Source organism: Vibrio sp. GLN_1 (assembly GCF_043106015.1).
In the GTDB taxonomy this organism is placed as follows: Bacteria; Pseudomonadota; Gammaproteobacteria; order Enterobacterales; family Vibrionaceae; genus Vibrio; species Vibrio parahaemolyticus.
Map to the genome: position 1 here is coordinate 1 of NZ_JBICMD010000030.1, position 107,774 is coordinate 107,774.

99 protein-coding genes are annotated in these 107,774 nt (G+C 46.6%); 44 read left to right on the plus strand and 55 right to left on the minus strand.

The annotated features are described in order from the left end of the window. Positions 1-83: 83 nt before the first annotated feature. Positions 84-632, plus strand: coding sequence for a gamma carbonic anhydrase family protein (locus ACF8OV_RS12860; protein ID WP_020904439.1), 549 nt, complete (start codon positions 84-86; stop codon positions 630-632). A gap of 7 nt (positions 633-639) precedes the next feature. Here the strand turns inward: ACF8OV_RS12860 and ACF8OV_RS12865 are convergent, their stop codons facing one another. The 4 genes from ACF8OV_RS12865 to ACF8OV_RS12880 form a co-directional block, all read right to left on the minus strand. Continuing rightward, the gene (locus tag ACF8OV_RS12865) at positions 640-903 is read right to left on the minus strand and encodes a DUF1488 domain-containing protein (RefSeq protein WP_005497408.1); all 264 of its coding nucleotides are present in this window, start codon (positions 901-903) and stop codon (positions 640-642) included. Positions 904-906: 3 nt separating this feature from the next. Beyond that, entirely contained in the window at positions 907-1,740 is an 834-nt protein-coding gene (gene aroE / locus ACF8OV_RS12870) for a shikimate dehydrogenase (RefSeq protein WP_020904438.1), read from the minus strand. 101 nt (positions 1,741-1,841) lie between these two features. Then, on the minus strand, positions 1,842-2,759 hold the full coding sequence (gene hemF / locus ACF8OV_RS12875) for an oxygen-dependent coproporphyrinogen oxidase (protein WP_203505196.1): 918 nt from the start codon (positions 2,757-2,759) through the stop codon (positions 1,842-1,844). A gap of 47 nt (positions 2,760-2,806) precedes the next feature. Beyond that, entirely contained in the window at positions 2,807-3,364 is a 558-nt protein-coding gene (locus ACF8OV_RS12880; protein WP_015297509.1) for an L-threonylcarbamoyladenylate synthase, read from the minus strand. A gap of 199 nt (positions 3,365-3,563) precedes the next feature. Between ACF8OV_RS12880 and purE the strand changes: the two genes are divergently transcribed. Continuing rightward, a complete protein-coding gene (gene purE / locus ACF8OV_RS12885) occupies positions 3,564-4,049 on the plus strand; it encodes a 5-(carboxyamino)imidazole ribonucleotide mutase (RefSeq protein WP_005394016.1) in 486 nt (161 codons plus the stop codon). A 4-nt stretch (positions 4,050-4,053) separates the two neighbouring features. Further along, positions 4,054-5,181 (plus strand): 5-(carboxyamino)imidazole ribonucleotide synthase, encoded by a 1,128-nt coding sequence (locus tag ACF8OV_RS12890; RefSeq protein ID WP_203505194.1) that lies wholly within the window; start codon positions 4,054-4,056, stop codon positions 5,179-5,181. Between the two features lie 69 nt (positions 5,182-5,250). Here the strand turns inward: ACF8OV_RS12890 and ACF8OV_RS12895 are convergent, their stop codons facing one another. The 4 genes from ACF8OV_RS12895 to ACF8OV_RS12910 form a co-directional block, all read right to left on the minus strand. Continuing rightward, a complete protein-coding gene (locus tag ACF8OV_RS12895; RefSeq protein ID WP_063517813.1) occupies positions 5,251-5,820 on the minus strand; it encodes a type I DNA topoisomerase in 570 nt (189 codons plus the stop codon). A gap of 78 nt (positions 5,821-5,898) precedes the next feature. Continuing rightward, complete coding sequence (locus ACF8OV_RS12900) at positions 5,899-6,378, minus strand: DUF494 family protein (RefSeq protein ID WP_005461440.1); 480 nt, start codon at positions 6,376-6,378, stop codon at positions 5,899-5,901. A gap of 2 nt (positions 6,379-6,380) precedes the next feature. Beyond that, complete coding sequence (gene dprA, locus ACF8OV_RS12905) at positions 6,381-7,493, minus strand: DNA-processing protein DprA (RefSeq protein WP_203505192.1); 1,113 nt, start codon at positions 7,491-7,493, stop codon at positions 6,381-6,383. After that, positions 7,477-8,571 carry a LysM peptidoglycan-binding domain-containing protein gene (locus ACF8OV_RS12910; protein ID WP_005497418.1) on the minus strand — a complete coding sequence of 365 codons (1,095 nt, stop codon included), beginning with the start codon at positions 8,569-8,571 and terminating at the stop codon, positions 7,477-7,479. Before ACF8OV_RS12910 ends, dprA begins: the two co-directional genes overlap by 17 nt. 138 nt (positions 8,572-8,709) lie before the next feature. On the opposite strand from ACF8OV_RS12910, the gene def reads away from it, so the two are divergent. The 6 genes from def (at position 8,710) to ACF8OV_RS12940 (ending at position 15,080) form a co-directional block, all read left to right on the plus strand. Then, positions 8,710-9,228, plus strand: coding sequence for a peptide deformylase (def, locus tag ACF8OV_RS12915; protein ID WP_005461416.1), 519 nt, complete (start codon positions 8,710-8,712; stop codon positions 9,226-9,228). A 33-nt stretch (positions 9,229-9,261) separates the two neighbouring features. After that, positions 9,262-10,209, plus strand: coding sequence for a methionyl-tRNA formyltransferase (gene fmt / locus ACF8OV_RS12920; RefSeq protein WP_005461453.1), 948 nt, complete (start codon positions 9,262-9,264; stop codon positions 10,207-10,209). Between the two features lie 80 nt (positions 10,210-10,289). Next, entirely contained in the window at positions 10,290-11,573 is a 1,284-nt protein-coding gene (rsmB, locus tag ACF8OV_RS12925) for a 16S rRNA (cytosine(967)-C(5))-methyltransferase RsmB (protein ID WP_140385261.1), read from the plus strand. A gap of 64 nt (positions 11,574-11,637) precedes the next feature. Next, positions 11,638-13,014: a Trk system potassium transporter TrkA gene (trkA, locus tag ACF8OV_RS12930; protein ID WP_005461427.1), complete on the plus strand. Its 1,377-nt coding sequence runs from the start codon at positions 11,638-11,640 to the stop codon at positions 13,012-13,014. A 9-nt stretch (positions 13,015-13,023) separates the two neighbouring features. Next, positions 13,024-14,469: a TrkH family potassium uptake protein gene (locus tag ACF8OV_RS12935; RefSeq protein WP_005481183.1), complete on the plus strand. Its 1,446-nt coding sequence runs from the start codon at positions 13,024-13,026 to the stop codon at positions 14,467-14,469. Positions 14,470-14,495: 26 nt separating this feature from the next. Next, complete coding sequence (locus tag ACF8OV_RS12940; RefSeq protein WP_015297516.1) at positions 14,496-15,080, plus strand: DUF3157 family protein; 585 nt, start codon at positions 14,496-14,498, stop codon at positions 15,078-15,080. Positions 15,081-15,147: 67 nt separating this feature from the next. Here ACF8OV_RS12940 and ACF8OV_RS12945 read toward each other — a convergent pair whose 3' ends face one another. Beyond that, positions 15,148-15,801 carry a hemolysin III family protein gene (locus ACF8OV_RS12945; protein WP_005461458.1) on the minus strand — a complete coding sequence of 218 codons (654 nt, stop codon included), beginning with the start codon at positions 15,799-15,801 and terminating at the stop codon, positions 15,148-15,150. 72 nt (positions 15,802-15,873) lie between these two features. Then, positions 15,874-16,680 (minus strand): sporulation protein, encoded by an 807-nt coding sequence (locus ACF8OV_RS12950; RefSeq protein WP_005461450.1) that lies wholly within the window; start codon positions 16,678-16,680, stop codon positions 15,874-15,876. A 575-nt stretch (positions 16,681-17,255) separates the two neighbouring features. Between ACF8OV_RS12950 and ACF8OV_RS12955 the strand changes: the two genes are divergently transcribed. From ACF8OV_RS12955 to ACF8OV_RS12970, 4 genes are all read left to right on the plus strand, one after another. Continuing rightward, the gene (locus ACF8OV_RS12955; RefSeq protein WP_005461387.1) at positions 17,256-17,522 is read left to right on the plus strand and encodes a YihD family protein; all 267 of its coding nucleotides are present in this window, start codon (positions 17,256-17,258) and stop codon (positions 17,520-17,522) included. Positions 17,523-17,799: 277 nt separating this feature from the next. Then, entirely contained in the window at positions 17,800-19,221 is a 1,422-nt protein-coding gene (ccoG, locus tag ACF8OV_RS12960; protein ID WP_021449054.1) for a cytochrome c oxidase accessory protein CcoG, read from the plus strand. A gap of 54 nt (positions 19,222-19,275) precedes the next feature. Continuing rightward, positions 19,276-20,262, plus strand: a complete 987-nt coding sequence (locus ACF8OV_RS12965; protein ID WP_258496337.1) for a serine/threonine protein kinase — start codon at positions 19,276-19,278, stop codon at positions 20,260-20,262. Positions 20,263-20,296: 34 nt separating this feature from the next. Further along, positions 20,297-20,899, plus strand: coding sequence for a thiol:disulfide interchange protein DsbA/DsbL (locus ACF8OV_RS12970; RefSeq protein ID WP_005454748.1), 603 nt, complete (start codon positions 20,297-20,299; stop codon positions 20,897-20,899). A 41-nt stretch (positions 20,900-20,940) separates the two neighbouring features. On the opposite strand, the gene ACF8OV_RS12975 is transcribed toward ACF8OV_RS12970, so the two are convergent. Then, complete coding sequence (locus ACF8OV_RS12975; RefSeq protein WP_020904428.1) at positions 20,941-21,819, minus strand: acyltransferase; 879 nt, start codon at positions 21,817-21,819, stop codon at positions 20,941-20,943. A gap of 161 nt (positions 21,820-21,980) precedes the next feature. Between ACF8OV_RS12975 and ACF8OV_RS12980 the strand changes: the two genes are divergently transcribed. Next, complete coding sequence (locus ACF8OV_RS12980; RefSeq protein ID WP_069493497.1) at positions 21,981-22,937, plus strand: DUF2860 domain-containing protein; 957 nt, start codon at positions 21,981-21,983, stop codon at positions 22,935-22,937. A 56-nt stretch (positions 22,938-22,993) separates the two neighbouring features. On the opposite strand, the gene ACF8OV_RS12985 is transcribed toward ACF8OV_RS12980, so the two are convergent. Next, positions 22,994-24,517 carry a YifB family Mg chelatase-like AAA ATPase gene (locus ACF8OV_RS12985; RefSeq protein ID WP_203505188.1) on the minus strand — a complete coding sequence of 508 codons (1,524 nt, stop codon included), beginning with the start codon at positions 24,515-24,517 and terminating at the stop codon, positions 22,994-22,996. A gap of 464 nt (positions 24,518-24,981) precedes the next feature. Here ACF8OV_RS12985 and ilvG point away from each other — a divergent pair, with 464 nt between their 5' ends. The 5 genes from ilvG to ilvA are packed head-to-tail and all read left to right on the plus strand — an operon-like array spanning position 24,982 to position 31,280. Next, positions 24,982-26,628: an acetolactate synthase 2 catalytic subunit gene (gene ilvG / locus ACF8OV_RS12990; protein WP_203505186.1), complete on the plus strand. Its 1,647-nt coding sequence runs from the start codon at positions 24,982-24,984 to the stop codon at positions 26,626-26,628. Between the two features lie 10 nt (positions 26,629-26,638). Next, positions 26,639-26,923 carry an acetolactate synthase 2 small subunit gene (ilvM, locus tag ACF8OV_RS12995; RefSeq protein WP_005378958.1) on the plus strand — a complete coding sequence of 95 codons (285 nt, stop codon included), beginning with the start codon at positions 26,639-26,641 and terminating at the stop codon, positions 26,921-26,923. A 12-nt stretch (positions 26,924-26,935) separates the two neighbouring features. Further along, the gene (gene ilvE, locus ACF8OV_RS13000) at positions 26,936-27,874 is read left to right on the plus strand and encodes a branched-chain-amino-acid transaminase (RefSeq protein ID WP_203505184.1); all 939 of its coding nucleotides are present in this window, start codon (positions 26,936-26,938) and stop codon (positions 27,872-27,874) included. A gap of 14 nt (positions 27,875-27,888) precedes the next feature. Next, positions 27,889-29,730 carry a dihydroxy-acid dehydratase gene (ilvD, locus tag ACF8OV_RS13005; protein ID WP_005481171.1) on the plus strand — a complete coding sequence of 614 codons (1,842 nt, stop codon included), beginning with the start codon at positions 27,889-27,891 and terminating at the stop codon, positions 29,728-29,730. Between the two features lie 2 nt (positions 29,731-29,732). Continuing rightward, positions 29,733-31,280, plus strand: a complete 1,548-nt coding sequence (gene ilvA, locus ACF8OV_RS13010; protein ID WP_015297539.1) for a threonine ammonia-lyase, biosynthetic — start codon at positions 29,733-29,735, stop codon at positions 31,278-31,280. Between the two features lie 102 nt (positions 31,281-31,382). Here ilvA and punR read toward each other — a convergent pair whose 3' ends face one another. Continuing rightward, complete coding sequence (gene punR, locus ACF8OV_RS13015) at positions 31,383-32,285, minus strand: DNA-binding transcriptional activator PunR (RefSeq protein WP_005465352.1); 903 nt, start codon at positions 32,283-32,285, stop codon at positions 31,383-31,385. 154 nt (positions 32,286-32,439) lie between these two features. Here punR and punC point away from each other — a divergent pair, with 154 nt between their 5' ends. Further along, positions 32,440-33,645 carry a purine nucleoside transporter PunC gene (punC, locus tag ACF8OV_RS13020; RefSeq protein ID WP_020904422.1) on the plus strand — a complete coding sequence of 402 codons (1,206 nt, stop codon included), beginning with the start codon at positions 32,440-32,442 and terminating at the stop codon, positions 33,643-33,645. Positions 33,646-33,702: 57 nt separating this feature from the next. On the opposite strand, the gene ACF8OV_RS13025 is transcribed toward punC, so the two are convergent. Continuing rightward, positions 33,703-34,479, minus strand: a complete 777-nt coding sequence (locus tag ACF8OV_RS13025) for a transporter substrate-binding domain-containing protein (RefSeq protein ID WP_203505182.1) — start codon at positions 34,477-34,479, stop codon at positions 33,703-33,705. Positions 34,480-34,594: 115 nt separating this feature from the next. Between ACF8OV_RS13025 and ACF8OV_RS13030 the strand changes: the two genes are divergently transcribed. Next, positions 34,595-35,335 carry an amino acid ABC transporter permease gene (locus tag ACF8OV_RS13030; RefSeq protein WP_017449315.1) on the plus strand — a complete coding sequence of 247 codons (741 nt, stop codon included), beginning with the start codon at positions 34,595-34,597 and terminating at the stop codon, positions 35,333-35,335. A 75-nt stretch (positions 35,336-35,410) separates the two neighbouring features. Here ACF8OV_RS13030 and glmU read toward each other — a convergent pair whose 3' ends face one another. From glmU to ACF8OV_RS13115, 17 genes are all read right to left on the minus strand, one after another. Next, positions 35,411-36,772, minus strand: a complete 1,362-nt coding sequence (gene glmU / locus ACF8OV_RS13035) for a bifunctional UDP-N-acetylglucosamine diphosphorylase/glucosamine-1-phosphate N-acetyltransferase GlmU (protein ID WP_005497454.1) — start codon at positions 36,770-36,772, stop codon at positions 35,411-35,413. Positions 36,773-36,922: 150 nt separating this feature from the next. After that, positions 36,923-37,345, minus strand: a complete 423-nt coding sequence (locus ACF8OV_RS13040) for a F0F1 ATP synthase subunit epsilon (RefSeq protein WP_005456027.1) — start codon at positions 37,343-37,345, stop codon at positions 36,923-36,925. 18 nt (positions 37,346-37,363) lie between these two features. Next, the gene (gene atpD / locus ACF8OV_RS13045) at positions 37,364-38,767 is read right to left on the minus strand and encodes a F0F1 ATP synthase subunit beta (RefSeq protein ID WP_005481178.1); all 1,404 of its coding nucleotides are present in this window, start codon (positions 38,765-38,767) and stop codon (positions 37,364-37,366) included. A gap of 35 nt (positions 38,768-38,802) precedes the next feature. Then, positions 38,803-39,669 (minus strand): F0F1 ATP synthase subunit gamma, encoded by an 867-nt coding sequence (gene atpG / locus ACF8OV_RS13050; protein WP_005457304.1) that lies wholly within the window; start codon positions 39,667-39,669, stop codon positions 38,803-38,805. Between the two features lie 44 nt (positions 39,670-39,713). Further along, complete coding sequence (gene atpA, locus ACF8OV_RS13055) at positions 39,714-41,255, minus strand: F0F1 ATP synthase subunit alpha (RefSeq protein WP_005457301.1); 1,542 nt, start codon at positions 41,253-41,255, stop codon at positions 39,714-39,716. A 13-nt stretch (positions 41,256-41,268) separates the two neighbouring features. Continuing rightward, positions 41,269-41,802: a F0F1 ATP synthase subunit delta gene (gene atpH, locus ACF8OV_RS13060; protein ID WP_005481164.1), complete on the minus strand. Its 534-nt coding sequence runs from the start codon at positions 41,800-41,802 to the stop codon at positions 41,269-41,271. A 14-nt stretch (positions 41,803-41,816) separates the two neighbouring features. Next, positions 41,817-42,287, minus strand: a complete 471-nt coding sequence (gene atpF, locus ACF8OV_RS13065; RefSeq protein WP_005458451.1) for a F0F1 ATP synthase subunit B — start codon at positions 42,285-42,287, stop codon at positions 41,817-41,819. 71 nt (positions 42,288-42,358) lie between these two features. Continuing rightward, on the minus strand, positions 42,359-42,613 hold the full coding sequence (atpE, locus tag ACF8OV_RS13070; protein WP_002540812.1) for a F0F1 ATP synthase subunit C: 255 nt from the start codon (positions 42,611-42,613) through the stop codon (positions 42,359-42,361). Positions 42,614-42,668: 55 nt separating this feature from the next. Further along, positions 42,669-43,481: a F0F1 ATP synthase subunit A gene (gene atpB / locus ACF8OV_RS13075; protein WP_005458499.1), complete on the minus strand. Its 813-nt coding sequence runs from the start codon at positions 43,479-43,481 to the stop codon at positions 42,669-42,671. Positions 43,482-43,489: 8 nt separating this feature from the next. Continuing rightward, entirely contained in the window at positions 43,490-43,879 is a 390-nt protein-coding gene (locus ACF8OV_RS13080) for a F0F1 ATP synthase subunit I (protein ID WP_005458481.1), read from the minus strand. 190 nt (positions 43,880-44,069) lie between these two features. Further along, on the minus strand, positions 44,070-44,951 hold the full coding sequence (locus ACF8OV_RS13085; protein ID WP_020904419.1) for a ParB/RepB/Spo0J family partition protein: 882 nt from the start codon (positions 44,949-44,951) through the stop codon (positions 44,070-44,072). A gap of 23 nt (positions 44,952-44,974) precedes the next feature. Then, the gene (locus tag ACF8OV_RS13090) at positions 44,975-45,748 is read right to left on the minus strand and encodes a ParA family protein (protein ID WP_005458453.1); all 774 of its coding nucleotides are present in this window, start codon (positions 45,746-45,748) and stop codon (positions 44,975-44,977) included. Between the two features lie 10 nt (positions 45,749-45,758). After that, on the minus strand, positions 45,759-46,394 hold the full coding sequence (gene rsmG / locus ACF8OV_RS13095; protein ID WP_005458456.1) for a 16S rRNA (guanine(527)-N(7))-methyltransferase RsmG: 636 nt from the start codon (positions 46,392-46,394) through the stop codon (positions 45,759-45,761). Beyond that, positions 46,391-48,289, minus strand: coding sequence for a tRNA uridine-5-carboxymethylaminomethyl(34) synthesis enzyme MnmG (gene mnmG, locus ACF8OV_RS13100; protein ID WP_025789529.1), 1,899 nt, complete (start codon positions 48,287-48,289; stop codon positions 46,391-46,393). Before mnmG ends, rsmG begins: the two co-directional genes overlap by 4 nt. A gap of 474 nt (positions 48,290-48,763) precedes the next feature. After that, positions 48,764-49,198, minus strand: a complete 435-nt coding sequence (gene mioC, locus ACF8OV_RS13105) for an FMN-binding protein MioC (RefSeq protein WP_020839871.1) — start codon at positions 49,196-49,198, stop codon at positions 48,764-48,766. 281 nt (positions 49,199-49,479) lie between these two features. Then, complete coding sequence (locus ACF8OV_RS13110) at positions 49,480-50,325, minus strand: hypothetical protein (RefSeq protein WP_276446826.1); 846 nt, start codon at positions 50,323-50,325, stop codon at positions 49,480-49,482. A gap of 202 nt (positions 50,326-50,527) precedes the next feature. Next, positions 50,528-50,911, minus strand: coding sequence for a hypothetical protein (locus tag ACF8OV_RS13115; protein WP_392404373.1), 384 nt, complete (start codon positions 50,909-50,911; stop codon positions 50,528-50,530). Between the two features lie 103 nt (positions 50,912-51,014). Here ACF8OV_RS13115 and ACF8OV_RS13120 point away from each other — a divergent pair, with 103 nt between their 5' ends. Next, entirely contained in the window at positions 51,015-51,341 is a 327-nt protein-coding gene (locus ACF8OV_RS13120) for a helix-turn-helix domain-containing protein (RefSeq protein ID WP_129830482.1), read from the plus strand. A 225-nt stretch (positions 51,342-51,566) separates the two neighbouring features. Here ACF8OV_RS13120 and ACF8OV_RS13125 read toward each other — a convergent pair whose 3' ends face one another. Then, a complete protein-coding gene (locus tag ACF8OV_RS13125; RefSeq protein ID WP_276446824.1) occupies positions 51,567-52,070 on the minus strand; it encodes a hypothetical protein in 504 nt (167 codons plus the stop codon). Beyond that, complete coding sequence (gene mobI / locus ACF8OV_RS13130) at positions 52,063-52,635, minus strand: conjugative transfer protein MobI(A/C) (RefSeq protein WP_057619102.1); 573 nt, start codon at positions 52,633-52,635, stop codon at positions 52,063-52,065. The genes ACF8OV_RS13125 and mobI overlap by 8 nt, the downstream gene beginning before the upstream one ends. A 610-nt stretch (positions 52,636-53,245) precedes the next feature. On the opposite strand from mobI, the gene dptF reads away from it, so the two are divergent. From dptF to ACF8OV_RS13160, 6 genes are read left to right on the plus strand one after another with little or no spacing between them, the layout of a single operon-like run. Then, the gene (dptF, locus tag ACF8OV_RS13135; RefSeq protein ID WP_258482956.1) at positions 53,246-54,844 is read left to right on the plus strand and encodes a DNA phosphorothioation-dependent restriction protein DptF; all 1,599 of its coding nucleotides are present in this window, start codon (positions 53,246-53,248) and stop codon (positions 54,842-54,844) included. After that, positions 54,844-56,193: a DNA phosphorothioation-dependent restriction protein DptG gene (gene dptG, locus ACF8OV_RS13140; RefSeq protein WP_258482960.1), complete on the plus strand. Its 1,350-nt coding sequence runs from the start codon at positions 54,844-54,846 to the stop codon at positions 56,191-56,193. The genes dptF and dptG overlap by 1 nt, the downstream gene beginning before the upstream one ends. Continuing rightward, the gene (gene dptH / locus ACF8OV_RS13145) at positions 56,174-61,222 is read left to right on the plus strand and encodes a DNA phosphorothioation-dependent restriction protein DptH (RefSeq protein WP_258482968.1); all 5,049 of its coding nucleotides are present in this window, start codon (positions 56,174-56,176) and stop codon (positions 61,220-61,222) included. The genes dptG and dptH overlap by 20 nt, the downstream gene beginning before the upstream one ends. A 14-nt stretch (positions 61,223-61,236) precedes the next feature. Further along, positions 61,237-62,106: a phosphorothioated DNA-binding restriction endonuclease gene (locus tag ACF8OV_RS13150; RefSeq protein ID WP_130240363.1), complete on the plus strand. Its 870-nt coding sequence runs from the start codon at positions 61,237-61,239 to the stop codon at positions 62,104-62,106. A 43-nt stretch (positions 62,107-62,149) separates the two neighbouring features. Next, positions 62,150-62,812: a hypothetical protein gene (locus ACF8OV_RS13155; RefSeq protein WP_053320917.1), complete on the plus strand. Its 663-nt coding sequence runs from the start codon at positions 62,150-62,152 to the stop codon at positions 62,810-62,812. Beyond that, on the plus strand, positions 62,805-64,022 hold the full coding sequence (locus ACF8OV_RS13160; RefSeq protein WP_130240364.1) for a DGQHR domain-containing protein: 1,218 nt from the start codon (positions 62,805-62,807) through the stop codon (positions 64,020-64,022). The genes ACF8OV_RS13155 and ACF8OV_RS13160 overlap by 8 nt, the downstream gene beginning before the upstream one ends. Before the next feature lie 73 nt (positions 64,023-64,095). On the opposite strand, the gene dndE is transcribed toward ACF8OV_RS13160, so the two are convergent. From dndE to ACF8OV_RS13185, 5 genes are all read right to left on the minus strand, one after another. Then, positions 64,096-64,449 carry a DNA sulfur modification protein DndE gene (gene dndE, locus ACF8OV_RS13165; RefSeq protein ID WP_130240365.1) on the minus strand — a complete coding sequence of 118 codons (354 nt, stop codon included), beginning with the start codon at positions 64,447-64,449 and terminating at the stop codon, positions 64,096-64,098. After that, positions 64,449-66,458: a DNA sulfur modification protein DndD gene (gene dndD, locus ACF8OV_RS13170; protein ID WP_258482980.1), complete on the minus strand. Its 2,010-nt coding sequence runs from the start codon at positions 66,456-66,458 to the stop codon at positions 64,449-64,451. The genes dndE and dndD overlap by 1 nt, the downstream gene beginning before the upstream one ends. Positions 66,459-66,466: 8 nt before the next feature. Continuing rightward, positions 66,467-68,098, minus strand: a complete 1,632-nt coding sequence (locus ACF8OV_RS13175; protein WP_258482981.1) for a DNA phosphorothioation system sulfurtransferase DndC — start codon at positions 68,096-68,098, stop codon at positions 66,467-66,469. After that, positions 68,095-69,174, minus strand: a complete 1,080-nt coding sequence (dndB, locus tag ACF8OV_RS13180; RefSeq protein WP_022591085.1) for a DNA sulfur modification protein DndB — start codon at positions 69,172-69,174, stop codon at positions 68,095-68,097. The genes ACF8OV_RS13175 and dndB overlap by 4 nt, the downstream gene beginning before the upstream one ends. Before the next feature lie 197 nt (positions 69,175-69,371). Further along, on the minus strand, positions 69,372-71,408 hold the full coding sequence (locus tag ACF8OV_RS13185; RefSeq protein WP_276446823.1) for a DNA phosphorothioation-associated putative methyltransferase: 2,037 nt from the start codon (positions 71,406-71,408) through the stop codon (positions 69,372-69,374). A 396-nt stretch (positions 71,409-71,804) separates the two neighbouring features. On the opposite strand from ACF8OV_RS13185, the gene ACF8OV_RS13190 reads away from it, so the two are divergent. From ACF8OV_RS13190 to ACF8OV_RS13200, 3 genes are read left to right on the plus strand one after another with little or no spacing between them, the layout of a single operon-like run. Then, positions 71,805-71,996, plus strand: a complete 192-nt coding sequence (locus tag ACF8OV_RS13190; protein WP_025630236.1) for an AlpA family transcriptional regulator — start codon at positions 71,805-71,807, stop codon at positions 71,994-71,996. Positions 71,997-72,008: 12 nt separating this feature from the next. Then, positions 72,009-73,682: a DUF927 domain-containing protein gene (locus tag ACF8OV_RS13195; protein WP_276446822.1), complete on the plus strand. Its 1,674-nt coding sequence runs from the start codon at positions 72,009-72,011 to the stop codon at positions 73,680-73,682. Positions 73,683-73,742: 60 nt separating this feature from the next. Then, positions 73,743-74,078, plus strand: a complete 336-nt coding sequence (locus ACF8OV_RS13200; protein WP_129830540.1) for a helix-turn-helix domain-containing protein — start codon at positions 73,743-73,745, stop codon at positions 74,076-74,078. 19 nt (positions 74,079-74,097) lie between these two features. On the opposite strand, the gene ACF8OV_RS13205 is transcribed toward ACF8OV_RS13200, so the two are convergent. From ACF8OV_RS13205 to ACF8OV_RS13245, 9 genes are all read right to left on the minus strand, one after another. Then, on the minus strand, positions 74,098-75,276 hold the full coding sequence (locus ACF8OV_RS13205) for a site-specific integrase (RefSeq protein WP_239838811.1): 1,179 nt from the start codon (positions 75,274-75,276) through the stop codon (positions 74,098-74,100). A gap of 171 nt (positions 75,277-75,447) precedes the next feature. After that, positions 75,448-76,809 (minus strand): tRNA uridine-5-carboxymethylaminomethyl(34) synthesis GTPase MnmE, encoded by a 1,362-nt coding sequence (gene mnmE / locus ACF8OV_RS13210; protein ID WP_005458483.1) that lies wholly within the window; start codon positions 76,807-76,809, stop codon positions 75,448-75,450. Between the two features lie 117 nt (positions 76,810-76,926). Beyond that, positions 76,927-78,549, minus strand: a complete 1,623-nt coding sequence (gene yidC, locus ACF8OV_RS13215; RefSeq protein WP_020904418.1) for a membrane protein insertase YidC — start codon at positions 78,547-78,549, stop codon at positions 76,927-76,929. A gap of 2 nt (positions 78,550-78,551) precedes the next feature. Then, the gene (gene yidD / locus ACF8OV_RS13220; RefSeq protein WP_005378822.1) at positions 78,552-78,809 is read right to left on the minus strand and encodes a membrane protein insertion efficiency factor YidD; all 258 of its coding nucleotides are present in this window, start codon (positions 78,807-78,809) and stop codon (positions 78,552-78,554) included. After that, positions 78,776-79,099 carry a ribonuclease P protein component gene (gene rnpA / locus ACF8OV_RS13225; protein WP_015296021.1) on the minus strand — a complete coding sequence of 108 codons (324 nt, stop codon included), beginning with the start codon at positions 79,097-79,099 and terminating at the stop codon, positions 78,776-78,778. The genes yidD and rnpA overlap by 34 nt, the downstream gene beginning before the upstream one ends. 46 nt (positions 79,100-79,145) lie before the next feature. Continuing rightward, a complete protein-coding gene (rpmH, locus tag ACF8OV_RS13230; RefSeq protein ID WP_005378825.1) occupies positions 79,146-79,280 on the minus strand; it encodes a 50S ribosomal protein L34 in 135 nt (44 codons plus the stop codon). A gap of 241 nt (positions 79,281-79,521) precedes the next feature. After that, positions 79,522-80,259 carry an amino acid ABC transporter ATP-binding protein gene (locus tag ACF8OV_RS13235; RefSeq protein ID WP_005481188.1) on the minus strand — a complete coding sequence of 246 codons (738 nt, stop codon included), beginning with the start codon at positions 80,257-80,259 and terminating at the stop codon, positions 79,522-79,524. Further along, positions 80,256-80,927 (minus strand): amino acid ABC transporter permease, encoded by a 672-nt coding sequence (locus tag ACF8OV_RS13240; protein WP_005497519.1) that lies wholly within the window; start codon positions 80,925-80,927, stop codon positions 80,256-80,258. Before ACF8OV_RS13240 ends, ACF8OV_RS13235 begins: the two co-directional genes overlap by 4 nt. Positions 80,928-81,042: 115 nt before the next feature. After that, positions 81,043-81,804 (minus strand): amino acid ABC transporter substrate-binding protein, encoded by a 762-nt coding sequence (locus ACF8OV_RS13245; RefSeq protein ID WP_020904417.1) that lies wholly within the window; start codon positions 81,802-81,804, stop codon positions 81,043-81,045. 428 nt (positions 81,805-82,232) lie between these two features. Between ACF8OV_RS13245 and dnaA the strand changes: the two genes are divergently transcribed. The 6 genes from dnaA (at position 82,233) to ACF8OV_RS13275 (ending at position 90,065) form a co-directional block, all read left to right on the plus strand. Continuing rightward, positions 82,233-83,639, plus strand: coding sequence for a chromosomal replication initiator protein DnaA (gene dnaA / locus ACF8OV_RS13250; protein WP_005488867.1), 1,407 nt, complete (start codon positions 82,233-82,235; stop codon positions 83,637-83,639). Positions 83,640-83,702: 63 nt separating this feature from the next. Beyond that, positions 83,703-84,803, plus strand: coding sequence for a DNA polymerase III subunit beta (dnaN, locus tag ACF8OV_RS13255; RefSeq protein ID WP_005486165.1), 1,101 nt, complete (start codon positions 83,703-83,705; stop codon positions 84,801-84,803). 9 nt (positions 84,804-84,812) lie between these two features. Further along, a complete protein-coding gene (gene recF / locus ACF8OV_RS13260) occupies positions 84,813-85,892 on the plus strand; it encodes a DNA replication/repair protein RecF (RefSeq protein ID WP_005458661.1) in 1,080 nt (359 codons plus the stop codon). 13 nt (positions 85,893-85,905) lie between these two features. After that, on the plus strand, positions 85,906-88,323 hold the full coding sequence (gene gyrB, locus ACF8OV_RS13265) for a DNA topoisomerase (ATP-hydrolyzing) subunit B (protein WP_005458663.1): 2,418 nt from the start codon (positions 85,906-85,908) through the stop codon (positions 88,321-88,323). 348 nt (positions 88,324-88,671) lie between these two features. Then, positions 88,672-89,088, plus strand: a complete 417-nt coding sequence (locus ACF8OV_RS13270; RefSeq protein WP_005486183.1) for a GreA/GreB family elongation factor — start codon at positions 88,672-88,674, stop codon at positions 89,086-89,088. A 539-nt stretch (positions 89,089-89,627) separates the two neighbouring features. Further along, positions 89,628-90,065, plus strand: a complete 438-nt coding sequence (locus tag ACF8OV_RS13275; RefSeq protein WP_005458680.1) for an Hsp20 family protein — start codon at positions 89,628-89,630, stop codon at positions 90,063-90,065. Between the two features lie 84 nt (positions 90,066-90,149). On the opposite strand, the gene ACF8OV_RS13280 is transcribed toward ACF8OV_RS13275, so the two are convergent. The 4 genes from ACF8OV_RS13280 to glyQ form a co-directional block, all read right to left on the minus strand. Continuing rightward, positions 90,150-91,403, minus strand: a complete 1,254-nt coding sequence (locus ACF8OV_RS13280; protein WP_203505180.1) for a valine--pyruvate transaminase — start codon at positions 91,401-91,403, stop codon at positions 90,150-90,152. A gap of 217 nt (positions 91,404-91,620) precedes the next feature. Further along, entirely contained in the window at positions 91,621-93,705 is a 2,085-nt protein-coding gene (locus ACF8OV_RS13285) for an alpha-amylase (protein ID WP_203505178.1), read from the minus strand. 217 nt (positions 93,706-93,922) lie between these two features. Beyond that, positions 93,923-95,989, minus strand: a complete 2,067-nt coding sequence (glyS, locus tag ACF8OV_RS13290; RefSeq protein WP_140307228.1) for a glycine--tRNA ligase subunit beta — start codon at positions 95,987-95,989, stop codon at positions 93,923-93,925. Positions 95,990-96,002: 13 nt separating this feature from the next. Next, entirely contained in the window at positions 96,003-96,920 is a 918-nt protein-coding gene (glyQ, locus tag ACF8OV_RS13295) for a glycine--tRNA ligase subunit alpha (RefSeq protein WP_005458688.1), read from the minus strand. A 481-nt stretch (positions 96,921-97,401) separates the two neighbouring features. On the opposite strand from glyQ, the gene ACF8OV_RS13300 reads away from it, so the two are divergent. Next, a complete protein-coding gene (locus tag ACF8OV_RS13300) occupies positions 97,402-97,956 on the plus strand; it encodes a TMEM165/GDT1 family protein (protein WP_005458690.1) in 555 nt (184 codons plus the stop codon). Positions 97,957-98,162: 206 nt separating this feature from the next. Further along, a complete protein-coding gene (locus ACF8OV_RS13305) occupies positions 98,163-98,423 on the plus strand; it encodes a hypothetical protein (RefSeq protein WP_005497541.1) in 261 nt (86 codons plus the stop codon). Positions 98,424-98,467: 44 nt separating this feature from the next. Here the strand turns inward: ACF8OV_RS13305 and tusA are convergent, their stop codons facing one another. Next, the gene (tusA, locus tag ACF8OV_RS13310; protein ID WP_005426051.1) at positions 98,468-98,716 is read right to left on the minus strand and encodes a sulfurtransferase TusA; all 249 of its coding nucleotides are present in this window, start codon (positions 98,714-98,716) and stop codon (positions 98,468-98,470) included. Positions 98,717-98,848: 132 nt separating this feature from the next. Between tusA and ACF8OV_RS13315 the strand changes: the two genes are divergently transcribed. Together ACF8OV_RS13315 and ACF8OV_RS13320 are read left to right on the plus strand one after the other, a co-directional pair. Continuing rightward, entirely contained in the window at positions 98,849-99,031 is a 183-nt protein-coding gene (locus ACF8OV_RS13315; protein ID WP_005458692.1) for a hypothetical protein, read from the plus strand. A 165-nt stretch (positions 99,032-99,196) separates the two neighbouring features. Next, positions 99,197-100,138: a LysR family transcriptional regulator gene (locus tag ACF8OV_RS13320; RefSeq protein WP_005458693.1), complete on the plus strand. Its 942-nt coding sequence runs from the start codon at positions 99,197-99,199 to the stop codon at positions 100,136-100,138. A gap of 89 nt (positions 100,139-100,227) precedes the next feature. Here ACF8OV_RS13320 and ACF8OV_RS13325 read toward each other — a convergent pair whose 3' ends face one another. From ACF8OV_RS13325 to fadB, 3 genes are all read right to left on the minus strand, one after another. Then, positions 100,228-101,208, minus strand: a complete 981-nt coding sequence (locus ACF8OV_RS13325; protein ID WP_005458694.1) for an MDR family oxidoreductase — start codon at positions 101,206-101,208, stop codon at positions 100,228-100,230. 239 nt (positions 101,209-101,447) lie between these two features. Next, complete coding sequence (fadA, locus tag ACF8OV_RS13330) at positions 101,448-102,623, minus strand: acetyl-CoA C-acyltransferase FadA (RefSeq protein WP_203505176.1); 1,176 nt, start codon at positions 102,621-102,623, stop codon at positions 101,448-101,450. A gap of 15 nt (positions 102,624-102,638) precedes the next feature. After that, the gene (fadB, locus tag ACF8OV_RS13335) at positions 102,639-104,810 is read right to left on the minus strand and encodes a fatty acid oxidation complex subunit alpha FadB (RefSeq protein ID WP_005481023.1); all 2,172 of its coding nucleotides are present in this window, start codon (positions 104,808-104,810) and stop codon (positions 102,639-102,641) included. A gap of 257 nt (positions 104,811-105,067) precedes the next feature. Here fadB and ACF8OV_RS13340 point away from each other — a divergent pair, with 257 nt between their 5' ends. From ACF8OV_RS13340 to hemG, 3 genes are read left to right on the plus strand one after another with little or no spacing between them, the layout of a single operon-like run. Next, positions 105,068-105,691 (plus strand): YigZ family protein, encoded by a 624-nt coding sequence (locus ACF8OV_RS13340; protein WP_017449305.1) that lies wholly within the window; start codon positions 105,068-105,070, stop codon positions 105,689-105,691. Between the two features lie 46 nt (positions 105,692-105,737). Further along, a complete protein-coding gene (locus tag ACF8OV_RS13345) occupies positions 105,738-107,195 on the plus strand; it encodes a TrkH family potassium uptake protein (RefSeq protein WP_005465049.1) in 1,458 nt (485 codons plus the stop codon). 9 nt (positions 107,196-107,204) lie between these two features. Continuing rightward, positions 107,205-107,732: a menaquinone-dependent protoporphyrinogen IX dehydrogenase gene (gene hemG / locus ACF8OV_RS13350; RefSeq protein ID WP_005465051.1), complete on the plus strand. Its 528-nt coding sequence runs from the start codon at positions 107,205-107,207 to the stop codon at positions 107,730-107,732. Positions 107,733-107,774 lie beyond the last annotated feature (42 nt).

A 107,774-nucleotide genomic window follows, 5' to 3' on the forward strand; every position in this document is an offset into this window, starting at 1 on the left:
GGGTGTTTTTTATTCTAAAAGGCGAGTTTTCACTACTATTCTACCTCCATGTCCCCTGTAATCGCCCCTAATAAGGAGAAAAGATGAGCTCAATTAGAAGCTACAAAGGTATAAAGCCTCAACTTGGTGAGCGTGTTTACGTTGACTCAACCTCAGTGTTAGTCGGAGATATCCGTATTGGGGACGATTCTAGCATTTGGCCATTAGTAGCGGCACGAGGCGATGTGAACCACATTCACATTGGTGATCGAACGAATATTCAAGATGGCAGTGTTTTGCATGTCACCCATAAAAACTCTGAAAACCCAAACGGCTATCCACTTATTATCGGCAATGACGTTACGATTGGCCACAAAGTGATGCTGCACGGTTGTGAGATACACGATCGTGTATTGGTTGGTATGGGGGCGATTGTTTTAGATTCTGTCGTTATTGAATCAGAGGTGATGATTGGAGCGGGCAGTTTAGTACCGCCAGGAAAGAGATTAGAAAGCGGTTATCTTTATGTCGGTAGTCCAGTGAAACAAGCTCGCCCTCTATCAGAGACAGAACGAGCTTTTTTACAAAAGTCAGCCAATAACTATGTTCAAAACAAAAACGACTACTTACATGAAGTAGAAGACTTGAACTAAAGGTCTGTTAGCCGATGATAATATGGCCTTCTTCGTTGAAGGCTTCATCTTCTATTAACTCTTCTGCTATTTCTTCCAGATCAAATCGGTAGTCAATAAAAGCGGCGATCACGGCCTGCTCCGTATCTAACTCTGAGCCAGATAACTTTTCTAACTTTTGTTTCGTCACAAAGCATTCTATTAGCGCACCAGATTGTTGCGCCGCAAAGTTTACTGATTGTGATACTTCATCCCATGATTGCATGTCTGGGAATAAGATGGATTGATTCATCGCTTATTGACCTTCAAGGTTCTTTCTTAATTCACGCAAAATCTGTTTGGCCCCAGGACGAAGACCGCGCCATAACATAAAACTCTCAGCAGCTTGGCCAACTAACATACCTAAACCATCATAAGCATGTGCCGCACCGTGTTGCTTAGCCCATTGGTTAAATGTGGTATCACCTTTGCCATACATCATGTCGTAGCTTGTACTATTGGCGGCGAACACCGAGGAAGAGATCGCAGGTAACTCACCACTCAATGATGCAGACGTAGAGTTGATTATGACATCGAACTCTTCAGCAATGGTATTCATCTCTTTTGCTTTAACAGGGCCATACGCAGAAAACAATTCTGCCAATTCTTCGGCTTTGGAAAATGTACGATTAGTTATCGTTAGAGATGTTGGTTTTTGATCGAGCAATGGTTTAATCACTCCTCGAGCGGCACCACCAGCTCCTATGATCAGGATACGTGCGCCTTCTAAAACGACTTGATGTTGCAACAAGTCCTGCACTAAGCCTGCACCATCAGTGTTATCACCAATGATTTCACCATCATCAAGCTTCTTAAGTGTATTCACTGCTCCAGCAAGCTGAGCACGCTCGGTCAAACGGCTGGCAAATTGATAGGCATCTTCTTTAAAAGGCAAGGTCACGTTACAGCCTTTGCCGCCGTCAGCAAAAAATGCTTTCGCCGCCTCGATAAATCCACCCACAGGCGCACACTCTGCGGTGTATGTAAGGGACTGATTCGTTTGACGAGCAAAGAGTGTATGGATAAATGGCGACTTGCTGTGCCCGATAGGGTTACCAAACACGGCGTAACGATCGATTTGCGGGGTCATGTCCTTACCTTTATTCCTTACTTAGATATAGAGAAAACAGGGCCATCTGATTACAGATGACCCTATCACTATCTATCTATATAGAAAAGGAGATTCCGTGCTTACCATTCGCGTGGTTTCAGGTATCGATCGTAAAGTTCGGCTTCAGGCGTTCCTGCTTCTGGTTCGTAGCGGTACTCCCAGCGCGCTAACGGCGGCATCGACATCAGAATCGACTCGGTACGCCCACCACTTTGTAAACCGAATAAAGTGCCACGGTCGTACACTAAGTTGAACTCAACATAACGACCACGACGGTAAAGTTGGAACTCACGTTCGCGCTCGCCATATTCGATGTCTTTACGACGAGACACAATCGGCAAGTAAGCTTGGCAATAGCCTTCACCCACCGCTTTGATGTAATCAAAACACTTATAAAACTCCCAGTGATTCAAATCATCAAAGAACAAACCACCAACACCACGAGTTTCGTTTCGATGTGGCAAGAAGAAGTACTTATCACACCACGCTTTGTGTTCTGCATATACTTCTTCACCAAATGGGGTACAGATTGCCTTAGCTGTATCGTGCCATGACTGACAATCTTCTTCGAAAGGATAGAAAGGAGTCAGGTCGAAACCACCACCAAACCACCAAATTGGCTCTTCGCCCTCTTTCTCTGCGATAAAGAAACGTACATTCGCATGAGAAGTTGGGACGTAAGGGTTTTTGGGATGGATAACCAAAGAGACCCCCATCGCTTCAAAGCGGCGACCAGCTAGCTCCGGACGATGAGCCGTCGCAGATGCTGGCATTTCTTTCCCTTCCACATGCGAGAAGTTCACCCCACCTTGCTCGAAAACAAGACCATCACGCAGAACACGTGAGCGCCCACCGCCACCAAGACGTTCGCCCGGTTCACGATGCCATGCATCTTCGACAAAGACGGCCTTTCCATCTTCTTGTTCTAACTGCTGACAAATGGAGTCCTGAAGTGACATCAGGAACTGCTTTACGGCGTACTTATCGATTGCTGACATACGTTATTACCTATTACGTGATACCTATTGATGGCTGGCAAGCAGGGTTAGCCCTGTCTTAATATTTGTGAAGTTTTGGCGTCACGAATCTCGCTGGGTTTATCACGACCGCTGGTTTCACCACGAAGAATGGCCACCAGCTTGTCACCCAATTGCTGCTCTACCTCTTCCGTGGTCATACACGGTGGCAAGCCGGAAAGATTCGCGCTGGTAGAGGTTAACGGCTTTCCGAATGCATTACACATCTTTTGAACCAAAGGATGATCAGTCACACGAACTGCAATTGAATCAAACTGTCCTGAAACCCAGTTGGAGACTTTATCGCTCGCTGGCATGATCCAAGTGTATGGACCAGGCCAAGTTGCATGAACGGTCGCTAATTGTTCTGGAGTCAGTTGAGATTCATCAATATATGGCAAGAGCTGCTCATAACTTGCGGCGATCAGAATCAGCCCTTTTTCCACCGGACGCTGCTTGAGATCCAGCAGTTTTTGAATTGCTTCTGGGTTATCTGGATCGCATCCGACACCAAAAACCCCTTCTGTTGGGTAGGCAATCACTTCGCCTTGTTGTAGTGCGTTGAGCACTTGTTCAAAGTTATCCACCGAATACTTCCTGATTGTCTGACTGTATTATTTTCACTAAGTGTACAAATATTCATTCTCAGACACTAAAGCAATTTTTTTATAAAATGTATCAATAGCGTCAACAACAAGACGCAAACGTTTGCTTGAGATAAAAATCCCCGTATAATGCGCACAAATTTATCAGCTCACCTAATTTTGCAGCTTGAAGGAGTTTGAGATGAAAGTCGGTATCATCATGGGTTCTAAATCCGATTGGCCAACCATGAAACTAGCAGCAGACATGCTGGATCAATTTGGCGTGTCTTACGAAACAAAGGTGGTGTCAGCTCACCGTACTCCTCAACTATTAGCCGATTACGCTAGCAGCGCGAAAGAACGCGGCATCAAAGTGATCATCGCAGGTGCCGGTGGTGCAGCTCACCTACCGGGAATGGCGGCAGCCTTCACCAGTTTGCCTGTACTTGGCGTTCCGGTTCAATCTCGCGCTCTAAAAGGCATGGACTCTTTGCTATCTATTGTACAAATGCCAAAAGGCATTGCAGTCGGCACGTTAGCGATTGGCGAAGCGGGCGCTGCAAACGCGGGCATCTTAGCGGCACAAATCCTAGGCACTCATGACGAAAGCATCATGGCGAAGGTAGAAGCGTTCCGCAATGAACAGACGGAAACCGTACTGGCTAACCCAAATCCAGCTGAGGATTAATCAGATGCATGTACTGGTTCTCGGATCAGGTCAGTTGGCTCGAATGATGTCTCTGGCTGGTGCACCACTGAACATCCAAATCTCGGCTTACGATGTCGGCAGCGGTAACGTTGTCCATCCTCTTACCCAACAGGTGCTTGGTCATGGTTTGGAAAATGCCATTGAACAAGTAGATGCGATCACCGCAGAATTCGAACATATTTCTCACGATGTACTCGACATCTGTGAATTAAGTGGCAAGTTCCTCCCTAGTACCGAAGCCATCAAAGCAGGCGGTGACCGCCGTGTTGAAAAAGCGCTACTCGATAATGCTGGTGTGCGTAATGCAAAGTACTACGTGATTGAGACACGTGAAGATTTTGAACGCGCAATTGAACATGTTGGCATGCCTATGGTGCTGAAAAGTGCATTGGGTGGTTACGATGGTAAAGGCCAGTGGCGCTTGAAAGAAGCGGCTCAGATAGAGACGATCTGGACAGAAATGGCGGAGTGCATTGCAGCAACACCTACACAAGCGATTGTGGCTGAAGAGTTTGTACCATTTAACCGTGAAGTATCGTTAGTCGGTGCCCGCGGCAAAGACGGCAGTGTTGAAGTTTACCCTCTAGCAGAAAACGTTCATACCAATGGCGTATTGAGCTTATCCACCGCAATTGATGCGCCAGAGCTGCAAGCCCAAGCCAAGCAGATGTTCACGGCCGTCGCAGATAGCCTAGATTACGTTGGCGTATTAGCGCTCGAATTCTTTGATGTCGAGGGCACACTGTTAGTCAATGAGATTGCCCCACGCGTGCACAACTCCGGTCACTGGACACAGCAAGGTGCGGAAACTTGTCAGTTTGAAAACCATCTGCGCGCCGTGTGCGGCTTGCCGTTAGGCAGCACCAAACTGATTCGCGAAACCTCAATGGTGAATATTCTTGGTGAAGATACGTTACCAGAAGCATTGCTCGCCATGGATGGTTGTCACATCCATTGGTACGGCAAAGAGAAACGTGAAGGACGCAAAATGGGTCACATCAACGTATGCGGTGACTACCCAGGAGAATTGCACCGTAGATTGTGCGCTCTCGCGGATGTCTTAGATCCAATGGCATTCCCAGCCGTGCACGAGTTTGCGAAACAAGCATAACGCTAAAATCTAGCCCTAAAAACCACAAAGGGTCGCACGATGCGACCCTTTTTAATTCCTTTGATGTATTTACCCTTGTTGGGTGTGCTGGCACTTACGGTTGGCACATTGCAATTTCACACCACTGGCGAGCTTCTTCTCCACCAACAAAGTAAAACCACATTCTTCGCATCTCCCCTTAACCGGAGGGAGATTCACTGCAAATTTGCATTTAGGGTAGTTATCACATGCGTAGAAAGTTTTACCAAAACGCGTCTTACGTTCAACTAAATAACCTTTACCGCATTCAGGACACGCGTGGTGCTCTTGCGACTGCTTTTCTGGCTCTGGTTGATTAATCGACTCAATATGATGGCACTCCGGATAGTTACTGCAACCAACAAACATGCCATAACGCCCTTGGCGTAATACCAACTCGTTACCACAATCTGGACAAGGAACGCCAAGCTCTTTGACGATGTGTCCATCATTGTTGTGCAGGGCTTTGATGTAATCACAGCTTGGGTAGTGGCTACAGCCAAGAAAGGGGCCGTGTTTGCCATGTTTGAGGGTCAACTCGCTGCCACATTTAGGACACGGCTCGTGTTCCAATGCGTGTTCATGGGCAGAGAAAAGGGTGTTGTCGATTTTACTACTCATACTTACCGTTTCGTGAAAAACACACCAAAAGACAAGCTCGCGTTCTTGCTAGCTAAACTCGAACTTGCCTAGATTGGGTTAGTGAAGAATCCCTTGTTCCTTGGTGTACAACAGCTCTTCCATTAGCGTATAAGCGTTTTCATTGCCAGGCACATTAAACAGCACCATCAAAATGATCCATTTGAGGTCTTCAAGCTCAAACTCGCTCGTTTCTAGCCCCATCACTCGGTCAATCACCATTTCACGAGTTTCTGTCGTCAACACATTGATTTGCTCAAGGAACAATAAAAAGCCTCGGCACTCCAAATCCAAACGCTGCATCTCTTTCGCAGTGTAGATACGAGTCGATGATGACGCGATACAAGCCGAAATCGCAGAAGATGTATCACTTTGCTGCAGCGCTGCGAGCTCTTCTAACCAGACAAGGGCTTTGTAGATATCTTTTTGTTGGAAGCCTGCGCGAAGCAATTCTTCTTCCAACTCGTCTTGTTCGACCTGTAACTCTGCATCGCTATGGATGTAGGTTTCGAATAGATACATCAGTATATCCATCATCATAGCTAGCCCCTCCCCTTTCGAATATAGCCACCTGAAACCGCAACAACATGCCCAGAGAGCTCAAGCTCTAAGAGCTGCATCATGACTTCTTGGACAGGTATATTGGTCCTGTTTGCAAGAATATCAACCGGTGTAGCTTCACTTCCTACGTTAGCTAACAGCTGAGGAAATGGCAATTCTTCTTCATCATTTAGCGTAGAAAATAAATCGATACTCTGATTAACAGACCAATCGAGTAAAGACTGTATTTCATCGAGGATATCTTGGGTTTTCTCTACGAGGCAGGCACCGTTGCGAATCAATTGGTTACCACCACTAGCATTGCGAGCATTAATTGAGGCCGGCAGCGCAAACACTTCTCGCCCTTGCTCAAGGGCATAACGCGCGGTAATAAGCGAGCCACTTTTCTCGGCCGCTTCCACCACTAACACACCTAACGATAAGCCGCTAATGATACGGTTTCGACGCGGAAAGTTTTCTGCGCGAGGCTTGGCATTGGGGCGAAACTCAGAAACCAGTGCTCCATTCTCTGTTACTCGCTGCGCTAAACTACGATGACGAGCAGGATAAATATGTTCTAAACCAGACCCGAGCACAGCTATCGTCTTACCACCCGCTTGTAGCACACCATCATGAGCATGGCCATCAATCCCAAGCGCTAAGCCGCTAGTGACAATCAATTCTTGCTGAGCCAATTCTGCCGCAAATTGACGTGCATGGTGTAAACCATCAAAACTGGCGTTACGGCTGCCCACCATGGCAATTTGTGGTTGCGATAAAAAGGTAGGATTCCCCTCAACAAATAACAACGGAGGCGGAGCGACAACTTGCTTGAGTAAAGGGGGATATAAAGGATCGGCCAGCGTCAGAATGTGATGATTTGTAGCAGTGGCTAGCCACGTTAAACAAGCATCGACCTCTTTATCGGCCGAAGCCCAAGCTTGCAACTGTTTGTTCGTCAAACCCAATTGATAGAGCTGTTCAGAAGAGAAATTGATGATATTGCGAGGCGTATCTTTGGCGAGCAGCTTATTCATTTTGACCCCACCGATGCCTGGCAAGCAACTCAGCTTAAGCCAGGCAGCAAGGTCACTGTCGTTATTGCGTGGTTTCATTGGTGGTCGGCTCTTGCGTCAGAGGCGAAACCACAGAGACCTCTTTATTGATGGGTTTAGTGCTGGTTGTGATCAACGCCAAGCTAAAGTACTCATAAGGACGAATGACCAGCAACTCGCCAACTTTGCTTTGAGGTAAGGTTATTTTCTTATCGAGGACACCAAACTCTTTCTTGAATTCATCGCCATCTTTGTAAACGGGATGCGCGTCTTCTTTTAAATCAAACACACTGCCTTGTTTCAGACTATCAGACGTACCTTTATCAATCACCACGACTTGGTTGGTTGAGCTAAAGCGAATACCTTCGATATTGCCTAGCAACTTTGCAGAACTGCCTTGTGGTGACGGCATAGGGTAGAACGTTGTTGTGAAGTCAGTGTTCTCAACCGATTGATTTGGCAACGCGATATCGTTGCGCAGGATTTCTTGCAATTGAGACGTGATCTTCAAACCAGAATAATCGCTCGAAGCCTCAACGAGCTCGCCTTTGGCAATCAAACGCAGCGCAGTGATCTCTTTAGACACATCGTCACGCGAAAAGGTTTCTACCGGTCGGTAAATAGCCCAGCCTGTAGCGGTCTGCTTGCCATCGATGTACAACACATCTTCTGCCGTCAGATACTTACTGCCTTTGCTGCTGCCCATCACTTTTGCAGCATTGTTCAACGCATCTTGATCCAGCAACCGATCCGATTTGAGATACGGCATCACCAAACCTTCCGCTACCGTTGGTACGGCTTTCTTTTCTGTGATGCGTGCTTTCGGGCTCAGCTTCTTAACCGGTTTTAGGCTCAACACGGGCTGACCGTTAATCCACACCAAAGACAGCTTATCTCCGGGATAAATTAAATGAGGGTTATCGATGTCTGGATTGACTTGCCACAAACGAGGCCACAACCACGGGCTATCTAAGTACATGGCCGAAATATCCCATAGCGTATCGCCCTTCACGACTACATACGTTTGTGGCGCATCATCTTTAACAGTCAGTGGTTTAGCATCCACATTTGCTACAGCGTTGAAAGAGAAAAGTAACGGCAACGTAACACTGGCAACGTTGCGGAAAATTCGATTCATGACCCTCGTCCTTGGTCTGTTAAGCAGGAACCAGAATGGAAATTGGTGCAAGAATGCTGTCATTTAGGCCATAAAATGTCTAGAATTGAGCCAACAAGGTTTGTGCTGTTTCGGCACAGTTCAATATTTCGAGTGAATATGTCTGTATTACAAGTATTAACATTCCCAGATGATCGCCTGCGCACGGTCGCGAAGCCTGTTGACGCGGTGACTCCTGAGATTCAAAAAATCGTCGATGACATGATTGAAACCATGTACGACGAAGAAGGTATTGGCCTTGCTGCAACGCAGGTTGATATCCACAAACGTATCGTAGTGATTGATATTTCAGAAACTCGCGATGAGCCGATGGTGCTAATCAACCCTGAGATTCTGGAAAAGCGTGGCGAAGATGGCATCGAAGAAGGCTGTCTGTCGGTACCAGGTGCACGCGCACTTGTGCCTCGCGCTGCAGAAGTTACCGTTAAAGCACTGGATCGTGATGGCAAAGAGTTCACCTTTGAAGCCGACGACCTGCTAGCGATTTGTGTTCAACACGAGCTTGATCACCTACAAGGTAAGCTATTCGTGGATTACCTATCACCACTGAAACGCAAACGCATTCAGGACAAGCTAGCAAAAATCAAACGCTTTAACGAGAAGCAGCAAAACGCTTAATCTCGAACCATACCAATTAGAAGGAAGTCTACCTTGAGTCAGTCTTTACGTATTGTCTTTGCAGGTACTCCGGATTTCGCCGCCCGTCACTTGGCGGCGTTGTTGTCTTCGGAGCATGAAGTAATCGCGGTTTACACAAACCCAGATCGTCCAGCGGGTCGTGGCAAGAAATTGGCTGCGCCACCGGTAAAACAACTGGCGCTGGAACACAACATCCCGGTTTACCAACCTGAAAGCTTTAAGTCCGACGAAGCGAAACAAGAACTTGCCGACCTGAACGCCGATCTCATGGTTGTCGTGGCATACGGTATGCTACTGCCACAAGCGGTTCTTGATACCCCTAAACTGGGTTGTATCAACGTACATGGTTCTATCCTACCTCGTTGGCGTGGCGCGGCTCCAATCCAACGCTCTATTTGGGCGGGCGATGCAGAAACTGGCGTGACCATCATGCAGATGGACATCGGTCTCGACACTGGTGATATGCTGAAGATTGCAACTCTGCCAATCGAAGCGACAGATACCAGCGCTTCAATGTACGAAAAATTGGCTGAGCTTGGTCCAGAAGCCCTGATTGACTGCCTAGCAGACATTGCTGCGGGTAAAGCAGTGCCAGTGAAGCAAGACGATGAGCTAGCGAACTATGCGAAAAAACTCAGCAAAGAAGAAGCACGCATCAACTGGAACGACGATGCGGCGCACATTGAGCGCTGCGTTCGTGCATTTAACCCATGGCCAATGAGCCACTTTGAGGCGGCAGAAAACAGCATCAAAGTATGGCAAAGCCGTGTGGCAGAGCAAACCAGTGACAAGCCAGCCGGCACCATCGTGCAAGCAGATAAAACCGGTATCTATGTTGCGACAGGCAACGGTGTACTGGTGCTAGAGCAACTGCAAGTTCCTGGCAAAAAAGCCATGTCAGTTCAGGACATTCTGAACTCACGTGCTGCTTGGTTTGAAGTCGGCACTCTGCTGGTTTAAGCCATACTAGGGGTTATTATCCCCAATAATACGAACTTTTAGAGGGCAGAGATGCCCTCCTTTACTTTAAGGTACTCATCATGAATGTTCGCGCTGCGGCTGCTAACGTCCTGTATCTTGTCGTCGACAAGGGCCACTCACTTTCAAGCGCTCTTCCAGCGGCTCAACAAACGGTACGACCTCGTGACCACGCTCTGCTACAAGAGATCTGTTACGGTGCGCTACGTTACCTACCTCGCCTAGAAATGATCGCAAACCAGTTGATGGATAAGCCGCTCAAAGGCAAACAACGTGTATTCCATCACCTAATTCTGGTTGGTATTTACCAACTGAGCTTCATGCGTATTCCTGCGCACGCAGCAGTCGGTGAAACGGTTGAAGGCACTAAAGAGCTGAAAGGTCCTCGTCTGCGTGGTTTGATTAACGCTGTATTGCGTAACTACCAGCGCAACCAAGAAGAACTCGACCAAATGGCCGTCAGCAACAACGCTGGCAAGTACGGTCACCCAAGCTGGTTACTAAAACTGCTGCAAGAGGCCTACCCACAGCAATGGGAAAGCATTGTTGAAGCGAACAACCAAAAAGCACCAATGTGGCTGCGTGTGAACCATCAGCACCACACTCGTGATGAATACCTTGCGCTACTCAAAAATGAAAACATTGATAGCACGCCACACACAGAAGCAATGGACGCCATAAAATTGGCCGCACCATGTGATGTGATGAAGCTACCTGGATTTGAGAAAGGTTGGGTTTCGGTCCAAGATGCGGCGGCGCAGCTCTCGATCAACTACCTAAAACCACAAGACGGCGAACTGATTTTAGATTGTTGTGCTGCGCCAGGTGGCAAGACTGCGCACATTCTAGAGCGCACGTCGGGCAGTGAAGTGGTCGCGATTGACTGCGACGACACACGCTTGAAACGTGTGCATGAAAACCTGAAGCGTCTCAACCTTCAGGCAAAAGTGGTTTGCGGTGATGCGCGTAATCCACAAGAATGGTGGCAAGGCGAGCAATTTGATCGCATTTTGCTGGATGCCCCATGTTCTGCGACTGGCGTGATTCGTCGTCACCCAGACATCAAATGGCTACGTCGTGCAGACGACATCGCCGCATTAGCAGAGCTGCAAAGTGAAATTTTTGATGCCATGTGGACGCAACTGAAACCCGGCGGCACAATGGTTTACGCGACTTGTTCAATCACACTGCAAGAAAACGTGGAGCAAGTAAAAGCGTTTTTAGCACGTACCGCGGATGCGCAACTGCTGGATTCTGATCCCGACCAGCCTGGTCGTCAAATTCTACCAGGCGAAGAAGATATGGATGGTTTCTACTACGCAGTGCTAACTAAAACACACGCGTAACAGCATGCTAAATAGGGCGATTGGAGTGATTTCAATCGCCTTTTTCAGATAACGAGAAAAGAGTATGAAGATCATTATTCTTGGTGCAGGTCAGGTTGGCGGCACACTGGCAGAAAACCTAGTGGGTGAAAACAACGACATCACCATCGTCGACAACAATGCCGACCGACTGCGTGAATTGCAGGACAAATACGACCTGCGTGTGGTCAATGGCCATGCGAGCCACCCAGACGTGCTGCACGAAGCTGGTGCACAAGACGCCGATATGCTCGTCGCAGTAACCAACACTGATGAAACCAACATGGCCGCCTGTCAGGTCGCGTTCACTCTATTCAACACCCCAAACCGCGTTGCACGTATTCGCTCTCCAGAATACTTGGCAGAAAAAGAAGCCCTATTTAAGTCTGGTGCGATCCCCGTCGACCACCTGATTGCACCAGAAGAGCTGGTAACCAGCTACATCGAACGTCTGATCCAATACCCGGGCGCGCTGCAAGTGGTGAGCTTTGCTGAACAGAAAGTCAGCCTAGTGGCGGTAAAAGCCTACTACGGTGGCCCGTTGGTGGGTAACGCGCTGTCTGCTTTGCGTGAGCACATGCCGCACATTGATACCCGTGTGGCAGCGATTTTCCGTCAAGGCCGTCCGATTCGCCCGCAAGGCACCACCATTATTGAAGCCGATGATGAAGTGTTCTTCGTCGCCGCAAGCAACCACATTCGCTCTGTAATGAGTGAGCTACAGCGCCTAGAAAAACCTTACCGCCGCATCATGATTGTTGGCGGGGGTAACATCGGCGCAAGCTTGGCAAAACGCCTAGAGCAAACTTACAGCGTGAAGCTGATTGAGCGCGACTATCAACGTGCAGAAAAGCTGTCTGAGCAATTAGAGAACACCATCGTGTTCTGTGGCGATGCCGCAGACCAAGAGCTACTGACTGAAGAAAACATCGACCAAGTTGACGTATTCATCGCTCTCACCAACGAAGATGAAACCAACATCATGTCCGCTATGCTGGCAAAACGCATGGGCGCGAAGAAGGTGATGGTACTGATCCAACGTGGCGCGTACGTTGACTTAGTCCAAGGCGGCGTGATTGATGTGGCCATCTCACCACAGCAAGCGACCATTTCTGCCTTGCTGACGCACGTTCGCCGTGCAGACATCGTAAACGTATCGTCTCTGCGTCGCGGTGCGGCGGAAGCTATCGAGGCCGTAGCGCACGGTGACGAAACCACATCGAAAGTGGTTGGCCGAGCGATTGGCGACATTAAACTGCCACCGGGAACCACCATTGGTGCTGTCGTTCGTGGCGAAGAAGTTCTTATCGCACACGATCGTACCGTCATCGAGCAAGATGACCACGTCGTGATGTTCTTGGTCGACAAAAAGTACGTACCAGACGTCGAAGCGCTGTTCCAGCCGAGCCCATTCTTCCTCTAGGATTTTCCTATGGTCAACTTACGTCCCGTACTGTTTGTTATCGGGCTGGTTTTATCCAAACTGGCCCTTTTTATGTACGTGCCGACTTTGGTCGCTTTCTTCACAGGTACGGGCGGTTTCCTTGATTTCGCCCAAGCCGTTGTGATCACGCACCTTGCCGCCTTCATTTGTTTGACGATTGGCCGAACCGCCAAGTTCAAACTCAGTGTGCGCGACATGTTCCTCATCACCAGTTTGGTCTGGACCATCGCCAGCGCGTTCGCCGCGTTGCCATTTGTGTTCATTAACCACATCAGCTTCACCGATGCCTACTTCGAAACCATGTCGGGGATCACCACCACGGGCTCCACAGTGCTCAGTGGCTTGGACAACATGGCGCCGAGCATTTTGTTATGGCGCTCCATCTTGCAATGGCTGGGTGGCATTGGCTTTATCGTAATGGCGGTGGCAATCCTACCCATGTTGAACGTCGGTGGTATGAAGCTGTTCCAAACGGAATCGTCCGACTGGTCAGATAAAAGCAGCCCAAGAGCCAAAACCGTAGCGAAGAACATCGTGTTGGTGTATCTGATCTTAACGGGCATGTGCATTGGTGGTTATGTTCTGACGGGCATGAACCTGTTTGAAGCGATCAACCACGCCTTTACCACCCTATCTACCGGCGGTTACTCGACCTCCGATAGCTCGATGAACAACTTCTCCAACGGTGCGCACTGGGTCGCGACCACTTTCATGTTCTTGGGCGGTCTGCCATTTCTATTGTTTGTTGCCGCTCTACGCAAACGCAGCATCGATATTCTGGTCAAAGATGCACAGGTACGAGGCTTTGCTTACTTGTTCTTGTTCTCAAGCTTGGTGGTTGCCGCTTGGCTAGTGATTCGCGATGGTTACACCATTTTGGATGCCCTGCGAGTGTCGATGTTCAACATCGTTTCTGTGGTGACAACCACTGGGTTCGGCTTGGAAGATTTCACCGCTTGGGGCGCTCTGCCAACCACGCTCTTTGCCTTCTTAATGATGGCTGGGGCATGTTCTGGCTCAACCGCAGGCGGGATTAAAATCTTCCGTTTCCAAATTGCTATGACGCTGTTGAACAAACAGATCATGAAACTGATTCATCCATCCGGCGTTTTCGTGCAACGTTACAACCAACGTCCTGTGAACGACGACATCGTGCGCTCTGTGGTGGCGTTTGGGTTGATGTTCTTTATCACCATAATCTTTATCGCTGGCTGTTTAAGTGCCCTTGGTCTTGATCCCGTGACCAGCATTTCTGGCTCAATCACCGCCGTTGCCAACGTGGGTCCTGGCATGGGTAGCGTGATCGGCCCAACCGGTAACTTCGCGCCACTACCAGATGCTGCTAAATGGCTTCTAAGCTTTGGTATGTTGATGGGCCGCTTGGAAATTCTGACTATTCTTGTACTGTTCTTCCCTGCGTTTTGGCGCCGTTAAGCAGACACAAATTAAAAGGTATGACAATGAAAACATGGATCACTCTGGCGACCCTACTCGCCACCTCATCCGCCTACGCCGCTGAAGTCGTCACTTTAGCCGACGGTCGAGAAGTGAAGTTGAACGATGACTTTACTTGGGAATACGTGATGACAAGTTCTGCGCCAAAAGAGGCCGTAGCCCAAACCACAACCAGCGCGGTTGAAACCGTCGCAGCTCCTGCGATTGCGACAATTCCGGTCGTAACAAAAACCGTCGGCACAACCGTGGTTGTGAACGCGAAAAAACCAACCATGCAGTTGTCAGACTCAGGGGTCGACGTACTGATTGGCTCTGCGAGCTACGAAGGTGGTGAACTGGTACTGCCAACGTCTATCACCAACCAAAGCTCTCAATCTGTCATTCAGGTGGAAGTTGAGGTACAAGTGTTTGATATGTCTGGCAAGCAACTGGCGAAAGAAAAGGTCACGGTTTGGCAATCCATCAAACGAATGGCGGATACCTACCTGCGACCACAGCAAGCAGAACAAGGTAAGAGCATTAAACTGGCCGTGCCGCAATCTCAGCAGTACCAGTTTTCTGCCAAAGTGTTAGAAGTGAAAACTCGCTAATACGGGTCTGATATTCTTTGTCGAGCGTATCTTGCCACGCTGACGCGTGAGGCTTAGGTCGCTAAGTTTAGATAGGCTCGACAAAGTAATAAATTGCGAAGAAGTGACACACACAACCCGCTAAAACGAAGCCGTGCCAAATCGCATGGTTAAAGGGGATACGCTTCGCTACGTAGAAAATCACCCCTAGCGAGTACACCAAACCGCCCACCGCAAGCAGCGTAAGTCCACCGATATCCAGATTGATCGCCAGCTGATAAATCACAATCAACGACAGCCATCCCATCACCAAATAAGTCATCAGCGACAACTTCTTAAAGCGATAAACAAACGCGACCTTCATGATGATGCCGAGCAAAGCAATGCTCCAGATAACTATCATCAAGCCAAACGCAAGTGGCGTGCGTAAACTCACTAACAAAAATGGCGTGTAACTGCCAGCAATAAGCAGATAAATAGCGCAATGGTCGAAGGTTTTCAGCCAGCGTTTCGCTTTAGGGTGAGGGATCGCGTGGTACAGCGTTGAGGCTAAAAACAGCACAATAATACTGGAGCCGTAGATCGCCATGCTTGTCACGGTCAATGTGTCAGCTTGGTGGTTTGTCGCTTTGATTAACAACAGGATTAACCCGACAATGCCGAAAATCATCCCAATACCGTGCGTGATGGTGTTGGCAAGCTCTTCACTTTGACTGTATTGAGGTTTCTGCGGTGAGGACATCAATGCGCCTATACTAGAGTTTTGAACATTCGCTCTAGTATGGCACATTAAGCGTACACGTGTAAGCTAAAATTAAGACTCGTGAATCGCAGCCGTTTGGTCGAGGTAATTGAGGACAAGCTCACCCACTTCTTCCAGGTTTGTTGTCACCGGAATACACAGTTCGCGCTTGAGTTTTCCACTGCCGAGCAAGCTGGCAAGCATACCGCGAGAGCCACTGCGAGTGCGGTCAATCTCAAACCAAAGCTTGAGGTTTTGCTCATCGCGATGCGCGACAAACTCTAACTCGCGCCATACGCCATGATACGGGCCATCAGTGGGCACCATTTCAAACTCTTGTACAAATGGCAGTTCGAAACCTTTTACCTCTTCGCATTCGACTTGGCGAATACGCAAGCCTTGGGCTTCAAACGCTGACAATATGGCATCCATAAGTGGGTCGGGTCTAACGGTGAGAATGTCTTTGTCGGTAGGGTCAAGCGCCATCGCCACATCTAAGCCAGTTTCTAGCCAGACTTTTGCATCGCCGATGGTCACTGGCGTGTTCCAAGGCACGTCGAGTTTGACGTCGAAGGTGCGCTCTTCACCAGGATGAATCGTAAAGGCGTACGGGAGATTCCATTTCGCCAAGACATGCGTTTGCGGTACTCGACGCATGCTGTGCCCTTCTCGCGCACCACGGTCGTCCGGAGCCTCTGCGATGTAGCGGCAACAAAGCTTCATATCGATATTATCGATCGCTTGTTCTGTCGCGCCACCATAAACGTGAATAGAAACATCCACACTTTGACCGGGATAAAGCACATCCTGATTTAGAATCGAATCTACCTTAGCGCTGCCGATCCCAAAGCTCGCAAGTGTCTTCTTCAAAAATGACATATGCACCTCCTTTGTCGAGATCTCATACTACTACTGCTGATCATGGGATCAAAACAAATTTTTGCGTCGATCCGAGCGACAAAATAACAAAATCGAGAGAATTCAATTGCTCAACTATCGACCAATTATAACAAGGGTGCTAACCTATACATGATATGCATGCATATCGGTATTCCTGACTCATTTATTGGACTGGCGAAAGCCAAAAGAGCCACCCTTCAAGCAGTTGAAGCTCAACTCATAATGAATCAGGCCATTACATCGGCAATGGATATGCCTGGCAGTTAGGTAATCGAATGCGCCCAACTACAGTCAGGTTCGCACACACCAATACAAGTGCAATGCGCCGCCGCAGTGGCTTCACTACTGCATCTAAGGCAAAACAAGTTGCGCCAGCTATGACACTGGTTGAGAAGACAGCAATAGTGTCGAGTGTTACAACCAAAGTTATCAAAGCAGCTTAACCAAAAGCGCGGCGCCAGCTGCGCTTTTTCTTTTCCTTCCTTTTCTATTTGTCTTCGCGATGCAATTTGATACCTTAAGCGCAAATACTTATAAATATTGTGGAGAAAGAAATGAAGTGTCATCGCATAGAAGAGCTACTTGAGCTATTAGAGCCTGAGTGGCAAAAAGACCAAGAAATGAACCTGCTGCAATTCATCGTCAAACTGGCGCAAGAGGCGGGCTACGACGGCAAGTTGGAAGATCTCTCCGACGACGTACTGATCTACCATCTTAAAATGCGCAACAGCAGCAAAGACGAAATGATCCCGGGCCTGAAGAAAGACCAAGAAGATGACTTCAAAACCGCCATCTTACGTGCTCGCGGCATCATCAAATAAACACGTCTCACGACTTTCGAAGCGACTCCTCAGAGTCGCTTTTTTTATAACTAAATCAAATAGATTTTTAATACAGTTATAACTGTTCAGCCGTTTATTAGGTTAACTGTACTGACTTTTGTTGTTAAACGTAGACTGCGTTAAAGAAAAGGAATTGTTATTGCTTGTATAATCGCCGTTTATCAGTATTAACTAAAATAATTAATAGCAATGTCACAGAGCGACATCACCAGAAATGCCGCCGTACATTATAAAAAAGCCTAAGAAGGATGAGTGCATGAGTCAGGATAAGATCGATATCAAAGATGTGACTCCCAAGACTTTCAACCCGAAAACCCATAAAGGAAACGGGGATCGTTTTAACCCAAGCAATCGCATCTACGTTCGAGAAAGTAAAGGGACTTACCAAAAACTGCGTCGCTACGGCGGTTGGTTCTTACTACTACTGTTTGCTTTGGTACCGTGGATCCCATACGGCGAGCGACAAGCGATCTTGCTTGATATCGGCAACCAGCAATTCAACTTTTTCGGCACCACGCTTTATCCGCAAGATCTGACCCTACTCGCTCTGCTCTTTGTGATCGCCGCGTTTGGCCTGTTCTTCATTACCACCTTTTTAGGCCGAGTCTGGTGTGGCTATCTCTGCCCGCAAACCGTGTGGACCTTCATGTACATCTGGTTTGAAGAAAAACTCGAAGGCAGCGCGAATAAACGTCGCAAACAAGACGCCAATAAACTCACCGCCAACTTAGCCATGCGTAAAACACTCAAGCACATCGCTTGGTTTGCTATCGCGCTCGCCACAGGCTTCACCTTTGTTGGTTACTTTGTACCGATGAAACAGCTGGTGATTGATTTCTTCACCTTCAACGCGAACTTCTGGCCAGTATTCTGGGTGATGTTCTTTGCCATCTGTACTTACGGCAACGCAGGTTGGATGCGCTCAATCATGTGTATTCACATGTGTCCTTACGCGCGTTTTCAATCAGCGATGTTCGACAAAGACACGTTCATCGTCGGTTACGATACCAAACGTGGTGAAAAGCGCGGTCCGCGTTCACGTAAAGCCGATCCAAAACAACTGGGCTTAGGTGACTGTATTGATTGTGACCTGTGTGTGCAGGTGTGTCCAACTGGCATCGATATCCGTGACGGCTTGCAGTATGAATGTATCAACTGTGGCGCTTGTATTGATGCGTGTGACAACACTATGGATCGCATGGGCTACGAAAAAGGCTTAATCAGCTACACCACAGAACACCGTCTATCGGGCAAACACACCAAAGTGATGCGACCTAAACTACTGGGCTACGGCGCGGTACTCTTGGTGATGATTGGTCTGTTCTTCGCTCAAATCGCCGCCGTCGATCCTGCAGGCATGAGCGTGATTCGCGACCGTAACCAACTGTTCCGCGTGAACAGCGCTGGCGAAGTAGAAAACACCTACACCCTAAAAGTGATCAACAAAACTCAACAAGTCCAAGAATACAATCTGGATGTAAAAGGATTGAGCGATGTGAGTTGGTACGGCAAACAAACAATTCAAGTTGAGCCAGGGGAAGTGTTGAACTTGCCAATGAGCCTTGGTGCCGATCCTGACAAGCTAAACTCTGCGATCACCACAATTCAGTTTATACTCACCGATAAGAGCAACGAATTCACTATCGAAGTTGAAAGTCGGTTTATCAAAAAGCTGTAACGACAACGTCGATAATTAATGGAAAAAGGCTCAGTAATGAGCCTTTTTATTTATATGTCCCAAAGTATGTTTAACTTTGACGCCCTCACCCCTGATTTCATGTGGTACGCGTTAGAAAGCATTGGCATTCGTGCTGAATCGGGCTTTCTGCCTCTCAACAGTTACGAAAACCGTGTGTATCAATTTACCGATGAAGAGCGTCGTCGCTACGTGGTGAAGTTCTATCGTCCGGAACGTTGGAGCAACGAGCAGATTCAAGAAGAGCACGATTTCACGCTTGAGCTGATTGATAACGAAATCCCCGTCGCCCCACCCGTACGCATCAATGGTAACACCTTGCACCACTATCAAGGCTACGGGTTCGCTCTCTTCGAAAGTGTGGGCGGTCGTCAGTTTGAAGTCGATAACTTAGAGCAGCTTGAAGGAGTTGGTCGCTTTTTAGGACGCATCCATAAAGTCGGCAGCCGACAAGCTTTTCAACATCGCCCTACCATTGGTTTGCAAGAGTATCTCTACCAACCACGTGAGATTTTGCAAAACACCAATATGATCCCGATGCATTTAGAAAACAGCTTTTTCAATGACTTGGAGATGCTCATCAAAGCCATCGAAAACCACTGGCAAGGCAGCTTCGCAACGATTCGTCTGCATGGCGATTGCCATCCGGGTAACATCTTGTGGCGCGACGGCCCAATGTTTGTCGATTTAGATGACTCGCGCAACGGCCCTGCCGTACAAGATTTGTGGATGCTACTTAACGGCGAACGCCAAGATAAGCTGATGCAACTGGACATCATTTTAGAGGCGTATCAAGAGTTTTGCGACTTTAACGCCGCGGAATTGAAACTAATCGAGCCGCTTCGCGGTCTACGAATGGTGCACTATATGGCATGGCTAGCAAAACGTTGGCATGACCCGGCATTTCCACTCGCTTTTCCATGGTTTAATGAGCCAAAATACTGGGAAGGTCAGGTCCTTGCATTTAAAGAGCAGATTGCCAGCTTAGAAGAAGCACCACTGTCTTTAATGCCTCAATGGTAAGTCAGGCCGAACAATTCAAAATGGAGATATTTAGATGAAAAAACTGTTCGCACTGTTTTCTATGCTGATGCTAAGCCTGTCGGCACATGCAGCGCAATTCAAAGAAGGTGAACATTACAAAGTATTGGATCTTGAGGTATCAAAGAAGCCTTTAGTGACTGAGTTCTTCTCATTCTACTGCCCACACTGTAATACCTTTGAACCAGTTATCCAGCAGCTTAAAAAGCAGCTACCTGAAGGTACCAAACTGCAAAAGAACCACGTGTCTTTCATGGGTGGCAACATGGGCCCTTCAATGAGCAAAGCATTCGCCACGATGGTCGCAATGAAGGTTGAAGATCAAATGGTGCCAGTGATGTTTAACCGCATCCACAACATGCGCAAACCACCACGTGACGACGCTGAACTTCGCCAAATCTTCCTAGATGAAGGCATAGACGCGAAGAAATTTGACGCGGCTTACAACGGCTTCGCAGTTGATTCAATGGTTCGTCGTATGGACAAGCAGTTCGAAAATAGCGGTTTGACAGGCGTTCCTGCGGTTATCGTAAATAACAAATACCTAGTTCAAGCACAAAGCATTAAATCAATGGATGAGTACTTTGCACTGGTGAACTACTTGCTAACGCTAAAATAAGCGCAACGCACAGAAAACAGGGGAGCGCATGGCTCCCCTTTTTATTTGTGAATCTCTTGTAGTAGTTGGTCTTTCTCTTGCCACACATCCCCTAACCATTGCTGGAATTGGCGCTTGTACGGCTTGTCGTTGAAGTAATCCCCTAACACCTGCTCATCAACTGGCAACACTTTCACATGGACCACGATCTTAGTCATGCGCCCCATCAGCATGTCTTTAAAAGGTTTGTCCGTATTCTCTGGATACGCGAGGGTCACATCAATGATGTTCTCAAACTGCTCGCCCATTGCCGCCAATGTGTAAGCAATACCGCCGGACTTGGGTTGCAACAGGTATTGGTAGCCCGCTTTGCTTTTACGCTGCTTCTCTTCAGTAAAGCGTGTACCTTCCACGTAGTTCACAACCGTGGTTGGTGTATGCTTGAACTTGGCACACGAACGACGTGTGGTTGCCAAATCTTGGCCACGTTTGTGAGGGTTACGAATTAAATACTCACGAGAGTAACGACGCATGAAAGGCATGTCTAAAGCCCAACATGCCATACCAATAAACGGCACATACAGCAGTTGTTGTTTGAGGAAAAACTTCGGCATTGGAATGCGATCTTTAAATACGCAGCACAGCACAACAATATCCGTCCAACTGAGGTGGTTGCTGATCAGCAAATACCAACCATCTTTTTTCAGATTCTCGATGCCTTGAACGTCCCACTCCACACGGTTAGACAAGGCAAGAATCCCCGCATTGACGGTCGCCCAAATCCACATCACTTTGTTGGCAGCTTCCGTCCCTTTAGCTTTTAACTGAGCGGTCGGAAGTAGGATCTTAAAAATAGCGATGACACAAATTACGAGTGAACAAATCGCAGAATTAAGGATCACAAAAGAAGCGTTAAAAAAAAATAACAAATATGCCAACATGATAACCAAACAACAGTGATAAGGTGTGAGTAATAAAACAGCGTGTAATTATACTGCTCCGTTGCCACATTGGAACATTTGTGAGAATGGTCAGATTTGTTTTATGTAAACCAGACTCATATCAAAATCACAATATTCATTCGACAACAAGGAGATAACGAATGAAACCAAGGCTAACCCTTTTGCCTTTGGCCTTTGTCGTCAGTGCTGCTCAGGCTCAACTCGCTGAAACTGCAGGGTTCAGCGGCGAAATCTCAATCAATGCTGGTGTGATTTCATTGGAATCGAACTTTAATACCGACAACAGCAAAACCATCGACTCGTTAGACCAAAGCGCTGAAAGCGACACAACCGTCATCGCAGCGCCGCTCGGAAGTATCGCCTACACGTTTGGTCACCAGCTCAACCACCAAGTGTATGCTGGTACAACGCGTTCCGATGTGGCAGTCGGTACGCTGGCTTTTCAATTAGGCTATCAGTACGAACTGCCGTCAGGCACAGTATTGGATGTCTCTTACCTTCCGACCGTCCTCAAAGGCGAAACGTGGCGTAATCCTTATCAAGTAGGTACGGCTCGTAAAACAACGGATGAAGGTGGTAACGCCTATCGATTTCAAATCAAAGGTTTGGTCGATAGAAACTTCACCCTCGATTTAGCTTATGCCGATAAAGATGTCGAACAAGATGAAGTCACCGATCGTTCACTCGCACGTGATGCCAATATTTATTACGTAAAAGGCGAATATCGTATTTCACTAGACCAAACATCGCTACTGCAACCCGCGTTCACCTACATCAACCAAGATGCGGATGGAAAAGCAGAATCGTATGACTCTTATGCCTTTGACGTAAGTTGGTTTAAGTTCATCAACCGTCATCGTTTAGCCTTAACCGCAGGCTATGCACTCAAAGATTATCAATCGGCGAGCCAAACTTTTGCGAAAACGCGCAGTGATGACACCTTGAGCTTGTTTGCCGCTTACGAATACCAAAACGTGTTTGATTGGCAGAACTGGTCGTTCATTTCCTTCGCGGGTTATAGCCAAACCGATTCAAACATCACCTTTTATGACGAAAATGAATACCTTTTGTCGTTAGGCTTTAACTACAGCTTCTAACATGGTTCTCGCGGCGAACATGTGAATACTCGCCGCGAACTCCTCTCAAATGACTACTACACGGCTTGAGCCGCGAGTTGTTTCAGCAATCGGTCCATCGCGCGATACCCGAGCGCTTCCGCCAGATGAGGCCGCTTAATCTGCTCAGCACCTTCTAAATCCGCTATCGTACGGGCCACTTTAATGATGCGATGATAGGCACGAATCGATAACCCCAGCCGATGCAGTGCAGTTTCGAGAAATTCCGCATCGCTTTTTTGCAATGGGCAAAATGCCTCAATCTCACGGCTGCCGAGCAGTGCGTTTACTTTGCCGTTTCGATTAAGCATGCTCTCACGAGCAAGACTGACGCGCTCTTTGACGAGTTCCGTGGGCTCACCTCGATCACCACCTTCCGCCAACGTGCCTTTCGGTAAGGATGGAATTTCTAACGACATATCAAAACGGTCGAGAAGCGGTCCCGATAAACGACCTAAGTAACGCAAAATAGCTTGAGGGTTAGTGCGAGCTTGATTCCCTTCGTAATAGCCAGTTGGGCTTGGATTCAACGCGCCCACCAGCTGAAAACGAGCAGGAAAACGCGTTTTTCCTTGTGCGCGAGAAATGATGATCTCACCCGATTCCAGTGGTTCTCGTAACGAGTCCAACACTTTACGGTCAAACTCCGGCATTTCATCAAGGAACAATAACCCATTGTGAGCCAAAGAAATCTCTCCCGGTCTTGGCACCGAGCCACCACCAACTAATGCAGCCATCGAACTGGAATGGTGCGGCGCACGAAACGGACGCGACTTCCAGTTGTGCTCATTAATCTCACTTTGCGTCAGTGATGCGACTGAAGCCGTTTCCATCGCTTCTTCGTCGCTCATCTCCGGCAGTAAGTCGCATAAACGCGATGCCAGCATGGTTTTTCCTGTACCAGGAGGACCAAGAAAAAGTAGGTTGTGGTTTCCAGCCGCCGCAATTTCTAGAGCACGCTTGCCTTGTTGCTGGCCAATGATGTCTTGTAGATCTCGACCATGCTTTTCAACCGTTTTTCGCTTCGGAGTTTGATAAAGATTGAGACGATGCTGACCACATAACTCCGCACACACCTCAAGTAAGGATTGCGCTGACTTATGTTGCTCTTTGCCCACCAGCGCCGCTTGATCGCCATTGACATGAGGCACCACCAAATGACGTCCTACTTTACTTGCAGCCAACGCGGCTGGAAGCACGCCTTTGACAGGTCTTAATCCTCCAGACAGAGCTAATTCGCCAACAAATTCGTAGTTTTTGAGCCTATCTGTCGCGATTTGCTCTGAAGCCGCTAAAATACCCAATGCGATAGGCAAATCAAAACGACCGCCTTCTTTAGGTAAATCCGCCGGAGCCAAATTGACCGTAATGCGCTTGGCTGGAAACTGGAAATTTGAATTGATGATCGCACTGCGTACACGATCTTTGGATTCCTTTACCGTAGTCTCCGGCAACCCAACGAGAGTAAAGCCGGGCATGCCATTACTGATATGCACTTCCACACTAACTGACGGCGCTTGCACCCCGACACTTGCCCGACTATGAATGATTGCCAGCCCCATAAACTCCCCAATCTATTGAACACTATATAAACAAATGTTTTATCTATGTGGTTATGTTATATACCGCGTACAAATTGAGAGTTAATGTGAAAAAAGAATGACTTTTTGCTTGTCATGCAGCGGATTTGTGTGATACCACTAATGACGCAAACATTTTCGTAGAACATTACACAATACTATTTAACGAAAAAAGAACGACAGACAGATGAACCTATTCGCTCACATCAACACACTGCTAGCCCTGATTATCGTGGTCATTATTGGCACCGCGCGGGGGCTTGTGGGCGAAAGGTAACCACAAATTACAAAAAACCCCCGCGCTGAAAAGTCCGGGGGTTTTTTTACAACTACAAGTTGTCATCTGTCTAACCCTCGGACAGTTTAACGGGAAGAATGGGAGCGCACATGAAGTGCAACACACATGGCAATCGCTACGAGCCACAACGTAGCAAAGGAGGTTTACGATGACTGGTGCACAACTTGTCGTAGCCGCTTTAAGACAGCAAGGCATCAAGACGGTATTTGGTTATCCCGGTGGAGCCATCATGCCAATCTATGATGCCTTGTATGACGGAGGTGTCGAGCACATCTTATGCCGTCATGAACAAGGGGCCGCCATGGCCGCCATCGGAATGGCTCGATCCACTCAAGATGTTGCCGTGTGCATGGCAACTTCCGGCCCGGGGGCCACCAACCTTGTTACCGGCCTAGCCGACGCTTTCCTTGATTCCGTTCCTTTGGTAGCCATCACAGGTCAGGTTGCCAGCTCTCATATCGGTACCGATGCGTTCCAAGAAATGGATGTGATTGGTATGTCTCTCGCCTGTACTAAGCACAGTTATCTTGTTACTGACATTGAAGATCTTGCCCCTACACTAGCCGAAGCGTTTGAAGTGGCCAAAACAGGTCGTCCGGGCCCGGTCATTGTCGATATTGCGAAAGATGTTCAGCTTGCTCAAGCCCCAACAAAATTACTGCCACCTTACGTTGCACCTGAAATCGAAGACGTCAGCGCTGAAGACATCAAACGCGCGCAAGACGTACTGGCGGCATCCACTCGCCCGGTATTGTATGTCGGCGGCGGTGTGCAGCTTGCGAAAGCAACAGATGCAGTGAGAGAGTTCTTACGTCTGAACCCGATGCCAGCGGTAAGCACTCTAAAAGGCTTAGGTACGATTGAACGCCATGACCCTCACTACTTAGGCATGTTGGGTATGCACGGCACCAAAGCGGCCAACCTTGTGGTTCAAGAAGCAGACCTGTTGATTGTCGTAGGTGCGCGTTTTGATGACCGTGTGACGGGCAAACTCGATACCTTTGCGCCGCACGCCAAAGTCATCCATATCGACATCGATGCGGCAGAAATCCATAAGCTTCGCCACGCAAACGCACCACTGCGAGGCGACATCAATACCATTCTTCCTCAATTGGAGCTGACTCAAGATATCTCATCGTGGGTTCACCACAGTGAAAGTCTGCGTAGCGGCTTTAAGTGGCGTTACGACCACCCTGGCGATCTTATCTACGCGCCGCTGCTGCTTAAGCAGTTATCTGACATGATGCCAGACAGCGCCATCGTCTCGACTGACGTAGGCCAGCACCAAATGTGGGCAGCTCAGCATATTCAGCCACGCGATCCGCAAAACTTCATTACTTCCGCAGGCTTAGGCACCATGGGTTTTGGTTTGCCAGCAGCAATGGGCGCATCAGTCGCGCGTCCGGATGATCAGTCTATCCTTATTACAGGTGACGGTTCATTCATGATGAACGTACAGGAGCTAGGCACGCTAAAACGTCGCCAAATTCCAGTGAAGATTGTTCTCCTAAACAACCAACGTCTTGGCATGGTTCGCCAATGGCAATCACTGTTTTTCGACGGTCGCCACAGTGAAACCATTCTTGATGACAACCCAGATTTCGTGATGTTGGCAAAAGCCTTCGACATTCCGGGCAAAACCATCACCAAGAAAGAAGAAGTCGAACCTGCACTTAAAGAGATGCTAGCGAGCGAAACTTCTTACATGCTTCACGTTTTAATTGATGAAGAAGAAAACGTGTGGCCACTTGTACCACCTGGTGCATCAAACAGTGATATGTTGGAAAACACGTAGGAGACATCACATGGACAGATATTTACTCGACATCAAAGCCGACGACAAACCGGTACTGTTAGAGCGCGTTCTACGTGTGATTCGTCACCGAGGCTTTGTGATCAAACAGGTGGCCGCTACTCAAAACCACGAAAGTAAAGTAGCCAGCGTCGAGATCATCGTCGACAGCGATCGACCAATCTCGTTTTTGATCAATCAAATTGAGAAGTTGTGGGACGTTCGTAAAGTTGAGGTGCTGAAAATCCGCAACGATGAACTGCCAAATCACAACTTACAACAACACGTAAGTGCATAAGGAAGGCAACAAATGGCAACGAAAACTGCAGATTTCATTTGGTTTAATGGTGAGATGGTTCCATGGGCAGAGGCGAACGTGCACGTTCTCACTCACGCCATGCATTACGGCACCTCGGTATTTGAAGGGGTACGCTGCTACAACACACCAAAAGGCCCAATTGTCTTCCGTCACCGTGAACATGCACAGCGTTTAAAAGATTCCGCCAAAATTTACCGCTTCCCTATTCCATACTCTGTTGAAGAAATCATGGAAGCAACGCGTGAAACTCTGCGTCAAAACAAACTCGACAGCGCTTACATTCGTCCATTGGGATTTGTGGGCAATGTCGGTTTAGGTGTGTGTCCTCCAGTAGGCACCGAAATGGAGCTGATCATCGCTGCGTTCCCATGGGGCTCGTACCTTGGTGAAGAAGCACTAGAAAAAGGCGTGGATGCGATGATTTCAAGCTGGAATCGCGCGGCACCTAACACCATCCCTACCGCAGCAAAAGCGGGTGGTAACTACCTTTCTTCACTACTCGTTGGTGGTGAAGCACGTCGTCATGGTTACGACGAAGGTATCGCACTGAGTGTTGACGGTTACTTGTCAGAAGGCGCGGGCGAGAACATCTTTGTCATCAAAGATCGCGTGATCACCACACCACCAGCAACCAGCGCTATCCTACCGGGCATCACTCGTGACTCGATCATGACCATTGCTCGCGATAAAGGTTACGAAGTCCGTGAAGCTAACATTGCCCGCGAAGCGCTATACCTTGCGGATGAAGTATTCATGACCGGTACCGCAGCAGAAGTTGTGCCTGTGGCAACCATCGACAAAATTGAAGTGGGCAGCGGTACACGCGGTCCGATTACCAAAGAATTGCAAGAAGCCTACTTTGGCCTATTTAACGGCACCACGGAAGATAAGTGGGGCTGGTTAGACTATGTGTACCCAGAGCAGCAGTAAGAAGGATTTAAGAAATGCCAAAATATAGATCAGCAACCACCACACATGGTCGTAACATGGCGGGAGCTCGTGCGCTCTGGCGTGCAACCGGTGTAAAAGACGAAGATTTCGGTAAGCCAATCATCGCCGTGGTGAACTCATTCACTCAGTTCGTACCAGGCCACGTACACCTTAAAGATTTGGGCCAACTTGTTGCTCAAGAGATTGAAGCGGCAGGCGGCATCGCAAAAGAATTCAATACCATCGCCGTCGATGATGGCATTGCAATGGGTCACGGCGGCATGCTTTACTCGCTGCCATCACGTGAATTGATTGCCGACTCAGTCGAATACATGGTTAATGCGCACTGTGCGGATGCCATGGTGTGTATCTCTAACTGTGACAAAATCACTCCAGGGATGCTGATGGCGTCAATGCGTCTCAACATTCCAGTTATCTTCGTATCTGGCGGCCCAATGGAAGCGGGCAAAACCAAGCTTTCAGATCAGATCATCAAGCTAGACCTTGTCGATGCCATGATCCAAGGTGCCGATCCAAAAGTGTCTGACGAACAAAGCGAACAGATCGAACGCAGTGCATGCCCAACGTGTGGATCGTGTTCAGGCATGTTCACCGCAAACTCAATGAACTGTCTGACAGAAGCTCTGGGTCTGTCTCAGCCAGGCAACGGCTCGCTGTTGGCAACGCATGCCGATCGTAAAGAGCTGTTTATCAATGCAGGTAAACGCATCGTTGAACTCACCAAACGCTACTACGAGCAAGATGACGAAACGGCTCTACCACGCAATATCGCGACCAAAGCCGCATTTGAAAACGCGATGGCACTCGACATCGCAATGGGCGGTTCGACCAATACTGTGTTACACCTTTTAGCTGCGGCGCAAGAAGGTGAAGTCGATTTTGATATGACGGACATCGACCGCATGTCTCGCCAAGTACCACACCTTTGTAAAGTGGCTCCTTCAACGCAGAAATACCACATGGAAGATGTACACCGTGCGGGTGGCGTTGTCGGTATCCTTGGTGAACTGAACCGTGCAGGTCTGCTGCACAATCAGTCTAAGACTGTCCTAGGACTGACTTGGGAAGAACAGCTAGCCAAATACGACATCATGCTGACCGATTCAGAAGAAGTGAAATCATTCTACCGTGCTGGCCCTGCGGGTATCCGCACCACACAAGCATTCTCGCAAGATTGTCGCTGGGATACTCTCGATGACGACCGTGCGGAAGGCTGTATCCGCACCAAAGAAAACGCCTTCAGCCAAGATGGCGGCCTTGCCGTTCTGAAAGGCAACATCGCGCTGGATGGTTGTATTGTGAAGACTGCTGGTGTGGACGAAAGCATCCTGAAATTTACTGGCCCTGCGGTAGTGTTTGAAAGCCAGGAAGATGCGGTAGACGGCATCCTTGGCGGCAAAGTGAAAGCGGGCGATGTGGTTGTGATTCGCTACGAAGGTCCAAAAGGTGGCCCGGGCATGCAAGAAATGCTCTACCCAACCACTTATCTAAAATCGATGGGCTTAGGTAAAGAGTGTGCGTTATTAACTGACGGTCGCTTCTCTGGTGGTACCTCTGGTCTGTCTATCGGCCATGCTTCTCCAGAAGCCGCCAATGGCGGTGCGATCGGCTTGGTTCAAGATGGCGATTTGATTGCGATTGATATTCCAAATCGCAGCATCTCTCTTGAGATCTCCGAACAAGAACTTGCAGAGCGCCGCGTAAAACAAGACGAACTTGGTTGGAAACCAGCAAATCGTCAACGTGAAGTTTCTTTCGCCCTAAAAGCGTACGCCAGCATGGCAACCAGTGCTGACAAAGGTGCAGTACGAGATAAATCGAAGCTAGAGGGCTAGCCATGATGGAATCTCAACCCGAAAAAAAAGCGAATCAATCTGGCGCAGACTATCTGCGCCAAATCCTTCGCGCACCTGTTTATGAAGTCGCAACAGTAACGCCGCTGCAAGAAATGCCTCGTTTATCTGCACGTATCGGGAATAACGTACAGATCAAGCGTGAAGACCGCCAACCCGTACACTCGTTCAAACTGCGCGGTGCCTACAACATGGTGGCAAGCCTAACTGAAGCACAGAAAGCCGCAGGCGTGATTGCAGCATCGGCAGGCAATCACGCTCAAGGCATGGCACTGTCTGGCACCAAGCTAGGTATCAAAACCACGATTGTTATGCCAAAAACCACACCAGACATCAAAGTCGATGCGGTACGCAGTTTCGGTGGCAATGTGGTGCTGCACGGCAGCAACTTTGATGAAGCCAAAGCCGAGGCCGAACGCTTGTCAGAGCAACACGGTTATACGTTCGTGCCTCCTTTCGACCACCCGTTGGTGATCGCAGGCCAAGGCACCATCGGCATGGAAATGCTGCAGCAAAATGGTCATCTCGACTACATCTTCGTGCCGGTTGGAGGCGGTGGCTTGGCCGCAGGTGTAGCGGTTCTGGTCAAGCAACTGATGCCAGAAATCAAAGTCATCGCCGTCGAGCCTGAAGACTCGTCTTGTCTGAAAGCGGCGCTTGATGCTGGTGAGCCAGTGGTACTCGACCAAGTCAGCATGTTTGCTGATGGTGTCGCGGTAAAACGCATCGGTGAAGAAACGTTCCGCTTGTGTCAGAAATACATTGATGGTCATGTGGCGGTTTCAAGCGATGAAATCTGCGCTGCCGTAAAAGACATTTTTGAGGATACTCGCGCGATTGCTGAACCATCCGGGGCGCTTGCGCTTGCTGGCTTGAAGAAGTTTGTTGAGCAAAACCAACTGGAAAACAAAAACCTTGCCACGGTGTTGTCTGGCGCGAATACCAACTTCCATGGTTTACGCTATGTTTCAGAGCGTTGTGAATTAGGTGAGAAGCGTGAAGGTCTATTGGCCGTGACAATTCCAGAACGCCAAGGCGCTTTCTTTGAATTCTGTAATCTGATTGGCGGCCGCGCTGTCACCGAGTTTAACTACCGTTATAACGATGATGAACTGGCGAATATCTTTGTTGGTGTACGCCTGCAAGGCGGTCAGGAAGAGCTGGATAACATCATTCGCGATCTACGCGAAGGTGGCTACCCAGTCGTGGATTTGTCCGACGATGAAATGGCCAAACTGCACATTCGTTACATGATCGGTGGCAAGCCCTCGAAACAACTGAAAGAGCGTCTCTATAGCTTTGAATTTCCTGAGTATCCAGGCGCACTATTGAAGTTCTTAAGCACGCTTGGCACCCATTGGAACATCAGCCTATTCAACTACCGTAACCACGGCGCCGACTACGGACGCGTTCTATGTGGTTTCGAGTTAGATGAAAGCGATTTAGCCCAATTTTCAACGCATTTACGAGAACTTGGCTACCAATGTAAGGATGAAACCGACAATCCATCCTACAAGTTTTTCTTGTCTTAATTCGCCTTATCAACACCTCGCTGCAGCGAGGTGTTTTGTTTCCAATTTACGGTTTCATGGACCAAGTGATGAGCTAATACTGAGATCGGATGATTCTTTTGACTAACACTGCAACCAATCTTGATGCAACTGATTCGGTGATCCTAAATAATCCACCATCCATTGGATCAACTTATGATCGTCATCTTTACGCCATACCAAACAGCATCGGCTCAATGGCTTGTCATCTTGCAGCAGTTTCTCCACCAGCACACCTTCATGAATAAGTGGCATCGCAATATGACGCGGCATATACCCGACTCCAACGCCATTTTTTAAACATTCAATCGCACTGTACCAATTCGGCAATAATAAACGACGCTGCTTAGCATAGTGACCTGTGTGTCGTTTTGGCAGTACGTTCGATGTGTCATCCAAACAAATCGCGGGGAACTGACTAACAAACTCTTCGGTGAGAACCTGCTGGCGTACGCAAGGATGAGCAGGCGACATGACAAACGCCCAATCCAACACACCCATGTCTTTCACTTCGAAGTCCCCACCGACCGGGACCGCTGACGTGGCTCCGACTACGATATCTGCACGACCTTGAGCGATCGCCTCCCAAGAGCCGTTAAAGACTTCCATGTTGATTTGCAGTTCCGCAAATTCAAACTCTCGATAAAAATCTTCCACTAGCGGCTTGAGCTTTTCGAGCTTCACTACGTTATCCAGCGTCAGTTTCAGCGTTGTTTTCCAGCCGTGCGCAGCTCGACGAGTTTGTGCTTTCACCTCTTCCATCTGACGCAGTAACGAGCGAGCTTCAGCCATGAATAGCTCACCCGCTGGTGTTAATTCAACTTTTCTTGGTAAGCGGCGAAATAGCACGACGTCCAAATCCTGCTCTACCTGTCGCACGCCATAGCTGATCGCCGAAGGAACTTTGTGAAGCACTTCAGCAGCGGCCGTGAAACTGCCTAACCGAGCAACCGTATCGAGCATTTCCAATGATGCTTTGGAGAACATGATTTCTGACCTTTCAAAAAATTTGATTGATAACCAACAATTTTAGCGTTTTATTTTCTCAAAATCGAAAAATAGAATAATAAGGTAAATAAATCAGGGTTGGCGCCAACTGATATTGATTAAAAAATGATTAAATAATTTGATTGGTTGAATCATGAAAATATCAAAACTACAGCTCGTTTATCTTGCAGCTTTATCTATGCTTGGCTTTGTTGCCACTGACATGTACTTACCTGCGTTCAAAGCGATGGAAATCGACTTTGCTACAGGTCCCGAACAAATCGCACTTTCTCTGACCGTATTTCTTGTAGGTATGGCTTTTGGTCAGTTGATGTGGGGATTAGCATCGGATAAATTTGGTCACCGCAATACGCTGGCCGCAGGTCTGGTACTCTTTACCATTGCCTCATTCGGCTTAGCATTCTGCGATGAAGTTTGGCAGCTACTGACACTGCGCTTTGTGCAAGCAATCGGCGTGTGTGCTCCTGCGGTTATCTGGCAAGCGATGGTAATCAAGCGTTACTCCAGCAGTAGCCAGCAAATTTTTGCAACCATCATGCCGTTGGTGGCACTATCACCAGCACTTGCACCTCAACTGGGTGTGGTTTTAGCGGATAGCTTTGGTTGGCACAGTATTTTTATCGCATTAACGCTTGTTGGTGTGGTGCTCGTTGCTGCAACCATGGCACAAAAGAACGAACAAGCCGAAATCAAACAAACCAGCATGTCTGCGGATATTAAAGCGTTACTAGGTTCAAAAACTTACCTAGGTAACGTGTTTATGTTCGCAACCGCTTCGGCAGCGTTCTTTGCTTACCTTACTGGTATGCCAGAAATCATGTCTCAACTCGGCTACGAAGCAAAAGACATCGGTTTGAGCTTTATCCCACAAACCATTGCTTTCATGGTGGGTGGTTACCTAGGTAAAGTTGGTGTTCGCAAATTTGGTGATGAAAAAATTCTACGTCAGTTGATCGGTTTATTCAGTGTTGCCGCGTTGCTTATCTTTGTAGCTTCGCAGTGGGAATTGACCTCCATCTGGCCAATCCTAGCGCCTTTCTGTCTGATTGCGGTAGCGAATGGTGCGTTGTACCCAATCGTAGTAAACCGTGCATTGGCAAGTGCGAAGCAAAGCCCTGCAACCGCAGCTGGTTTGCAAAACAGCCTGCAAATTACCGTGAGCAGCCTATCAAGCGCACTAGTAGCAGCGATGGCAAGCCAAGCTCAAATGGTTACGGGCGTGGCAATCGTCATTTGTATGGGTGGCTTGTGGATGGGTTACATTCTGTCGAATCGTGAACTCTCTAAGCATTTCACTACACCTGACAACGCTCGCGTCGTCAGCGAAGATGAACTTTAAGTCTGTACTTCAGTCCATCCGATCATAATAAGAGCCGCGTAAAGCGGCTCTTTTCATTTATAAACTTTTCAGTCCCCACTTCTGAGCAGTCTGCTTAAAGAAGCCTTGTGTTTTTTTTAACTCCACCCAGTGATTGATGTAGTTAATCCAGACTTGGTCGTCTTGTGGTAACAACATGGCGATTGGAGTCGGTCTGCGAGGTGCTTTCACAGGCACAATCGCCAACTGTTTGAACTTGTCCACCAGCGTCGCCGCTTCCACATTGGAAGTCACAGACACGTCCGCTCTGCGAGCCAACAGCTCTTGGAAGTCTCGCGCGGGGGCTTCAATCACGATATGCTGCGCCAATGGGAAGAACTCTTTCACCATTTTTTCTTGTACCGTACCTAACGTCGCAGCCACTTTCACATCGGGTTTATTAAAATCCTCCCAATCAGAGAATTTGGCGAGGTCTTTTTTCTGCACCACTGGCACAAACGCCAAGTAGAAATAGGGTTGGCTATAACCAGCCACCTTCGCACGCGACATGTTTAAAGACGCACTGCCAGTGATGTCGTACTTGTTGGCCGTAATGCCATTAACCAGCGTTTTCCAATCGGTGGCAACGTACTCCACTTTGACATCCAAATCTTTAGCAAGCTCGGTTGTGACATCAATATCAAAACCACGATAACTGTTCGTGGCTGGATCTTTCATTGTCATCGGATTCCAGTCCCCAGTCGTCCCTACTCTCAACACGCCTTTATCCAAAATCTCTTGAAGACGGCTCTGAGCATGAACAACTTGAGTGACCATAAGCAGACATATTCCTAGCGCAAACAAAATCTTTTTCATTTTTATTCCCTTAAAAATAATGACCTTATACGGTTTAATTATTAACCTTTATTACAACCCCATTGATAACATAGCAGTAACAATGGAAGTTTTTTAGTTAATTCAGGGAGTAAATGTGACCTTTCGAACTCTATGGCTGATTTCGCTGCTGTTGCTAACGGGTTGCTCAGATTACCAATGGGGCTGGTATGTACTCGACCCGTCAACGGAACAAGGGATAACCAACCTGAAGTTTTTAGTCGCGGGGTTTAATGACACCATTCAAGTGTCACTCTTGAGTATGTGTTTTGCCATGACACTTGGGCTGCTGATTGCGTTGCCTGCACTTTCTCGCTCCCCAACGCTCAAATGGATGAATCGCATCTACGTTGAGGTGATCCGCTCAATCCCAGTATTGGTGTTGCTCTTGTGGGTTTACTACGGCATGCCAACGCTGCTCGATGTCTCTCTCAATCATTTTTGGGCGGGGGTAATTGCACTGACTATCGCTGAAAGTGCGTTTATGGCAGAAGTATTTCGCGGTGGGATTCAAGCGATCAACCGAGGTCAGCATGAAGCGGCAGAATCACTTGGTTTGAATTATTGGCAGAAGATGCGCTTGGTGATTCTTCCGCAAGCATTTCGACAAATTTTACCGCCGTTAGGGAATCAGTTTGTCTACATCCTCAAAATGAGTTCTCTGGTGAGCGTAATCGGTTTAAGTGACTTAACGAGACGTGCCAACGAGTTGGTGGTGAATGAGTACTTACCGTTAGAAATTTATACCTTCTTGGTTCTGGAGTACTTGTTGCTCATTCTATTCGTTTCTCAAGCAGTACGTTGGTTAGAAAAGCGTATCGCGATTCCCAGTTACTGATACTTGCACTAAAAACGACAAAGCCGCTCTCACTGGAGCGGCTTTGATAATTTAGCTTTTAAGCTCAGGTAACGCTTACTTTTGCTTAACTGGACGTTGCCAACCAGTGATCTTACGCTCTTTAACGCGAGTGATCACTAACTCACCCTCTTCCACGTCTTTAGTCAATGTGGTACCTGCACCGATAGTGGCACCATCAGCAATAGTGACAGGTGCCACCAGCTGGCTATCAGAGCCAACAAACACGTCGTTACCAATGATGGTCTTGAACTTATTTGCGCCATCGTAGTTACACGTAATCGTGCCCGCACCGATATTAGTGCGCTGGCCGATTTCCGCATCACCAAGGTAAGTCAGGTGGTTTGCTTTAGAGCCTTCACCAATGCGCGCATTTTTCACTTCCACGAAGTTACCGACGTGCGCGTCGTTACGTAGCTCAGCACCAGGACGCAAACGAGTGAATGGACCGACGGTACACTCTTCACCAACGGTTGCGCCTTCAATCACACTGTAAGGACGAACGATAGTGTTATCGTCGATTTCACAGTCTTTCAGCACACAACCAGTGCCGATAATGACGTTATCACCCAGCGATACGTTACCTTCGATGATCACATTGGCATCGATTTCACAATCCATACCGCACTGAAGCTCACCGCGTAAGTCAAAACGCGCAGGGTCACGTAGCATCACACCTTGTTCAAGTAGTTTTTGTGCTTGCATCGATTGGAACGCGCGCTCTAGACGAGCAAGTTGAGCGCGATCATTAACACCTTCAACTTCGATGGCATTCACTGGGTGAACCGCTTCAACGGCACGCCCTTCGTCGTGCGCAGCAGCAATAACGTCTGTTAGGTAGTACTCACCTTGAGCATTGTTGTTGTTTAAGCCAGACAACCAACGCTTCAGATCACCACCAGTCGCAACCATTACGCCAGTGTTGATCTCTTTAATTTGCTTTTGTTCTTCGCTTGCGTCTTTTTGCTCAACGATAGCAACCACTGGACCATTTTTACGAATGATACGGCCGTAACCGGTCGGGTTATCGAGCATTACAGTAAGTAATGCGATGCCACCTGTTGGTTGTGCATCAAGTAGGTTTTCAATAGTTTCAGGAGAAATCAGTGGAACATCACCATAAAGAACTAGGATCTTTTCATCGTCTTCGAAACGTGGAGAAGCCTGATCCACCGCGTGGCCAGTACCAAGCTGATCCGCTTGAAGTACCCAGTTGACAGTCTCATCTGCAAGTGTGGTTTGCATTTGATCACCACCGTGACCAAAGACTAGGTGAATGTTTTGTGCGCCAAGGCCAGTACAAGTATCGATAACATGTTTAACCATTGGCTTCCCTGCCAAAGTGTGTAGCACTTTAGGCATATTTGAGTGCATACGAGTACCTTTACCCGCTGCAAGAATCACAGCACTGAATTTCATTGATAACCTATTGACGTTTTCTGTTAATTGGCCGTTATTTTAAACAGCTCTTTTTGAATAGTTAATGGAATTAAGTAAATTTCCAACTAAAAATAATCAAAAAGGCGACCTTTAAGGTCGCCTTTTGTCATGCAACGTTGCTAATTGAGCTTAGCGACGCTTTTTGGTCAGCTCGATAACTCGAAGCTGAGCAATGGCTTTAGCCAGTTCGCTGGCCGCTTGTGCGAAGTCCATGTCACCATGCTGATTCTGGATTTTCTCCTCAGCGCGGCGCTTGGCTTCTTCTGCCTTCGCTGCGTCTAGATCTTCACCACGAATCGCTGTATCAGCCAGTACTGTAGCAGTACCAGGCTGAACTTCGACCATACCACCAGAGACATAAATGAACTCTTCGTGGCCGTGCTGTTTCACAATACGCACCATACCAGGCTTAATAGCGGACAGCAGCGGAGTGTGGCCGTGGAAAATACCCAGCTCACCTTCGCTACCGGTCACCTGAAACGTTTCTACGCGACCAGAGAAAATACGTTTCTCAGCGCTCACTACGTCTAGGTGAAAGGTTATTGGTGCCATATCGCCTCCTAGTTAGCCTTATAGCTTCTTCGCATTCTCGATAGCATCGTCAATCGTACCGCAGTACATGAACGCTTGCTCTGGAATGTCATCGTATTCACCAGCTAGTAGACCTTTGAAGCCACGTAGAGTCTCTTTAAGAGGTACGTAAACACCAGGGTCGCCTGTAAATACTTCTGCTACGTGGTAAGGCTGAGTTAGGAAACGCTCAATCTTACGTGCACGAGATACAACTTGCTTATCTGACTCAGATAGCTCGTCCATACCTAGAATCGCAATGATGTCTTTCAGCTCTTTGTAGCGCTGAAGTGTCTGCTGAACGCCACGAGCGATGTCGTAGTGATCTTGACCAACAACTAGTGGGTCTAGCTGACGAGACGTTGAATCTAGTGGGTCGATCGCTGGGTATAGACCCATTGCTGCGATGTTACGGTTAAGTACAACCGTTGCATCCAAGTGCGCGAACGTTGTTGCTGGAGACGGGTCAGTCAAGTCATCCGCAGGTACGTATACCGCCTGTACAGACGTGATAGAACCTTGCTTAGTTGACGTGATACGCTCCTGTAGTACACCCATCTCTTCTGCAAGAGTTGGCTGGTAACCTACCGCTGAAGGCATACGACCTAGAAGTGCTGATACCTCAGTACCTGCAAGCGTGTAACGGTAGATGTTATCAACGAACAGTAGTACGTCACGACCTTCGTCACGGAAACGCTCTGCCATTGTTAGACCAGTCAGAGCAACACGTAGACGGTTGCCCGGTGGCTCGTTCATCTGACCGTAAACCATCGCTACTTTAGATTCTTCAGGATTCTCAACGTTTACAACGCCCGCTTCCTGCATCTCGAAGTAGAAATCGTTACCTTCACGAGTACGTTCACCAACACCAGCAAATACTGATAGACCTGAGTGTTGAAGTGCGATGTTGTTGATAAGTTCCATCATGTTAACGGTCTTACCTACACCTGCACCACCGAATAGACCGATTTTACCACCCTTAGCGAATGGACAAACCAAGTCGATTACTTTAACACCAGTTTCTAGAAGTGCTGTTTCGTTTGATTGCTCTTCGTAGCTTGGTGCTTCACGGTGGATAGAGTAAACCTCTTCTGCACCGATCTCACCACGCTCATCAATCGCGTCACCTAGGACGTTCATGATACGACCTAGAGTTTTAGTACCTACTGGTACTGAAATTGGAGCGCCAGTGTTAACCACTTCAACTCCACGACGTAAACCATCAGAGCTACCCATTACGATACAACGAACTACGCCACCGCCTAGCTGTTGTTGAACTTCAAGAACTAGACGCTCTTTTGAGTCCGTTACGTTTAGAGCGTCATATACACTAGGTACTTCGCTCTGTGGGAACTCTACGTCGACTACCGCACCGATGATCTGTACGATCTTACCTGTAGCCATCGTTAATCCTCTAAACTATTTCGTTTTACCTAAGCTTAAACCGCAGATGCACCACCAACGATTTCCGACAGTTCTTGTGTGATCGCTGCCTGACGGGCTTTGTTGTACACAAGTTCAAGATCTTCAATCAAGTTGGTTGCGTTATCCGTTGCAGCCTTCATCGCAATCATTCGAGCCGCTTGCTCACAAGCAAGGTTCTCAACCACACCTTGGTATACCTGAGACTCTACGTAACGCACTAATAGCGTATCCAGTAGAGGCTTTGGCTCAGGCTCATAGATGTAGTCCCATGAGTGCTCACGCTGCATCTCTTTGCTGTCCGATTTAGGCAAAGGTAGCAATTGATCGATCGTTGGTTGCTGAACCATAGTGTTCACAAACTTGTTGAACACTACGTATAGACGGTCCAGTTCACCTTCATCGTATTTCTTAAGCATTACGCCAACAGAACCGATTAGGTCTTCTAGGCTAGGGCTGTCGCCAAGGCCAGAAACCTGTGCCGCAACTTTTGCGCCACCATGTTTAAAGAAAGCTGTTGCTTTCGAGCCAATCACTGCCAGCTCAATTTCAGCGCCTTTCTCTTTCCATGTTTGGATGTCTGTAACGGCTTTTTTGAACACGTTGATGTTCAAACCACCACACAGACCACGGTCTGTCGAAACGATGATGTAACCAACACGTTTCGCTTCACGCTCTTCTAGGTACGGATGACGGTACTCTAGATTTGCGTTTGCCACGTGACCGATCACTTTACGCATTGTTTCAGCGTATGGACGAGAAGCTTCCATTGCATCTTGAGAGCGACGCATTTTTGAAGCTGCTACCATTTCCATCGCTTTCGTAATTTTCTGCGTGCTTTTAACACTACCGATTTTATTACGTATCTCTTTTGCGCCGGCCATCGTTACTCTCCGTTAGTTGGTGGCAGAAACTGCCACCGACCTAATTACCAAGTTTGGGTTGCTTTGAAGTCGTCAGTCAGTTTCTTCAACTGAGCTTCGATTTCATCGTTGTAAGCACCAGACTTGTCGATCTCAGCTGCTAATTCAGCGTATTGACCGCGAGCGTACGATAGTAGAGCCGCCTCGAAATCTAGAACTTTGTTCAGTTCTACATCATCAAGGTAACCGCGCTCTGCCGCGAAGATAACTAGTGCTTGGTCAAATACAGACATTGGAGCGTACTGCTTCTGCTTCATTAGTTCTGTAACTTTTTGACCATGGTCTAGCTGTTTCTTCGTTGCTTCATCAAGGTCAGAAGAGAACTGAGCAAATGCTGCTAGTTCGCGGTATGCAGCTAGTGCTGTACGAATACCACCTGATAGTTTCTTGATGATTTTTGTCTGAGCTGAACCACCTACACGAGATACTGAGATACCTGGGTCAACCGCTGGACGTACACCTGCGTTGAATAGCTCAGTTTGTAGGAAGATCTGACCATCGGTAATCGAGATTACGTTAGTCGGTACGAATGCTGAAACGTCACCTGCTTGAGTTTCGATGATAGGAAGAGCAGTCAAAGAACCAGTCTTACCTTTCACTTCACCGTTAGTGAAACGCTCTACGTACTCTTCGTTTACACGAGCTGCACGCTCTAGTAGACGTGAGTGTAAGTAGAATACGTCACCTGGGAATGCCTCACGGCCTGGTGGACGTTTTAGTAGTAGAGAGATCTGACGGTAAGCTACCGCTTGTTTAGATAGATCATCGTAAACAATCAGTGCGTCTTCGCCGCGATCGCGGAAGTATTCGCCCATCGCACAACCTGCATATGGCGCTAGGTATTGTAGCGCTGCAGATTCAGAAGCAGATGCAACAACAACGATAGTGTTTGCTAGCGCGCCGTGCTCTTCTAGTTTGCGAACTACGTTAGCGATAGTCGATGCTTTCTGACCGATTGCTACGTAGATTGAGAAAATACCAGAGTTTTTCTGGTTGATGATCGCATCGATCGCCATTGCTGTTTTACCAGTCTGACGGTCACCGATTACAAGCTCACGCTGACCACGACCGATAGGGATCATTGAGTCAACTGATTTGTAGCCCGTTTGTACAGGTTGGTCTACCGATTTACGGTCGATTACACCTGGTGCGATCACTTCTACAGGTGAAGTCAATTTCGCTTCGATTGGACCTTTACCATCGATAGGCTCACCCAGCGTGTTTACTACGCGGCCTAGTAGTTCTGGACCAACTGGCACTTCAAGAATGCGGCCAGTACCTGTAACTTTCATGCCTTCCTTAAGGTCAGCATATGGGCCCATTACTACCGCACCAACCGAGTCACGCTCAAGGTTAAGTGCCAGTGCATAACGGCCACCCGGTAATTCAATCATTTCACCTTGCATCACGTCCGCTAGGCCGTGGATGCGGATGATACCATCGCTTACCGATACGATAGTACCCTCGTTGCGAGCTTCACTAACAACTTCGAAAGATTCGATACGCTGTTTGATCAGATCGCTAATTTCCGTGGAATTAAGTTGCATGCTCCAATCCCCATTAAGACTGCAATGCATCGCTCAGGCGGTTCAAACGACCACGCGCTGAGTCATCGATGACTAGGTCTCCGGCTCGAATAATAACCCCACCAAGTAGGGTCTCATCTACACTGCAATTCAGCTTCACTTTGCGTTCAAGACGCGCTTCAAGTTTGCTGCCAATATTTGCAAGTTGTTCATCAGAAAGTTCTGATGCTGAAATGACTTCAACATCGATTTCTTTCTCATGCTCTTTCTTCAGAATGAAGAATTGCTCACAAACATCAGGAAGGGCCGCTAAACGACCATTCTCAGCCATCACCTTAAGAAGGTTTTGACCGTGCGCATCAACTTGTTCACCACAAACTGCAACAAAGATTTCTGCCATTTTTTCAGCAGAGAATGAACTGGTTAGAAGCTCATTCATTTGTTCGTTTTTGGCAACTTCAGCAGCAAAAGACAGCATTTGACCCCATTGGTCTAGCTGGCCCTTATCTACCGCAAAGTCGAAGGCTGCTTTAGCATAGGGGCGTGCGATTGTAGTCAAATCAGACATATGCGCCCCCAGACTTAAAGTTTTGCAGTAATGTTGTCGAGAATATCTTTTTGCGCATCTTTATCGATTGTACGCTCAAGGATTTTCTCAGCACCAGCTACAGCCAGAGTAGCAACTTGTTTGCGCAGCTCATCGCGTGCACGATTACGTTCAGCTTCAAGTTCTGCTTCCGCTTGCGCTAGGATTTTCTGGCGTTCTGCCTGAGCTTCCTCGCGAGCTTCATCAATAATTTGAGACTTACGCTTGTTCGCTTGTTCGATGATCTCAGTTGCTGTGCGCTTCGCTTCTTTCAACTGATCAGAAGCGTTGGCTTGTGCTAGATCCAAGTCTTTAGCAGCACGTTCAGCTGCTTGAAGGCCATCAGCGATTTTTTTCTGACGTTCTTCAATCGCTTGCATCAATGGTGGCCATACATACTTCATGCAGAACCACACAAATAGTGCGAACGAGATTGCTTGACCTAGCAGAGTTGCGTTTATGTTCACAACAGCTACCCCTCTATTTGGACTTAGTGTTAATCAGTGACAAGCTAAAGCTTGTCCCGAGTTAAAGGTGATTAACCTAGTTGACCAACGAATGGGTTTGCAAATGTGAATAGTAGCGCGATTACGATACCGATCATTGGAACCGCATCAAGTAGACCTGCGATGATGAACATCTTAACTTGTAGCATAGGAGCCATTTCTGGTTGACGTGCTGCACCTTCTAGGAATTTACCACCTAGTAGTGCGAAACCAATCGCTGTACCAAGAGAAGCAAGACCGACGATAATACCTACGGCGATTGCAGAAAAGCTCAGTAAAGTTTCCATTACTATCTCCAATTTATAGTTGTTGGCTTAGTGCCCAAATAAAAAGCTTAAAAAATTAATGATCAGAGTCTTCGTGTGCCATTGACAGGTAAACAATTGTCAACATCATAAATACGAAGGCTTGAATCGTAATAACCAAGATATGGAAGATTGCCCACGGTAGTGAACCCATCCATTGTAAGTACCATGGTAGCATTGCCGCACAAAGAATGAATACAACCTCACCCGCAAACATGTTACCGAATAGACGCATACCAAGTGAAAGAGGTTTCGCAAGTAGCGATACCACTTCGATCAGTAGGTTAAACGGAATCATCAGTGGGTGATTGAATGGATGTAGAGCAAGTTCTTTTGCGAATCCACCTAGACCTTTCACTTTGATGCTGTAGTAGATCATCAATGCGAAAACGCCTAGAGCCATAGCCATGGTGATATTCACATCAGCAGAAGGTACGACCTTAAGGTAAGGAATACCTAGCCAATGCTCTGCTGGGTATGGTAAGAAGTCGATCGGGACTAAGTCCATCACGTTCATCAAAAATACCCAACAAAAGATAGTCAGTGCTAAAGGCGCGATCAGTGGGTTGCGTCCATGGAACGTGTCTTTGACGTTATCGGCGACAAATTCAACGATCATTTCTACAGCACACTGAAGCTTACCCGGTACACCCGCTGTTGTTCTCTTTGCTACTTTGTAAAAAATTCCGAGGAAGATTAAACCAGTAAACCAAGAAAAAAACAGGCTATCGATATGTACGTTCCAGAAACTTGTCTCCGACCCTACTAAGCCTAACTTATACAGCGATAGGTTAGAAAGGTGGTGGGCAATGTATCCGGACGATGTTAGCGCTTCACCTGGCGCAGCCATAACTCATCCTATTTTTTGTTGTTAATGAATAGCACTGGTGCACAGATATTAATACCTAGTACCAGCAAATAGGTTAGTTTGAGGGGAACGAGTTCCACCTGCATATACATGTAGGCAACGTAGAACAGTGCAACCGTGATGAGAATTTTCAGTACTTCGCCCGTGTAGAAGGACGCAGCGATGCGCTTGGCAGCGCGAGCCCCACTAAACATAAAAGCACATAGCGCGAATACTGCATTGGCGACAACAAAGATGCCACCACCAATCAACGCTGAAATTCCCCATTCAGGATTTACGGCTACCGCCATTCCTGCTGCCACAAAAATAACCGCGCCAGACTGGATCATTAACAATTGCCTTGCGAGCTCTCGTCCTGGTCTAGCTAACGCAGCTACCATGTATTCGTACCTCTAGTAATATCCACTTCGCACTAATTCTCTATGTGCAGGGAAATTGGCGAAAATTATACGTTCAGTCGGAGTTAATGCAATTATATTGCATCAAAAACTTACAGTTTTGTTTACAAAACGACAACTTTCGCACAAAATTCGATTAATTAGATTAATTGACCTAAATCAATTATCTCATCTAGGCCTCTAGCTTGGCAATTAGTTGGTCTAATTTGTGAGGCTCATCAATACTTATCGTCAACTTCGCTTTTCCGTTTGCAGAACGGCTTAAGGAAACCTTCGCATCAAGTAGTTGACTCAATTTATGCGACATTTGCTCGGCTTCGGTATCTTCTTGTTGAGCTTTTTGCTCATTTTGTGGGGCTAAGCACTTTTTTACTAACTGTTCGGTTTGTCGAACCGTCATTTGCTTTTTTGCCACCATTTGAGCCACTTCGACTTGCTGTTCACCTTCCAGTGCCAGCAGCGCACGAGCATGACCCATTTCAAGTTGTTTCTCCGCCACCAAGCGTTTGACGTCGGCATCCAATTGGTTGAGACGCAACAAGTTACTCACGGTAGTTCTTGACTTACCAATCACATCCGCCACTTGCTGATGCGTTAGCATGAACTCATCTTGCAGGCGCTCCAATGCTTGCGCCTCTTCAATCACATTCAAGTCTTCACGCTGAATGTTTTCGATCAAAGCCATAGCAATAGCTGCGCGGTCTTCAACTTTCTTAACCAAGCAAGGCACGCGTTTCAGGCCAGCTTGTTTCGCGGCACGCCAGCGACGTTCGCCAGCGATGATCTCAAACTGTCCGCCAACAACCTGACGAACCACGATCGGCTGGATAATGCCTTGCGATTGAATAGAAGCCGCTAATTCTTCAAGCGCTTCAGGTGCCATATCTTTACGCGGTTGGTAGATCCCCGGCTGTAATTGGCCAATGGCTAATTCAGTGAGTTCACCGTCTGCTGACAAGGCTTGGCTTTGCGATGCAATTTGCTGTTTTTCACGAGCAAACGAACTGGTCGACAACAACGCATCCAGTCCTTTTCCTAGACCACGCTTAGACATGGATTGAATTCCTTAGGTTAGAGTTAAACTGGGATTTCTTCGCGGCGGAGCATTTCGCCCGCTAGAGCAAGATACGCTTTGGCGCCGGCTGAGTACTTGTCGTAGTACATCGCTGGTTTACCGTGACTTGGGGCTTCTGCCAAACGCACATTACGCGGGATGACAGTACGGTAGACTTTATTGCCAAAGTGCTTTTTAAGTTGGTCGGATACTTCATTAGACAGGCGGTTGCGCGGGTCGTACATCGTACGCAGTAAACCTTCAATCTTGAGGTTTTCGTTTACCACAGCCGCTAACTTGCTGATCGTATCCATAAGAGCAGTTAAACCTTCTAACGCAAAGTATTCACATTGCATCGGCACCAGCACAGAGTCGGCTGCAGCCATAGCATTGATTGTAAGAAGGTTTAGAGAAGGAGGACAATCAATAAAGATGAAATCATAGTTATCGCGAACTGTCGACAGTGCGTTTTTCAAACGAACTTCTCGCGCGAACACTTCCATCAATTTGATCTCAGCTGCCGTTACGTCTCCGTTGGCAGCAATTAGATCGTACTTCCCTGTCGTTTGAGTACAGACCACTTGATCAAATGGGGTTTCCTCCACCAAAAGATCGTATGCGGTGGCGTCAACCATGTATTTGTCGACACCACTGGCCATCGTAGCATTGCCTTGAGGGTCGAGATCGATCACCAAAACCTTGCGCTTTGTTGCCGCCATCGAAGCCGCTAAGTTAATGCACGTTGTTGTTTTGCCGACCCCACCTTTCTGGTTGGCGATTGCTACAATTTTACCCACGACTACCTCGCTAATTTTCCTTGCGCGATAAGATTACTAGATGACGATCGCCTTCCAACTCAGGAACAGCTAAAGATATGATCTCGGTCACACTACACCATTCAGGAAGCAGATCCATTTCATCTTTAGGGTGCTGTCCTTTCAACGCAAGAAAGACGCCGTCTTGTTCTTTCGGCAAATGGTGGCACCATTCCACCATGTCCGTCATTGAAGCAAAAGCTCGACTCAAAACGCCATCAAATTTTTCTTCCGGTTGGAATTCTTCGACGCGACTTTGAATTGGTGTCACGTTTTTCAAACCTAACGTGTGGACAACTTGCTTGATAAAACGGATGCGCTTACCGAGGCTATCGAGCAGAAAGAACGTTTTCTCCGGATGCATGATCGCCAAAGGAATACCTGGCAATCCTGGGCCAGTGCCCACATCGATAAAACGTTCACCTTGCAGATGCGTGCCGACCACGATGCTATCAAGGATATGTTTCACTAACATCTCTAAAGGATCGCGAACCGAAGTTAGGTTGTACGCTTTGTTCCACTTATCGAGCAGCTCAACGTAACCGACTAACTGCTCTCGTTGTTTTTCTGAAACGTCTAAATCGGTCTGTGCAATCAGTGAATCAAGCTTGGTTCGTAGTGCACTCATTGCTCTTCCTCGCCTTTTTTCAGCAAGCCGTGCTTCTTCAGATGCACAAGAAGAATTGAAATCGCTGCAGGCGTAATGCCGGAAATACGCGAAGCAATGCCAATACTTTCCGGTTTGGCTTCGCTCAGTTTCGCAACCACTTCGTTCGACAAACCTTTTACGTCTTTGTAATCCAAATCCGCAGGCAGTTTTGTGTGTTCGTGGCGAAGTGATTTTTCGATCTCTTCTTGCTGACGCTTGATGTAACCGTCGTATTTCACCTGAATTTCTACTTGTTCTGCCGCTTGTTGATCTTCAAGAGCAGGAGCAAAGGCATCAAGTTGAGTCAATTGTGAGTATGAGATCTCTGGACGACGCAAAAGATCCTCACCACTTGCTTCACGCGCCATTGGCGTTTTCAGCAGTTTGTTCAGTTCATCAATGCCCGCCGAGTTTGGGTTTACCCAAGTAGACTTCAGACGCTGACGCTCGGTTTCCATGTTCTCGATTTTTTCGTTGAAACGCGCCCAACGAACATCATCAATCAAGCCAAGTTCACGAGCTTTTTCTGTCAAACGAAGGTCGGCGTTGTCTTCTCGAAGCAATAGGCGGTATTCCGCGCGAGAAGTGAACATGCGGTACGGTTCTTTGGTACCCATGGTCGACAAATCATCAATCAGAACGCCCATGTATGCTTGGTCACGGCGCGGGCTCCAGCCTTCCTTGCCTTGGCTGTACAAACTTGCGTTCAAACCCGCCATTAAGCCTTGTGCCGCAGCTTCTTCGTAGCCTGTTGTACCGTTGATTTGGCCAGCAAAGAATAGACCACTGATGAATTTAGTCTCGTAAGTTTGCTTCAAATCACGTGGATCGAAGAAATCGTACTCAATCGCGTAACCAGGACGAACAATGTGTGCATTCTCGAAGCCTTTCATTGAACGAACGATTTGAACTTGAACATCAAACGGCAAGCTGGTGGAGATACCATTTGGGTATAACTCGTGCGTGGTAAGACCTTCAGGTTCAATGAAAATTTGGTGGCTGTTCTTATCCGCAAAGCGCATCACTTTGTCTTCGATAGACGGACAGTAACGTGGGCCAATTCCTTCGATCACACCTGCGTACATTGGGCTACGATCTAGGTTATTGCGGATCACTTCATGAGTTTGTTCATTGGTATGCGTAATGAAACAAGGAATTTGACGCGGATGGTGTTCGCGTTTACCCATGAATGAGAAAACTGGTGTTGGGTTGTCACCGTGTTGCGCTTCTAGCACTGAGAAATCAACCGTGCGAGCATCAATACGTGGTGGTGTTCCCGTTTTTAGACGATCCACTCGGAATGGCAACTCACGTAAGCGATCCGCCAATGCGATCGATGGTGGATCCCCAGCGCGACCGCCTGAAGAACTTTCCATACCAATGTGGATCTTACCACCAAGGAAAGTACCTACGGTCAGCACAACCGCTTTGGCACGGAATTTAAGACCCATTTGAGTCACAACGCCAACAACACGATCTTGTTCAACAATCAGATCATCAACCGATTGCTGGAACAGAGTTAGGTTTGGCGCGTTTTCTAATGCGTTGCGTACGTACGCTTTGTACAGAGCGCGATCGGCTTGAGCTCGAGTAGCTCGTACTGCAGGACCTTTCGAAGCATTTAGTGTACGAAATTGAATACCTGCATGGTCGATAGCTTCTGCCATCAAACCGCCCATAGCATCCACTTCTTTTACTAAGTGGCCTTTACCGATACCACCAATCGCCGGATTACAAGACATCTGGCCTAATGTATCGATGTTATGGGTAAGGAGAAGAGTTTTTTGTCCTGTGCGTGCAGATGCGAGCGCGGCTTCCGTTCCTGCGTGTCCGCCACCGACAACAATGACGTCAAAGTTTTCGTGATAAAGCATGAACTGACCTCAGGTATTCAAAGGATTTAATGGACAGATAAAGGAGCAGTATTTTACCTGCTTTATGCCAGAGAGAAAATCGTTTTCTCGTTTTTCCGTTTTAGGCTTCAAGATAAATATATATAAGATCTATATATATGATCTTTTATTGGATCTATTATTAGGATCGACAACTTCTGTGGATAAGTGAAAAATGATCAACAAGATCATGGATCTTCTTTGGATCATATCTTGTGATCATGGTTGGATCTGATCGAGGATTACCTGGGATCAAAAATGGGGTTTATACACAGGGGCTAAAATAGATCAAAGTTGTTATTTGGATAACTAAAGGAAAACCACTGGATCTTACCTGACTTATCCACAGACGGTTTGGGTGTTTTTTGTTCGGTTGAAAAGTTTTTTTCTACGGAAGGTTATTCACAGAGGGGAAATCAGAGCCGCATTGCGACTCTGTAAGAGATGAGTCTGGGGTTAAAAGCGCTCGATATTCTCTTTTAACCATGCTTCTGCAGCATCTTCTGGGACGTCATGAGCCAGTACATCAATCAGCAAGCAATCTGCAATCGGCGTTGCGCCAATATCTTCTAACAAGTCGTAAGCGTGCTTACCGGCAGCGCAGAACGTATCGTAGCTCGAATCACCAATCGCAATGACTGCAAACTTCACGTCTGCCATCTTAGGTGGCGTATTTTGCAATGCTGCGATGAAAGGTTGAATATTGTCTGGATATTCCCCCGCACCGTGGGTGGAGGTGATCACAAGCCAAGTCCCTTGGTTATCGATCTCGTCTAATGACGGTTGGTTGTGGATCGTGGTTTCAAATCCTTGTTCAACGAGCAGATCGCTCAGGTGATCACCGACGTATTCCGCACCACCAAGAGTGCTACCTGTAATAATGTGGATCATACTTCTTCCTTTTGAATGCAATGGACACGATGTGAGTCGCGAATGGATGTGTCCATATAAAAAGAAACGCGGCACTAAAACAAGGTTTTGTGCCGCGTATTGGATTATTTACCGATACAGAAAGTAAAGTTTCCCGTAATAGCTGGCCTCGCGCGACGTCTTGGGGACCGATTGGGGACCAAATTGCAATTTATGGTCAAATACTTACTTCCCAAGATGACTTCCATCATAGATCAGGATGGGAAAAGTGGGAATGGTGGGAAACCGGATCAGCTTTCACCTTATTTCTCCTCAGCAACGATAAACAAGAGTGGTTTTCCACTCTCTAGCAGGTAAGGTGCGGTGATCGTCTGTTTATCAAAGTGAATGTTGCCTTTTGCTATATAGATGAAGATCCAATCGGGCAACTTACTACTAATAGCAGCATAAAGTGCATCAGAAGGGATGTCACTATTCTTGCCTGGCGAAATTCTAAATCTCTGGTAGTAGACGTGATGGTTGGATTCAAATGCAAAACTTTCCTGTCCATCGTTGACGAAAGATGGTGACATTGTTCTTCTCGGTTCGAAAACTTCAGCGGTGATGTAGCATAGGTCCTGGTTTGTCATACCAGCTTGGTATTTTGGACATTGGTAGTCTGCACTATGGAAGTAGAACTCTATCTTTTGTTCTGAATTGCCATTCGTGCGCTCATAGTGAATAGATTGTTCTTGAAGCACGGTTTCGATGGCTGTGTTGAAGTGGTAGAGCAACTTTTGCTGTGCGTCTCGAGCGGATGTCGCTCCTTGTATAGGCATCCAAGCAATAATGCTGTTTCGCGAAGCGGTATCAGGCTGTTCCAGCAATGACGTTAGCAAACCAAGGCTTAGTCCTTCACTTAACTCAAGTCCCGCGCCTACTGAAGACGTGAGCAACAATGTATTTCCTGCGGCAGCTTTCGCGAGCTTAAATGCCTCAAAATCTTTCATTGGAATGACTTTGTCTTCGGTTTGGTAGAGCCCACCTGCATGAGCAATGTTATGAGCACGGCTGTGGCTGTTGTCATATTGGATAGGAGTTGATGTAGAGGCGCATCCAGTGAGCAAAATGAGTAACGATAATGGAGTGAACCTAGCCTTCGGTTTCATGAGAAATTTCCTTTTCAAAACAATTTGATTTTGCAGTTATTTATCGGGTGATCACCAAATAGACACATTGTGGATAAGCAGGAAATATCTTTTGATCTTTAAACTCACAAGTTGTTGATCGGGGGCTTTGCTATGGATCGTGGATCATTTTGTTATTACGATCCTTCCCAGTAGGAGCGAAAGTGATCATCACCTACCCATATCAATCAATCTTCCAGCCATAAGTTTCACCTGTCATGTCAAAGTGCCTGTTCTTCATCAACAAACCAGTGCTTGGGTTGATGCGTCGAGGCGCTCTCTTAACGTAAGACGAGTCATTGAGCGGAATGTTCTGTTGGTGCAAATGCCAGACATGAATGAAGAAGTAGGTGAGGGCGGCGGCACTAGCGAATAGCCAGTTTATATAAAAGAGTACAAACCAAAATAACAACGCGATGTACTTATTTTTGTGGATAACATCCAGAGGCTTATGTAGCCAAATAACGCTTGGGAAGGCCATCAACATCACACCCCAGCTTTGATATACAGTCACTAACGCACCAAGACAAAAAACGCAAAAGAGCGCAAAATTTACCAATGTCTTCATGCCATTCTCTCCGCTAATCAAATTTATGCTTAGTTATCCTAAGTATACAGGTATAATAAAAACTTAGAAAATCTAAGCATCAAAGGTTGATGATGATTCTCACTTGTCTAGAACAAACGTATTCCCACAGCGCCTTAAACAGGCTAGAAATCGAGTTGGCATCAGCCAAAGAGAACTCGGTATCCGTTTGGGTATGGATCCAAGTTCTGCGAGTGGCCGAATGAATCATTATGAAAAAGGCCGCCACATGCCTGATGTCGGTACACTCAAGAAGCTGGCAGAAGAGTTGGGTGTACCTGTTGCATTTTTCTTCTCTGACTCTGATAGTTCAGCTGAGCTGGCTTGCCTAATAGAACAGCTGAATGAAAAGGAAAAACAAGCACTCATCACTCAGCTCAAGCAAGAGCTGGATAAGTCAGATAGCACTTAGTTCTACTTCTCCCGCCCAGCGTACCAGAAGACGCCACCTACAGCCGCTACCGTCAATAGTAAGCCACACAACCATATCCAAAGTTCCATAAGACTTCCTCGATCATTTGTTTATCTTTAGCTTAGCTTTCCTAAGTATCTACTACCTAAATTTTACCACCGATTTTGAAAATGCAAGCTCAAGCGGAAAAGCTCCATGCCGAGAGGAATGGAGCAAGCAAACACGTTAAGTATTATATTTTTCTATGGCTTTGGAGAGCTCTTTTACTGCTTGGTTTAGTGTGCTCATGCGGGCGACTCGCTGATTGAGCTTTTCTAACTCATCGAGCAAGTGCAAATACAGCGGGAGCTCCCAGTCCATAGCGTTTGAAAAACGTCTCAATACCCCTTCGGATACTTCTTTTTCTTCAAGCTCTTCGTCTGGATAGCGATGAAGAATGAGGCGATACCATGTGATCTCTGGTAAGCCTTTTGATTTTTTGACTTTGAATTTGTAGCGTATTGGATATTTCACTTTGTACTCAGCTGTCAGAGCTTTGCACAGCTTTTCCAATCGTGCTTCAAGGTCTTTGGCCGCAACCATTAGTATCTTCGATTCATCAGCGACAAATAGAGGTAAATCTTTTATTAATTTTGGCTGTGGTGATTGTTCTGGCAGAGCAATATCAAAATCTGATAGATCTAGCTCTCCCCAATAGTTTGTGATGCCAACGGCAGGTTCTTTAGTCATGTTGCATCTCCATTTTTTTGAAGTGTTTATGTAGCTTGTGAAGTCGTTTTGTACAGGTTTGGGCTTTCTTCTTGATGGCTAGAATTTCATGGCGTATTTCACGGACGAGAGCAAAGCCATCTTCGGTGTAGTCGATAAGATCTGACTCCCACTCCTTATTGGATTTTGAAAACCGTCCCTTTGGGTAGCGAAAACCTTTGCCTTTGCGGATATGTGTAGAGCGAACGCGGTACTTTTTATTGTGTCGCTGCGCCATTTGATTCTCACTCATGTACCAGTTGTGATGCCATGCCGCTTCGAATGCGTTGTTACGATTACGGACTCTACAGGCAAAATGACCGGGTATTGTGTCTTTGTAAGAGCGGTGGATTCGCCAGAAGTTGTTGGCGTAGCAACTTGCTAAAAACTCCAGCAAATAAGGCTCTTGATCAGTAAAATGCTCGACTTGTGCCAGAGCATTGAGTGATTGTGAAAGTGCTAGCTCGAAAGCTTGCTTTTCTTCGGTTGGTTCGCGCTGCTGCGCCATTTTATGCCAGCGATAAGCTGCGCTGTTCTCATCTAACATCGCTAGATTACTCCTTGGTTTTGCTTGTTCGTCACCAATTACCGTAACCCAGACGTCCTTTAGCTATAACACGCGAAGTTGCCCATTTGGGGCGTTAGATATTTGTCCCATATCCCAGCAGTTAAAGCAGCAATAGAAGATATTCCTTTCCTGGGAGCTGACCTGTTGCTTTCCAGATCTCTATCTTTGTGGGAGGTCGAAGCTAATAATCCATGACTTGTTAATGACGGTTGTTGGGATGCTGATACTCACAGTCCAGTATTTGTGGGAGATAGCTTAAGATTTTTGTGTGTTCTGGGATTTGATGAGTGGTAATCCAATTATTGTGGGGTGTTGGAGGAATTTATTGTTGATGCTCCTGGCAACTTTCACATGTGAAAGCCCATGGGGCTGCACGTGGAGTGCTGTGAGCAAGAGTGCTTTTGGGTTGCTTTTCGGTAAGTAAAGAGAAGTGGTACATGAAAAAATAGATTGAAAAGCTATCCTTAGATAGCACTTCATCGGCTTTTGTCCATTATCATGGCACTCTATATTCGTATTGAAATCACAGTAATACAGTGCATTTTTTAGTAATATGTAACCTATTGATTATTTGAAGGAATAATGACCGTTGAAATTTGCACAAGCTCTCAGCATTCTCTCAAAGTCTTCACCGTATGCGGTCAGTACTGAGAGAGAGCAGAATCAAGATTACCTCGCTGAATACAAGCGCTACATCTACATCAAGACAGATATAGAAGCGGATTTTAAGAAAGCTCTCTTATCGGCCAAGCCCAATCAAATCATCTTCCTTTGCGGAAGTAGCGGTGATGGCAAATCCGAGATCTTGACGCAATACAGCCAAAAGCATAAAGCGACCCATGATTTTCATTTAGATGCGACACACAGCTTCAATCCAAGTCAGACTGCCATTCAAGCTCTCGATCAGCGCTTCTCCGAGTTCAAGCAAAGCAACAAGCCACTCGTTGTGGGTATCAACGTGGGTATGTTGGGCAACTACGCAGAAGAAGGCTCTGAAGAACATAGCGACATCAAAAAGGTGGTTAGAGACTTTCTCTCCCGCAAGCGTTCGAAAATTCCAGAGCAGTACGTGTTCTTGGATTTTGAAGACTATCCAAAATTCACCTTCGATGCAGAGGGCAGTGCATCAGACTTTGCTGAGCAGTTTCTAAAAAGATTGACGGCACAGACGCTTGAAAACCCGTTCTATGTGCTTTACGACAATGAGCGTAAATCTCGAGGACATACTCGCCTGACCTCTAACTATGCGCTTCTTAGTCGGCCAGCAGTTCAGGAATCCCTGATTGGATTACTACTCAAAGCTCGCCTTATCAAAGATCAGTTCCTCACGGCCCGAGCTTTATTGGATTTCATTTTTCAGTTGCTCGCAGCGGATGGCTACTTGTTCGACAACTTGTTTGCAGGCAGCGATAACGAGCTGTTATCCCGCATTCAGGGTTTTGACCCAAGCAATCTGCACACGCGTACAGTCGATGAGTTTGTGCTTCAGCATGGGCTGGGCATTGAAGATGAGCGGTTCTGTGCATTTAGGTCAAAAATTAACGAGCTTGGTTTTTACGAGGTAACCGAAGCAACGTCTTTCCTTCGCCTTTTCTATTTGCTTCGGGGTGACAACGAGCTCAGCAATGAGTTTGTAACGCCTATCCAAAACGAGTTTACAAACAATCTGGTAGAAACCTATGCATCTGTTTGGATGTTACATCGTAATTTCGATGGTTCAGGAAAGATGCGTAAAGAGCTTGGTAGTTTCTATAAGGAAACCCTGATCTCAGCGCTTCACCGCTATTGCAACCGTCATGCCCCAACACTCGATAAAGACGAGTATTTAGTCTCTGAGCTTAATGGCTACAAAACGGCGGTGTCTCTTGAAGTTAAGCCTGATTTTTCAGCAATACAAAACAACGTACTCGAAAAAATAGGCACCTTCAATGCGTATTTGAAAGTCGGTGATAAGTCGCTTAAGCCAATGCCGATTAGTGTCAGGCTGCTAGAGCTGCTCGTGAAAATTGGTCAAGGGTACCGCCCTAACAAGCATGACAAAAATGCAGTGCTTTTACTTGATGAAGCACTGGAGCAGATGCTGACAGTCGCTAAGCAAAAAGAGACCTTGTTTATCCTGAAGGGTGATAAGCGCTACAAAATCGTGAAAGAAGAAAGTGACTATTTTGAAGTGAGTGGTATGCGCTAATGACGACCGATAATTTCACATTACCGATAAAGGCTGGTTTGCCACAAACTGCTGCCGACAAGTTCCAAAACAAGAACATCTTGAACAGTTACATCCCCATTCGAACCAAAGGCAACGACTTTGATTGGTCTTCTGTTGTGGGGTTGGTGCTTCGCGGATTACTTCGTAAAAAAATCGAAAAGTATACCTACCTAGATTTCGCAGCGGATTGTAAAGCCAACTTACAAAGCAAACTGGACGAGGAAGATTTTTGGGAAGTACTGGAAGATATGTATTTTGCCAACCGAGACATCTTCTCGGTAAGCCCAGAATTTTTGTTGTTTAAGAGTCAGAAAAGTGAGTGCAAAGCAGGCGATCTACGTGTGGCATCTCTCTTTATCAACCTGTTAAATGGTCGACAAATTGAGCAGTTTGATGCCAACTTGAACTTCATCGAACAAGAGCTGTTAGAAACCCTGCGTTCCAAAACCAAACCAGATACCGACAAATCACTACGTGCTTCGGAAGCGCCCTATTTGCCATACATGGCCGAGGCATTTAAACGTGATCTCGAATTTTTAACCACGTATCCCAAATACCTGCTGGATGAGTTTGAACAATTCTTGGCATTTTACGGGTTTGCTTACACGGCTCAGCTCAGTCTATCGCTATCTGATTGGAAAACCGGTGAAGCCCCCAAAGCAAAACCGCTCTATTTCATCATGGATCATGAACGCGCCAGCGGTGAGCGAATTCATGTGAAAAAGCACGGCTACAAGCTCTTTAGTGAGTCTTCTTTCAAGCTGTTTCCTGTCCTTTCTATGTTGGAAAACATCCAGCCCAATCCGGACGAAACGAAGAAGCCTTTATGGCAGCTGGCGAGAGATATCGAAAACTCGCAAAGAAGCGACCTGGCTGATCAAATTAAAAACTATGCGCTGATGTTCCGAGCCAACCGCAAACTGGACACTGATATTCCTAGGGACGCAGTAACGGCCATTGATTGGCTGGCATACGCGTTAAAGCTAGCAGAAGAGCAGTTCCGGGACCCGAAAACAGACCGACCAGCCATTATCAAAAAGTACATGACTGAGGTTGAGAAGAATATGGCCGCTGACTTTGTGCAAGCCCGCGGTCGCTCAGGCCGAGTGCTTGTCCTTACGCAGGACCATATTATTTTGCTGACCAACCTGGTGGTGGGCAAAGAAGAGAAGCTCCGCTTCCATGAGCTAGTTCTCGGCTTTCAGGATAGGGGAATATTTGTTGATAAGCAGACAGAGCAAGAGCTTATCAAGTTCTATGAACGAATTGGTAACGTTGAACGCATGAGTGATAGTGGAGATGCAGTGTATGTGCGCAAAACAATTTGAATCGTTTCTGGTTGAGCAGTTTTTACTGCATGCGGAAGGAAACATACGCGCAGGCTATCGCTACCAGTTTAACTCACCTGATCACGGTAACAGCCAGCGTTTGTTTGATGCGTTACTCCGTCGTAAGGACGGTGAGATTATAGTTAGTAACAAGGTGGCGTTGAGCTACGTGAGCGTCCAAGGCTGCAAAGTGGTTCCTGTGCTTCATGGCGAAGAAGACGGAGAAAGCGGGTTTACCGAGAACTATATTTCTCACCTGCGTGATGAAATCGCAAGCCAAGAAGGTGCTCTGAAGGGCTGTGCGCTGGTGGTCATTCACAACAGCCGCCTTGATACCCTTATCAACTCAGCGGAAGACTTGGGGCAGCCTGGGCAAGTTTGGAGCCCTGAGAACATCAAAGTCGCACTTAGCGGTTTTATTGAACAAACTGACAAATCCCGAGATGTGTCACTTTGCCTGCTGGATGACCAGTTTGACGCGATCCTAGAAGATGGCGCGACCATGTTTGGCTTCGAATCGCTGTACAAAGCGGTCGAAGATGGCGAGCTTTGTTTTAGTGAACTCGGGATGTTCGATGATCCTTTTGTCGCGGAGCTATCTGGTAATCGAAAGCAGATCAAACAACGGCTGGAAGAGAACCGCGCGCTTTACCAAGAGTTGTCGTTTGAAGTCGAGCACTTTGGTCAGCAACTCGAAGAAAGACTGAAAGGCTTTAGCAGCAAGTTTATCAAAGAACATTTTTCTGACGATGGTTGGAAAGATGTGGAGTTTGAAACTTATCGAGAAGAGATCAAAAAGAACAAGATTCAGCACCTTAAGCATGAAGGTGAAGAAGAGACCAATGATGCGCAAGTCATTGGTCGCTACCCAAAAGAAACCAAAGCGGGCTTGCGTGACCGTCACCTGATCATTGCCCTCGAGGAAGGACAAAGTGAGTTTGAACTTAAACTGAGCTTTTCTGGCACCAGCGATTTAAGCAAAGAACAGTTTAAAGTCTCGCCAGCGAATGCACTAGGCAAGCAAGAGGTCATCAGTACGCGCCTAACCAGTAAAGGAGCAAACGCCACTCTAGCGGCCAGTTATGCTAATGAGCCTCTGTTTTTCACGCTAGCATTGAAGCGTGACAATACCTCTGAAAATCATAACTTCCGTTGCTTGGTCGTCAGAAAAGGCGAGTTTGACCTCGAGGCATTTAAAAACATTTTCGTCGTTGAGCCTTCGAAAAAACGCCTTACCTTGAAAACAGAAGATAACAGCCTGGTTATCAACCCCGCGCTAACTGTAAGCCGAAGCCTAGATGATGTTGGTGAAGTGGTTGACCGCGCAGAATTTGGTGTTGTCGATTTTGAATCTTTGGCTAACGAGTCAGAAGATATCGGTTTTGCGGTGAAATCAGGTGATAACGCACTGGCATTTCGCATAGTGGGTGAGACGGTAGAAAGCAGCTTGTCCTTCCCACTGCTGCTTAACCAATCGCGCTTCCATAAGTTGTTTGATGATGACGTGTTTGGCGAGCTTTACCCGAGTAAAGATGTTGTCGCGATTGATAATAGCGAATTTCGCGTTATGGAGCCGCGCATTAGCTTAATTCGTTGGGAAGAACGTTTCGTTCAGCAAAAGCAAGTCTATCTGGCCGAATCCAACAGCATGACGTTGGAACAGTTAAGGTCTATTGATGACAATCTCCACTCTGCATACCAAGCGCTGTTTGACTATCTAGCAAGCCGAAGAACAACGATTTCGCTGGTTTCGTGGGGGCCTCAATTTACCGCACTCGTGAAAGCGACCGTGGATGCATTCCTTGATTATTTCAATGCGATCCCAACTGGCGGCATGCTCACCAAAGAGCAAAAGCTGGTGATGCAAATCGGTTTGGTTCGCGAGAATGGCGAAGAATACTACTCGCCTTTTCACCCGCTGGTGCTGGCGTACTACTTAAATCTTTTCAATGAGATGCAAAAAGATGACAGCTTTGCTGACTTGCCAACGGTCACATTCAATCGCTTGGGTCCAAGCGGCTTGCTGCCGTATGTCTATCACCCCAAGCATGAATTTGCTTACAACCAGCAAGTGACCGAAAACGGATTCTGGGTTAAAAGTGTTCCGCATCAGAAAAGTTGTCTGAAGTTCGTTCGCAAGCTGGTTAAAGAGAAGATCAACGAGTTCCAGAAAGCGTTTCGCCACTTGTTTACCGGCTCAGAGAAAAGTGTGCTGGTGAATGCCGTGAATCAAGATCGTGCAGAGGAGCTATTCCTCGGTTTGGTCGACTATGTAAAAGACAACCTAGATAAAGCGGCGTCAATCCATGTCAACCTCTACGATGATGCGCTGGTTTTCAACGCATTTGATCAGTTTGCAGAAACGTCTAACTACGAAGAGCTAAAGTCTTGGCTGGAGTTGGACCGCAGAAAAGTGCGTGAAAACGCCGACACCATTATCGATATTCTTCGTACCCGCCTAACTTACAGCAAATTCACTAATGCCCACAGCGAGCGCGAAGGGCAAGCTTACTCGCACCTGTCATTTTTCAGAAACAACGACAACGTGAAGCTAACGACCTTGAGCGTTGACGACATGGCGAGCGGTATTGCGTGTGATGGTCTGTTAACGGGCGACGCCTCCAAGAGTGATGAAGGCTCATACTTCACTGCATTTGGTTTGCAAAACGTTCAATACCGTAACCAACCGCACCTAGAAATGGCGAAGTATGTTGGTTCGTTAATGGAGCCAGCATTAAAGCCAAGCACGCAATACACGGGTGCCAATGCTCCTGCGCTTGCGGTCAGTGAAGACTTTAAATCGCTGCTAGAGCGCTCTTATGACAGCTCCATTTGGACCACCATCATTGACCCTAAAGTGACGCTGGACTTCTTCCACGCCAATCAAGATGTCGTGCTTATCCATTATTCCGATCAGTACACCAGCTCTGCCAGTTACGATGCCATTACGGTAACCGCTCAGCGTGGATTGTTCGAAAGGGTGGTGGCGCAAAGTGGCGGTGGTCAAATCAACGAGTTCACTGCCTTCAACGGTGATTGGCTTCTGAAGATGATGACCTGCAACGACACCATTCGCAAAGAGCGCACTGGCATTATCGGTGCCTATAAGTTTGCGACCTGTCTAGTGCATAAATCTGATATCACTTGGGTGCCGCTCTCAGTGGGTGAGATGATCCGCGTATCAGGCAATATCGGACTGAAAATGACGGACAGTGATTTCTCACGCAACGTGCAGGGATATAAAAAAGGCGCGATTTCAGATGATGTATTGCTGGTGGGCTTTAAAGAAGGCAACCTTTATCTGCTTCCTGTCGAAGTGAAAGCAGGCTCCACGCCAGACTACAAAAAAGCAGTACAGCAAGCGAATGAGCTTCGCCGCTATCTAACAGAGCTTTTGAGCGATGAGACACTGGCGTCGAAGCTATACCGAGGCTTGTTTATCCGCCAGGTGTTGATGCAAATCGACAAATACCGTATCTACAACGTATTCAGCAATGACTATTTCGAAGCTCTGCTGGCAGAGAAAGAAGAGTGGCTGCGCGGCAACTACGCGATCGCGGAGCTTGAGAACTATCCGGCAGGTCTAGTAGTTAGCCACCTTGAAAGCGGAAGCTGTTTCGAACCTGGCTATAACATGCAAGATGGCGTTTTGAAGGTTGACCTTCCGATGTCTTTGCTGCCTTCACTGGTGCAACACCCGCTTCAAGTGCTAATGAACGAAAAGGACATCGCGCAGATCTGCCATGTGCCCGCGGAGTATATGTTGGTGGGGCAGACAGCTTTGAAAAAAGAAGAGTCACTCGTCCCATTAGACGTTATGGTCGATAAGCCAGAGAATTTAAAACCGAACCTCCAAACTGAGGTTCCGTCAAAGTTAGCTGCAGAGCCAACCCCAGATTATGCGAGCGAATGCCGAGTGGAGATTGGTCAGAATACACTTACCGGCGAAAAAGTTTTCTGGGAGTACGGGCATAAAGATCTAGCAAACCGCCACCTGATCATTTTTGGTAGCTCAGGGCAGGGTAAAACCTACTGTATCCAAGGTTTGTTAATGAGCTTGGCCGATGCTCAAATTCGATCGCTGGTGATTGATTATACAAACGGCTTCTTGCCGAATCACCTTGAGCCGGAGTTCATTGAAAGATTGAACCCTAAGTCCAACATCCTTTGTAATGAGCCATTCGGCATGTCGCCATTCAGAGCTCAGAAGCAAGATTTCGGTGGGATTTTCATCGAAGAGAAGCCTCACATGGTTGCTGGAAGGGTTGCCTCTGTTTTTAACAAGGTATATTCGACTATTGGCGAGCGCCAGATAGCAGTGCTCAATGAAGTTATTGAGTTTGGTGTGCAGCGCCATGGCAGTACTTACAGTTTGCAAAATATGTTGGATGACCTAAATGAGGAAGAAACCGCTGGTCCTGCGCTTGCAAGCAAGCTGGCTCCTCTGGTCAAGTCCAACTTGTTTTCATCTGACAGTGATAAAAGCTGGAAAGATGTGTTCGAGAGTGAAACACACAACTCAACAATTATGCAGCTTGCGTCGCTTAACCACGATATTTCAATGCTCTGTACTGAGTTTTTGCTTTGGGATTTATATTCCTACGCTTGTAGCTACGGTAGTAAGGAAAACCCGCTACCTATCGTATTAGATGAAGTGCAGAACCTCGATCATCGCCTTGAGAGTCCACTTGGTAAAATGCTAACTGAAGGGCGTAAGTTTGGAGTATCTCTGATTCTTGCGACTCAAACGCTAAGTATGCTGCGCAAAGATGAGCAAGATCGCTTGTTCCAGGCGTCTCACAAGCTGTTTTTTGCACCAGCGAAAACAGAGACAAAGACCTACGCGAAAATTCTTGAACTGAGTATGCCAGGAACAAAGCAGGTTGAGTGGGAAAAGCAACTTGGTGACCTATCCAAAGGACAGTGTTTATCAGTTGGCTACCATTTGGATAACGGTCAGCTGAAGATGAGCGTTAAGAAAGTGAAGGTTTCTTCCATGTCATCCCGCCTAAATAATTCTGAAGATTGAGCCCTGGTAGGTTTATGGAGCTTTCTGAAAAAATTCAGTTGATTTCACGCTGGCGGAGAGGGGACCAAAGGGCCCCTCACAAGCCTTTGATGTTGTTATATGCACTGTCTGAGTACAAGCAGGGCCACCAGCGCCTATTCCGGTTTCAGGATGAAGTAGACCAGCAAGTCAAAGACTTGCTGGTGCAATACGGCCCAACCAGGAAGGCTTACCATCCTGAGTACCCATTTTGGCGTTTAGCCAATGAAAAAGAGCCATTTTGGGAACTTATCAATGGGGAAGAGTGCATTCCACGTAAGAGCAACACCGACCCCAAAAAGTCAGAGCTGATCAAATACAATGTGATGGCTGGCTTTGATGAAGAGTCATTTCGGACAATTCTCGCAAACCCAAAGCTGATTGATGATATTGCGTCAAAGATCATTCAGGATAATTTCCCTGAGACATTACAAGAAGAGCTGTTTGTGCGATTCGGCTTTGAGGTGAATACCTCTGCCAAGTCGAGAGACCCAGAATTTCGTAGAAAAGTACTTCGTGCTTATAACTATAAGTGTGCCGTGTGCGGTTTTGATTTGGCATTGGATACAGTGCCGCTTGCCATTGAAGCTGCTCACATCAAATGGAAACAATTTTTCGGTCCGTGTGAGGTTTCAAATGGTATTGCGCTTTGTAGCATTCATCACAAGGCTCTGGATCGCGGGGCGATTACGCTAGATAGCCATTTCAAGGTCAACGTTTCTCCTGCTGTTACAGGTGGAGAGTTGGTTGAAAGGTTGATTTGGGATTTTGAAGGTAAATCGATTAGGTTACCTAGGGAGTCATTTCATTATCCAGCTGAGAATGTGCTGGAGTGGCATATTAGTGAGGTTTTTAAATCTTTATAGATATCAAATATTAATATTTACTGGTTATGGTAGGGTGTAATAGATGAAGTTTATTAAAAACCTAAAAACAAAAAAGAAAGCCGAGATTCATATCTATCAAAGTGTTGTGAGCGCATGCCTTGAGCGATTATTTGACATGATATTTTGTGCGCGTTTTATGTTTTTTGCGATAGTTACTATTGCTATTGGAACTACGGGCATTTGGGTCCCTGTACTTTTTCAGATCGATCTTAGCTCTGTGAAATCGATATGTGAAACTATTCAAGCTTCTCTCGGTGAGGAAGGTGTTTCTATGCCTGCCGTTAGTTTGTGCAGTAAACCTAGAGTTATTGGTTTGGAAAATTTCTCAATGTTTATGTATGTAGTTGGTATTCTCGGAATGCTTGCGGCAGAGTTTTTCATTAAAGGAAAAGCAAAAGCTATGGAAGAAAGTGACGTTAAACTAGCACTACTTTCTTTTTGTATGCTTGTTTGGTTTTTGGCTCTTGCTTTGTCTTTTTGGGGGCTCAAAATGCCAACAGAAGATACATGGCAATTGAAAGTAAGTGTCTGGTTGACGGTGTCATTGTGGCTTAGCTCTATTTATACGGATGGAGGCTTTCATCGAGATTCATTGAAAGTGTTGTCGGGCGATACTTCAAGTAAGGGGGATAATAAGTCTCAAGCAAAAGGTAGTGATTTTATGGGAGATGGGATGAATGATTGATTTAAAGTTATCTGAGAATGAATTCTTGGCTTTTAGAGTAGATCAGCCTTTTGGCTCATTTTTCACAGTAAAATTAACAGCAGAATTTTTGCTCGAACGCTCTTATTCTAAATCTGCAGATCTTATCGGAGATGAAATAACGGGTAGCCAACGAAAATTACGAAGTAGGCGCATGGATGAGATTAGAGATTTTATTGATAGTGATGAAGCATCTTTTCCCAACTCTATAATACTAGCTGCCAATTATGATTCCGATGACGTTTTGGCTGATGAAGACGATCGATGGACAGTTGAAGCAATAAATGAGGAGTTGTCGCTATATAAGCTGAAGATTCCATCAACAAAAAAAGTTTGTTCTGTAGTTGATGGTCAGCATAGACTCTTTTCATTTGAACGTTCAAAAAATAAAGATATGCAGTTAAACTGCTCTTTATTCTTAGATCTTGTCCCGTCATTACAAGCTTCAGTTTTTGCTACGATCAATTTTAACCAATCTCCTGTTGATAAGAGCTTAGCGTACAACTTATTTGGTTATCAGCTAGATACTCTAGATTCAGAGTATTGGTCTCCAGATTTGCTAGCTGTAAACTTATGCAGATTTTTCTCGGAAAATGAAGATTCATTTTTTTATGGTCATATAAATTATCGATTGGCGCAAAGAAATGTCCAAGAAAAGTACTGGGTAATATCCACAGCGTCTTTTGTAGACGGTGTCGTTTCTTTAATTAGTAAGAATCCTAAAGAAGATAGGTATAAAATTAATAGAAAAGGTATGCTTGGGCTTGCTGGAAGAAAAGTACTATCTCCAGATGATGAATACGCTCTACGGCAATATTATATATCTGGAAATGATGTAGCGATTAAGCAAGCTATAGACATATTCTTTTCCTCATTGCAGAGCGTTTTTAATATTGCAGATGATAACAAGCACGTTCTAGTGTCGACAATTGGTATTAAAGCTCTATTTAAAATACTTGGTGACTATCTCAAGATAAACGGTGTCAATAAAACATCCCTTAGTGAAGTAAATAAATATTTTGAACGGTTAAAAAAAATTGATTTAGACAATCGTCAATTTTTTTCCTCTAGCACTAAAGGGCAGAAAAGGTTATATAATTGTATGTATTCGGTATTTTTTGATGTAAATATAGATTCTTTAGCTAGAGATGATGAACTGGCCGAGTATCGAAAAGTACTGAATCCGTCATAAACAGAATATAATTGAAATTAACTGGCTTATGGTTACAAGTGATAACTAATAAGCCAGTTTTGGTGTTATCTAATCACTCTCGTAGCGAGATGGATATGTCCGATAAAGAGCGATAGTTTCTAATTCCTGCTATCCCATCCTCAACATGTGCAGCCCAAGCTTGTTGGTATTCTTTACTATCAAGCTCTGGGTAGTACATTTTTAAAACTAACTCAGTAACATCGCTAGTCTCACCAAGCCAAGTATACTTATCCAAAACAAGCGAGCCGTCTAATTTGGCTTCTTGACCTTGGTATCGGAAGTCACTTTCGATCGAGCGGAAAAAGGCTATGCGAGCAGACACGTTAGGTGTAATCCCTGTGTAGGCTTTGAGCTTTTTCAATTGCTCTTCAGTTGAACGAGCTAGGTTCATACGATTAGGTAACATTACACAGCCTCCTTAGTTGTTTCTCTCCAGAAGTAACCTTCCTTCAAGGTTGAAGACTTAGTTGTACCGTCAAAACAGATTTCGTAAGTGCGAGCAATATCGTCTTGAATAAGGCTGGTGTAGTTTCTATCGATCTCGGTATCCGTTGATAGAATCACAACTTGGTGGCTGGCGGTAGGGAAGTAATTTTCCACCAGCTTGTCTCTATGATGCGAATCCAAACGACCCAATGGCGTATCTATAATAATTGGTAGCTTACGGCCTGAAGTGCGGCCGAGAGCCTCTAGGATTGATATCGCATAGATTTGCTTTTCACCCGCAGACATTGCTTTGCGATTGATTTTAATGCCATGCTCATCCATCAACTCAACATCAAATGTTGTTGGATTAATTGAAGCAGATAGCTGTAAATCTTCTTTACGAGCTAGCTTCTTGTAAGACTGGACGAACTCGTTCTCTAACTGCTTGACGCGAGCTTTAGTTAACTGCTCACCAAATTTCTCAAGCAATAAGATAGAGTTTTGAGCATTGCTAATGCTCTGCTCTTTATTGGATTGATCTTTATTTTTATCGTGTAGCTTCTGAATTTGACGAGCTGCCTCTAGTGCTTGGCGCAATTCGCGTTTTGCTTCCTCAAGCAGAGCATGATATTCGATAATCAGTTTTTCTTTTTTCTTGTCTAATGCCCGTACATCTGCAAAAAGCTCCTGCACCTGTTCTTGCTCAGGGGCTCGTGCAATATTATTTGATGCGTTATCGATCTCTTCTTCTACTTTTTGAAGGCGCACTCGTGCTTCATCGAAACGTGAAAAAGACTCTTTAGACAGATTAGAGAGTTGATAGTCAATAGTATTCGCTTGACGGTCGGAGATATCCAAAAGCAGCTCGGCAGAATCAAACTCACCCACGTGTGCTTTAAAGCTATCAGCAATCGCATTTTGAGCCATCTCTGTATCAAAACTTGGGTACTTTGAACGCAGTGTTTCTAAGAATGAGTCCAGCTCATTGCCAAAGTTCTGTTTCTTCTTAATCTGTTGTTCTTGCTTGATCTGAGTTTGAAGGCGCTGCATTGCATTAGGTGCTAGTGCGAATGGAAGACACGTCTCCATCTCCATGCGGATTTGCTTTTCAAGCTCGACTTTCTCTTTAAGTAAGCTATCTACTTTTTGTTGCTCATCTTCTCGAGTTTTAGCCCAAGCGCCGCCGTTTTGAGATAACTTATTCTCTAGACTAAGAATATCGCGTGATACGAGCTCAATTTGTGCATCAACGATGTCCGCTTCACCGCGAAGTTTCTCTGCATTGCGCTCGTGGCTGATACGTTGCTCATCAAGAGAATCCATTTCCTCTTTTAACGATTGGCTTAGTGCACTAGAACCCTGTTTCTTCAAGAAGATATTTAAGTCACTCTTGAGCTTTGCGATTACATCTAAACCGAGTAGGCGACGTACTGCTGTTTTGAGTATGCTGCCAGATTCATCTTCCGCTAGTTCCGCGATTTTCTCGCCGTCGAAGAAGAACAGGTCAGCAATGCCCGTTGGAATCAGTTCATTAAGGAAGCCTTGGCACTGATCGTAGTTGAGCTCTGGTATTTGGACGCCATCTTTTTCAAGACACAGGCTATCTTTCTTACCACGCTTCCAACCACGAATGATTTTGTAGGTATTTTCTGCGCCGTTTTGGCTATATTTGAACTCAAGCTCAACTGAAGCGTTATCTTGCACGCCTCCATGACCTACGCCTTTGTGAATAAGGTCAGATAGAGCTTCAACATATTCGCCGTTGGAAAGGACTTGGCTAAAAGATTGACGCCCAAATAGAGCTAAACGCACAGCAGTTAGGATCGACGTTTTACCAGCACCGTTCAAACCACCAAACAAAATAATAGGTCGTTCAGTACCTTCAATAGGGCCATTTCTACTCAGACGAGCTGGAGCAGGGCGCAAGTCGATTTCATGTACGCCGCGGAACACTCGAAAGTTATTGAGAGTTAGTTTTGTAATTAACATTTCAGTATTTAAAACTCTTTGTGAAGCAGCTTATCTAGCTCTGCAAGTTGGTCGTTGTAGCGCTCGATCTCTTTTTGGTGAATATCAAACTCAGCTTTGCTCTGAAGTGAAGCATGCTTTTGTTTGATTTCTTCTAAGCTTCCCCAATCTCGTTTTAATAGCGATGCGATTTTATTGGAAATGCCACTACGACGGCTTAAGCCTTCCATCGAGACTTCTAGCTCTATAAGCTTCATGATCATCTCTGGTGCAATATCAAAGTTGTCACAAAGCTCATGGATGAGTTGAGCGTCATCTTTACCAAAGCTTGCGTTATCGTCATATACCCAATCAAGGTCGTAACCGTAAACTTCTTTGAAAATTGTAGGTAGAGAATCGTCCCAATCTGGCTCATTTGGATCATGAATCCATTCTTGACGAATAGCATGAAGTTCAGGTACGGTGATTAGCTCTATCTCTCTTCCTTCCGCTTTAAATTTCTTATCCATCTCGAGCAACTCTCGTAACCACTGACGGCGATACTTCAGCCAGTACGGTCCAGGGACGTGCTTACGCTCAGTTGCGATGTCTTCGCCTTCTTTTGCGTATTGATAGCTAACTTTACCAGTGCGACGTTTATGATTTCGGTACTCTTCTTTGTTGGCAGGATCGGTTGTCATTGACAACTTATTACGGAATTCAAGGAGGGGAGCCATCCACTCTTCACCATTCTGGATAAGGCTTTCCATTGCACGGTCTTTGGTTACGACCGTACATGTCCAGCAACCAAAGCGAGAGTTACCACAGGACGGTGTTGTCTCATCAATGACCATTGGACATTCGCCTTGACCAGAGGAGTCTTTGTAGAGGTTCCACAGCACAAGATTTTTGCCGCCCCATGGGTTTTCCCATTCAAGATCATATTTATCGATCCAAATGTTTTTAGGTCCGTAAGGTGTTTGTTTCGTTTCTAAATGACAAAGACGCAGTAACTTCCATACATCGTCAACACCCCATGTATCGATGGGGGTAAAAATGAACGCATTCGCAAGTGTTGTATGGCGGGCTAATCGTGAACCGTCAATTTTGTGTTTCGCTATGACCTGCGCGCGTGATGCACTCTCTTGGCTACGAGAGCCAAGTACAACAATCACTTCGTCAAACTGTGAGACTTTAGACTTGATAAAGTCACTCACAGGGTCAATCTTCATTCGCTCTGTACACCAACGGAAAGAGCGTGTTGGCGCTGGGTAGCCTTTACCAAGCAAGTTGGCCCAAAACGTTTGATTGTCTTTAGGGACGACTTTATGGCAAGTGATTGGTAGGTTATCGCGCTTTGCGCCTTTCTCTATAGCGGCTAACGAGTCTTTGATGTGGTTAACGACGACGGGTGTTTCAACTAGTGTGTCTGAAGATACAACAAAGACAGGCTTGTGGCGGTCTTTGGGTTCCAAACCAAGCAGTGCCAAGTAAACCAACGACATAACTGCTGATGAGTCTTTACCACCACTGTAACCAATTACCCATGGACGTTTGTCCGCACAGTAAACACGCTGAACGTCAGCAATATAGTGGCTTAATTTGTTATTAGCGAAGTCTTCTGCATTGATAAAGTCTTCGTACTCGGCTAGGTCTTCTGCCAATTGTAGCTCGTGTATCATGATAACTGCTTCTCTAGAGCTTTTTCTTCAGGGGTTAGTGGTAACCCAAGTTCAATTTTTAATGCGTTGGCGGTAAGTTGGATATTCGTCGTCGACTTACTCAATTTTCCGTGGTTCATGCTTCGTTTAATCCACTCTGGGTTGGTTTTTAACCAGTTTACGTTTGCCAACTGTTGTAGTTTCTGTTTCCAATTGTTTGGCTCCTGGCAAAGGAGGTGCTTACCCAAAACACCAATGGCATGTAAGCCAACACCATGTGCATGAATGTACTCTTGTCTTAGTTGTGCAGGTGATACTTCTTTGTCTATTACCATCTGCCAATCTTTTATATGGCGAGTAACTTCAGCCCAAAACTCAGCAGCAAGTTTTTTTTCGTCTTCGTTGAAGCCGTCTTTTGGCCCTTTACTCAACAGTGCTCGGGTAGATTGTTTGATGCTACTTAATGTGAAAAGTTTATTTGATTTTGGGCTGATGCTGGATTTCTCCATTTCAGTCAGACCTACGAATGGTTTTACTTTGGTCGCTAATTCACGAGCGAGTTCTGAACTTTCATCTCTGTGGTCGTAAAGCGTACCCAGAGATGGACTTGGTTTGACGGCATACTTGTTTAGATCAGCAAACATTTGTTGGCTTCTATCTAACCCTTCATCGATAAAGAACAAGACAGGAATATTGTCTTGGCCCAGATCGGGATTTTCTTTTAGAGCTTCTTCGATTGCTTTACGCCTATGCTGACCATCATTGATCAGGATTTGAGCGTCCATAGGGATTTGAAGTGTTCCCAAATTCGGAGCACCTTGGTGATCGTGAAAAGAAATATTGACTCCAACTGAAGCCGTTAATGCCGAAAATACATACTCTTTCGGGTTGTCGAGCAAGTACTTCACCATTTCAGGGATCCGAGTTTTGTTAAGCGTTCTTTGAGCTCGCAACTCTGGAGGGACATCATCTTCGTTATAGCTGAATATCTTAGGGATAATCCGAAGAGGGCATGTCGCAATGTAAAACGGACGACCTGCTTGAATGCCTCTGACAGCGGGAAAAGAGTAGCAATAGCCGGAATCTTGATTTTGCATAGTTGGCTCGAAGGTTATGTTATTTGTCCATGACATTTAATATAGATGGTATGTCATTTTTTGACAAAGCTAATCTTTGAGTTTGTGATATTGTGTGTTTGTTATGTTTTATTATTGGTGGGTATGACAAACCAAGTCGGACATTCTACAGGTATCAGGATCAGATTTCTATGGGGTGCTTGGCTTTTAAACTCTTTTTACGAAAGCGAGTGTGCCCTTAAGGTAAAGCCTTTGATTTCCTTGTTATGCTTTCCAAGCAAGACCTCAAATTCAGCGCGAACCATGTGGCTTTCTTCGGTTGGTTCAAAATCTAATAAGGTGGCTAAGCGTTTATCAAAGCTCAGTTGCTTTTTGTAGTTCTCGTGTTCGGGGGGCATGTAAAGATGCTTGTTTAACAGAGGCGGTCTACGCTTTTCATTCACATAATCAAAGAAGTCGATATCTTGTTCTGCCATTTTTATTTTTATGCGCTCAACTAAAAACGGTACGGAATGCTCGAAGTTATCATAAGCGGTTAAGGTGAGTTTACCTGACGTGATATGGATTTTGACAAGATCTATTTCTTCATCCAGTTCCCCGTACATCTGTAAACCTGCCCCCACGTATACACGTAGCAGCAAAGGTAAATCATCAATATAGTCTCGGTGTAGGATGATGGAATGCCCTTCATTCAATAAACTCGCGGGTAGTTGTTTGTGGGCCTTTTCACATTGCGTATTGATTAAGCTTGTATCGGCTATCGCAAACAGTAACTCTGCTGCTAAGTTAAGTGCGGTTTTATAATCAGTAAATAGTGCCTTGATGTCACGCTTGAGTGATTCGGGGTGCTGAGTATAAGGCTTTCTTTTTTCAAAGAGTCCCATGGTGAAGTAAAGCAGCAGGTCCTCTTTACGGCGTTTTTCTGCCTTTTCGAACTCTTTGGTATCGAACATTTCCTGAAGTAAACCAAACACTTTTTTATGAGAACCAATTAGACTTCTCACTTCTTCAGAACGGTTAAATTCGTCATTCGCCGGTACCCGGCCAAGTTCCAGACATACGTTCCAAAAATCATCAAACAGAGTGCTGTTTTGGCTAATGACCAACTTGGCTTTATCTTTACTCTCTATAGGCTGAGGCGATGTCAGTTGATGCCAAGTATGGTGCCGCTGGTACTTACTTTGGAGGTAACGTTGTTCTTCTAGCTTATCTTTGAATATGTAGAAGATGCCCGGTGCAACAGCAATAGCATCCTCTTGCAAAGAGCGTTCTAGGTACCCCTTGAATTCTGATTGTGCGTAGTATTTTTGGAATGTGTTTCTCGACGTAATCACTCCGTCTTTATAGGGTTGGAACTGCGCAATATACGAATCGTTGGCCAGCATTACCGAGACGACCAGTACTTTGTTTGCGAGCTCCCAAGCGCTCAATAGTGCTTCAAGACGTTCATCTTGGTCTTCGATAACATTTAGGACAAACCCCAAGTTCACAATGTCCGAACTGACTTTATCGTTATCAGGCGAGAAAACCGGGTCCCAGCCCAACGCATCGAGCCCGTGTGCTTCAAGCTCTCTCAGGTCATCCCCTCGACCACATCCGTAATCGAAAATAGAAAACCGCCCATCTAGGTAACCTTGCTTCGCCAATGTCTTCATTGGGCCTGATAGCTCATGGCGTACAATGGCGGTTTTGTGGCGATCTATCCCAGGCTCTTGTTGAGTATCACTCAATGTATCCGGTTCGGCTTTCAGTATCCTCCCATCGACTAACTGGTATCCTTTTTTTTGGATCAAATTTAACCACGACTGTTTGAAGCCAATAGTGCGGGTGTTCTCGTATAGGCCCGCCTCCTCCCCTTCTTTAGTTAGCGCGGTGAAGAGCTCAAAATGGTCACTTCCTGGTAGAATCATCGTCTCTTTTCGATGCAGGATCGGTGGATTTTCTGAAGAGCGATAGCAAGTCACTTTATGACTAAGTTTGCTCAGATCTACATTCAGGCTCTGCTCTAACGTTGGGTAGGAGTCGGTATAAAAGGTCGGGTAGTTCAACAACGATAAACGGAATTCCTTTTTAAACAGCTTAATGAGGTTCCATTGGTTGTCCGGTAAATTCACCGCTTGAGCAACCGCCGGTACGAACTTTTTTAGTGCGTCTGGAAGCTCACTCATAGCATCTCTATGTAGGTAAATAGCGTCGGGAAGTTGTTTTCCGATATTAATTTGTTTTACAAGTTGCTTAAATGATTGAAAGTCCATCTTTTAGTAGTGATTCCAGTTTGCAGAGCCAAATAGATATTTTAGCTTTATTGTTAACGGGTTCGCCCAACCAATCAGACATGTTTGACAGTAATTATAAAAACCTCCATTTTCACATGTGAAAGTAAGTATCTAATCACTATACGTTAACCATTGGAACAGCTTAACGCATTAGCGGAGGACTTAATGCATAGCGTTTTGTAGCTTGATTATTAACGGTGAAGCAGCGCCGAATCGCATTACTACATCATTATCTGATACTTATTTCTTTTTTGACTCATCCTGGCTCCAGCTTTATTGCTCTAGTTGCCCAAAATGGGCCTGAGCATCGCGCGCCTTTGCATCGCTCACCCTGCAAACTATTTCTTGATTACCCATTAACTGTCAGGAGTAGTTATGACCGAACAAAAACAATCAAATCAGCTATTAAGCTATCAAGAAGTTTGTCAGTTAACTCAGCTGTCTCAGGCAACCATTCGCCGCTATGTGAAAAATGGTTCTTTTCCATCTCCAGTGAATTTATCGCCTGGTGCTCGAAGTGTGAGATTTCGTGTTGAAGACGTGCAGAAGTGGCTTTTGAGCCTGTGATAGGGAGGTCATATGAAGTTTCGTCATCATCATGATCAACTACAGTATTTCTGCCGTGAGCGAGGCTGGCGTTCGTTGAGCTCTTCGGTCAAGGTTCTTGCTAGAACGCGTTCACCTGATCGGAAGTCAGGGTTCAGTGCTTGCATTGAAATCATCAATATGGACAGGCAGACGATTCGAATGATAGTGCCTGCCAGAAAGATCATGGGAGGGATCAACTATCAATTAAGAGATGAATTATTCGATACCGGTTTTTGGCTGGAGCCAGAGCAAACTGCATGGAATATGGTCCAGCGCTATTTGCGGGAAGAGCTCAAAGCGGCGGAAACGGCCTTTTGTGTTACAAGAACAGGTTGGCATGACAAGGTGTTCGTTACTCCGGAGAAAAGTTTTGGACGGTCAGATGAGTCCTACTATTTTTCTGGTGGGATGGCTGATTCACTCTGTTTAGCAGAAGGGAGCTTAGCGGAATGGCAAAGTGAAGTCGGTTCATTGTTGGTCGGTAACCCCTTGCTCATATTTTCTATTGGAGTTGCGTTGGCCGCACCGCTTCTCAAGCCAGTAGGGATGGAAAGTGCGGCATTCCATATCATGGGGCCGTCTTCGTCGGGGAAATCTGTCACATCGTTTGTTGCGGCGTCTGTTTATGCTGATAAGTCTTATATCAAGTCTTGGAAAACAACCGCTAACGGTATTGAGGCGGTTGCATCGGAACATCATGACATGCTGCTTGTGTTAGATGAGCTAGGGTTGTGCTCTGCGGAAGAAGCCAGTTCTGCGGCTTATCAAATCGTCAACGGATGTGGGAAGCTGCGAGCAACGGAGACAGGCGGCTTGGCGAATATTGCCAATTGGCGGACGTTGACCTTGAGTAATGGAGAGATTGGCCTGACAGAGCTGATGGAGTCCTCAGGTTATCAAGTGAAAGCAGGTCAGCTGATTCGAGTCATCGAAATTCCTGCCGAAGAGCGCTTTGGCTGTTTTGCGGATCTACACCGCTTTTCCTCACCATCTCAGTTTGCCGAGCACTTAGAAAAGCAGACTCAAAAGTACTTTGGCACTTTGTTCACGGCTTGGATGACGCTTATTTCAGATAAGCCCGATCTGGAAGTCGTTTTACAGCGTGAAATCGAAACGCTGAGGCAGCATTGGTCTAAAAGCAATTATTCCGGCCAGGTTCATCGGGTCTTGAAGCGATTTGTCCTGGTTGGTGTTGCGTTGTCTGTTGCATCACGAAACCAGTTAGTGCCATGGTCTGAAGAAGAGTCGCTGTATTCCGTATATAGCGTTTTTAGCCGCTGGTTATCTCACAGAGGGCACCAGCATAATCAAGAAACGTATGAGGTGTTAAGTGCTTTGAAACAAGCCATTAGCCATTGGGAAAATAAGCTTCCTGAATTCTGTACGAGCAGATCTTCAAAGTTTGGTTACTGGCGGCAGGATGGTGATGACGTCCAGTGGCTTATCCACAAACAAGAGTTTGTTAAGCAGCTACGACTGCGGCGTCAATACAAGAGTCAATTGAGCCCTTTGATTCACAAAGGGTGGTTTGAAACCAATGAAGATCGTAGAGGAACACTTCGGATTATCGAGAAGAGAAACGGTACTGAGTTTGATCATCGTTTTTTCGCCTTCTGGCCGGAAAAGATCCTCTCTGAGTTGAAGGAGATGGGTATTGATGAATAGTGTACTTCCCAGTTTTCCTACTCTTCCCAGAGACATTCCAATGGGTGAGGAGGGGATACGATGACAACCAACGAGCAAGTTCTTCTTCAATCGATTCTCGCCAAAATAGATCGTGTTGAGCGAGTTGTGTTAGAGCAGCGTTTGCAGCAACAAAAGGTGGAACTCCTTGGAAAGGACATTCTAACCGTTGATGAATGTGCAGCACTACTTGGTTTGTCTACAAATCAGCTGTACAAGTTGACTAGCTCTGCAGAAATACCATTTTTTAAACTTGGTAAGCATCTCCGATTTGAGCGCAAAGCCATCATGAGCTGGGTAGAGCAACAGCGCGTTTCATCTCACCATGAAATAGAAAAAAGGGCAGCAAACTATGTTGCTACCACTTCTCACAAGTAATACTTTCATAGCAGCGGCCTTAGGCCGCTGAATCCTTTCCAGAAGAAGCAAAAATATCAGGGAATGTCAGCATGGCTTCCATTCGGCGTTGTTCAATGATGTCAGCGTAGATCTCTGTTGTTTTGAGTTCACTATGACCGAGCAATCGAGACACTGAGTAAATATCCACGCCTCTGCTCAGTTGGATCACTGCAAACGTATGGCGGCCACTGTGGAATGTAACGTGTTTACTGATTCCAGCAGCTAGGCTCCATCTAAGTAGTTCTACATTCATATAAGAAGAGTATTTCAATCCCTTGAATACGCGCTCGTGAGAGGCTTTGGGGCTACCCAAAAGTGATTCTGCTGACTTTGGTATGTCTAAATACTGAAGGCTCTTAGCATCGCCCTGAGAGAGTTTAGCTTGGTCGAAGATAATTCGCTTGTGATTACTGAATGTCTCTACTTCTGACCAGGTAAGTCTATGGATATCGCACCAACGCATACCCGTCACGCATGAGAATAAAAACGCACGTTTAAGGACAGGATAGCGACACTCCGTTTGGGCTAACGCGTTGACCTCATCCAGTGTTAAATAAACCCGCTTAGTCGTTTTCGCTTTGATACTGGTCACTTGTGAAAGCGGGTTATCGCGAATAATACCTTCTCGATGTGCTTCGTTGATCGCCGCTCGAACTTTATTGAAGTAGGAGCTTTGTGTGTTGCGAGATAGCGGTGTATCACTTTTGGTTTTCGCTTCATTGGTTAGGTAATACTTAAATCCGTCTAACCAGTCTTTATCCAGCTCATCAAAACTAAGATCATGTTTTCCGCAGTAGAGCAGCAGGTGCTTACGAGCTGAAAGCCAGATCGAATGGTTGGAGGTTGAGCTGGTTTGTTCTTTTATGTCAATTTGCCGTTGAAAGTAATCAATGAAGCTAGCTGAGCGCTTGGTTCGATCCTCAAAACCATGCTTCTGAGATTGCCACTCAACCAGTCGTTTACTCTTAATAGTTTCGGCTAGGAGAAGGTGCTCTTTGTTATGTTTTCGCTGAGCTGGTGTTTTGGGTTTGTCATAGATAAACAGATCTAGCACTTCGTATTCACGTTTTCGCTGACGAGATCCGTTTGATTTAGTGGTATAACCGTGGTCATAAATGAGACGCAATGTTCGCGTTCCATCTGCTTTAAGTGTCCGTTTTTCAATGAAAATTTTCATCTTTGTCCCCAATTGGTCCCCAATACGGCATTTATCATGTCATAGGGGACCAACTGGGGACTAGATTTGGCAATTAACGGCAACGGATGGAAACAAACGGCAAATGACGATCTAATAAAATCAGTGTGTTATCTACCGTTGCTTGCTGTTGTTTTCCGTTATTTGCCCACTTTACTTCCCGATACAGAATGAAGAGAAGATACGACCGAGTAGGTCGTCAGAGCTGAACTCCCCGGTTATCTCATTCAAGTGCTGCTGAGTAATGCGTAGCTCTTCGGCAAGGATTTCACCTGCCATATAGCCTTCAAGCTGCTCTTGGCCGATTTGCAGATGCTGGGCTGCGCGTTCTAGTGCGTCCAAGTGACGACGGCGCGCCATAAAGCCACCCTCAGTATTACCTGAGAAACCCATGCACTCTTTTAGGTGGTTACGCAGCGCATCGACACCCGCCCCGGTTTTTGCTGAAAGACGAATCAAAGTGGGATCGTTCACATGACAGATCCCCATATCTTCACCTGTTTGATCCGCTTTGTTGCGGATCACCGTCATGCCAATGCTTTCTGGCAGGCGATCGACAAAATCGGGCCAAATTTCTTTTGGATCGGTGGCGTCGGTCGTCGTGCCATCCACCATAAACAATACGCGGTCGGCTTGCGCGATTTCATCCCAAGCGCGTTCGATACCGATTTTTTCGACTTCATCAGAAGCGTCACGCAAGCCAGCAGTATCGATGATGTGCAAAGGCATACCGTCGATATGGATGTGCTCACGCAGCACGTCACGCGTGGTACCTGCTATGTCTGTTACGATTGCGGACTCTTTGCCCGACAGCGCGTTCAGTAGGCTTGATTTACCCGCATTTGGACGACCAGCAATCACGACTTTCATGCCTTCGCGCATGATCGCGCCTTGGTTCGCTTCTTTGCGTACCGCATCGAGGTTATCGATGATAGCTTGCAGATCTCCTGCAACTTTACCATCGGCAAGAAAATCGATTTCTTCTTCAGGGAAGTCGATGGCCGCTTCCACATAGATGCGAAGATGAATCAGTGATTCCACCAGCGTTTGAATGCGCTGCGAGAACTGGCCTTGTAGCGATTGTAGCGCCGATTTCGCCGCTTCTTCAGAGCTAGCATCAATCAGGTCGGCAATCGCTTCTGCCTGAGTCAAATCCATCTTGTCGTTCAAGAACGCACGTTCCGAGAACTCACCAGGACGGGCTGCTCGTACGCCAGCTATGCCCAGAATACGTTTAATCAGCATATCCATGACCACAGGGCCACCGTGACCTTGCAGTTCTAATACGTCTTCGCCCGTGAACGAGTGCGGGTTAGGGAAGTACAGTGCAATGCCTTGGTCGAGCACCGTGCCATCTTCGGCTTGAAACGGCAGGTATTCAGCGTAACGCGGTTTTAGAGTTTTCCCTGTGACTTCCAATGCCACTTGGTTGGCCTTAGGGCCTGAAACACGAATAATGCCGACACCACCACGACCTGGTGCAGTAGCTTGAGCGACAATCGTATCTGTAGTCATAATCTTGCCTTTTGAGCTGGGCTCGGTGGAGCCATCACTATTAATTAGCTGAATTGTAATCAGCCAAAAACAAAAAGGCGACCTTTTGGCCGCCTTTCTTATTCTTTTGTTAAAAGGTTACTTAGTGTGTAAGCCTTTTTTCTCCAGCGCTTTGTAAATCAAGGTTTGCTGGATCAGAGTAACGATGTTCGACACCAACCAGTACAGAACTAGGCCTGATGGGAAGAACAAGAAGAAGAAGGTAAACATAACCGGCATGAAGGTCATGATCTTCTGCTGCATTGGATCCGTTACGGTTGTTGGGCTCATCTTCTGGATTAGGAACATTGAAGCACCCATCAGTAGTGGCAGGATGTAGTAAGGGTCCTGCGCTGAAAGGTCATGAATCCAACCGAAGAATGGAGAGTGACGAAGCTCAACCGATTCCATTAGCGCCCAGTATAGTGCGATGAAGATAGGCATCTGTAGAACAAGAGGAAGACAGCCACCCAGTGGGTTTACTTTCTCTTTCTTGTACAGTTCCATCATCTCTTGGCTCATGCGTTGACGGTCGTCGCCAATACGCTCACGCATAGCTTGCAGCTTAGGCTGTAGCATGCGCATTTTCGCCATAGATGTGTATTGCGCTTTCGTTAGTGGGTACATTGCACCACGAACGATGAAGGTCAAACAGATGATTGCCACACCCCAGTTACCGACGAAGCTTTGGATGAAAGCAAGCAGTGAGTGAAGTGGTTTAGCGATGAACCATAGCCAGCCGTAGTCCACTACTAGGTCTAGGTTTGGTGCCACTGCTGCCATTTCTTGTTGTAGCTTAGGACCAACCCAAAGTGTTGCTTCAAACTTCGCTTGGTCACCCGTCGCGATCGTTTTGTTCGGCATACGTACGCCGATATCGCCTAGGTTGCCAATTACGCGAGTGTAAAGGTTAGTACCTGGTTCGTTACGAGGGATCCAAGCAGCTGCGAAGTAGTGTTGGATCATTGCTGCCCAACCTTGGCCATCTGCTAGGTTGATAGACAGGTTACGATCCTGCATATCTTCAAAGCTGTATTTTTTGTAACGAGTATCTTCAGTCGAGTAAGCACCGCCACGGTAGGTTGGCATTGTGATGCTACCACCAGCGTCCATTAGGTTTTGACGTAGGTGTGCGTACATACCGAAGGTTGCGTTGTTACCAGAGTTGTTCGCTACATCGTATTCAACGTTCAGCGCGTAGCTGCCGCGTTTTAATACGTAAGTTTTTGTGTATTCGATACCGTTTGCAGTAAATGTCATCGGAACGCGTAGTTCGTCTTGACCGTCAGCTAGAGTGAAGCTGTCTGCGCTCACATTGTAGTGAGGACGGTTAGAGCTGCTTAGATCGATACCTTGAGGACCAACAAGACCGCTTTGTGCGATGAATTGATGACCTTGTGTGTCTTTTAGCAGAACGAATGGGTCTGATGAATCAAGTTCAGCAGAGTATTGGTTTAGGTCGGCATGTACCACATCGCCACCAATGGTGTCGATCGACAGAGTTAAAACATCAGTCGTTACTGTGATAGTTTTTGCAGAAGCTTGCTGTTGACCAGGAACTGGGTCCAGCTCATCAGCAAAAGATGGTGCAGGTAGAGTGCTGCTTGATTGAGCCTGTTCAACCGCTTGAGGTGCTGGATTCTTTGCGACTTGCCATTGTTGAAATAGCAAGAAAGAAACCAGTGCCAGAGCGATGAGCAGGATATTACGTTGAGAATCCATCGTTAGTTATCTCTGTCTTGTTTTTGGACTGGTGGAACGGGGTCATACCCCCCTTCATTCAAAGGGTGGCATTTTAATAGACGTTTGCCTGATAACCAACATCCTTTTACAAAACCGTGAGCTCTCAAAGCTTCTAGCGCGTAAGTGGAACAAGTTGGTGTGAACCGGCAACGAGGACCAATCAGAGGGCTGATAAACCAGCGATAAAGATAAACGAGCCCAATGGCTATCCACGTGAAGGGCGAGACAGGCGTTGCCATAGCTTATCAAACAACTTAAAAATTTCCTCATTGCTTAAATCTTGCGCGCTTTTCTTCGCGATCACAACAAAATCTTTGTTTGGAAGTTGATGTTGAGAGTTACGAAAGCTTTCACGAGCCAAACGCTTAAAGCGGTTACGACCGACAGCAGTTTTGATTTGCTTTTTCGGAACAGCTAAACCTAATCGTGGATGAGAAAGTTTGTTATTGCGAGCAATGATGGTGAAATGAGGCGAGCCAGCTCGGTGAGCTTGCTGGAAGACGTTTTGATAATGCTCGGGAGTTAACAAGCGTAACTCCCGATTAAACGCGTACGTGTTCAAAATAAACTAGCGATTATTTTGATAGGCGCGCACGGCCTTTTGCACGACGTGCGTTGATAACTTTACGACCGTTCTTAGTTGCCATGCGAGCACGGAAGCCGTGAGTACGCTTGCGCTTTAGAACTGTAGGTTGAAAAGTGCGTTTCATGATAATTACCTTTACTGATCAGTAGTTTTAGGTTCTTGTTAAACCCGGCGTGGGCATCTGTTTTCTTTATAAAGAAGCTCTTTATATAGAGAAGAACAACCGACGCCTCTCAACAAAGAGGCGGAATTGTAATCACACTCACATAATGTGTCAATGACTCAATGAGTACGAAATTCCGGCCGGGCGATTATACGTAGTGTGAGTAAAATCTCAAGGATCAATCGATCCTGTTGCTTGATCGTTACTCTATTCCTACTTGGTTAAGGAATTTTTTCAAACGAGGATCTTGTGGATTATCGAAAATATCCTGTGGAGAACCTTGTTCGACGATGTTGCCTTCCGCCATAAAGATCACCCGATCGGCGACTTCTTTAGCAAATTGCATCTCGTGTGTTACCACCAGCATGGTTTGATGCTGATTGGCTAACTTCTTCATTAATGAGAGAACTTCACCGACCCATTCCGGATCCAGCGCGGAAGTTGGCTCATCAAAAAGTAACAGTTCTGGCTGTAACGCCATAGCGCGGCCGATGCCGACACGCTGCTGCTGGCCACCAGATAGAGCTGCCGGATAGCTGTCACCTTTCTCGCCAAGGCCAATATCATCCAGAATCTGCTGTGCACGAGTCAGAGCTTCCTGTTTCTTCCAGCCACGCACGGTAATCAAACCTTCGGCAATATTCTGGCGAGCCGTCATGTGCGCAAAAAGGGCATAGTTTTGGAAAACAAACCCAGTACGGCGACGCAGCGCCAAGACTTCGGCTTTCGTGTGCTTTTGTGTATCGACAGAGATGTCGTCGATAGTGATACGACCTTCGTCGGCCTGCTCAAGGAAGTTAACGGTGCGCAACAGGGTCGACTTACCCGTACCGCTAGAGCCGATAATCACGATGATCTCACCCTGTTTGATATCGAGATCAATGCCTTTCAGGACTTCAGTATCGCCAAAGCGCTTGTGGATATTTTCTAATTTGATCATCGTACGTACGCCTTATTCAGTTTCGCTTCAGCCCAAATTTGTACTCGAGTCAGAATCACCACCACGCCCCAGTAAATCAGAGCAACGGCTAGGAATGCTTCAAAGAAACGAAAGCTTGAAGAGGCTTCCATCTGAGCTTTAGCCATGATTTCTGCCACGCCAAGCGTAAAGGCTAGGGAAGTCGACTTAATCATATCAATGAAGTAGTTCATCAATGAGGGCAGTGCTACTCGTGTTGCTTGTGGCAGAATCACGCGACGCATCGCTTGTGGCGTTGTCATGCCGACCGATAGGCTCGCTTCCATTTGGCTACGATCAATACCGATGATTGCAGCACGAATACTCTCGGCCATATAAGCGGCAAAGTGCAACGTTAAACCAATCACTGCGGCAGAAAATGCATCGATACCCACCATCACAGGGAAGATTTGTGGCAAGCCGTAATAAAGCAGGAAAAGTTGTACTAACAGTGGGGTACCACGGAAGAAGCTGATGTACAGTTGACTCAATTGGTCGAGAACTGGCAGCTTAAATACGCGAATGTTCGCCAAAATGACGGCTAAAATCAGTGAAAAGACCAAGCCCCATGTGGCCATTTCCATGGTTGTGCCAAGATATTTGAGCAATATCGGCAGCAGTTCCAACATGTAATTAAAATCAAATCCCATACGGCTTACCTAAAGGCTAGAGAAAAGAAAAGGTGGAAAACAATGTTCCACCTTCACATGAGTTTATTTTAGGTCGAGAGTTGCGATTGTTCGCATTCTCGAAAGCAAAGTAGCATTACTTCGTGATGTCAGCACCAAACCACTTCACTGAAATCTTTTCTACTGTACCATCTGCACGCATCTCTGCTAGTGCTTTATTCACTTCCGCTTGTAGCTTCTGACCTTTTTCATTGTTGACGAAAGGCCATGCGTTTTGAATGGTTTCAAACGGTTCACCAGCCAGTTCCAGTGGCAGACCTGTTTTCTTGATCAGTTCTAGCGCGGACAAACGGTCCATCACGAAAGCGTCTGCACGGCCAAGCGCAACATCATGCTCGATACCAGTGTCGTAAGTTTTGATGTTGATTTTGCCATCTTTGTCGTATTGGCGTAGTAACTGCTCAAAGTTAGAACCTAGGTTAACCGCAACGGTTTTGCCTGCTAGATCGTCTACACCTTTGATGCTGTCGTTGCCTTTACGTACCGTGATTTGCGCGCCGTCGATCACATAAGGGTCTGCAAACAGGTATTTCGCTTTGCGCTCATCTGTCATGGTGATTTGGTTTGAGATTGTATCGATGCGGCCAGTTTCTAAAAGACCAAACAAACCTGAGAAGTTCGACGTCACGTATTCGATCTTGTAGTCGTTACGCTTACCGATCTCATCCCACATATCCACCTCAAAGCCTTGTAGCTTGTCTTGCTTCACGAAAGTGAATGGGAAGTAACGGCCAGACATGCCCACCTTGACTTCAGTTGCGGCAGTGTCGACTGCCGCTTGAACTGTCGCGGCAGATAGTGCGATGGCTGCAACGGCAACCTTAACCCAGTTTTTCATAATACATCTCCATATTTTTATAGTTGGAAATACTACTGTTAGTTAGCTCAATTAAATAAATAACCAAGAGCAATAACCTAGACCAGAGAGTAATAAGTTCTCATTTGGTTTAGATAATAGACAATTTGGCAAGGAGGCGATGGAAAAACGATCGAATCAAAGCGAAAGGATCGAAAAAAGAGGCGCTGGAAAGAAAATAATACACAGAGTTATCACCAATCTGTCGATCTCGCTAAATTTGCCCAAATGTGGATCAATGTGTGGGCAATTTTGGGGCAAGGTGTGTTGATCTCACCAAGTTTGGCGAAATAATTGTGAATAACTTAGATCTTATTCACTTGATCGTCGATCAATTGCTGGCGATCTTGGTTATCAACAGGTAAAATTGCCAGTCTTTTCCGATAATTCAATTACTCAGTGGGGGCACCGTGTCATCTTCGCTTTGGCTGCAATGTTTGCAGCAGCTTCAAGAAGAGCTACCAGCTACAGAATTCAGTATGTGGGTTCGTCCGTTACAAGCGGAGCTCAATGACAATACTCTCACTCTATTCGCGCCAAACCGCTTTGTGTTGGATTGGGTGCGTGATAAGTATCTGAACAGCATTACTCGTTTACTGCAGGAATACTGTGGTAACGACATCCCGAATTTACGCTTTGAAGTGGGCAGTCGCCCAGTTTCTGCGCCTAAGCCTGCACCGACACGTACGCCGGCGGATGTGGCTGCGGAATCTTCAGCGCCTGCGCAGTTGCAAGCACGTAAACCTGTGCACAAAACATGGGATGACGACCCTCAAGCGATTGCAGCGATCAATCACCGCTCAAACATGAACCCAAAACATAAGTTCGACAACTTCGTAGAAGGTAAATCGAACCAACTGGGTTTGGCTGCGGCGCGTCAGGTATCGGATAACCCAGGAGCTGCCTACAACCCACTGTTCCTTTACGGTGGTACTGGTCTAGGTAAAACTCACTTGCTTCACGCTGTGGGTAACGCGATTGTGGATAACAACCCGAACGCGAAAGTGGTGTACATGCACTCTGAGCGTTTCGTGCAAGACATGGTAAAAGCACTGCAAAACAATGCGATTGAAGAATTCAAGCGCTACTACCGCAGTGTGGATGCACTCCTTATCGATGACATCCAATTCTTTGCCAACAAAGAGCGCTCACAAGAAGAATTCTTCCATACCTTCAACGCATTGTTGGAAGGTAACCAACAGATCATCCTAACTTCTGACCGTTATCCAAAAGAGATCAGCGGGGTAGAGGATCGTCTGAAATCGCGCTTTGGTTGGGGTCTAACGGTTGCGATCGAGCCGCCTGAGCTAGAGACGCGTGTGGCGATCTTGATGAAGAAAGCTGAAGACCATCAAATTCATTTGGCTGACGAAGTTGCGTTCTTTATTGCAAAACGTCTGCGTTCCAACGTTCGTGAGTTAGAAGGCGCGTTGAACCGAGTCATTGCCAACGCGAACTTTACTGGCCGCCCAATCACCATCGACTTCGTTCGCGAAGCGCTGCGCGATCTGCTGGCGCTGCAAGAGAAGTTGGTGACCATTGACAACATTCAAAAGACGGTTGCTGAGTACTACAAAATCAAAGTGGCGGATCTGCTGTCTAAACGTCGTTCTCGCTCCGTTGCACGTCCTCGTCAATTGGCGATGGCACTGGCTAAAGAGCTAACTAACCACAGCTTGCCAGAAATCGGTGATGCGTTTGGTGGCCGAGACCATACGACCGTTTTGCATGCATGTCGCAAGATTGAGCAGCTGCGAGAAGAGAGCCACGATATTAAGGAAGATTACTCGAACTTGATTCGCACCCTGTCTTCTTAATCGGTTAGAATAACGGTATTCTAAGCAAATCAATTTTTGAGCTGACAGCGTAAAGAGCCAAGCATGAAATTTACTATTGAACGTAGTCATTTAATCAAACCGCTACAACAGGTTTCGGGCGCTTTGGGTGGCCGACCAACCCTGCCTATTTTGGGCAACCTACTGATTAAAGTAGAAGAGAACGTGCTATCAATGACCGCGACTGACCTAGAAGTGGAATTGGTGAGCAAAGTGACTCTAGAAGGGGATTTCGAAGCGGGTAGCATTACCGTTCCTTCGCGTAAGTTTCTCGATATTTGCCGTGGCTTACCAGACGATGCGATCATAACTTTTGTGTTAGAAGGCGATCGCGTGCAAGTTCGTTCTGGTCGCAGCCGTTTCTCACTGGCAACGCTACCAGCGAATGACTTCCCGAACATTGAAGATTGGCAAAGTGAAGTTGAAGTATCACTGAGCCAAGCGGACCTGCGTACGCTTATCGACAAAACTCAGTTCTCGATGGCAAACCAAGACGTACGTTACTACCTCAACGGTATGTTGTTTGAAATCGATGGCACGACACTGCGTAGTGTGGCGACCGACGGTCACCGTATGGCAGTATCGCAAACTCAACTAGGTGCTGACTTCGCCCAAAAGCAAATCATCGTGCCACGCAAAGGAGTGCAGGAATTGGTTAAGCTGATGGATGCGCCAGAGCAACCTGTCGTTTTGCAAATTGGCAGCTCAAACGTGCGTGCAGAAGTGAACAACTTTATCTTCACGTCTAAACTGGTTGATGGCCGTTTCCCTGACTATCGCCGCGTATTACCGCAACATACCAACAAAACACTGATCGCAAGTTGTGATGAATTGCGCCAAGCGTTCTCGCGTGCTGCGATTCTTTCTAACGAAAAGTTCCGTGGTGTGCGTGTTAACTTAGCGGGCAGCGAAATGCGCATTACGGCAAACAACCCAGAGCAGGAAGAAGCTGAAGAGATGCTGGATGTGACCTTTGAAGGTGACCCAATCGAAATCGGCTTCAACGTTAGCTACGTGTTGGATGTGCTGAACACGCTACGTTGCGAGAAGGTACAAGTGTCGATGTCGGATGCCAATGCCAGTGCATTGATTGAAAATGCCGACGATGACAGTGCCATGTACGTGGTGATGCCAATTCGTCTATAAGCCAACTGAATGCCTCTTTCTCGTCTCATCATTCAGCAGTTTCGCAACATTAAAGCCTGTGATATTCAGTTATCAGCAGGCTTTAACTTTCTTATTGGACCGAACGGTAGTGGCAAAACCAGTGTCCTAGAAGCGATTTATTTACTCGGGCATGGTCGCTCATTCAAAAGCTCTCTCACTGGTCGTGTGATTCAAAATGAGTGTGATGAACTGTTTGTTCATGGTCGTTTTTTGAACTCGGATCAATTTGAGCTACCTATCGGCATTAATAAGCAGCGCGATGGCTCGACAGAGGTTAAAATAGGCGGTCAATCTGGGCAAAAATTGGCGCAATTGGCGCAAGTGTTACCGCTGCAGTTGATACATCCAGAAGGGTTTGATTTACTGACGGATGGTCCAAAACATCGCCGTGCATTCATCGATTGGGGCGTGTTTCATACCGAGCCTGCATTTTATGATGCATGGGGTCGTTTTAAGCGTCTCAACAAACAGAGAAACGCGTTGTTGAAGACCGCGAGTAGCTATCGTGAGCTCAGTTATTGGGATCAAGAGATGGCGCGTTTGGCGGAAAACATCAGCCAGTGGCGGTCACTGTACATTGAACAGATGAAAACCGTCGCAGAAACGATCTGTCAGACATTTTTGCCAGAATTTGAGATCCAATTGAAGTATTATCGTGGTTGGGATAAAGACACTCCATACCAAGAAATACTAGAAAAGAATTTCGAGCGTGATCAGTCTTTGGGGTACACCTTTAGTGGCCCGAATAAAGCTGATTTGCGCATTAAAGTGAATGGAACGCCCGTTGAGGATGTTCTGTCACGCGGTCAGTTAAAGCTGATGGTGTGTGCATTGCGTGTGGCGCAAGGGCAACATCTTACAGCGATGACCGGTAAACAATGCATTTACCTAATTGACGACTTTGCGTCGGAATTAGATAGCCAACGTCGCAAGCGTCTTGCTGATTGCTTGAAAGAGACAGGCGCACAAGTATTTGTAAGCTCTATCACTGAAAACCAAATCGCCGACATGCTCGACGATAATGGCAAATTGTTTCATGTGGAACATGGCAGGATAGAGTCAAACTAGAAGAGAGAAACTCATGTCTGAAAATTACGATTCATCGAGTATTAAGGTACTGAAGGGTCTGGATGCGGTACGTAAGCGTCCAGGTATGTACATCGGGGACACGGACGACGGCACCGGCCTTCACCACATGGTTTTCGAGGTGGTGGATAACTCAATTGATGAAGCGTTGGCAGGTCACTGTAAAGACATCGTTGTGACAATTCATGAGGACAACTCGGTTTCCGTTAGCGATGATGGTCGTGGCATTCCAACAGAAATGCACCCAGAAGAAAAAGTATCAGCAGCAGAAGTTATCATGACCGTACTGCACGCTGGTGGTAAGTTCGATGATAACTCGTACAAAGTATCAGGCGGTCTTCACGGCGTGGGTGTTTCGGTAGTAAACGCACTGTCAGAAAAAGTGGTACTAACCATCCATCGTGGCGGTCATATCCACACGCAAACTTACCGTCATGGTGAGCCTGAAGCGCCTCTAGCGGTTGTGGGTGATACGGATAAAACCGGTACACAAATTCGTTTCTGGCCAAGTGCAGAAACTTTCTCTAACACTGAATTCCATTACGACATCCTAGCAAAACGTCTGCGTGAGCTATCGTTCTTGAACTCAGGCGTTTCTATCAAGCTTATTGATGAGCGCGAAGCGGACAAGCAAGACCACTTCATGTATGAAGGTGGTATTCAAGCGTTCGTTCAGCACTTAAACACCAACAAAACACCAATCATCGAGAAAATCTTCCACTTCGACTTAGAACGTGAAGACGGCATTTCGGTAGAAGTGGCAATGCAGTGGAACGATGGTTTCCAAGAGAACATCTTCTGTTTCACCAACAACATTCCACAGCGCGATGGTGGTACTCACCTTGCTGGTTTCCGTGCGGCACTAACACGTACGCTAAACAGCTTTATGGATAAAGAAGGCTTCTCGAAGAAAGCGAAAACGGCAACGTCAGGTGACGATGCGCGTGAAGGTTTGACAGCCGTTGTTTCAGTAAAAGTGCCTGATCCAAAATTCTCGAGCCAAACTAAAGACAAACTGGTTTCTTCTGAAGTGAAATCAGCGGTTGAATCGGCGATGGGTGAGAAGCTATCTGAGTTCTTGGTCGAAAACCCAAGCGAAGCGAAGATGGTTTGCTCGAAAATCATCGATGCAGCACGTGCACGTGAAGCTGCACGTAAAGCGCGTGAAATGACTCGTCGTAAAGGTGCGCTAGACCTAGCAGGCCTACCAGGCAAACTTGCAGACTGTCAGGAAAAAGATCCGGCACTCTCTGAACTATATATTGTGGAGGGTGACTCTGCGGGTGGTTCAGCTAAGCAGGGTCGTAACCGTAAGAATCAGGCAATCCTACCGCTGAAAGGTAAGATCCTGAACGTAGAAAAAGCACGTTTCGACAAGATGTTGTCTTCGCAAGAAGTTGCAACGCTTATTACAGCACTTGGCTGTGGTATTGGTCGTGACGAGTACAACCCGGACAAGCTGCGTTACCACAACATCATCATCATGACCGATGCTGACGTCGATGGTTCGCACATCCGTACGCTATTGTTGACTTTCTTCTACCGTCAAATGCCAGAGCTTATCGAGCGTGGTTACGTGTACATCGCTCAGCCACCACTATACAAAGTGAAGAAGGGCAAACAAGAGCAGTACATCAAAGATGAAGAAGCGATGAACCAGTACCAAGTATCATTGGCATTGGACAACGCATCACTGCACGTAAACGCAGAAGCTCCAGCTCTAGCTGGCGAAGCGCTAGAAAAACTGGTTCAACAATACAATGCAGGTATCAAGCTTGCTGATCGTATGAGCCGTCGTTACCCTCGCGCCTTAGTGCATGAGCTTATCTACACATCTCGTCTAACGGCTGAGCAGTGTCATGATGCAGCAGCAGTAGAAGCTTGGACAAAACAACTTGTTGAGCAACTAAACGCGAAAGAAGTGGGTGCAAGCCAATACAGCTACGAAGTGGAGCTGCACGCAGAGCTTGGTTTGAGCCTGCCGAAGATCATCGTTCGTACACACGGTGTGACTCACGAGCACGCGCTAAGTGTTGATTTCCTAAACTCAAAAGAATACGGCAAGCTGGCGGACCTTTCTGAAGTCCTAGACGGTCTTCTAGAAGAGGGCGCGTACATCAAACGTGGTGAACGTACTCTGCCAGTATCAAGCTTTGCTGAAGCACTTGAGTGGTTGGTTAAAGAATCGATGCGTGGTCTAAGCCGTCAGCGTTACAAAGGTCTAGGTGAGATGAACCCAGATCAGCTTTGGGAAACCACAATGGACCCAGAGACGCGTCGCATGATGCAAGTAACGATTGAAGATGCGGTAGGCGCAGACCAATTGTTTACAACGCTAATGGGTGACCAAGTTGAACCTCGTCGTCACTTCATCGAAGAGAACGCACTGAAGGTTGCAAACCTAGACGTGTAGCGACAAGCGTTTTTGGATAGAAAAAAGCAGCGAGCCATCGCTGCTTTTTTGTTTCTTGGTGGTATGAAAATCACCACTTTATGCCAAGACTTTGGCTTTTCTGCTACTAACTGCCAGAGGCTTGAGTAGCGGCACCATTTTGTTTCCCTTTTCTGTTTTTCTTGCCATTTTGTTCGCTTGAGTGCTTTTGCTTTCTTTTTCCTGCTCGCTATAGTGCTGTAGAGCTTTCCAATCATACGAGGTTAGAAAACATGGTGACGATTTTCCTGAACTAAGCCGGAGGTGACGCACTTCCGGTTCAATGCACTGCAATTATCTGTAAGACAAGGCATTAAGAAGGAAAATATCATGTTTGAACGCTGGTTCACTGCGTACTGCTTAGCGCTGCGAACTTGGTGGTTAACCAGTCGCTTTTTAACCTATCAATCACCACTAAGATTACTGTCGCTGTTTGAAGCCTACGAACAGCAAACCCAGTGTCGCAACTTAGCCCGAATTGCGATTGGCGACACCGTTCGCTTAGTGGATCTTGACCGCTCCTATCAATATCGCATGACGTTAGTTGATTCACGTAAGAGCCAACCTCTTGCGGGGATGCTAGCTGTTGATTCGTACTTAGGTTCCCGATTGTTGGGACGTTCTCAGGATGAGGTCTTAGAACTCGAGATATTCAACCAGCGCCGCTGCTTTGTGATTACCGAAATCATTCATCAATCACAGCCACCGACACCGCATCTGGTGTGTAGCTGTATGTTATGTCAGTAAAATAGAGGTGAAGTCATGAGTAAAAAAGACAAGAAGCAACCCCAGTTAAGCTTGAAAGAAAAACGTAAGTTGAAGCAAGAAAAAGCGGCCGAGCAAGGGATGGTGAAAGCGCGTAAACCATCTCGGAAATAAAAATTGCGGCTTATAAGCCCGCCGTAAGAGGTGGGCTTTGTATTGTTGTCGCGTAGGAAAAGCGAGCTTAATTTGAGGTCTTTAATAGGCGCGTTGAAATTTTTTTCATTTTGTCCCTTGAAAGCGATTTTTGATGACCTTATATCTAGTTGTGAAGAGGATGACTGGCTTGCTAGAGACTAGAAGACCAGCCCTCTGGAATCGCTAAAACGAGATCGCTCAAAAGAGGATATGGTGTTTTAGCACACAACTTAAACCTTTAGATTCAATATCATGTCTCCGAGCCAAACCAAGGCCAGTGGAATGATAAGAATCTCTTAGTTCGGCGTCGGTTTTTGCATAAACACGCCAGTAGAGGATGAAGTTCATCCGAACTAAGACTATTGCTTAATTAAGAGGATAGATTTATGCGTAACGTAGATTTCTCACCACTATACCGTAATGCAATTGGCTTTGATCGTCTGCTAAACCTGATGGAAGCAAATACAGCGAAAAATACTTCTGGCGGTTACCCTCCGTACAACATCGAGCAAAAAGATGAGCACAACTACCGTATTACTATGGCAGTTGCTGGTTTCTCTGAAGACCAACTCGATCTAACTCAAAATGAAAACATGTTGATCGTGAAGGGCGAGCGTAAAGCAGAAGAAGGCAAAAACTACGTGTACCAAGGCATTGCAGAGCGCGATTTTGAACGTAAGTTCCAATTAGCGGACTATGTAAAAGTGACTGGCGCTTCAATGGAAAACGGCCTACTACACATTGACTTAGTTCGTGAAATTCCAGAAGCAATGCAACCACGTAAAATTGCTATCGGTGGCAACAACCTGCTAGAAAGCAACTAATCAGCAAGTTATTTGCCCTATAGAGTGAGAAAGAGCGCCAGTTGGCGCTCTTTTTAATTTGTGTCTTTGATGCGGGAGTTTGCTTTACTGACTTTGTAGGTAAGCCTTTTCGACTTCTTCCGCGATAATCGCGATACCTTTCTGCATCATCTCATCGTCTTGAACGTAGTTCATGCGTAAGCACTGATGAGCATGGTCCCACTCATCTTTCTGACCAATAAAGAAGTACTCCCCCGGAACAATCAATACGCCACGCGCTTTCAAGCGTTGGTACAACTCCATTGTCGTAATTGGCAACTCATCAAACCATAACCACAAGAAGATCGCCCCCTCAGGTTTGTGGATACGGAATCTCTCATCGGTAATCGCCTGTTGTAGCAGTTCAACCGCGCGTTGTGATTTCTGCTTGTAGAACGGCTTAATCACCTCTGAACTCAGTTTGAGTAGATCGCCTTTAGCGATGATGTGGTTTGCCAATGCTGGGCCAACACTGCCTGGCGCTAAGCTGATGATGCCATTCATATTGGTGAGTGCTTGGGTGATTTCTTCACTCGCAATCACAATCCCACATCGCACACCCGGTAAGCCAAGTTTAGATAAGCTCATGCACAGGATGGTGTTTTCATTCCAGAACGGTTCGACATCTTCAAAAATGATGTTCGGGAACGGCAAGCCGTACGCATTGTCGATGATCAGTGGGATGTTGTTCTCGCGCGCCAATTTGTCCAGTTTACGCACTTCTTCGTCAGTCAGTACGTTACCTGTTGGGTTGGTTGGGCGAGATGCACAAATTGCTGCGACGGAGTCATCGACGGTGAGCTTTTCAAAATCAACGTGATATTTGAATAGGCCGTTGTCGAGTAGCTCTATTTCTGGATGGTACGAAACAAAAATGTCTTCATCGATACCTGCATCACCGTAGCCAATGTATTCCGGTGCGATAGGCAACAGGACTTTTTTGTGCGAACCATCTGGCTGCTGACCAGCAAACAAATTAAATAGGTAGAAGAACCCGCTTTGGCTGCCATTCGTTAGGCTAATATTCTTTTCATTGATGTCCCAGCCGTATGTTTCACGAAACAGCTGTGCGAGCGCTTTGACGAACACGTCTTTACCCTGAGGGCCATCATAATTAGTGAGCGCGGCGACGAGTTCGCCACTGGCGAGCATTTCTTCACTGGCTTGGTGAAAGTAATCGAGCATGGCAGGAATGGCGGCCGGGTTACCCCCACCGAGCATGATGGCACCTGGCGTGCGTAGGCCATCATTCAAATCGTCCATTAACTGCGTAATACCTGAATACTGATTAAATTTTTCACCAAACTTTGAGAACTGCATGCCTACATATACCTAATTCATTGTGATTGCTTTATGTGTCTTGATTGCTGACGAAACATCAGCTTATAGAGTAATACTTGACCTTACCCTAATGTTATTACGACGCAAAGTGTGAATTTACTCGAAGAAGAAAAAAGTTTGTCATCAGACCAGATGGAGAGGATTTGGAATTAAAAAAGGGAAGCGAAATGCTTCCCTTGCTGGTGGAGTGAGTCGGTTATTCGCCAGTGTAAACAATCAGTACTTTGTCGTCTTGGTATTGGCGTTCGAATGCGTAGTAGCCTTCTTGATTACGAGTGATGTGCTTACCTTGAGCAACCGCTGGGTGGCGTTGACGGAATTCGCCCAATTTCTGCCAATGTTGTAGTAAGTCTTCACGCTCGCCATGAATCTTGTCCCATGGCATGTCGGAACGTGTACCTTGGGTCGGATCGGATCCAGTCACGCCAAAGTCACGGGCAATCTCATCGCCGTAGTAGATTTGTACTGCACCCGGTGCCAGCATTAACGCATTGGCGGCGCGAGCTTGGTCATCAAAGCTGCGGCTGCGTGCCGACCAAAACAGTTGAGTATCGTGCGAAGACAGGTAACTCAACACGTTGAATTCAGGATCGGAGTTAATACGCTCTGCATAGCGGCGGTAATCATTATCAAGTTGAGCGAAACACTTTAGCGCTTTTGGTGCCACGTCAGATTGGAACTCGAAGTTGATGATCGAATCGAAGCCGTTATCGAAATACGGGCTCTTCACCACGCTGTGTGCCCACACTTCGCCGGTCATCCAAAATGGCAGATCGTCTAGTGCTTTGTCGGGGTGGTTTTGTTTCCATTCGGCGAGGGCTTGAGTGGTTCTTGCTTTAAGCTCTGCCCACGCTTCCATCTCAACGTGTTTGGCGGTATCGACGCGGAAGCCATCAATGCCGTAATCACGTACCCAATCCGATAGCCATGTGATCAGATGTTCTCGTGGGGTTTTCAACTCATCTTGCGCATTGGTGTTTTTATTGCGGAAGAAGTTTGGTAGTCCGGTTTTCTGCGTCGATTCGGTTTTGAGATCCGGTAGGTAGTTCAAAGACATGGTGATGTCGTTGTATCCCGGCGCATCGTAATCGCCAATGTCGGTGCGAATCCAATCTTTGCCCCACCATTTTTCCCACGCTTCACTATCACCGTATTTGATGTAGTCGTTGAAGCTGTGCCAGCTTTGTCCTGATTTTGGCTGCCAGTCGGTCCATTTTTCACCAAGGACTTCTTTGGCTTCTTGGTCATCAAGGTAAAGCTGACCAAATCCAAATTCTTGCATGTCGGCTAATGTGGCGTAGCCAGTGTGGTTCATGACCACATCCCAAATCACGCGGATACCTTTCTTGTGGGCGGTATCGACGAAGGTTCTCAGCTCATCTTCGGTACCCATGTTGGCATCAAGCTTGGTCCAATCTTGGTGGTAGTAGCCGTGATAGCCGTAGTGTTTAAAGTCGCCTTTATCGCCGCCGCCAACCCAGCCGTGGATTTGTTCCAGTGGTGAGGTTATCCAGATGGCATTCACACCGAGGGATTCGATGTAATCGAGTTTTTTCGTCAGACCCGCTAAGTCACCACCGTGGAAGGTGCCAATCTCGTATTTTCCGTCTTTGCTGCGACCGTAGCTGTTGTCGTTGTCTGGGTTGCCATTGTAGAAGCGGTCGGTCATGACGAAGTACACCGTCGCGTTATCCCAGCTGAACGGTTTATCGGCTTGCTGTTCAACTTCTTCTAGCAGCAATAGACCTTGGCTCATAGGGCCCGGCTGCATGGTGACGCTGCCATTGGCGACGGTGGTTTCTTGCCCGGTTAAGGCGTCACGAACAACAGTGCCATCAGTAAAGGTTTGGGCTACGTTGATGGTTTTAGCTGTGTCGGTTGCAACAGGGCAAGAATAGGTGATGTCCTGACTCTGTTTTGGTTTGATTTTAACGGTTAGCTCATTGGTGTCTGGATTGAGCGTGAAGAGGTAGGTATTGGCTTTGAAAATGCGCAGCGGCATAGATGTGTCGGTTGCGCAGTTATCCATTTTTAATGGTGTATTGAATTTGATGCGGCTTTCTTCCGCTAGCGCAAAGCTGTTGCCACAGGTTTGTTTGCTGTCGGCAATGGTAAAGGTGTAGTTGCCTTTTTCTAGTTTTTGCTCTGCGACGAGTAAACCGTCTGAGTTTGGTTCGAAGACGGCAGTATCGTCTCCAACGCTTAATACGATGGCATTTTCTGGAATTTGGCTGCAGGCGCTCAGTAGGCCGATAGAGAGTGCGAGAATTGTTTTTTTCATTGTGTCCTTCCCCCGAATAAACAACCCAGTTATAGCAAAACTGTGCCTCTACAATCCGAGCTCTGCACCAACAAGTTCAACGCGTCTCACCCTACAAATTTTTGCCTTGTTCACAAAATGAATAATAAGAACCGGTTATCTCCGTTTGAAGGCAACAAAAAAGGGAAGCTGACGCTTCCCTTTTACTTATCTCTTAATCACTTCGAAGAGTAATGAATTACTTTTGAAGCAAAGAAATGTCTGCGATCTGTAGGAACAGGTTACGCAGGTTGTTTAGCAGTGTCAGACGGTTCTTCTTAAGTGCTTCGTCGTCTGCCATTACCATTACGTTATCGAAGAACGCATCCACTGGTTCACGTAGGTCAGCTAGCTTGCTTAGGGCTTCTTGGTAGTTACCGGTTGCAAATGCAGGCTCTAGTGCTTCAGTCATTACTTCAACGCTTTCTGCTAGCGCTTTCTCTGCGTCTTCTTGTAGAAGTGCTAGGTCAATTTCTTCTGCTAGTTCGCCGTCGAACTTCGCTAGGATATTACCTACACGTTTGTTCGCTGCTGCTAGAGACTCTGCTGCTTCTAGTTCACGGAAGTGAGAAACCGCTTTAACACGTTGGTCGAAGTCTGCTGGTTTCGTCGGGCGACGCGCTAGTACCGCTTGAATGATGTCTACGCTGAAGCCTTCGTCTTGGTACCAAGCACGGAAACGACCAAGCATGAACTCAATCACGTCTTGTTCAACGTTGTCGTTGGTTAGGCGGTCACCAAACAGTGACTTCGCTTTCGCTACTAGGTCAACAAGATCTAGGTTGTAGCCGTATTCAACGATGATACGTAGTACACCTAGAGATGCGCGACGTAGTGCGAATGGGTCAGAACCTTTAGGCGCTTGACCAATACCGAAGATACCTACGATAGTGTCTAGCTTGTCTGCCATTGCAACTGCAGTTGAAACGCCGTTTGATGGCAGTTCATCACCTGCGAAACGAGGCATGTATTGTTCGTTCAGTGCGACTGCAACTTCTTCTGCTTCACCGTCGTGGCGAGCGTAGTGCATACCCATGACACCTTGAGTATCCGTAAATTCGAATACCATTGAAGTCATTAGGTCACATTTTGCTAGTAGACCAGCACGCTTAGATTTCTCAACGTCAGCACCGATTTGCTCAGCAATGTAGCCAGCAAGTTCTGTGATGCGGTCTGTTTTGTCTTTGATCGTACCCAGTTGCTTTTGGAAGATCGCTTGTTCTAGCTCAGGCAGACGGTCGATAAGCGGACGCTTACGGTCTGTGTTGAAGAAGAACTCTGCGTCAGCAAGACGAGGACGAACCACTTTCTCGTTACCTTCGATTACGTAACGAGGCTCTTTTGATTCGATGTTCGATACGAAGATGAAGTTTGGTAGTAGCTTCTTGTTTTCGTCATAAACAGGGAAGTATTTTTGGTCACCTTTCATGGTGTAAACCAACGCTTCAGAAGGCACTTTTAGGAATTCTTCTTCAAACTTCGCTGTTAGTACCACTGGCCATTCAACCAGAGACGTTACTTCTTCTACTAGGTCATCTTCTAGATCAGCGATACCGCCAACCGCTGCTGCCGCTTTTTGTGCGTCAGCTAGGATGATTGCTTTACGCGCTTCGTAATCTGCCATTACTTTACCGCGCTCTTCTAGGATCGCAGGGTATTGCTCAGCAGAATCGATAGTGAACTCTTTTTCACCCATGAAGCGGTGACCACGGATAGTGCGGCCTGAAGCGACACCAAGTATCTCGCCTTCGATTAGGTCGCTGCCCATTAGCATGGTTAGCGTCTTAACTGGACGGATAAATTGAGTCGTTTTGTTACCCCAGCGCATTGGTTTTGCGATAGGTAGGTTTGCTAGTGCTTTCGCTGCAAGTTCAACTACGATCTCAGACGTTGGCTGGCCTTTGACTTCTTGTTTGAACAGTAGCCATTCACCTTTGTCTGTAACCATGCGCTCTGCTTGGTCAACCGTGATGCCACAACCGCGTGCCCAGCCTTGAGCTGCTTTTGTTGGGTTGCCTTCCGCGTCAAATGCTGCAGAAACCGCAGGACCACGTTTTTCAACTACTTTGTCTGATTGGCTTTCTGCCAATGCTGCGACTTTTAGTGCAAGACGACGAGGTGCCGCGAACCATTTTACGCCTTCGTGAGCAAGCTCAGCGCCTTTTAGTTCTGCTTCGAAGTTTGCTGCAAATGCTTCAGCTAGAGTACGAAGTTGCGTTGGTGGTAGCTCTTCTGTACCTAGCTCGATTAGAAATTCTTTTGCCATGTTACTCTACCCCTTACGCTTGTTCTTTCTTACACATTGGGAAGCCAAGAGCTTCACGCGATGCGTAGTATGCTTCTGCTACTGCTTTAGTCAGATTGCGGATGCGCAGGATGTAACGTTGACGCTCTGTAACAGAGATCGCTTTGCGTGCGTCTAACAAGTTGAACGCGTGTGCCGCTTTCAAGATGCGCTCGTAAGCAGGCAGAGGTAGCGGTTTTTCTAGCTCGAGTAGTTCTTTCGATTCTTTTTCACACTGGTCGAAGAAGCTGAATAGGAAATCAACGTCTGCGTGTTCGAAGTTGTAAGTTGATTGCTCAACTTCGTTTTGGTGGAAAATGTCACCGTAAGTTACCTTGCTGCCGTCTGGCGCGATGTTCCAAGTTAGGTCGTAAACCGAGTCTACTTCTTGGATGTACATTGCTAGACGTTCGATACCGTAAGTGATCTCACCAGTCACTGGTTTACACTCAAGGCCGCCAACTTGTTGGAAGTAAGTAAACTGAGTTACTTCCATGCCGTTTAGCCAAACTTCCCAGCCTAGACCCCATGCGCCTAGTGTTGGGTTTTCCCAGTTGTCTTCTACGAAACGGATGTCGTGTACAAGTGGGTCAATACCAAGAACTTCAAGGGAGCCAAGGTACAACTCTTGAATATTGTCAGGCGATGGTTTTAGCGCTACTTGGAATTGGTAGTAGTGCTGAAGACGGTTAGGGTTTTCACCGTAACGGCCATCAGTAGGGCGACGTGAAGGTTGTACGTAAGCTGTCGACATTGGCTCTGGGCCAAGCGCTCGTAGACAGGTCATTGGGTGAGAGGTACCCGCACCCACTTCCATATCTAGCGGTTGAACAATGGTACAACCATTTTGAGCCCAATAATCCTGCAGCGCGAGGATCATTCCCTGGAAGGTTTTGATATCGTATTTTTGCATAAGTCAGGTTCGCGCGATTCTCTAGTTACTCATTAATTCGTCTCGTATGCCGAGTTTTTCAACTCAAACAAGGGCGATAAAGAGTAATTACGGTTGAATAAAATAACAATCAAGTATAACCAGATATTGAGCATGGGAGTAGAGCTAATCTTGATTAATTCGTGGGCAATTTTCTCCTTTAATGAATTTTTACCGCGTTATCTGCTGTATTTTTCCTAAAAGGGAGTTTTCACCTGCTTTGACTCTTGTGATGCGCAACAAAGGTGGCTAGAATTGTGCCTGTCTTTGGGGAGTAGCTTACCTGATGAAGTCTCTGTTTCATCCGGTTCGTTCGTCAACATAATTGGTGCAAAATCACCATGGCGTTCGAGACTTGAAGCCTTTCAAGTTTAGCAAGACCTTAGACAAATCATCACGAACCGGGGTGGGGCGTGAGGTTTGTCTATGGTTAAAATAATTATCCCGCCCCAATGAGCATGTCGTGAGCGTTTTAGCTATTTCAATTACTACTGTGGCGTTAGCAGAAATTGGCGATAAGACCCAATTGCTATCCCTATTACTTGCCAGTCGTTACCGCAAACCTATTCCCATTATTGCAGCCATCTTTTTGGCGACCATTGCCAACCACGCTTTAGCTGCATGGTTAGGTGTGGTAGTGGCCGACTATCTATCTCCTGATGTTTTAAAATGGGTGCTGGTGGTCAGTTTTGTTGCCATGGCCGCTTGGGTTCTGATCCCAGACAAACTGGATGACGACGAAGAGATCTCGAATCGTGGACCATTCATTGCCAGCTTTATTGCCTTCTTTGTTGCTGAAATCGGTGATAAAACTCAGATTGCGACTTCCATTCTAGGCGCGCAATACGCGGATGCGCTGAGTTGGGTCATACTTGGCACGACCATTGGTATGCTGTTGGCCAACGTGCCAGTGGTGTTGATTGGTAAGCTTTCAGCAGACAAGATGCCATTGGGTTTGATCCGTAAAGTAACCGCTATTTTGTTCGTGTTGTTGGCGATTGGTGCGGCCTTCTTTTAATGGTTTGAAGCGGATAACGTAGCCTGAAAAGGAAAAACGTTATCTGCGAACAATCGTTAAAATGGTGCGAATTATCAATAACTAGCGAATTAGTGGCGCAGCTCAAACTCTGACTTAAAATCGCTCCGTAGCGTGACGGATGACATATTAGTGTCATACTTGTCATGGTAGTTTAATGGTGTGAATGATAGCGAGAGGGCAAGTTTATGCTTACACGTTACATGGGGATGACCCCAAAGAGTCAGAGTTATTTATTCACCTTTGGTTTGGCGCTGTGCTTGTTAGCGATGGTACTGACTGATATGTGGTTGCCGATTGTGGCAGGGACGTTCATTCTTACTGGCTTGACGGTTGAAGCGTGGATTCGGGTGGCGCACATTATTCCAATGCATGAAGAAATACGTGCGATGCAGAAACAACTTAACAAACTCCAATCTGAAGTTCGCACACTAGAATATGACGAATAAACAAACGGCAGCCCACTGGGCTGCCGTTTTTGATCTCACTGAGATTATTCCAAACCTTTCTTAATCAGGTACTGATAAGGCAGTTGTTCTGTTTGCGCTGCAATCAACTGGTGATCCATAAAGCGGCAGAAACTCGGAATATCTCGAGTTGTCGATGGGTCGTCCGCTTTTACTAGCAAAACCTCACCATCTTGCATGTTGCGAATTGTCTTCCTGACCATCATCACTGGCTCTGGGCAGCGCAGTCCTTCCGCCTCTAACGTCTTTGTTGCCAGTTCAGGATTAAAGCTCATAGTGTGATTCTCGTAACTAACTGAGCGGTGAATTTTACGTTCGTTGAAAAAATATTCAATAACCACTTGGCAAACGGATTTTTTTGTTTTACCTTAAATTAACAATTTGGTAACAACTGGCAAGGAGAGGCGATGTTAACAGCGTTAGACAGACTCACGATTTACTCAGTGCTGTGTTTTATCTCGTTCTGTGCATTGGTACTTAGAACGCCAGCTGAAACCTCATTGATGCCTTTAGCAGGCATGAGTGCAACCATTATTGGGATTTGGATTGAGATGCACAAATGGTCAGGTGCATCAGAGCAAGAGAATTAGCGCCTCTTGCCTCAATCAAACATGAACAATACCGCTCACCTATTTTTACCAACACTTCATTCCGACACTATCCCCATTTTTCTTGGGCTTCCCCGCTGAAAGGCGGGATTTTTTTTGCCTGAAGAGTACAATTTGATAAAACCCTCGCATTGTAAGTGGCAAATCGTGGAACTAGAAGACATCTATCGCCGAGATCTGAATTTATTAGTCGCGTTGCGTGTACTGATTGAAGAAAGCAGCGTCAGTAAGGCGGCAACTCGCCTTAATTTAAGCCAATCGGCGATGAGTCGTGTGTTAGGGCGATTACGCGATCTGCTTGGCGATCCGCTGTTTACGCGCCAAGGTCAGCACTTGATCCCAACCCAAAAAGCGCTAGAAATTGATCGCTCTTTAGGTGAACCGTTGGAATCGCTGCGCCAATTGTTGTCGCCCGTCGAGTTCGATCCTCAGCAGTGCGATCAGACGTTCACCATCGCGACCACGGACTACGCCATGCAAACTATCCTGCCGTTTGCTTTACCGCGCATTTATCAAGAAGCGCCGAATGTGTCGTTTAACTTTTTGCCTTTGCAGCATGACCGTTTATCCGATCAGTTGACTTATGAAGGGGCCGATCTCGCCATTTGTCGCCCAACTGGCCCCGTGGAGCCGCTGCGTAGCGAGATTCTTGGTCGCGTTGGCGTGTTGTGTTTACTGTCCAAACAGCATCCTTTGGCGAATCAAGAGATGAGTTTGGACGACTATTTGAGCCACCCTCACGCGATGATTGCCATCAGTGACGGAGTGAAAGCGTTGATTGAGCAAGCTCTGATCGACAAGCCGCAACGCAAAATGGTGCTGCGTGCGTACCATTTAGAAGCTGCGCTGGCGATTGTGGATACTCTGCCTATCATCATTACCGTTCCGGCAGATTTGGCGTATCTGGTTGCTGAGCGCTATGACCTAGTCGTAAAACCGTTGCCATTCCAATTTACGCCTTTTGATTATTCGATGATTTGGCATGCGCGCTGTGAGCATTCTCCTGCTCAAGAATGGCTGCGCTCCGTTGTGCGTGAAGAGTGCAGCAGGCTGATTGCAAAGCGAATCGAAGACATGGGATTGAACTGATAATAAAAGAGCCAGCAACGCTGGCTCTATTTACGTGAAGTGCTGACTTGTAGCTTGATAACGATAGCTTTATAGCTACAGCTTGATGACTATAGCTTGATAACAATGCGACCGGTTACTTGGCCGTTGGTAATATCTTCGGCGTATTTTGGCGCTTCAGCGAGCTCTACTTCAGTACACGCTTGCTCGAAATAGCTGTCTGGTAGTAGCTCAACCAGTTTTTCCCACGCTGCGATGCGTTTTTCGGTTGGACACATCACGGAATCCACACCTTGCAGACGCACATTACGTAGGATGAACGGCATTACTGTGGTTGGCAGGTCAAAACCGCCAGCAAGACCACACGCCGCGACGGCGCTGTTGTAATCCATTTGCGCCAATACTTTCGCTAGCACTTTGCTGCCAACGGTGTCGACTGCGCCAGCCCAAATTTGTTTTTCTAGTGGGCGTGCAGGCTCTTCAAATTCAACACGGTCGATGATGCGACTTGCGCCCAGTTTTTCTAAAAGCGGACCGTTTTGTTCAACACGACCAGTAACGGCTGCCACTTTGTAGCCCAGTTGAGCCAGAAGCGTCACTGCCACCGAACCTACGCCGCCACTGGCGCCAGTGACAAGGATTTCGCCAGCTTCTGGTTTGATGTCAGCATCCAGCAGAGCTTGAACACACAGCATTGCGGTAAAGCCAGCTGTACCGACCATCATTGCTTTTTTGCTGTCTAAGCCTTTTGGTAGAGGAACCAACCAATCCGCTTTTAGACGAGCACGTTGCGCCATACCGCCCCAGTGGTTTTCGCCGACACCCCAGCCAGTAAGAACGACTTTATCGCCTGCTTGGTAGCGTGCATCGTCAGAGCTTACGACCGTACCCGCTAGATCAATGCCTGGTACCATTGGGAAGTTGCGGATGATTTTACCTTTCCCTGTGATCGCAAGGCCGTCCTTGTAGTTTAACGATGAGTAATCAACGTCAATCAGTACGTCGCCTTCCGGCAGTTGTGTTTCATCGATTTGTTCGATGTTTGCGATAGTACGTTTGTCTTCTTGGTTTAGAACTAGAGCATTAAACATAAGGTTCTCCGAGTGTGCGATAGCGCGGCAGGAATGCCACGAGCAGCAAGCCATTAACTGCCTGTAAGTGTATGCCTTCTTTATTTATGAATAAAATGAAACTTCATCATCTAATTTATGCGTTTTGTGCATAAATTGTAGGGTGCCTAATAAAAGAAAAGGCGACATAAGATGCCGCCTTAAGTGTAATACCAAATTTTGCTGGTATTGGTTGATTACCTAACTGGAGATGTTAAGGGTTACGGGCGCTCAAAGACAGTAGCGATACCCTGACCAAGACCGATACACATGGTCGCAAGGCCGTATTTGGCGTCCTTGGCTTCCATTAGGTTGATAAGTGTTGTTGAGATACGTGCACCAGAACAACCCAATGGGTGACCTAGAGCAATCGCGCCGCCATTCAGGTTCACTTTTTCGTCCATCACCTCAAGCAGACCTAGGTCTTTCGCACATGGCAGAGATTGCGCTGCAAACGCTTCGTTTAGCTCGACAACGTCCATATCTTCAATTGCAAGACCTGCACGTTTCAGCGCTTTTTGCGTTGCAGCTACAGGGCCGTAACCCATGATGGATGGATCGCAACCTGCGATCGCCATGCCTTTGATTCGTGCGCGAATCTTCAAACCAAGTTCATTGGCTTTCTCTTCGCTCATGATCAGCATTGCGGATGCACCATCGGATAGAGCTGAAGATGTACCGGCTGTTACGGTACCGTTCGCTGGGTCGAATACCGGGCGAAGTTGAGACAGACCTTCAACGGTGGTCTCTGGACGAATCACTTCATCGTAATCTAACTGGAACAACGTACCGTCTGCTGCGTGGCCTTCGGTTGGTAGGATTTCGTTTTTAAAGCGACCTTCCAATGTTGCTGCGTGAGCACGAGCGTGAGAGCGCGCCGCAAACTCATCTTGTTGCTCACGGCTGATACCATGAAGCTTACCAAGCATTTCAGCGGTTAAACCCATCATACCAGCGGCTTTGGCGACATTTTTCGACATGCCAGGATGGAAGTCTACACCGTGGTTCATTGGTACGTGACCCATGTGCTCGACACCGCCGATCAGGCAAATTTCCGCGTCACCTGTCATGATTGCACGAGTACCATCATGCAGGGCTTGCATAGATGAGCCACACAGACGGTTCACGGTTACTGCGCCAATCTCAATTGGTAGGCCAGCAAGCAGCGCTGCATTGCGCGCGATGTTAAAGCCTTGCTCAAGCGTTTGTTGCACACAGCCCCAGTAGATGTCTTCAATCTCACTTGGGTTCACTTGTGGGTTGCGTGCCAGAATGCCTTTCATTAGGTGCGCAGAAAGGTCTTCTGCACGAGTATGACGGAAAGCACCACCTTTAGAGCGACCCATTGGGGTACGTAGACAATCGACTACGACAACGTTTCTGGTTTGATTAGTCATTTTGGGAATCCCTCCTTAGATAGAACCTTGCTGTTGCGCGCCATAGAAGCTTTCGCCTTTCGCCGCCATATCAATCAACATTTGCGGAACATGGTACATCGCGCCTAGATCAGCGTGCTGTTTTGCCATTTCAACAAATTCAGCAATACCTACGCTGTCTAGGTAGCGGAATACACCGCCGCGGAATGGAGGGAAACCAAGGCCGTAAACCAGCGCCATATCTGCTTCTTGAGGAGTTGCAATAATGCCTTCTTGCAGACACAGCACCACTTCGTTGATCATCGGAATCATCATACGTTGGATGATGGTCTGCTCATCGAACTCTTGTTTATCCGCGCAGACGTCTGCCAGTACTGGCAAGATATCTTCAGTGAAGGTTTTCTTAGGCTTACCTTTTTTATCAATGGTGTAGCTGTAGAAACCGTTGCCATTCTTCTGACCGTATTTGTTGGCTTCGAATAGAGCATCAATCGCGTCACGACCTTGTTTTCCCATTCGCTCAGGGAAACCTTCTGCCATCACCGCTTGTGCGTGGTGTGCAGTATCGATGCCGACTACATCAAGCAAGTACGCCGGGCCCATCGGCCAGCCAAATTTGCGTTCCATGACTTTGTCGACTTTAGTGAAGTCTGCACCGTCACGAAGCAACATGCTGAAACCGCCAAAGTACGGGAATAATACGCGGTTGACGAAGAATCCCGGACAGTCGTTCACGACGATTGGGGATTTACCCATTTTCGCTGCGTAAGCCACTACGCGGTTGATGGTTTCATCAGAAGTTTTTTCACCACGGATGATTTCAACCAAAGGCATGCGATGCACAGGGTTAAAGAAGTGCATACCGCAGAAATTTTCTGGGCGTTTAAGTGATTGTGCCAATAAGTTGATTGGAATCGTCGATGTGTTTGATGTAATGACGGTGTCTTCACCAACGTGCGATTCGACTTCGCTCAGTACCGTTGCTTTTACTTTTGGATTTTCGACAACGGCTTCAACAATCACATCTGAGTTTTCGATGCCTGCGTAATGTAGGCTTGGGGTAATTGATGCCAAAATTCCCGCCATCTTGAAGCCGTCGATACGACCTTGAGCAAGGCGTTTGTTCAGCAGTTTAGACGCTTCGGTCATGCCTAAATCGAGAGATGGTTGGGCGATGTCTTTCATCAATACTGGCACGCCTTTCAGCGCAGATTGGTAAGCGATGCCACCACCCATGATGCCTGCACCTAATACCGCTGCTCGCTCAGTGTCTTTGCTTGCTGATTTCGCCGCTTTTTTCGCGATGCCTTTGATGTATTGGTCGTTGAGGAACAGACCAACCAGAGCTTTGGCTTCTTCTGATTTCGCGAGTTTAACGAAGTATTTGCGTTCAATGTCGAGCGCTTCGTTACGCGCAAAGCGTGCGCCTTCTTCAATCGTGATAACGGCTGTCATTGGCGCAGGGTAGTGTGGACCGGCTACTTGTGCCACTAGGCCTTTTGCCATCGTGAAGCTCATCATTGACTCTAGCTTGCTGAGTGTCAGTGGTGAGGTTTTTTGTTTACGACGTGCTTGCCAATCGATCTTTTCGTTGATAGCTGAAGTCAGTGTTTGCAATGCGGATTCATACAACGCATCAGTTTCAACCACAGCATCCAATAAACCAATCTTCAATGCTTCATCTGCACGACATGCTTTGCCTTGCGTGATGATTTCCATCGCGCTATCTGCACCGATAACACGCGGCAAACGCACACAACCACCAAAGCCTGGCATGATGCCCAGTTTGGTTTCTGGTAGGCCAATGCTGGTGGTCTTGTCACCGATACGCATGTCGGTAGCCAGTACGCATTCACAGCCGCCGCCAAGTGTGTGACCTTTAAGTACTGAGATTGTCGGAACGGGTAAGTCTTCTAGTTTATTGAAGATGCTATTGGCAAATTGTAGCCATTGATCGAGCTCGGCGTCTGTTTTAGCGAAGAGGCCCAAGAATTCAGTGATGTCTGCGCCAACGATGAACGCGTCTTTATCTGAAGTGAGCATTAAGCCTTTTAGACCTTGATGTGAAGTCAACGCATCAAGAGCCTTATCGAGAGACTCTAGTGTTGCTAGGTCGAGCTTGTTTACGGATTTAGGGGAGCAGAAGCTCAGCTCTGCTATGCCATCTTGTATTTCCTTTACCTGTAGGGTGTCGGCTTGGTAAATCATTGTCTATCTCCATGACATACAATCGTGGATTGTCTGTATACCTATTGTTAGTGCTGAATTCGTCGGCAAATAAGTATCGAGGAAGTCGTTTATTCTTATTCTGGTTTGACCAGTAAAGTTAGTTTGGATCGCGGATTGTTTAATTTCAATACATTTTTTAAACAAGTGTTTAACATTGTGCGCTGTGGCAGATCTTATGCGACTCTGAATTCACTCTCGTGATAGACTTCGAGCAAAGTAAACATTGACCTAATGCTATGAATGACCAGCCTTATCTGATTCCCTCTGCGCCTGCTCTGTTTGAAGAAGAAATCAAAAAAAGTGTCTTTATTACCTACCTCGCACACACGCCAAGCGTTGATGCGGCGAAGGCGTTTGTTGATCAAATTAAAGCCAAACACTCGGATGCAAGACACAATTGCTGGGGATTCGTAGCGGGCAGACCTGAAGATTCAATGAAATGGGGCTTTAGCGATGACGGCGAGCCGTCCGGGACTGCTGGCAAGCCAATTTTGGCGCAGCTATCGGGCTCTGGCGTGGGAGAAATCACTGCGGTAGTGACGCGATATTCAGGGGGCATCAAGCTTGGTACTGGAGGTTTAGTCAAAGCTTACGGCGGCGGGGTGCAGCAAGCTCTCAAGCTGCTTCAAACTATTGAGAAAAAAATAACCACAAAACTCAGACTAACGTTAGACTATGGGTTTATGCCTATCGCCCAGTCGATCATGCCTCAATTTGGTGCGGTAGAAGTCGCTGCTGAATATAGCGATCAGGTAATATTAGTGGTGGAAATTGAGCTTCGTGAAGTGAGCGCGTTTACCCAAGCTATCATCAATAAAAGTGGGGCAAAGGCAATTGTAACCCCACTCGACGGACAATAATGAAAACCAGGAAGCAACAGGGACAGCTTCGCTAGTCAATCAATCCATGCAATTTCGTTCAATTATTCGAATCGTCGGGCTTTTGCTCGCGCTTTTTAGTGTCACCATGTTGGCACCCGCACTGGTTGCGCTTCTTTATCGAGACGGCGCTGGTGTACCTTTTGTCACGACTTTTTTTGTGCTGCTTTTTTGTGGAGCGATGTGTTGGTTTCCTAACCGTCGGCATAAACATGAGCTCAAATCACGTGATGGCTTTCTTATCGTTGTTCTTTTCTGGACGGTTTTGGGCAGCGCGGGTTCGCTTCCATTTTTAATCGCAGATAATCCCAACATTTCTGTGACTGACGCTTTTTTTGAATCCTTCTCTGCTTTAACTACGACAGGGGCGACCGTTATTGTCGGCCTTGATGAATTACCTAAAGCGATTTTGTTCTACCGCCAATTTCTACAATGGTTTGGTGGGATGGGGATCATTGTACTCGCGGTCGCTATTTTGCCAGTGTTGGGCATCGGTGGGATGCAGTTGTACCGCGCAGAAATTCCGGGTCCAGTGAAAGATACCAAAATGACCCCGCGCATAGCCGAGACAGCAAAAGCGCTGTGGTACATCTATTTAAGCCTGACAATCGCTTGTGCGGTTGCTTTTTGGCTCGCGGGCATGACGCCGTTTGATGCCATCAGCCACAGTTTCTCTACCATTGCGATTGGTGGCTTCTCAACTCACGATGCCAGCATGGGCTACTTCGACAGTTACGCGATTAACCTGATTACCGTGGTGTTCTTGCTGATCTCTGCTTGTAACTTCACTCTGCACTTTGCAGCATTTGCCTCTGGTGGGGTTCATCCTAAGTATTATTGGAAAGACCCAGAGTTCCGCGCATTCATCTTTATTCAGGTGTTACTGTTTTTGGTTTGCTTCTTACTACTATTGAAGCACCACTCTTACACATCACCTTATGATGCGTTTGACCAAGCATTGTTCCAAACTGTCTCAATCTCGACAACCGCAGGTTTCACCACAACCGGTTTTGCAGATTGGCCATTGTTTTTGCCAGTGTTGCTACTGTTCTCCTCTTTTATAGGAGGATGCGCAGGTTCGACTGGTGGTGGTATGAAAGTGATCCGCATTTTGCTTCTTACCTTACAAGGTGCGCGTGAACTTAAACGTCTGGTTCATCCTCGTGCGGTTTACACCATCAAAGTCGGAGGTAGTGCACTACCGCAACGTGTGGTCGATGCTGTATGGGGATTCTTCTCAGCATACGCGTTAGTGTTTGTGGTATGTATGTTGGGTTTGATTGCAACAGGCATGGATGAGTTAAGTGCATTCTCTGCCGTAGCAGCGACACTCAACAACCTTGGCCCTGGATTGGGCGAAGTCGCACTTCACTTTGGTGATGTAAACGACAAAGCGAAATGGGTGCTGATCGTCTCCATGCTATTTGGTCGTCTGGAAATATTTACCTTACTTATTCTACTCACGCCGACGTTTTGGCGTAGTTAAGGGGAAATCGTGGCAAAAGCATTATTTCTATACTCTTCTCGTGAAGGGCAAACCAAAAAAATCTTCCACTATATAGAAGAGCAATTAACAGACTTTGAATGTGAGCTGGTGGATTTACATAATGTAGAGACGATGGATTTCAGCCAATATGAAAAAGTGCTCATTGGTGCCTCTATTCGTTATGGTCACCTAAATAAGAAGCTATACCAATTTATTGAACGCAACCTCACTCAGCTAGAACAGAATAAAGTGGCTTTCTTCTGTGTGAACTTAACCGCCCGCAAAGAAGACCAAGGGAAAGATACCCCAGAAGGAAGTGCCTACATTCGTAAGTTCCTAATCAAATCTCCTTGGAAGCCAACATTAATTGGAGTCTTCGCTGGTGCCCTTTATTATCCGCGCTACGGTTGGTTCGACAAAATGATGATTAAGTTCATTATGTCGATGACTGGTGGTGAAACGGACACGACTAAAGAAGTGGAGTACACCAACTGGGAAAAAGTGGCTCTTTTCGCGGATAAATTCAAAGAACTGTAGAAATAACGTGCTCTTTTAAGTGGTTTTGCTGCAATTTCATCC

Bases quoted from the DNA above. Each gene is read 5' to 3' on its own strand.
- ACF8OV_RS13305 (WP_005497541.1), top strand. From the start codon at position 98,163: ATGCTTACACGTTACATGGGGATGACCCCAAAGAGTCAGAGTTATTTA.
- ACF8OV_RS13190 (WP_025630236.1), top strand. From the start codon at position 71,805: ATGACCGAACAAAAACAATCAAATCAGCTATTAAGCTATCAAGAAGTT.
- dnaN (WP_005486165.1), top strand. From the start codon at position 83,703: ATGAAATTTACTATTGAACGTAGTCATTTAATCAAACCGCTACAACAG.
- fadB (WP_005481023.1), bottom strand. From the start codon at position 104,810: ATGATTTACCAAGCCGACACCCTACAGGTAAAGGAAATACAAGATGGC.
- atpB (WP_005458499.1), bottom strand. From the start codon at position 43,481: ATGGCTGCGCCAGGTGAAGCGCTAACATCGTCCGGATACATTGCCCAC.
- ACF8OV_RS12910 (WP_005497418.1), bottom strand. From the start codon at position 8,571: ATGAATCGAATTTTCCGCAACGTTGCCAGTGTTACGTTGCCGTTACTT.
- atpG (WP_005457304.1), bottom strand. From the start codon at position 39,669: ATGGCCGGCGCAAAAGAGATACGTAATAAAATCGGTAGTGTTAAAAGC.
- ACF8OV_RS13040 (WP_005456027.1), bottom strand. From the start codon at position 37,345: ATGGCACCAATAACCTTTCACCTAGACGTAGTGAGCGCTGAGAAACGT.
- recF (WP_005458661.1), top strand. From the start codon at position 84,813: ATGCCTCTTTCTCGTCTCATCATTCAGCAGTTTCGCAACATTAAAGCC.
- atpH (WP_005481164.1), bottom strand. From the start codon at position 41,802: ATGTCTGATTTGACTACAATCGCACGCCCCTATGCTAAAGCAGCCTTC.
- glyQ (WP_005458688.1), bottom strand. From the start codon at position 96,920: ATGCAAAAATACGATATCAAAACCTTCCAGGGAATGATCCTCGCGCTG.
- ACF8OV_RS13160 (WP_130240364.1), top strand. From the start codon at position 62,805: ATGATTGATTTAAAGTTATCTGAGAATGAATTCTTGGCTTTTAGAGTA.
- dprA (WP_203505192.1), bottom strand. From the start codon at position 7,493: ATGAAACCACGCAATAACGACAGTGACCTTGCTGCCTGGCTTAAGCTG.
- ACF8OV_RS12970 (WP_005454748.1), top strand. From the start codon at position 20,297: ATGAAAAAACTGTTCGCACTGTTTTCTATGCTGATGCTAAGCCTGTCG.
- ilvM (WP_005378958.1), top strand. From the start codon at position 26,639: ATGGACAGATATTTACTCGACATCAAAGCCGACGACAAACCGGTACTG.
- ACF8OV_RS13110 (WP_276446826.1), bottom strand. From the start codon at position 50,325: ATGAAACCGAAGGCTAGGTTCACTCCATTATCGTTACTCATTTTGCTC.
- ACF8OV_RS13280 (WP_203505180.1), bottom strand. From the start codon at position 91,403: ATGCAGTTCTCAAAGTTTGGTGAAAAATTTAATCAGTATTCAGGTATT.
- atpE (WP_002540812.1), bottom strand. From the start codon at position 42,613: ATGGAAACTTTACTGAGCTTTTCTGCAATCGCCGTAGGTATTATCGTC.
- dndD (WP_258482980.1), bottom strand. From the start codon at position 66,458: ATGTTAATTACAAAACTAACTCTCAATAACTTTCGAGTGTTCCGCGGC.
- ACF8OV_RS13115 (WP_392404373.1), bottom strand. From the start codon at position 50,911: ATGAAGACATTGGTAAATTTTGCGCTCTTTTGCGTTTTTTGTCTTGGT.
- rpmH (WP_005378825.1), bottom strand. From the start codon at position 79,280: ATGAAACGCACTTTTCAACCTACAGTTCTAAAGCGCAAGCGTACTCAC.
- ilvA (WP_015297539.1), top strand. From the start codon at position 29,733: ATGATGGAATCTCAACCCGAAAAAAAAGCGAATCAATCTGGCGCAGAC.
- ACF8OV_RS13085 (WP_020904419.1), bottom strand. From the start codon at position 44,951: ATGTCTAAGCGTGGTCTAGGAAAAGGACTGGATGCGTTGTTGTCGACC.
- glmU (WP_005497454.1), bottom strand. From the start codon at position 36,772: ATGAAATTCAGTGCTGTGATTCTTGCAGCGGGTAAAGGTACTCGTATG.
- atpA (WP_005457301.1), bottom strand. From the start codon at position 41,255: ATGCAACTTAATTCCACGGAAATTAGCGATCTGATCAAACAGCGTATC.
- ACF8OV_RS13340 (WP_017449305.1), top strand. From the start codon at position 105,068: ATGAATGACCAGCCTTATCTGATTCCCTCTGCGCCTGCTCTGTTTGAA.
- ACF8OV_RS12980 (WP_069493497.1), top strand. From the start codon at position 21,981: ATGAAACCAAGGCTAACCCTTTTGCCTTTGGCCTTTGTCGTCAGTGCT.
- ACF8OV_RS13325 (WP_005458694.1), bottom strand. From the start codon at position 101,208: ATGTTTAATGCTCTAGTTCTAAACCAAGAAGACAAACGTACTATCGCA.
- trkA (WP_005461427.1), top strand. From the start codon at position 11,638: ATGAAGATCATTATTCTTGGTGCAGGTCAGGTTGGCGGCACACTGGCA.
- def (WP_005461416.1), top strand. From the start codon at position 8,710: ATGTCTGTATTACAAGTATTAACATTCCCAGATGATCGCCTGCGCACG.
- mobI (WP_057619102.1), bottom strand. From the start codon at position 52,635: ATGTTAGATGAGAACAGCGCAGCTTATCGCTGGCATAAAATGGCGCAG.
- gyrB (WP_005458663.1), top strand. From the start codon at position 85,906: ATGTCTGAAAATTACGATTCATCGAGTATTAAGGTACTGAAGGGTCTG.
- glyS (WP_140307228.1), bottom strand. From the start codon at position 95,989: ATGGCAAAAGAATTTCTAATCGAGCTAGGTACAGAAGAGCTACCACCA.
- ACF8OV_RS13200 (WP_129830540.1), top strand. From the start codon at position 73,743: ATGACAACCAACGAGCAAGTTCTTCTTCAATCGATTCTCGCCAAAATA.
- fadA (WP_203505176.1), bottom strand. From the start codon at position 102,623: ATGACTAATCAAACCAGAAACGTTGTCGTAGTCGATTGTCTACGTACC.
- ACF8OV_RS13205 (WP_239838811.1), bottom strand. From the start codon at position 75,276: ATGAAAATTTTCATTGAAAAACGGACACTTAAAGCAGATGGAACGCGA.
- ACF8OV_RS13245 (WP_020904417.1), bottom strand. From the start codon at position 81,804: ATGAAAAACTGGGTTAAGGTTGCCGTTGCAGCCATCGCACTATCTGCC.
- ACF8OV_RS12900 (WP_005461440.1), bottom strand. From the start codon at position 6,378: ATGATGATGGATATACTGATGTATCTATTCGAAACCTACATCCATAGC.
- tusA (WP_005426051.1), bottom strand. From the start codon at position 98,716: ATGAGCTTTAATCCTGAACTGGCAACAAAGACGTTAGAGGCGGAAGGA.
- punR (WP_005465352.1), bottom strand. From the start codon at position 32,285: ATGTTCTCCAAAGCATCATTGGAAATGCTCGATACGGTTGCTCGGTTA.
- ACF8OV_RS13125 (WP_276446824.1), bottom strand. From the start codon at position 52,070: ATGACTAAAGAACCTGCCGTTGGCATCACAAACTATTGGGGAGAGCTA.
- ACF8OV_RS13195 (WP_276446822.1), top strand. From the start codon at position 72,009: ATGAAGTTTCGTCATCATCATGATCAACTACAGTATTTCTGCCGTGAG.
- ACF8OV_RS13275 (WP_005458680.1), top strand. From the start codon at position 89,628: ATGCGTAACGTAGATTTCTCACCACTATACCGTAATGCAATTGGCTTT.
- ACF8OV_RS12975 (WP_020904428.1), bottom strand. From the start codon at position 21,819: ATGTTGGCATATTTGTTATTTTTTTTTAACGCTTCTTTTGTGATCCTT.
- hemF (WP_203505196.1), bottom strand. From the start codon at position 2,759: ATGTCAGCAATCGATAAGTACGCCGTAAAGCAGTTCCTGATGTCACTT.
- dptG (WP_258482960.1), top strand. From the start codon at position 54,844: ATGACGACCGATAATTTCACATTACCGATAAAGGCTGGTTTGCCACAA.
- mnmG (WP_025789529.1), bottom strand. From the start codon at position 48,289: ATGCTTTATCACGAAAACTTTGACGTCATTGTTGTCGGTGGCGGACAC.
- ccoG (WP_021449054.1), top strand. From the start codon at position 17,800: ATGAGTCAGGATAAGATCGATATCAAAGATGTGACTCCCAAGACTTTC.
- ACF8OV_RS13025 (WP_203505182.1), bottom strand. From the start codon at position 34,479: ATGAAAAAGATTTTGTTTGCGCTAGGAATATGTCTGCTTATGGTCACT.
- ilvE (WP_203505184.1), top strand. From the start codon at position 26,936: ATGGCAACGAAAACTGCAGATTTCATTTGGTTTAATGGTGAGATGGTT.
- ACF8OV_RS13345 (WP_005465049.1), top strand. From the start codon at position 105,738: ATGCAATTTCGTTCAATTATTCGAATCGTCGGGCTTTTGCTCGCGCTT.
- ACF8OV_RS12945 (WP_005461458.1), bottom strand. From the start codon at position 15,801: ATGTCCTCACCGCAGAAACCTCAATACAGTCAAAGTGAAGAGCTTGCC.
- ACF8OV_RS12895 (WP_063517813.1), bottom strand. From the start codon at position 5,820: ATGAGTAGTAAAATCGACAACACCCTTTTCTCTGCCCATGAACACGCA.
- mioC (WP_020839871.1), bottom strand. From the start codon at position 49,198: ATGATCCACATTATTACAGGTAGCACTCTTGGTGGTGCGGAATACGTC.
- ACF8OV_RS13235 (WP_005481188.1), bottom strand. From the start codon at position 80,259: ATGATCAAATTAGAAAATATCCACAAGCGCTTTGGCGATACTGAAGTC.
- ACF8OV_RS12985 (WP_203505188.1), bottom strand. From the start codon at position 24,517: ATGGGGCTGGCAATCATTCATAGTCGGGCAAGTGTCGGGGTGCAAGCG.
- dndE (WP_130240365.1), bottom strand. From the start codon at position 64,449: ATGTTACCTAATCGTATGAACCTAGCTCGTTCAACTGAAGAGCAATTG.
- ACF8OV_RS12935 (WP_005481183.1), top strand. From the start codon at position 13,024: ATGGTCAACTTACGTCCCGTACTGTTTGTTATCGGGCTGGTTTTATCC.
- ACF8OV_RS12965 (WP_258496337.1), top strand. From the start codon at position 19,276: ATGTCCCAAAGTATGTTTAACTTTGACGCCCTCACCCCTGATTTCATG.
- ACF8OV_RS13175 (WP_258482981.1), bottom strand. From the start codon at position 68,098: ATGATACACGAGCTACAATTGGCAGAAGACCTAGCCGAGTACGAAGAC.
- dndB (WP_022591085.1), bottom strand. From the start codon at position 69,174: ATGCAAAATCAAGATTCCGGCTATTGCTACTCTTTTCCCGCTGTCAGA.
- ACF8OV_RS12865 (WP_005497408.1), bottom strand. From the start codon at position 903: ATGAATCAATCCATCTTATTCCCAGACATGCAATCATGGGATGAAGTA.
- ACF8OV_RS13080 (WP_005458481.1), bottom strand. From the start codon at position 43,879: ATGGTAGCTGCGTTAGCTAGACCAGGACGAGAGCTCGCAAGGCAATTG.
- ACF8OV_RS12955 (WP_005461387.1), top strand. From the start codon at position 17,256: ATGAAGTGTCATCGCATAGAAGAGCTACTTGAGCTATTAGAGCCTGAG.
- ACF8OV_RS12860 (WP_020904439.1), top strand. From the start codon at position 84: ATGAGCTCAATTAGAAGCTACAAAGGTATAAAGCCTCAACTTGGTGAG.
- purE (WP_005394016.1), top strand. From the start codon at position 3,564: ATGAAAGTCGGTATCATCATGGGTTCTAAATCCGATTGGCCAACCATG.
- dptH (WP_258482968.1), top strand. From the start codon at position 56,174: ATGTGCGCAAAACAATTTGAATCGTTTCTGGTTGAGCAGTTTTTACTG.
- rsmB (WP_140385261.1), top strand. From the start codon at position 10,290: ATGAATGTTCGCGCTGCGGCTGCTAACGTCCTGTATCTTGTCGTCGAC.
- ACF8OV_RS13315 (WP_005458692.1), top strand. From the start codon at position 98,849: ATGTTAACAGCGTTAGACAGACTCACGATTTACTCAGTGCTGTGTTTT.
- ACF8OV_RS13150 (WP_130240363.1), top strand. From the start codon at position 61,237: ATGGAGCTTTCTGAAAAAATTCAGTTGATTTCACGCTGGCGGAGAGGG.
- rsmG (WP_005458456.1), bottom strand. From the start codon at position 46,394: ATGAGTGCACTACGAACCAAGCTTGATTCACTGATTGCACAGACCGAT.
- aroE (WP_020904438.1), bottom strand. From the start codon at position 1,740: ATGACCCCGCAAATCGATCGTTACGCCGTGTTTGGTAACCCTATCGGG.
- ACF8OV_RS12950 (WP_005461450.1), bottom strand. From the start codon at position 16,680: ATGTCATTTTTGAAGAAGACACTTGCGAGCTTTGGGATCGGCAGCGCT.
- yidD (WP_005378822.1), bottom strand. From the start codon at position 78,809: ATGGCAACGCCTGTCTCGCCCTTCACGTGGATAGCCATTGGGCTCGTT.
- ACF8OV_RS13270 (WP_005486183.1), top strand. From the start codon at position 88,672: ATGTTTGAACGCTGGTTCACTGCGTACTGCTTAGCGCTGCGAACTTGG.
- punC (WP_020904422.1), top strand. From the start codon at position 32,440: ATGAAAATATCAAAACTACAGCTCGTTTATCTTGCAGCTTTATCTATG.
- yidC (WP_020904418.1), bottom strand. From the start codon at position 78,549: ATGGATTCTCAACGTAATATCCTGCTCATCGCTCTGGCACTGGTTTCT.
- ACF8OV_RS13285 (WP_203505178.1), bottom strand. From the start codon at position 93,705: ATGAAAAAAACAATTCTCGCACTCTCTATCGGCCTACTGAGCGCCTGC.
- ACF8OV_RS12940 (WP_015297516.1), top strand. From the start codon at position 14,496: ATGAAAACATGGATCACTCTGGCGACCCTACTCGCCACCTCATCCGCC.
- ACF8OV_RS12890 (WP_203505194.1), top strand. From the start codon at position 4,054: ATGCATGTACTGGTTCTCGGATCAGGTCAGTTGGCTCGAATGATGTCT.
- mnmE (WP_005458483.1), bottom strand. From the start codon at position 76,809: ATGACTACAGATACGATTGTCGCTCAAGCTACTGCACCAGGTCGTGGT.
- ACF8OV_RS13155 (WP_053320917.1), top strand. From the start codon at position 62,150: ATGAAGTTTATTAAAAACCTAAAAACAAAAAAGAAAGCCGAGATTCAT.
- ilvD (WP_005481171.1), top strand. From the start codon at position 27,889: ATGCCAAAATATAGATCAGCAACCACCACACATGGTCGTAACATGGCG.
- atpD (WP_005481178.1), bottom strand. From the start codon at position 38,767: ATGGCTACAGGTAAGATCGTACAGATCATCGGTGCGGTAGTCGACGTA.
- ilvG (WP_203505186.1), top strand. From the start codon at position 24,982: ATGACTGGTGCACAACTTGTCGTAGCCGCTTTAAGACAGCAAGGCATC.
- ACF8OV_RS13185 (WP_276446823.1), bottom strand. From the start codon at position 71,408: ATGGACTTTCAATCATTTAAGCAACTTGTAAAACAAATTAATATCGGA.
- ACF8OV_RS13240 (WP_005497519.1), bottom strand. From the start codon at position 80,927: ATGGGATTTGATTTTAATTACATGTTGGAACTGCTGCCGATATTGCTC.